This window comes from Ktedonobacteraceae bacterium (assembly GCA_035653615.1).
Taxonomy (GTDB): Bacteria; Chloroflexota; Ktedonobacteria; order Ktedonobacterales; family Ktedonobacteraceae; genus DASRBN01.
On the sequence record DASRBN010000033.1, the window covers coordinates 1 to 115343 of the forward strand.

Annotated in this window: 99 protein-coding genes, 1 riboswitch and 1 other annotated feature (1 of these 101 running past the window's edge); of the genes, 45 read left to right on the plus strand and 54 right to left on the minus strand. The window is 53.0% G+C overall.

The genetic code is table 11. From position 1 onward, the window contains the following. Positions 1–312: 312 nt before the first annotated feature. The 6 genes from ispF to VFA09_18260 all read right to left on the minus strand — a co-directional run bounded on the left by ispF (position 313) and on the right by VFA09_18260 (position 8829). A complete protein-coding gene (gene ispF / locus VFA09_18235; protein HZU69221.1) occupies positions 313–789 on the minus strand; it encodes a 2-C-methyl-D-erythritol 2,4-cyclodiphosphate synthase in 477 nt (158 codons plus the stop codon). Further along, positions 789–1508, minus strand: a complete 720-nt coding sequence (gene ispD, locus VFA09_18240) for a 2-C-methyl-D-erythritol 4-phosphate cytidylyltransferase (GenBank protein ID HZU69222.1) — start codon at positions 1506–1508, stop codon at positions 789–791. The genes ispF and ispD overlap by 1 nt, the downstream gene beginning before the upstream one ends. Before the next feature lie 7 nt (positions 1509–1515). Continuing rightward, complete coding sequence (locus VFA09_18245; GenBank protein ID HZU69223.1) at positions 1516–2676, minus strand: PIN domain-containing protein; 1161 nt, start codon at positions 2674–2676, stop codon at positions 1516–1518. A gap of 288 nt (positions 2677–2964) precedes the next feature. Continuing rightward, positions 2965–4377, minus strand: a complete 1413-nt coding sequence (radA, locus tag VFA09_18250) for a DNA repair protein RadA (protein ID HZU69224.1) — start codon at positions 4375–4377, stop codon at positions 2965–2967. Between the two features lie 72 nt (positions 4378–4449). Further along, on the minus strand, positions 4450–6990 hold the full coding sequence (locus VFA09_18255; GenBank protein ID HZU69225.1) for an ATP-dependent Clp protease ATP-binding subunit: 2541 nt from the start codon (positions 6988–6990) through the stop codon (positions 4450–4452). Between the two features lie 279 nt (positions 6991–7269). Continuing rightward, positions 7270–8829, minus strand: coding sequence for a S1 RNA-binding domain-containing protein (locus VFA09_18260; protein ID HZU69226.1), 1560 nt, complete (start codon positions 8827–8829; stop codon positions 7270–7272). Between the two features lie 516 nt (positions 8830–9345). On the opposite strand from VFA09_18260, the gene VFA09_18265 reads away from it, so the two are divergent. Then, positions 9346–9969, plus strand: a complete 624-nt coding sequence (locus VFA09_18265; GenBank protein HZU69227.1) for a CoA pyrophosphatase — start codon at positions 9346–9348, stop codon at positions 9967–9969. A 150-nt stretch (positions 9970–10119) separates the two neighbouring features. Beyond that, positions 10120–10539, plus strand: coding sequence for a hypothetical protein (locus VFA09_18270; GenBank protein ID HZU69228.1), 420 nt, complete (start codon positions 10120–10122; stop codon positions 10537–10539). A gap of 71 nt (positions 10540–10610) precedes the next feature. Here the strand turns inward: VFA09_18270 and VFA09_18275 are convergent, their stop codons facing one another. Continuing rightward, complete coding sequence (locus tag VFA09_18275; protein HZU69229.1) at positions 10611–11558, minus strand: P1 family peptidase; 948 nt, start codon at positions 11556–11558, stop codon at positions 10611–10613. Between the two features lie 398 nt (positions 11559–11956). Here VFA09_18275 and VFA09_18280 point away from each other — a divergent pair, with 398 nt between their 5' ends. Continuing rightward, positions 11957–13066 (plus strand): HoxN/HupN/NixA family nickel/cobalt transporter, encoded by a 1110-nt coding sequence (locus VFA09_18280; protein HZU69230.1) that lies wholly within the window; start codon positions 11957–11959, stop codon positions 13064–13066. Positions 13067–13070: 4 nt separating this feature from the next. Here VFA09_18280 and rpe read toward each other — a convergent pair whose 3' ends face one another. From rpe to nusA, 18 genes are all read right to left on the minus strand, one after another. Then, complete coding sequence (gene rpe, locus VFA09_18285; protein HZU69231.1) at positions 13071–13736, minus strand: ribulose-phosphate 3-epimerase; 666 nt, start codon at positions 13734–13736, stop codon at positions 13071–13073. After that, on the minus strand, positions 13736–14482 hold the full coding sequence (gene pgl / locus VFA09_18290) for a 6-phosphogluconolactonase (GenBank protein HZU69232.1): 747 nt from the start codon (positions 14480–14482) through the stop codon (positions 13736–13738). The genes rpe and pgl overlap by 1 nt, the downstream gene beginning before the upstream one ends. A gap of 137 nt (positions 14483–14619) precedes the next feature. Then, positions 14620–15894 (minus strand): glucose-6-phosphate dehydrogenase assembly protein OpcA, encoded by a 1275-nt coding sequence (locus VFA09_18295; protein ID HZU69233.1) that lies wholly within the window; start codon positions 15892–15894, stop codon positions 14620–14622. 83 nt (positions 15895–15977) lie between these two features. After that, on the minus strand, positions 15978–17528 hold the full coding sequence (gene zwf / locus VFA09_18300; protein ID HZU69234.1) for a glucose-6-phosphate dehydrogenase: 1551 nt from the start codon (positions 17526–17528) through the stop codon (positions 15978–15980). 233 nt (positions 17529–17761) lie between these two features. Continuing rightward, complete coding sequence (gene tal, locus VFA09_18305) at positions 17762–18907, minus strand: transaldolase (GenBank protein ID HZU69235.1); 1146 nt, start codon at positions 18905–18907, stop codon at positions 17762–17764. A 263-nt stretch (positions 18908–19170) separates the two neighbouring features. Further along, positions 19171–22077, minus strand: a complete 2907-nt coding sequence (gene mutS, locus VFA09_18310; GenBank protein ID HZU69236.1) for a DNA mismatch repair protein MutS — start codon at positions 22075–22077, stop codon at positions 19171–19173. Positions 22078–22090: 13 nt separating this feature from the next. After that, positions 22091–23593, minus strand: coding sequence for a hypothetical protein (locus VFA09_18315; GenBank protein HZU69237.1), 1503 nt, complete (start codon positions 23591–23593; stop codon positions 22091–22093). Beyond that, entirely contained in the window at positions 23586–24317 is a 732-nt protein-coding gene (locus VFA09_18320) for a hypothetical protein (protein ID HZU69238.1), read from the minus strand. The genes VFA09_18315 and VFA09_18320 overlap by 8 nt, the downstream gene beginning before the upstream one ends. 6 nt (positions 24318–24323) lie before the next feature. After that, the gene (locus VFA09_18325; protein ID HZU69239.1) at positions 24324–25757 is read right to left on the minus strand and encodes an FtsW/RodA/SpoVE family cell cycle protein; all 1434 of its coding nucleotides are present in this window, start codon (positions 25755–25757) and stop codon (positions 24324–24326) included. 27 nt (positions 25758–25784) lie between these two features. Next, positions 25785–26228, minus strand: coding sequence for an FHA domain-containing protein (locus VFA09_18330; GenBank protein ID HZU69240.1), 444 nt, complete (start codon positions 26226–26228; stop codon positions 25785–25787). Between the two features lie 15 nt (positions 26229–26243). Continuing rightward, the gene (locus tag VFA09_18335; GenBank protein ID HZU69241.1) at positions 26244–27164 is read right to left on the minus strand and encodes an FhaA domain-containing protein; all 921 of its coding nucleotides are present in this window, start codon (positions 27162–27164) and stop codon (positions 26244–26246) included. A 48-nt stretch (positions 27165–27212) separates the two neighbouring features. Continuing rightward, positions 27213–28265, minus strand: coding sequence for a bifunctional riboflavin kinase/FAD synthetase (locus VFA09_18340; protein HZU69242.1), 1053 nt, complete (start codon positions 28263–28265; stop codon positions 27213–27215). A gap of 154 nt (positions 28266–28419) precedes the next feature. Continuing rightward, positions 28420–29415 (minus strand): tRNA pseudouridine(55) synthase TruB, encoded by a 996-nt coding sequence (gene truB / locus VFA09_18345; GenBank protein HZU69243.1) that lies wholly within the window; start codon positions 29413–29415, stop codon positions 28420–28422. Positions 29416–29426: 11 nt separating this feature from the next. Further along, entirely contained in the window at positions 29427–30518 is a 1092-nt protein-coding gene (locus tag VFA09_18350) for a bifunctional oligoribonuclease/PAP phosphatase NrnA (GenBank protein HZU69244.1), read from the minus strand. Further along, positions 30511–30891 (minus strand): 30S ribosome-binding factor RbfA, encoded by a 381-nt coding sequence (rbfA, locus tag VFA09_18355; protein HZU69245.1) that lies wholly within the window; start codon positions 30889–30891, stop codon positions 30511–30513. Before rbfA ends, VFA09_18350 begins: the two co-directional genes overlap by 8 nt. 88 nt (positions 30892–30979) lie before the next feature. Continuing rightward, positions 30980–33451, minus strand: a complete 2472-nt coding sequence (gene infB, locus VFA09_18360) for a translation initiation factor IF-2 (GenBank protein HZU69246.1) — start codon at positions 33449–33451, stop codon at positions 30980–30982. Between the two features lie 441 nt (positions 33452–33892). Beyond that, positions 33893–34258 (minus strand): YlxR family protein, encoded by a 366-nt coding sequence (locus VFA09_18365; protein ID HZU69247.1) that lies wholly within the window; start codon positions 34256–34258, stop codon positions 33893–33895. Positions 34259–34293: 35 nt separating this feature from the next. Then, positions 34294–35517 (minus strand): transcription termination factor NusA, encoded by a 1224-nt coding sequence (gene nusA, locus VFA09_18370; GenBank protein ID HZU69248.1) that lies wholly within the window; start codon positions 35515–35517, stop codon positions 34294–34296. A 415-nt stretch (positions 35518–35932) separates the two neighbouring features. On the opposite strand from nusA, the gene VFA09_18375 reads away from it, so the two are divergent. From VFA09_18375 to VFA09_18400, 6 genes are all read left to right on the plus strand, one after another. Beyond that, on the plus strand, positions 35933–37474 hold the full coding sequence (locus VFA09_18375; GenBank protein HZU69249.1) for a DNA methyltransferase: 1542 nt from the start codon (positions 35933–35935) through the stop codon (positions 37472–37474). A gap of 214 nt (positions 37475–37688) precedes the next feature. After that, positions 37689–38216 (plus strand): hypothetical protein, encoded by a 528-nt coding sequence (locus tag VFA09_18380; GenBank protein ID HZU69250.1) that lies wholly within the window; start codon positions 37689–37691, stop codon positions 38214–38216. A gap of 208 nt (positions 38217–38424) precedes the next feature. Continuing rightward, the gene (locus VFA09_18385; GenBank protein ID HZU69251.1) at positions 38425–39195 is read left to right on the plus strand and encodes a Uma2 family endonuclease; all 771 of its coding nucleotides are present in this window, start codon (positions 38425–38427) and stop codon (positions 39193–39195) included. Between the two features lie 22 nt (positions 39196–39217). Beyond that, positions 39218–40360, plus strand: coding sequence for an acyl-CoA dehydrogenase (locus tag VFA09_18390; protein ID HZU69252.1), 1143 nt, complete (start codon positions 39218–39220; stop codon positions 40358–40360). An 8-nt stretch (positions 40361–40368) separates the two neighbouring features. Then, the gene (locus tag VFA09_18395) at positions 40369–41316 is read left to right on the plus strand and encodes a ribose-phosphate pyrophosphokinase (protein HZU69253.1); all 948 of its coding nucleotides are present in this window, start codon (positions 40369–40371) and stop codon (positions 41314–41316) included. A 183-nt stretch (positions 41317–41499) separates the two neighbouring features. Then, positions 41500–41991 (plus strand): dirigent protein, encoded by a 492-nt coding sequence (locus tag VFA09_18400; protein HZU69254.1) that lies wholly within the window; start codon positions 41500–41502, stop codon positions 41989–41991. A gap of 78 nt (positions 41992–42069) precedes the next feature. Here VFA09_18400 and VFA09_18405 read toward each other — a convergent pair whose 3' ends face one another. The 6 genes from VFA09_18405 to VFA09_18430 all read right to left on the minus strand — a co-directional run bounded on the left by VFA09_18405 (position 42070) and on the right by VFA09_18430 (position 47364). Further along, complete coding sequence (locus VFA09_18405; GenBank protein ID HZU69255.1) at positions 42070–42414, minus strand: Uma2 family endonuclease; 345 nt, start codon at positions 42412–42414, stop codon at positions 42070–42072. Positions 42415–42431: 17 nt separating this feature from the next. Continuing rightward, the gene (locus tag VFA09_18410) at positions 42432–42674 is read right to left on the minus strand and encodes a hypothetical protein (GenBank protein HZU69256.1); all 243 of its coding nucleotides are present in this window, start codon (positions 42672–42674) and stop codon (positions 42432–42434) included. A 129-nt stretch (positions 42675–42803) separates the two neighbouring features. Then, complete coding sequence (locus VFA09_18415; GenBank protein HZU69257.1) at positions 42804–44939, minus strand: (Fe-S)-binding protein; 2136 nt, start codon at positions 44937–44939, stop codon at positions 42804–42806. Positions 44940–45057: 118 nt separating this feature from the next. Continuing rightward, complete coding sequence (locus VFA09_18420) at positions 45058–45306, minus strand: hypothetical protein (protein HZU69258.1); 249 nt, start codon at positions 45304–45306, stop codon at positions 45058–45060. 227 nt (positions 45307–45533) lie between these two features. Next, entirely contained in the window at positions 45534–46502 is a 969-nt protein-coding gene (locus tag VFA09_18425; protein ID HZU69259.1) for an electron transfer flavoprotein subunit alpha/FixB family protein, read from the minus strand. Positions 46503–46578: 76 nt separating this feature from the next. Continuing rightward, positions 46579–47364 carry an electron transfer flavoprotein subunit beta/FixA family protein gene (locus tag VFA09_18430; protein HZU69260.1) on the minus strand — a complete coding sequence of 262 codons (786 nt, stop codon included), beginning with the start codon at positions 47362–47364 and terminating at the stop codon, positions 46579–46581. Between the two features lie 368 nt (positions 47365–47732). Between VFA09_18430 and VFA09_18435 the strand changes: the two genes are divergently transcribed. The 5 genes from VFA09_18435 to VFA09_18455 all read left to right on the plus strand — a co-directional run bounded on the left by VFA09_18435 (position 47733) and on the right by VFA09_18455 (position 54253). Beyond that, complete coding sequence (locus tag VFA09_18435) at positions 47733–48689, plus strand: aldo/keto reductase (GenBank protein HZU69261.1); 957 nt, start codon at positions 47733–47735, stop codon at positions 48687–48689. 321 nt (positions 48690–49010) lie between these two features. Then, positions 49011–50411 carry an ABC transporter substrate-binding protein gene (locus tag VFA09_18440; GenBank protein ID HZU69262.1) on the plus strand — a complete coding sequence of 467 codons (1401 nt, stop codon included), beginning with the start codon at positions 49011–49013 and terminating at the stop codon, positions 50409–50411. Between the two features lie 241 nt (positions 50412–50652). Then, positions 50653–51615, plus strand: a complete 963-nt coding sequence (locus tag VFA09_18445; GenBank protein HZU69263.1) for a sugar ABC transporter permease — start codon at positions 50653–50655, stop codon at positions 51613–51615. Then, positions 51612–52547 (plus strand): carbohydrate ABC transporter permease, encoded by a 936-nt coding sequence (locus VFA09_18450; protein ID HZU69264.1) that lies wholly within the window; start codon positions 51612–51614, stop codon positions 52545–52547. The genes VFA09_18445 and VFA09_18450 overlap by 4 nt, the downstream gene beginning before the upstream one ends. Before the next feature lie 212 nt (positions 52548–52759). Further along, entirely contained in the window at positions 52760–54253 is a 1494-nt protein-coding gene (locus VFA09_18455; protein ID HZU69265.1) for a hypothetical protein, read from the plus strand. A gap of 103 nt (positions 54254–54356) precedes the next feature. Here VFA09_18455 and VFA09_18460 read toward each other — a convergent pair whose 3' ends face one another. Next, complete coding sequence (locus VFA09_18460) at positions 54357–55040, minus strand: hypothetical protein (GenBank protein HZU69266.1); 684 nt, start codon at positions 55038–55040, stop codon at positions 54357–54359. Positions 55041–55132: 92 nt separating this feature from the next. Next, complete coding sequence (locus tag VFA09_18465) at positions 55133–56554, minus strand: glycosyl hydrolase (protein HZU69267.1); 1422 nt, start codon at positions 56552–56554, stop codon at positions 55133–55135. Positions 56555–56908: 354 nt separating this feature from the next. Between VFA09_18465 and VFA09_18470 the strand changes: the two genes are divergently transcribed. Beyond that, the gene (locus tag VFA09_18470) at positions 56909–57337 is read left to right on the plus strand and encodes a DUF202 domain-containing protein (protein ID HZU69268.1); all 429 of its coding nucleotides are present in this window, start codon (positions 56909–56911) and stop codon (positions 57335–57337) included. A 198-nt stretch (positions 57338–57535) separates the two neighbouring features. On the opposite strand, the gene VFA09_18475 is transcribed toward VFA09_18470, so the two are convergent. From VFA09_18475 to VFA09_18490, 4 genes are all read right to left on the minus strand, one after another. Continuing rightward, positions 57536–58021, minus strand: a complete 486-nt coding sequence (locus VFA09_18475) for a PRC-barrel domain-containing protein (protein ID HZU69269.1) — start codon at positions 58019–58021, stop codon at positions 57536–57538. Positions 58022–58119: 98 nt separating this feature from the next. After that, entirely contained in the window at positions 58120–58359 is a 240-nt protein-coding gene (locus VFA09_18480) for a hypothetical protein (GenBank protein ID HZU69270.1), read from the minus strand. Positions 58360–58547: 188 nt separating this feature from the next. Continuing rightward, the gene (gene lpdA, locus VFA09_18485; GenBank protein HZU69271.1) at positions 58548–59975 is read right to left on the minus strand and encodes a dihydrolipoyl dehydrogenase; all 1428 of its coding nucleotides are present in this window, start codon (positions 59973–59975) and stop codon (positions 58548–58550) included. 54 nt (positions 59976–60029) lie between these two features. Beyond that, complete coding sequence (locus VFA09_18490; GenBank protein ID HZU69272.1) at positions 60030–61094, minus strand: alcohol dehydrogenase catalytic domain-containing protein; 1065 nt, start codon at positions 61092–61094, stop codon at positions 60030–60032. Positions 61095–61514: 420 nt separating this feature from the next. On the opposite strand from VFA09_18490, the gene VFA09_18495 reads away from it, so the two are divergent. Further along, positions 61515–61718, plus strand: a complete 204-nt coding sequence (locus VFA09_18495) for a hypothetical protein (GenBank protein HZU69273.1) — start codon at positions 61515–61517, stop codon at positions 61716–61718. Positions 61719–61776: 58 nt separating this feature from the next. Here the strand turns inward: VFA09_18495 and VFA09_18500 are convergent, their stop codons facing one another. The 5 genes from VFA09_18500 to VFA09_18520 all read right to left on the minus strand — a co-directional run bounded on the left by VFA09_18500 (position 61777) and on the right by VFA09_18520 (position 66915). After that, positions 61777–62487 carry a metallophosphoesterase family protein gene (locus tag VFA09_18500; GenBank protein HZU69274.1) on the minus strand — a complete coding sequence of 237 codons (711 nt, stop codon included), beginning with the start codon at positions 62485–62487 and terminating at the stop codon, positions 61777–61779. A 14-nt stretch (positions 62488–62501) separates the two neighbouring features. Further along, positions 62502–63749, minus strand: coding sequence for an RNA-guided endonuclease TnpB family protein (locus VFA09_18505; protein HZU69275.1), 1248 nt, complete (start codon positions 63747–63749; stop codon positions 62502–62504). 113 nt (positions 63750–63862) lie between these two features. Next, positions 63863–65146, minus strand: a complete 1284-nt coding sequence (locus VFA09_18510) for an acyltransferase (protein HZU69276.1) — start codon at positions 65144–65146, stop codon at positions 63863–63865. A gap of 231 nt (positions 65147–65377) precedes the next feature. Then, positions 65378–66361: a hypothetical protein gene (locus VFA09_18515; protein ID HZU69277.1), complete on the minus strand. Its 984-nt coding sequence runs from the start codon at positions 66359–66361 to the stop codon at positions 65378–65380. Next, entirely contained in the window at positions 66358–66915 is a 558-nt protein-coding gene (locus tag VFA09_18520; GenBank protein ID HZU69278.1) for an RNA polymerase sigma factor, read from the minus strand. Before VFA09_18520 ends, VFA09_18515 begins: the two co-directional genes overlap by 4 nt. A 206-nt stretch (positions 66916–67121) precedes the next feature. Here VFA09_18520 and VFA09_18525 point away from each other — a divergent pair, with 206 nt between their 5' ends. Further along, positions 67122–67613 carry a metallophosphoesterase family protein gene (locus VFA09_18525; GenBank protein ID HZU69279.1) on the plus strand — a complete coding sequence of 164 codons (492 nt, stop codon included), beginning with the start codon at positions 67122–67124 and terminating at the stop codon, positions 67611–67613. Between the two features lie 47 nt (positions 67614–67660). Here VFA09_18525 and serS read toward each other — a convergent pair whose 3' ends face one another. The 4 genes from serS to VFA09_18545 all read right to left on the minus strand — a co-directional run bounded on the left by serS (position 67661) and on the right by VFA09_18545 (position 72958). Continuing rightward, complete coding sequence (gene serS / locus VFA09_18530; GenBank protein ID HZU69280.1) at positions 67661–68944, minus strand: serine--tRNA ligase; 1284 nt, start codon at positions 68942–68944, stop codon at positions 67661–67663. 101 nt (positions 68945–69045) lie between these two features. Continuing rightward, positions 69046–69267 (minus strand) — a binding site (T-box leader). Positions 69268–69319: 52 nt separating this feature from the next. Then, positions 69320–70672, minus strand: coding sequence for a pentapeptide repeat-containing protein (locus VFA09_18535; GenBank protein ID HZU69281.1), 1353 nt, complete (start codon positions 70670–70672; stop codon positions 69320–69322). 16 nt (positions 70673–70688) lie between these two features. Then, positions 70689–71591, minus strand: a complete 903-nt coding sequence (locus VFA09_18540) for a hypothetical protein (protein ID HZU69282.1) — start codon at positions 71589–71591, stop codon at positions 70689–70691. A gap of 200 nt (positions 71592–71791) precedes the next feature. After that, complete coding sequence (locus tag VFA09_18545; GenBank protein HZU69283.1) at positions 71792–72958, minus strand: CRISPR-associated protein Csx3; 1167 nt, start codon at positions 72956–72958, stop codon at positions 71792–71794. 52 nt (positions 72959–73010) lie between these two features. On the opposite strand from VFA09_18545, the gene VFA09_18550 reads away from it, so the two are divergent. The 13 genes from VFA09_18550 (at position 73011) to VFA09_18610 (ending at position 86436) form a co-directional block, all read left to right on the plus strand. After that, on the plus strand, positions 73011–73943 hold the full coding sequence (locus tag VFA09_18550; GenBank protein ID HZU69284.1) for a CRISPR-associated ring nuclease: 933 nt from the start codon (positions 73011–73013) through the stop codon (positions 73941–73943). Between the two features lie 94 nt (positions 73944–74037). After that, entirely contained in the window at positions 74038–75078 is a 1041-nt protein-coding gene (gene cmr1 / locus VFA09_18555) for a type III-B CRISPR module RAMP protein Cmr1 (protein HZU69285.1), read from the plus strand. Then, positions 75075–77087, plus strand: a complete 2013-nt coding sequence (gene cas10 / locus VFA09_18560) for a type III-B CRISPR-associated protein Cas10/Cmr2 (GenBank protein HZU69286.1) — start codon at positions 75075–75077, stop codon at positions 77085–77087. The genes cmr1 and cas10 overlap by 4 nt, the downstream gene beginning before the upstream one ends. Further along, positions 77084–78286, plus strand: a complete 1203-nt coding sequence (gene cmr3, locus VFA09_18565; GenBank protein HZU69287.1) for a type III-B CRISPR module-associated protein Cmr3 — start codon at positions 77084–77086, stop codon at positions 78284–78286. The genes cas10 and cmr3 overlap by 4 nt, the downstream gene beginning before the upstream one ends. Continuing rightward, on the plus strand, positions 78283–79203 hold the full coding sequence (gene cmr4, locus VFA09_18570; protein ID HZU69288.1) for a type III-B CRISPR module RAMP protein Cmr4: 921 nt from the start codon (positions 78283–78285) through the stop codon (positions 79201–79203). Before cmr3 ends, cmr4 begins: the two co-directional genes overlap by 4 nt. Before the next feature lie 41 nt (positions 79204–79244). After that, complete coding sequence (cmr5, locus tag VFA09_18575) at positions 79245–79781, plus strand: type III-B CRISPR module-associated protein Cmr5 (protein HZU69289.1); 537 nt, start codon at positions 79245–79247, stop codon at positions 79779–79781. Continuing rightward, entirely contained in the window at positions 79778–80950 is a 1173-nt protein-coding gene (gene cmr6 / locus VFA09_18580; protein HZU69290.1) for a type III-B CRISPR module RAMP protein Cmr6, read from the plus strand. The genes cmr5 and cmr6 overlap by 4 nt, the downstream gene beginning before the upstream one ends. 65 nt (positions 80951–81015) lie before the next feature. Next, positions 81016–82080, plus strand: a complete 1065-nt coding sequence (locus VFA09_18585) for a putative CRISPR-associated protein (protein HZU69291.1) — start codon at positions 81016–81018, stop codon at positions 82078–82080. Next, complete coding sequence (gene csx15, locus VFA09_18590; protein HZU69292.1) at positions 82080–82460, plus strand: CRISPR-associated protein Csx15; 381 nt, start codon at positions 82080–82082, stop codon at positions 82458–82460. The genes VFA09_18585 and csx15 overlap by 1 nt, the downstream gene beginning before the upstream one ends. A gap of 53 nt (positions 82461–82513) precedes the next feature. Beyond that, the gene (locus VFA09_18595; GenBank protein HZU69293.1) at positions 82514–83404 is read left to right on the plus strand and encodes a DUF1887 family CARF protein; all 891 of its coding nucleotides are present in this window, start codon (positions 82514–82516) and stop codon (positions 83402–83404) included. 212 nt (positions 83405–83616) lie between these two features. Next, entirely contained in the window at positions 83617–84030 is a 414-nt protein-coding gene (locus VFA09_18600) for a hypothetical protein (GenBank protein HZU69294.1), read from the plus strand. Positions 84031–84189: 159 nt separating this feature from the next. Further along, positions 84190–84834 carry a sulfotransferase gene (locus tag VFA09_18605; protein ID HZU69295.1) on the plus strand — a complete coding sequence of 215 codons (645 nt, stop codon included), beginning with the start codon at positions 84190–84192 and terminating at the stop codon, positions 84832–84834. Between the two features lie 87 nt (positions 84835–84921). After that, complete coding sequence (locus tag VFA09_18610; GenBank protein HZU69296.1) at positions 84922–86436, plus strand: HD domain-containing protein; 1515 nt, start codon at positions 84922–84924, stop codon at positions 86434–86436. A 66-nt stretch (positions 86437–86502) separates the two neighbouring features. Here VFA09_18610 and VFA09_18615 read toward each other — a convergent pair whose 3' ends face one another. Then, positions 86503–87450, minus strand: a complete 948-nt coding sequence (locus VFA09_18615; GenBank protein HZU69297.1) for a hypothetical protein — start codon at positions 87448–87450, stop codon at positions 86503–86505. A gap of 381 nt (positions 87451–87831) precedes the next feature. Here VFA09_18615 and VFA09_18620 point away from each other — a divergent pair, with 381 nt between their 5' ends. The 6 genes from VFA09_18620 to VFA09_18645 all read left to right on the plus strand — a co-directional run bounded on the left by VFA09_18620 (position 87832) and on the right by VFA09_18645 (position 94484). Further along, a complete protein-coding gene (locus tag VFA09_18620) occupies positions 87832–88677 on the plus strand; it encodes an NAD(+)/NADH kinase (protein ID HZU69298.1) in 846 nt (281 codons plus the stop codon). 84 nt (positions 88678–88761) lie between these two features. Further along, positions 88762–90678: a DNA repair protein RecN gene (gene recN, locus VFA09_18625; protein ID HZU69299.1), complete on the plus strand. Its 1917-nt coding sequence runs from the start codon at positions 88762–88764 to the stop codon at positions 90676–90678. Between the two features lie 4 nt (positions 90679–90682). Further along, positions 90683–91750, plus strand: a complete 1068-nt coding sequence (locus VFA09_18630) for an FAD-dependent oxidoreductase (protein HZU69300.1) — start codon at positions 90683–90685, stop codon at positions 91748–91750. A gap of 5 nt (positions 91751–91755) precedes the next feature. Continuing rightward, positions 91756–92358, plus strand: coding sequence for an NUDIX hydrolase (locus VFA09_18635; protein HZU69301.1), 603 nt, complete (start codon positions 91756–91758; stop codon positions 92356–92358). Positions 92359–92410: 52 nt separating this feature from the next. Next, on the plus strand, positions 92411–92593 hold the full coding sequence (locus VFA09_18640) for a hypothetical protein (GenBank protein ID HZU69302.1): 183 nt from the start codon (positions 92411–92413) through the stop codon (positions 92591–92593). A gap of 325 nt (positions 92594–92918) precedes the next feature. After that, entirely contained in the window at positions 92919–94484 is a 1566-nt protein-coding gene (locus VFA09_18645) for a glycosyltransferase 87 family protein (GenBank protein ID HZU69303.1), read from the plus strand. Here VFA09_18645 and VFA09_18650 read toward each other — a convergent pair. Continuing rightward, entirely contained in the window at positions 94481–95269 is a 789-nt protein-coding gene (locus VFA09_18650) for a ferritin-like domain-containing protein (GenBank protein HZU69304.1), read from the minus strand. The genes VFA09_18645 and VFA09_18650 overlap by 4 nt on opposite strands. 320 nt (positions 95270–95589) lie before the next feature. On the opposite strand from VFA09_18650, the gene VFA09_18655 reads away from it, so the two are divergent. Both VFA09_18655 and VFA09_18660 read left to right on the plus strand, forming a co-directional pair. Beyond that, positions 95590–96273, plus strand: a complete 684-nt coding sequence (locus tag VFA09_18655) for a PadR family transcriptional regulator (protein HZU69305.1) — start codon at positions 95590–95592, stop codon at positions 96271–96273. 356 nt (positions 96274–96629) lie between these two features. Next, on the plus strand, positions 96630–97775 hold the full coding sequence (locus tag VFA09_18660) for a tetratricopeptide repeat protein (GenBank protein ID HZU69306.1): 1146 nt from the start codon (positions 96630–96632) through the stop codon (positions 97773–97775). A 3-nt stretch (positions 97776–97778) separates the two neighbouring features. Here the strand turns inward: VFA09_18660 and VFA09_18665 are convergent, their stop codons facing one another. The 3 genes from VFA09_18665 to VFA09_18675 form a co-directional block, all read right to left on the minus strand. Beyond that, positions 97779–98621 carry a hypothetical protein gene (locus VFA09_18665; protein HZU69307.1) on the minus strand — a complete coding sequence of 281 codons (843 nt, stop codon included), beginning with the start codon at positions 98619–98621 and terminating at the stop codon, positions 97779–97781. 65 nt (positions 98622–98686) lie between these two features. Continuing rightward, positions 98687–100420, minus strand: a complete 1734-nt coding sequence (locus VFA09_18670; GenBank protein HZU69308.1) for an alkaline phosphatase family protein — start codon at positions 100418–100420, stop codon at positions 98687–98689. A gap of 14 nt (positions 100421–100434) precedes the next feature. Continuing rightward, positions 100435–102546 (minus strand): inactive serine/threonine-protein kinase VRK3, encoded by a 2112-nt coding sequence (locus VFA09_18675; protein HZU69309.1) that lies wholly within the window; start codon positions 102544–102546, stop codon positions 100435–100437. A 449-nt stretch (positions 102547–102995) separates the two neighbouring features. Here VFA09_18675 and VFA09_18680 point away from each other — a divergent pair, with 449 nt between their 5' ends. The 5 genes from VFA09_18680 to VFA09_18700 all read left to right on the plus strand — a co-directional run bounded on the left by VFA09_18680 (position 102996) and on the right by VFA09_18700 (position 109193). Next, positions 102996–103544: an NADH-quinone oxidoreductase subunit J gene (locus VFA09_18680; GenBank protein HZU69310.1), complete on the plus strand. Its 549-nt coding sequence runs from the start codon at positions 102996–102998 to the stop codon at positions 103542–103544. Between the two features lie 3 nt (positions 103545–103547). After that, the gene (gene nuoK, locus VFA09_18685) at positions 103548–103868 is read left to right on the plus strand and encodes an NADH-quinone oxidoreductase subunit NuoK (GenBank protein HZU69311.1); all 321 of its coding nucleotides are present in this window, start codon (positions 103548–103550) and stop codon (positions 103866–103868) included. A gap of 13 nt (positions 103869–103881) precedes the next feature. Then, positions 103882–106023, plus strand: a complete 2142-nt coding sequence (gene nuoL / locus VFA09_18690; protein HZU69312.1) for an NADH-quinone oxidoreductase subunit L — start codon at positions 103882–103884, stop codon at positions 106021–106023. A 10-nt stretch (positions 106024–106033) separates the two neighbouring features. After that, the gene (locus VFA09_18695; GenBank protein ID HZU69313.1) at positions 106034–107626 is read left to right on the plus strand and encodes an NADH-quinone oxidoreductase subunit M; all 1593 of its coding nucleotides are present in this window, start codon (positions 106034–106036) and stop codon (positions 107624–107626) included. A gap of 82 nt (positions 107627–107708) precedes the next feature. Further along, positions 107709–109193 (plus strand): NADH-quinone oxidoreductase subunit N, encoded by a 1485-nt coding sequence (locus tag VFA09_18700; GenBank protein HZU69314.1) that lies wholly within the window; start codon positions 107709–107711, stop codon positions 109191–109193. Positions 109194–109241: 48 nt separating this feature from the next. On the opposite strand, the gene VFA09_18705 is transcribed toward VFA09_18700, so the two are convergent. Then, positions 109242–111143, minus strand: coding sequence for a protein kinase (locus tag VFA09_18705; GenBank protein HZU69315.1), 1902 nt, complete (start codon positions 111141–111143; stop codon positions 109242–109244). Between the two features lie 24 nt (positions 111144–111167). After that, positions 111168–113036 (minus strand): serine/threonine-protein kinase, encoded by a 1869-nt coding sequence (locus VFA09_18710; protein HZU69316.1) that lies wholly within the window; start codon positions 113034–113036, stop codon positions 111168–111170. Positions 113037–113227: 191 nt separating this feature from the next. On the opposite strand from VFA09_18710, the gene VFA09_18715 reads away from it, so the two are divergent. After that, positions 113228–113647 (plus strand): hypothetical protein, encoded by a 420-nt coding sequence (locus tag VFA09_18715; GenBank protein ID HZU69317.1) that lies wholly within the window; start codon positions 113228–113230, stop codon positions 113645–113647. Between the two features lie 61 nt (positions 113648–113708). On the opposite strand, the gene VFA09_18720 is transcribed toward VFA09_18715, so the two are convergent. Next, positions 113709–114905 carry a hypothetical protein gene (locus VFA09_18720; GenBank protein HZU69318.1) on the minus strand — a complete coding sequence of 399 codons (1197 nt, stop codon included), beginning with the start codon at positions 114903–114905 and terminating at the stop codon, positions 113709–113711. Positions 114906–115109: 204 nt separating this feature from the next. Beyond that, positions 115110–115226: riboswitch (TPP riboswitch) on the plus strand. 111 nt (positions 115227–115337) lie between these two features. Here VFA09_18720 and VFA09_18725 point away from each other — a divergent pair. Then, positions 115338–115343 carry the start of an ABC transporter ATP-binding protein gene (locus VFA09_18725; GenBank protein ID HZU69319.1) on the plus strand. The gene runs 765 nt beyond the window's last position, so 6 of the gene's 771 nt are visible here — the first part of the coding sequence; the start codon lies at positions 115338–115340; the stop codon falls past the right edge of the window.

Genomic DNA, 115343 nt, shown 5'->3' on the forward strand with positions numbered 1-115343 from the left:
CGGGAGCGACGGCCTTTTGTCGCATCCGCGGTTATTTGTCGACGTTGCGCAAGCAGGGCGTGGATCTGCTTTCTGCTTTGGAGGCCACGTTGCGCGGTCATCCTGTCCTTCCTTCATTTCAGACTACCTGAGTAGTTACAACGAATATTAAAAGAAAAGATAACCTTAGTGACGACATACCGTTGTCATCAGTAGGTGTTAAACTATTACTATCGAAGAAAAGGAGATTACTATGAACCATAAACAACAGATAGGAAGCGGCAGGAGCCAGGCCCTTTCGCGTTTGGGGATTGAAACTGGGGATTGAAACTGTTAATTCTCGATCAAAGCCACGGCATAGCAGGCAATTCCCTCCTGCCGTCCAGCAAACCCCAGTCCATCGGTTGTGGTCGCCTTCACGCTCACCTGCTCTACCTGAAGATGTAAGTGTTCGGCCAGGTGCGCGCGCATTGCCTGTAGATAGGGGACGAGCCTGGGGCGTTCGGCCACAATGGTCGCATCGATGTTGCTGATTTTCCATCCATGTTGTCGTAGCAGGTCGCGGGTATGGTCAAGAAAGAGGGAACTGGGTGCATTTTTCCAGCGCTCATCGTGTGAAGGAAAGTGGCGGCCAATATCGCCGAGCGCCGCCGCGCCTAGCAGCGCATCCACCACAGCATGGATGAGCGCATCCGCGTCAGAGTGTCCGGAGAGGCCACGTTCGTAAGGAATAGTCACGCCACCCAGCACAAGGGGACGGCCAGGCGCGAAGGCGTGAACATCGTAGCCGCAGCCAATTCTCATCGCCATTATTGCGCCTCTCCATCCATTGCGTCTCGTTGTCGCAGGAGCGCCTCCGCGATAACCAGGTCTTCTAGCGTCGTAATCTTGATATTCGTGTAGGCGCCGGGAAAAATAGCTACCGGCTGTCCCAGGCGTTCTAATAGCGCTGCATCATCGGTGACATCCGCTTCGGCCTCTGGTGCGTGATGGGCGGCATATATAAGCGGGAAAGAGAAAACCTGCGGCGTCTGCACAGCCCATAGTTGCGAGCGATCAAAAGTCGTATGCACCATGCCCTGCCGCACCTGCTTAATCGTATCCTTGACAGGCACACCGGCAATCGCTGCTCCATGTTCCTGCGCGGCTCTCAGTCCCGTCTCCAATATAGCGGGCGAGACCAGCGGCCGGGCGCCATCATGAATCATCACCCAGTTGCATTGAGGCGTCGCCTCTACCAACATCTCAAGTCCTGCGCGTACCGAATCCTGCCTGCGCATTCCACCCACCACAAGGCCATCAATTTTACGCCAGCCTTCTTGCTGGCAGAGCGCCTCAGCACCGGCAATACGCTCTTTGGAAAGCACAAGCACGATAGCATCTATGACATCCGAAGCTTCAAACACATCGATCGTGCGTGCCAGCGTAATGCGCCCGGCCAGAGGCATCCAGAGCTTATCGCGGCCCTCCATGCGGCGGCTCGAACCGGCGGCGACAATAACGGCTGCAACCCTGTCCTGTATCGTCATAGTTTGATTAGTATTGCTTTGATTTTGCGGAAGGTTGCGACGACAGATTATTGCCACCGCCGGTCTGTTTTGGGTGCGCGAAAATCATGCGACCGGCAACCGTTTGCAGCACACGCGTCACGGTAACCTCGATGGTCATATTCATATACTGCCGCCCGCCCTCAACCACAATCATCGTACCATCGTCAAGGTAGCCAACGCCCTGCCCCAACTCCTTCCCATCCTGCATGATTTTGATATAAATGTCCTCGCCTGGAAGCAGCACCGGCTTGACAGCATTTGCCAGTTCATTGATGTTGAGCACCTTCACACCCTGTAGCTCGGCTACCCGGTTGAGGTTAAAGTCGTTGGTAATAATCGGACAATGCCAGTCCTGGGCGAGTTTTACCAGCTTACTATCGACCTCGCTGATACCCTCCACGTCGGCATCTGTAATTTCGATAGGCACAGTCGTATCTTTTTGCAGGCGGTTGAGCATCTCCAGCCCGCGCCTGCCACGATTGCGCCGCATAGCATCAGCTGAATCGGCAATGCGTTGTAATTCATTCAACACAAAGCGGGGTACCACCAGGACGCCGGAAACGAATCCCGTCTGGCTGATATCGGCAATACGCCCATCAATAATCGCACTGGTATCCAGCAGAATCCGCGTGACCGGCTGGAACTCCGGAGTTGTACTCGGTTTCTCCTGGTCCTTGCGGCGATTGTTCTCTTTATCATGCTCCTCATCCCCCCGGTCGCGCTCCCTCGAACGCCGGGGAAATAAACCGGATTGGAAGAGGTGGGCCATCTCGTTCTTGCGTTGTACGGCCAGCGCCACGCCCAGGAAGCTAAAGACCACCGCTCCCACAAAAGGCAGCACATGCCCCAGGTTAGCAGGCAGATTGGCGAGTGGAATGGCAAGCAGCACTGATATGATGAGCCCGACAATCAAGCCGATCACCGCCGCGATCAGGTCGCTGGCCGATGATTCGCGCATCCAGCGATAAGGGACAACCGTGATATAAGGGGTTATGATGAATGCGACAACGGCGCTGCCGGCGGCAATGCCGACCATCCACCACAGGTGCGGTTGTGGAAACTCCGTCCGGTCCAGGAAGTAGAGTCCGACGACGACGATAATAGCGACGAGAAACCCGATGATGCGGGCAATAGTTTTTGCAGACATCCCTTCATCCTCCGATTCGGTGCCGTTTTGTTGAGATATGCACCGGCAAGGGGCGGCATGGGGCAGGAAATCGCGGCGAAGGCAGTGATGATGAAGATGATGAAGGATAATAGCATGATAATGATACCTTTACTGCCGTCCTGAACCATAAAACGCGCCCGTTTTGATCTAAAAAGACGTTATAAAAACACCCTGACAAAAAATGAGTATACACTGTACAGACGCAAGAATCAACACCCGTGTTTCGCCCGTTTCGCCCCCCTACGCGTCCTTACTCAGTATTACCTTCTAGTGTAACGCAACTTCTATCGCAACTGCAAGTGAACTAGAAGCGAAAATTTCAAAATCCGCCGGGAGTCCAGCATCTTGTAATTCGCTGGCCACATTTGCTCCCCCTCCCGCCTTGGGGATGATGCAGCGTTTGAAACCGAGTTTGGCAGCTTCACGTATGCGCAGGCCGAGGCGATTGACCGCCCGTAACTCGCCCGAAAGTCCAACTTCACCAATAAGCGCCAGGTCGGGTGGAATGTGTTTTTCGCGGTAGCTCGAAGCAATCGCAGCTGCGATTCCCAGATCGATAGCCGGTTCCTCCAGGTTGAACCCGCCCACCACATTGGCGTAGACATCGTGACTACCGACCGCCAATCCCACTCTTTTGGTCAGCACGGCGAGCAGCATGAGCAGGCGGCTATACTCGATGCCGTTGGTAGTGCAGCGAGCATTGCCAAAATTGCTGGGGGTGACGAGCGCCTGCACCTCTACCAGCAAGGGGCGTGTTCCCTCCATGCTGACAACGACCGCGGAGCCGGTAGCTCCAACAGCGCGGTCGGTCAAGAAAATGGCCGATGGATTGGAAACCTCTGCCAACCCATCCCCATGCATCTCGAAGACGCCTACCTCATGGGTTGCGCCAAAGCGATTTTTGACGCCGCGCAGCAACCGGTACGTGTGATAGCGTTCGCCTTCGAGATAGAGGACGGCATCTGCTATGTGTTCCAATGCTTTTGGGCCTGCCACAGTTCCCTCTTTGGTGACGTGGCCGATGATAAAGATGGGGGTTGCGGTATTCTTTGCCAGTTGCATCAATTGTAGCGTGCATTCTCGTACCTGGCTGATGCTGCCGGGCGCCGAGGTGAGGTGGCCGGAGAGGACAGTTTGAATGGAATCGACCACCACGAGCGAAGGTTTGAGGCGTATGACCGCGTCGGCAATCGTTTCAAGTTCAATAGATGCCAGCAGGTAGAGCCGCTCACCACTGATATCCAGCCGCTCGGCTCGCATCTTGACCTGTTCAATCGACTCTTCTCCTGAAACATACAGAACAGGGCCGGTAGTCGCGGCAATGCTGCCCGCGACTTGCAGCAGCAGGGTGGATTTGCCGATGCCAGGCTCCCCCCCAATCAGAATCAGTGAGCCCGCGACCAGCCCTCCGCCCAGCACGCGGTCCATTTCAGGGTATCCAACCGAGATACGTTCCTGGGCTAGTGGCTTGATATCGGGCAAAATAAGCGGAATCTGGGTGCCCTGGGCGATAGAGGAACCGCCCAATGCTGCTGGCCGTCGCTGCTGGACGGCGCTTTGCGGCGCCTCGGTTGTTTCTTCCAGGGTGTTCCATGCGCCGCAGTCGGGACATTTGCCCACCCATTTGCTCTGTTCGCCGCCGCACTGCTGGCAGACATATTTTACGCGTAGTTTTGCCATGACAATATATTCTTCTGTTAAGACAGAAAAACGGAAGCCCGCCGGGCTTCCGTTTCCCTATCTTGAATGGTATTATCCTTGCGCTGACTCGCTGCCCCCGTCGCTGCTGCCAGCAGAGAGAGCGGCTTCGGGCGAGGCAGATGCAGGTGCGGGCAACTGCTCGATGCGATTGCGCACTTGCAGTACGAGGTCATCATCAATAACAACCCCTTCCACCAGGTCTCCCGGATGGAATTTGCCCTGCAAGAGGCCTTCTGCCAGCGGGTCTTCGACCATCCTCTGAATGGTGCGGCGTAATGGACGCGCCCCATACTGCGGGTCAAAACCTTTTTCGATCAAGAAATCCTTGGTCGCCTGCGGGATCACCAGCTCCAGCTGTTGCTCGGTCAGTTGCATGCGCACCCGGTTGAGCAGCAGGTCAACGATGGAGTACATCTCCTCGATGCGCAGCGAATGGAAGACGATGACTTCATCGATACGGTTCAGGAACTCAGGTTTGAAGGTATTCTTCAATTCGCCAAGAACCTTCGACTTCATCGCCTCGTACTCGCTCTGGTTGACCTTCGCCTTATCCTTGGACTGCTTGAACCCGATGGACGCTTCCTTGTTCAACAGGGCAGCGCCAACGTTCGAAGTCATAATCACAATGGTATTGCGGAAGTCTACCGTGCGACCCTTGGCGTCGGTCAGCTTGCCATCCTCCAGAATCTGGAGCAGCATGTTGAACACGTCAGGATGCGCCTTCTCAATCTCATCTAGCAGGATCACGCTGTATGACTTGCGACGCACGGCCTCGGTGAGCTGACCACCCTCTTCATAACCGACATATCCAGGAGGGGCACCGACAAGACGTGCCGCGGCATGACGCTCCATGAATTCCGACATGTCAATTTTAATGAGGGCCTCTTCACTGCCGAACATAAATTCGGCCAGGGCCTTTGCAAGCTCAGTCTTACCGACACCCGTTGGTCCCATGAAGATGAATGATCCAATGGGGCGTTTGGGGTCCTTCAGACCGGCACGCGCGCGCCGTACCGCGCGAGAAATTTTCTCAATCGCCTCGTTCTGCGCAATGACGCGGGCATGCAGTGCCTCCTCCATCTGGAGCAACCGCTGCGACTCCTCCTGGGCGATGCGCATAACGGGGATACCGGTCCACATCGAAACGATCTGGGCGATTTCCTCTTCGCCGACGGACGGCTTTTCACTGCCGCGTTCGCGATGCCAGCCCGATTCGAGCTTGGCGATGCGGTCGCGCAGTTTCACCTCGCGGTCGCGCAGTTCCGCGGCCAGTTCATACTCTTGTTGCTGGATGGCCTGCTCTTTTTCGCGCAGCACCGACTCCAGGCCCTTCATCGCCTCTTTGAGGTTAAGGGGAGCCAGGGAGTTCTGCATGCGCACGCGGCTGGCCGCTTCGTCGATCAGGTCAATGGCCTTATCAGGCATGAAGCGGTCGGTAATGTAACGGCTGGCCATTTCAGTGGCCGCCTTAAGCGCCTCATCTGTAATAATCAGGCGATGGTGCGTCTCGTAACGCTCGCGAATGCCCTTGAGGATTTCAAGCGTCTCCTCGATTGAGGGTTCGCGGACGATGACTTCCTGGAAGCGGCGTTGCAAAGCGGCATCACGCTCAATGTATTTGCGATACTCGTCAAGCGTGGTTGCACCGATGCATTGCAGTTCGCCACGCGCCAGGGCAGGCTTCAGAATGTTGGCGGCGTCAACTGCACCCTCTGCGGCGCCGGCGCCCACCAGGGTATGTACTTCATCAATGAAGATAATACAGTCACGACTATTGCGAATCTCTTCGATGATCTTTTTCAGGCGCTCTTCGAATTCACCACGATACTTGGTTCCTGCTACAAGCGAACCGACATCCAGTGTCAGCAGACGTTTCCCGGCCAGTGTTTCGGGGACCTCGCCGGCAACGAGACGTTGTGCCAGGCCTTCGACAATAGCCGTTTTACCAACACCAGGCTCACCAATAAGTGCGGGGTTGTTCTTATTACGCCGTGAAAGTATTTGAATGACTCGCTCGATCTCTTGATGACGCCCGATGACAGGATCAAGCGTTCCTGCGCGAGCCGCGGCCGTAAGATCGATGCCCATCTGATCAATCGTGGGGGTTTTGGAGTGCTTGGCGTCACGCTCGTGTTGCGCGCCTGACTGGCTAAGCACCTGGATCGTCTGCGTGCGAACCTTCTCCAGATTTACGCCGAGGCTTTCCAGCACACCTGCGGCGATGCCTTCACCCTCGCGAACCAGACCGAGCAGAAGATGCTCTGTCCCAATATAGTGATGATTCAGGCGGCGAGCTTCATCGACGGCCAGCTCGATCACCTTTTTGGCGCGTGGAGTCAGGCCGATCTCGCCAAGCACGATGCGATCTCCGCGGCCAATGATAAATTCAACGGCGCTGCGAACCTTGTTCAATTCAACGCCCAGATTACTCAATACTTTAGCAGCAACGCCTTCGCCCTCGCGCACAAGCCCGAGCAGAAGGTGTTCTGTCCCGATGTAGTTGTGTTGGAAGCGCTGGGCTTCCTCTTGAGCCAGGCTCAGGACTTTCCTGGCCCGCTCCGTAAACTTATCAAACCTATCTCGATCGTTCACCTGTTTGTCACCCCCCTTTCAGTGGCAGAGGGTGGAACCGAGCCCTCTGTGATGCTCAGGTAAAGCGTATGATTCATGATACAACACCGATCACTTAGCGTCAAGGATAGCAAATCCTATATCCCTTCTTTATATTCCAACACGCTTTTATTCACGTTGAAGGTTCAACTTTCTTACCGTCAAACAATCGACCTCCTCACCGCAATACATTAGTGTATGAGCAGTGGGAGGTCGTGCGATCAACTGTTCAGGTGCAAAAACATGACGAACGAGTAGTGACTACTCTTCCGTGTCCTCCGTTTCCTCCTTGGAACGCTGCCGGGCAGCTGCGCGAAATGCTTCAGCCATAGCAGTTGTTTCGCCTTCGTCTTCCATTGGCAGGTTGCCGAGTAGCCGGTTCTCGTTGGTGCGTTCCTGCCGTTCGCGTCGCTCACCCCTGCTTTCGCGGCGTGAGGATGGACTCGTTTCTTTTTCTTTCTCCGCCGTTGGAGGGGTACCTTCTGGACGTACCGGTAAATCTTCTAATGTCATCCCTGCCAGGTCGCTCGCAGCATTGGGAGCGGGAGCCTCAGCCTCTCCAGCCGGTGCCTCGGCAGTTGTCTCTTTGGTATCCAGTTCATCAGCCTGCCGCAGGCTCAGACCAAGACGGCGCCGGTCCGCGTCAATGCGCAGGATACGCAGTTGGAGTTGCTGTCCCTCGTGCAGATTGGCCTTGGGGTCCATACCGGGGGTCAACTCTGACAGGTGAATCAGGCCCTCGATGCCATCCTCGATACGGGCAAATGCGCCAAACGGAGCGATCTTGGTAATGGTGCCCGTTACCACCTGGCCCACCTTGTAGCGCTGTTCCACCGTCGTCCAGGGATCGACCTCGGCGCGTTTGATCGACAGGGCAATCTTTTTCTTGTCCTTATCGACGCTGAGCACCTGGACTTCCACCTCCTGGCCAACTTTGAGTACTTCACTGGGATGATTCACGCGGCTCCAGGCCAGCTGGCTGATATGCACCAGGCCATCGGCCCCTCCCAGGTCGATAAAGGCGCCGAAATTCGCCAGGTTACTCACTATGCCGCGCCTTATGTCACCCGGCTTCAACTCGTCTAACAGCTCCTCGCGACGTCTCTGCCGCCATTCCTGGACAGCCAGCCGCTCTGAAAGAATCAGGCGGTTGCGCGCCCGGTTGATCTCAATGATTTTGAGCTGCAGTTCCTTATCTTTCATGCTCGCCAGCTTGGCCGCCGTCTCCTGATTATCGCCGCCCGAAGCGACCTCTTCGCGCTTCAGGTTAAGAATCTGCGAGATCGGCACGAATCCCCGGATGCCCGACACATCGACAATCAGGCCACCCTTGTTGTAATCGATGACGCGGGCTTTGAGCAATTCGGCGTTCTTGTACTGTTCCTCGGCAATGCGCCATTGGCGTTCGGCGTTGGCTCGCTTCAGTGAGAGCAGGGCATGTCCATCCGGCGTCTCCGGCTGGATCACATACACCAGCACCTTATCATTGAGGTGCAATTCGTTGAACGAGCCATAGCCACTGGCCGGCAGCTCTTTTGTCGAGAGGACGCCTTCCGATTTGAGGCCGATATCGACCAAAATCTCGTCCTGATCAATACGCACGATCACGCCCTCTACGACATCGCCGCGTTTGATGTTGATGGGCGTCGTCGATTCTGCCAGCAACGCTGCCATATCGGTGATTTCGCCCATATCTTCGGAATTCATGTTGTTGTTTTGCTCTGCTGGGTCGTTTCCTTCGTCGTACATCGTCTGCACCCGTCCGCTTTTAAAATTTGCCGCTGGCATTGTCGAAAGGTCGCCGTGCTTTCGTACTTGCATGGGTAAAATACCCCCTTCGATCCACGGTATTTCCCATCCGTTGAGGCATCCGCCCATCCCACTGGACGTGTACTGTAGTTTCGCAATCCTCTTTCGGGTCTCTTACCCGCCGAAGGTGACGAAAGGGTCTGCACACCGGAATCCTGGGGATGCGTCATTGGATTTGGGTTTATCGGAGGGGCTGCTCAGGCTGAGATTAATCTATACATTCAGTCTCGTATGCATCATTGCCATCGAGACCGATCCAGGTAACTTTTGACATTTGCCTACAAAACGGTCATACGATACATCGCTCGCAGACAGGTAAGCCGTGTTATGGTCATAATTAGAACCCAAGCACAGAATACCCCCACTCGATGCTCTAATTATACCAAAAGCCCCCTCTAATTGCAAGACGCTACACAACCTATTTAGCAGTTTGCTCCGATGTTTTTTTATCAGCCACATTGTACCACAGGTAAGCAAGAAGTATCAATTGTTTTTGTTCGTCTCTATATGAGATTGAGGGAGCGTGACTTGTGCTACAATAGAACCATGAATTTACGCGACAGCTCTCAGGTCATCCCGGCCCTGCGTCAACGATTGGAGCCCCTTGAGCGCTCTAAAACATTGACGGATACCATCGAAGGTGCTCGCCCTGCCGCCCGCAAAGCGGCGGTACTCCTCGGACTTTTTGAGCAACATGAAGAAACATACCTGGCATTTATTCGCCGCTCTACCTCTCTTCGTTCCCATAGCGGCGAGATCGCCTTCCCCGGCGGCTCTGTCGATCCCACCGATACTTCACCGGCTATGACTGCCCTGCGCGAAGCCCAGGAGGAAATAGGCCTGGACCCATCACGAGCGGAAGTACTCGGCATTCTGCCTCCCGTCTTCACTGTTGTAAGCAATTTCTTGATCACGCCTGTCGTCGCCTACCTGGCTCAGGGACCTGGAACACTTCAATTGCAGCCCACCGAGGTTGATGAAGTGATACTCCTGCCTCTAGAAGGGCTTGCGAATCCTGTCATCCTGCATACCGAAGAATGGGAACGCGGCGGCCTGCGGCGAATAGTCTATTTTTATGACTACGGCCCATATCGTATCTGGGGCGCCACCGCGCGCATCTTGCATGAATTATTGGACCTCTTGCAAGCATAGCCAATAGTCATGGTTACCTTGAAATTCTCTGTCCGTTGACTACAATAGAGAAGGAATCCAGCAGTTGTATCAAATAGGTTCGTAGTGCGTTTCACGTAGATTGTCCTTTTGAGAAGCGGCAGCCCTGCCGGTTCATGACGGAGAAAAGTTGTGACATTGCCAGGTCCCGATCCTCAATCAGCGAGATTGCTGTCTCAACAATCACACTCGATACCACCAACCCATTCGATGCCTCCTGGTGTACCTCACCCCTTGCATCTCCCCACAACTCCCCAGGCTCCAGGTGGGCCTCCTACTGTACCGGCTACAGAATCTCTGCATAATGATATACCCTCACGAGACGAAGGTTTCGCGGATCACTCATGGAATCTGGCTACCGGTGGTTTAAAGACCTTGACCGCCAAGCGAGAGCTTCCGCCCGGCCTTGAGCGTCGTATGGCCGCGACCGGTAACTGGCAGGAAGCCGATACTACTACTCGCAGTTACACATTTGCCCTCGTTGTTCTGGCTTGTGTTCTCGTGATGCTGATTAGCGGAGGCATAGTCTTATACATGATGCTACAACCATAACTCTCCATTAGTCTTGAGCAGGCTCTGGATGAGTAACTACAGCTTCCTGGATACTGCGCGCAATGTCACTTTCAAGCGCTGGCGGCAGGCACCCCATGCAATGAAGTTGCACTGCGAACCGCTTTGACGATCGCTCGCCCAAGCGTAACAGCAGCCGCTTCACCGATCATACTGACCTGCAATGCCTGTGTTGCCATATCGCGTCGCGTTTGGGATGCTGGCCCCAACGCCAGAGTAAAAACCGTATCGCCATCAAACATCGTATGCGCCGGGCGAATAACCTGTGCCAGGCCATTATGCGCCATTTGCGCAACCTTATTGATATGTTCCTTACTGAGCGCTGCATTCGTTGCGATAACTGCGATAGTCGTATTGCCAAATGGGTTGAGTGACTGTAAATCCGCCTCCGTAGGTTTGCGCGTCCCCGCGATGACCTGTTGCGTCTGCGGATCAATCACATCGCCCGACGCGTTGACCACAACAATCGCCCCTACCAGCGTTCCATCAGGCAACTGCGTGCTGGCCGAGCCAAGTCCACCCTTCATCATGAAGAATGGACCCGCCATCTTACCCACCGTCGCGCCCGTGCCTCCGCCTACATTCCCCTGTGTAACGGCGCCAGCCGTGGCTTGCTGGCAGGCGCGATAGCCCGCCGCCGCGTCCGGGCGGATGCTGGCCGAGCCAAAGGCGAGATCGAAGATAGCCGCCGCCGGAACAATCGGCACGCGCGCCACTCCCGTATCAAAACCAATGCCCTGTTCTTCGAGGTAACGCATCACTCCACTGGCGGCATCGAGACCAAAAGTGCTCCCACCCGTCAGCAGCACCGCGTTGACTTCTTCTACCAGGTGCATTGGACGCAGCAGGTCGGTTTCGCGCGTGGCCGGCGCACCGCCGCGAACATCCACACCCCCCATCGCAGGAGTATCGCAAAGAATAACCGTACAGCCCGTACCCGCCTCCAGGTTGGTATCGTTGCCTACACGAATGCCTGGAATATCTGTGATATCGTCATGCATAGCTCTACTTTCCTTTCATTTCCACAAAGTAATATTTCCCCTACTCTCCTCTTGCTCGCTACCCATTAACTTGCTCTGCCTTTCTTTTGTCCTTATCCTACCATAAATCATTCCCTGGAAGACATGTAGAGTACCCATAAACAGCATTCCCCGCGTCTCTATCATAAATATGCGAACTGCTTATATCAACCAAATTCTTGCAACTGCGAAATACTTGCAATAAGTACTCTTTACAAGGTATACTCTAAACAGACGTTCAAGCTCAATTGTTGAGTAGATGCGTACCCATAATCCAACCATTGATCTTTGTAGTGCTTCGTAACGTAGTTCGTGTCATATTGAGTTTATGTTAACCATCCTGATGGGTCGTGGTACATATACTACCGCGAGGAGGATTTATGAGTAGCAATTTCAGTATTTCGGCGCTTAAATACGTCTTTAACGATAGCTCTCAAGAGATCCGGCGTAAAGTGATTGGCATCTATGTCTTGTTGATCGCCTTTAATCTTGCCGCCTGGGCTGTCGCATTCTTAGGTTTCTCTGTGCGCTATCCTGAACTGTTAGGGGTAGCGCTGCTGGCATATACCTTTGGATTGCGCCATTCAGTCGATGCCGATCACATTTCCGCCATTGATAACGTGACACGCAAACTGATGCAGGAGAAAAAACGCCCGGTCGCGGTCGGCTTTTTCTTTTCGTTAGGCCACTCCACCGTCGTAATTGCGTTAACAGTGGCAATTGCCATCGCCGCAACCATCATATCCACGGCGCTTCCTACGTTGAAGAGCGCGGGCGGGATTATCGGCACCTCGGTCTCAGCAGGCTTTCTATATCTGATCGCGCTCATGAATTTGTTGGTTCTGCTGGAAATCTTTCAAGCATTCCGCAGCGCCAGGCGTGGGGAAGAATATAATGATGTATCGCTGGAAGAGTTCTTGAACCAGCGCGGCTTGATGGGGCGTTTCTTCCGCCCCCTGCTCAAAATGGTGGATAAGAGTTGGAAGATGTACCCGGTGGGCGTTCTCTTCGGCCTTGGCTTCGATACCGCGACCGAGGTCGGATTGCTGGGCATCGCCGCGGCGCAGGCAGGCAAAGGACTTCCCATCATCGATATTCTGATTTTCCCGGCGTTGTTCACTGCTGGCATGTGCCTGCTGGATACGACCGATGGCATTCTGATGCTTGGTGCCTACGGCTGGGCTTTCGTCAAACCCATCCGCAAGCTGTACTACAATTTGAACATCACCCTGATCTCAGTGCTGGTAGCCTTCATGGTAGGCACGATTGAGGTAATGAGCATCATTGCCATGGAATTTAATCTGAGCGGCGGCATCTGGGATTATCTGGGAAATCTGGACTTCGGCTTTCTCGGTGGCATTATCATCGGCCTTTTCCTGTTCAGTTGGATAATCTCCACGATTATCTACCGCATCAAGAAATATGATGATATCGAGGTAAATGTCGCACCACCACAGCGGGAACTCACCGGAAGCGCTACCAGAGTGTAGCCTTCTACATCCCCGCCGGGATAGCGTTGCGCAGCCTTGCCATCGCCTGGGCCACGCTTTCGTGCTGGTTATAGACGGCAGAACCGGCAACCAGCAGATTCGCCCCGGCCTTCACGACGAGTGGCACCGTTGCCTCATGAATGCCGCCATCAACCTCGATATCACAATGCAACCCGCGTTCAGCAATCCTTCGGCGCAGGTGAGTGATTTTGGGCAGTGTTTCGGGAATAAATTCTTGCCCGCCAAAGCCAGGATTGACCGTCATGATCAGCACCATGTCGAGCAGCGAGAGGATGTCTTCGAGCATGAAGACCGGCGTTGAGGGCGTGAGGGCGATAGCGGCCATCTTTCCCGCCGCTTTGATCTGCTGGACAATGCGATGCAGGTGCGGACTGACCTCTTGATGCACGATGATGACATCGGCCCCGGCCCGTGCGAAGTCTTCAACATACTGTTCGGGATTGGTAATCATCAGGTGCGCTTCAAGAGGCAGCTTCGTGCAGCGGCGCACCGCCTCAACCACCATCGGCCCCATAGTGATATTCGGCACAAAGTGACCATCCATTACATCGATCTGGATGCGCTCTGCGCCTGCCGCTTCTGCCTCGCGCACCTGCTCGCCCAGGCGCGTGAAATCCGCGGAAAGAATAGAGGGCACTAATCCAATCATTAAACCTGTTCCCCTTTAGTTTGTAATTGCTGTGCCGCTGCCGTATCAATCATCCAGGTCACCTCGCCATTGGGTGGGCGCACAATCTGCGCGGGGTACTCATCGGGATTATATGGGCTTTCAAGAACGGCATGCACCGCCCCGGATTTGTCGCTGCCCGTTACCAGGAATAGCACGTTGCGAGCAGCGTTCAAGAGTGGTGGGGTGAAGGTCAAACGGTCAGGTGGCGGCTTGGGAACGGAAACCGGCATCACCAGGCGCTCCTGCTCATGTAACGAGGCCTGGTGGGGGAAAAGCGAGGCTGTATGGCCCTCCGGCCCCATGCCTAGCTGGATGAGATCGAATTCCGGTATACCGCTCGTGCCAAAAACACGCCGCATCTCATCCGCATATTCCCGTGAAGCAGCATCGCGGTTGGGCATATTGGCAGGCATGCGATGCACCTGAACCGCGGGAATAGAGATTTTGCTCAGGAGCACCTCGTGTGCCAGGTGATAGTTGCTCTCTTCATCGTCTGGTGGCACGCAGCGCTCGTCTGACCAGAAGATATGTGTCAGCACCCAGTCGATCTGGCCGCGGTACGGCTCATCGCCCAGCAGACCATACAGCTTTCGCGGCGTTGTGCCGCCCGACAAAGCAATGGTGAAGCGGCCACGCGCCGCAATAGATTCTCTGGCGACGCGCGCAATATATTGTGCTGCCTCCTGGCTAATCACATCGATATTCGGATAAATCGCAATATTCATGGATACATTGCTCCAATATTTCTTTTCGTCTGCATGGATTCTGCGCGCGGATTCTTCGCTGCACTCAGAATGACATCCCTGGGCGGATTCTTCGCTGCGCTCAGAATGACAGGTCTCCGAACCGGTTCGGAGACCTGTCATTCTGAGCGCAGCGAAGAATCTTCCAACAATCCAGCCACCTCGCGCAATATTTGCTCAAACAAGGAATCGTGGCTCAAGACCTCTAATTCGTTGTGCAGCAGTTCGCCCTCGTTGTGTACCGCCGTCAGGCTCACCAGGCGCTTGGAGCGGATTTCATGCCCCAGTTCGACCGAAGTGAATACATGCTCGGTATCCCCCGCGAGGCGAATCGTAAATGTCGCGCGTTTGTTCTCGATGTTGCTGGTCAGCCGCACGAGGCAGATTGAGCCGGGTCGCATTTCGGCCTGCACTTGTGGCCGGATCGAAATGCTTGCGTTCCCTTTCCCCGCCTTGCTTCTGGGCGAGGTAAGCAGGCGCGTTGAACGCGGTGATCGCTCCATCGTCCAGGAGTATGTGCCACCGGCAGTATCATGGTGGTTTCCCGTCGTATCAGCAGCTAGTTCCCAACCAAGGCGTGTCTTTAACCAACCCGCCAGCAGCAGCGCCCGCGCCGGATTGGGAGACACATCACCCTGCTCCGTGCGTACCTGGGCCATCAGAGGAATAACCGCATGCTCGATCTCTATCGCATTCACGCCTGCAAGGTAAGGTCGATACTCCGGTGTATCGAAAAATTGCGCAACCAGTTGTAGCCAGGGCGTAATGCGTCCCCAATTCAGATCGCTCAGCGCCGCATCAGGATAGGCATCAGGGAGTGCCGCAAGTGTATAGATATCCTGCTCTGGATTGAAAAATCCCGTTGAGTCAAAGATCACGCGATTGCTGATTTCCATCAGATTGTTGAAGGTGGGGTCTTTGATATCCGGTGGATCGCCCAACCACCACAGGTAGACCGGCAAATCCGGTTTGAGCAAAGGCTGCATAATATTGCCGATGGCCCGTATCGCGCTGCCCGTTGCCAGCACCGTCGTTTGCTCGAAACAGTGCCGCATCAGGTCTGAGAACATCGAGAAACAACGCAGCGTCACCCATGTCCACAGTCCATCAGGTTGTTCTTCGCTTTTATCCAGAATCAGGATAGCCACACGCGCCAGGTGCGTGCTTGATAGTTCGCGCAGTACCCTGCTGGCATGCTGCGCCGACTCGATATCGGGCGCGCAAATGACCAGGTTGAGAACGCTGGTGCGTACATTCACATTCTGCCCGGTACGCATATTGTCGGCAGATATTTTCCACAGCAGCGACAGTTGTGTCTCAACTTCCTCTATGTTTACTATTTTCCCTGCCCATGGTAAACGAACTCCCGGGCCTCTGGCGATATCATTCGTCATTCCCTTTTCCCTTGCATATGAAGAACACCCTTGTCCTTTCTCCACCATGTAGGGGCGTACCCGTATGGTCGCCCGCTGCCCGCTTATGGACGCCGCCACCTGCGATTATCGCGCCAGATGAACTCATCTGCCACCTGCGGACCCCACGAGCCAGATTCGTAGGTCGCAATCGTCTCTCGCGGCTCATTTTTCCACTCGTCCAAAATGCCCTGGATGAATGCCCATGCCGCCTCTACCTCGTCACGGCGCGTAAAGAGCGTTGAATCGCCCAGCATGCAATCAAGCAAAAGACGCTCGTAGGCCTCGGGCTGTTCCCTAAAAAACGAAGACCCATAAAAGAAATCCATGTTTACCGAGCGAATCTGCATCTCCGTGCCCGGCACCTTCGCCCCAAACTTCAGCGAAATGCCCTCATCCGGTTGAATGCGCAGCGTCAGCACATTCGGCTCAACCTGCCCATGCGCCTCGCTGCGTTTGAACAACATCAACGGCGCCTGCTTGAACTGGATCGCGATTTCACTCACCCGTTTGGGCAGGTGTTTGCCGGTGCGCAGGTAAAACGGAACGCCTGCCCAGCGCCAGCTATCGATGAACACCTTCAGCGCCACGTATGTCTCCGTTGTCGATGTTGGCGAAACGCCCGGCTCCTCTGTATAGCCCGGCACCTGGCGTCCTCCCACCCAGCCGGGACCGTACTGGGCGCGTATCGTCTGCGCCAGCACATCCTGCCCGACCAATGGCTGCAGCGCGTGCAGCACCTTCACCTTTTCATCGCGTACCGCGTTAGCGTCGAAAGCAATCGGCGGCTCCATTGCCACCAGTGTCAGCAGTTGCAGCACGTGATTCTGCACCATATCGCGTATCGCGCCCGACTCCTCATAGTAAGCGCCTCGACCCTCCAGGCCGATATTCTCCGCCACCGTGATCTGCACATGGTCCACATAGCGCCGGTTCCACACCGGCTCAAAAATCCCGTTCGCCAGGCGAAATACCAGAATATTCTGCACCGTCTCCTTCCCAAGGTAATGATCGATGCGGTACACCTGCTCCTCCCGGAACACTTTCGCCACCTGCCGGTTCAACTCGCGCGCCGAGGCCAGATCGTGTCCAAACGGTTTCTCGATAATAATGCGCGTCCATCCCTTACGACTCTTATTCAGACCCGCCGCGCCCAGATTCTGGATGATTTCGGGATACTGGCTTGGCGGCGTCGATAGATAAAAAATGCGATTGCCACCCGTACCTCGTTCATGATCAAGCGTATTGAGCAGCGTATTCAATTTCTCGTAACCTGCCGGGCTATGAAAATCCGATTGCAAGTAATGGATGCCCGCCGCGAAACTCTCCCATACCTGTGGGTTCACCGGCTTCTGGCGTGAATATTGATTGATTGATTCCAGCGCCTGTTCACGAAACTGTTCATCTGTATACGGGCGACGCGCGAACCCGACCACCGAAAAGCCCGCCGGCAGCGGCGTCTCAAGCGCCAGATTATACAGCGCCGGCAATAACTTCCGGTGCGTCAGATCGCCCGTCGCCCCAAATATCACCATCACGCACGGCTCAGGGCTATGTTTTATGCGCAGACCCTCCCTCAGAGGGTTAGGAGCCTCCACTACACTACGTTGAGGCATGCTTCATACTCTCCTTATTTCTCATTGGCTGTTCAGGGCGACCGCCAACCTGTACACCGGTGGTCGCCCCGGCCCCCCATTGTATGGCATCCTGTAGGGACAGCGCCTTATGGCTGTCCTTACCGCGATGCGATCATCACCCCAGACCCCACCTGTTGTCCTATCTCATGCATTTGCCCTTATACTCTTCCCACGGGAAGCGGCAGGAACCAGCCCCTTTCCTAAGCCCGTTTCTAATGCGCAACCTGCTGCGCGATTGCCTGCCGTTTCCCCTCAATCCCCTTGAAAAGCTCATGGAACGAATCGGCGAACTTTTGTACCCCCTCGTCCAGCAACTGCTGCATCACCTGGTCATAGTGAATCCCCACCTGCTCCAGGGCATCCAGTTCCGCCTTCGCCTGCGGAACGTCCTTATCGACCGTGCGGCTGACCCTGCCATGGTCGCGGAAATTCTCGATGGTCTCCAGCGGCATCGTATCCACCGTATCAGGCCCGATCAATTCCTCCGCGTACAGCACATCACGATAAGCAGGATTCTTCGTACTCGTACTGGCCCATAGCACGCGCTGCAGGTGCGCGCCGGCATGTTTCAGCGACTCAAAGCGCGGCGAATCAAAAATCTGTCGAAACTCCTGGTACACCACGCGCGCGTTAGCAATCGCCGCCTTCCCCTCCAGCGCCTTCAGCTTCTGCTGTTCCGCGCTGTCGCTCGTCGCCTGAATCTTCTCCTCCAGCAGCTTATCTACCAGCGTATCCACGCGGCTCACAAAGAAACTGGCAACCGAGGCAATGTGACTGATATCCTGGCCCGCGGCATTGCGGTCTTCCAGCGCCGAAATGTACGCGTTGGCTACCTGGCGATAACTATCGAGCGAGAAGATCAGCGTAATATTCACATTGATCCCCTCGGTCAGCGCCTGCCGTACCGCCGGAATGCCCTCCGGCGTCGCCGGTATCTTGATCATCAGATTCGGGCGGTCTACCATCTTCCAGAAACGGCGTACCTCCGCCAGTGTGCCCTCTGTATTATGCGCCAGCTCCGGCGAAACCTCCAGGCTCACAAAACCATCTTGCCGGTTCGCCTTCTCATAAATCGGTCGCAGCATATCCGCCACCGTCTGAACATCGCGAATCACCAGCGCCTCATAAATCTCATTCGAACTCTTGCCCGCCCGGATCAGTTCCGTCATCTGCTCGTCATACGCATGACCATGGCTGATCGACTTCTGAAAAATCGTTGGATTCGCCGTCACCCCGCAGATGCCATCCTCATCCAGCAACCGTTTGAACTGACCCGAAACCAGTTGTTCGCGGTCAATATTGTCATACCATGGGCTTTGTCCCAGCTCCTTCAATTGCAATAATGGATTCTGTGCCATATCCTTGTAACTCCTTTGATTGGTGCAATTCTCTCAAAAACTTCCTGAATATTCGTCCCCTTCATCATAGCACGTAACAGCTCACGCTTCAAATACAAGGATGCGGCGAGCGTGTCCTTGTGGTCGCCCGCCGCACTCCTCATAAGTTGGTCAAGGATTCTTCGCTGCGCTCAGAATGACATGCCCCCGGACACACCTGGCTGCCTCCGGGGGCATGTCATTCTGAGCGCAGCGAAGAATCCTTGAATGATCTCGCTCCTGGCTCACCCTCCCCGCGCCTTCCTCTGCAACTCATACAACTTCCCAATCGCCTCAATCGGCGTCAGCTCATCGATTACCAGGGACTTCAACTCTTCCACCACAGGATGCGATTCCGCCGCGAACAGCGTCATCTGCATCGCCATTGGTGTGGGCAGATCTTTCATCGCCTTGCGTCGCACCTTCGCATCTCCCTTGCGTTCGAGTTCTTCCAGTATCTCTTCCGCGCGATGGATTACCGGGCGTGGAATACCTGCCAGCTGCGCCACATGTACCCCATAACTCTTATCCGCGCCCCCCGGCACGATCTTGTGCAGGAACACCACGTGTCCCTCTTCCTCCGTCACCGCTACATTCAAGCAGCGCACACGCGGCAGCATCTTCGCCACCTCCACCAGTTCATGGTAGTGCGTCGCAAACAGTGTGCGCGCCCCGCACCTGCGGTTATTATGCAGGTATTCAACCACCGCGCGCGCAATCGCCAGCCCATCATATGTACTCGTCCCGCGCCCGATCTCATCAAGGATTACCAGGCTGCGCGGCGTCGCATGATGCAGAATATTGGCCGTCTCCACCATCTCAACCATAAACGTACTCTGCCCCGTCGCCAGGTCGTCCTGCGCCCCGATGCGTGTGAATATACGATCAACAATGCCAATCGTCGCCGCCTCAGCCGGTACATAACTGCCGATCTGTGCCATCAATGTAATCAAGGCCACCTGCCGCAAATACGTCGACTTGCCTGCCATATTGGGACCGGTAATAATCAGGATTTGCGCGTGAGCGTTAGAGAGTTCGGCGTCATTGGGAATAAACGGCGTCTCGCTCTGCGCCAGCTCGATTACCGGATGGCGCCCGGCGACGATATGAATGGTATCGCCATCATTCAACTGTGGCCGGCAATAATTGGAGCGACCGGCCACCTCCGCCAGGCTCAGGTACACATCGATCTCCGCCAGTGTATGCGCCGTGGCCAGGACGCGCTCCGCCTGCCCCGCGATATCGGCCCGCAATTGCGCAAACAACTCGCTCTCCAGCTTATTCATACGCTCCTGCGCGTTCAGCACCAGCGTCTCGTACTCCTTCAGATCGGACGTGATGTAGCGCTCGCCCGTGGAAAGTGTCTGTTTGCGCACATAATCAGCAGGAACACGGCTCAGGTTGGAGTTTGTCACCTCGATGAAATAGCCAAAAACCTTCGTATAGCCAACTTTGAGGTTCGCGATACCCGTGCGACGCCGCTCCCGCTGCTCCAATTCCGCGATCCATTGCCGCCCATCCTGTGAAGCGTGTCGAATCCTATCGAGTTCTTCGTTGTAGCCGGCTCGGATAACTCCGCCCTCGGCAGCGCTCAATGGCGGCTCATCCACAATCGCCCGCTCGATCAGCGCAATCGTATCCTCGTTATCCGCCAGCCCCTCGATCAACTGTGCCACCGACGGCATCGCCTGTTCCGCGTCGCCGGACAGACTTGCGCGCACCTGTGCTGCCGCCCGCAGTCCTGCTGCAAGCGCCACCAGGTCGCGTGGCGTCGCGATACGCTGCCGCACACGGTTGATGAGGCGTTCAATATCTCCCGCCTTCTTTAATCCTTCCACCAGCCGCGCCTGGGTCAGTGTATCGTTCAGCAGCTCGCCAATGATTTGCTGGCGATGTCGCAGAATCTCGATATTCAGCAGTGGTTGCCCAATCCAGCGCCTCAATAACCGGCCACCCATCGGACTGCGCGTCTTATCCAGCACCCACAACAATGACCCTTTCACCGAGCCGGTGCGCCCGCTCTCGAAGAGTTCAAGATTGCGCCGCGTGTGCGCGTCCAGCGTCATAAACTCGGAGACAAAATACGTTTCCAGCGAGGTCAGTTGGTGCAGCAACCCTTTCTGCGTCTCCTGTAAATAGGCCAGCACCGCGCCTGCCGCGCGTATTGCCAGCGGCAGGTGCGCGCAGCCAAAACCCTCCAGCGAGGCCACCTCGAAATGCGATAACAGGCGATGCCGCGCATCATCCTCCGTAAAATAGCGCGCATCATATGGCGTCACATGGCCGGCAACTCCCCTTAACACCTTCGCCAGCGGCGCGTAGTCATCCTCCTCGTCCTCATCCTCGTCGATACTATTGATCTGGCCCTTTTCCTTGCCAGACGCGCCCGCGTCATCCTCAAGTTCCTGTTCCTCGTCAGGCCCTCGTTCTTCATCCTGCCCATAGGTTTTCCGCGTCGCAGCGAGTGCCGCCTCAACATCCGCGTGCGGATTCCCGTTGCTGCCCACCCTCGTCACCGTCTTCTCACTCATCACTGCCGCCAGCCAGCGCCGTTTGCGACTCTGCGCACCTTGCCGGCTGTAGCGCGCCTCCACAATCACCTCCGCCGGCCCCACACGGGCGATCTCCTGTTGCAGCGCTATCTCCGGTTCGGGCGTGCCAAACTGCGTCACCGCGAACTCGCCCGTCGTAATATCCACATATGCAATTCCCACTGCATCCCGCCCCACCACCACCCCTGCCAGGAAGTTATTGCGTTTTGCCGCCAGCATCGCCGGGTCAATCACCGTGCCCGGCGTCACGATCCGTATCACCTCGCGCTCAACCAGCCCCTTAGAGAGCGCCGGATCGCTCGTCTGCTCGCACACCGCCACGCGATAGCCCTTGCTCACCAGCCGCGCGATATAGCCATCTGCCGCGTGATGGGGAATGCCCGCCATGGGAGAGTACTCGCCGCGGCCAAAATCGCGCCTGGTCAGCGCCAGCTCCAACTCTCGCGCCACAATCTCCGCGTCATCATCGAACATCTCATAAAAATCGCCCATGCGAAAGAAGAGGATAGCATCTGGGTGCTGGCGCTTGATCTGCAAATACTGTGCCCGTACAGGGCTATGCTGCTGTGGGTGCTCCTTCAGATACTCTTCGAATAACACGTCTTCTTTTTCCTCACCTTCCCCAGATCCTCGCCAGCAGGCGCCAGATGAAATGAGACCTGGGCTTCGGTTCATCCTCCCGCGCTTCTGCCTGCTCCTCAATCATCGTTGCTTCGGGGGGATTCTGCCATTCCCACCAGACCGTTGACGTGTTCACGCCCGTCGCAGGCTCCTCTCTTGTTGGAGCATCCTCTGCAACAACTGTATCTGCTTGCTCAGAAAAATCTTCCACTTCTTCAGACTGTTGGGCTTCTTCAAGCTCGTGCGGTTCGCCATCTCTCTCCTCTACGACCGCCATTTCAGCAGGAGCGGAATATTCCCGTATCTCTGCCTCTCCAGCATCGGGGGATGTAACTTCTTCAGCAGAAAGAGGGTCTGCCATACGAGGAAATTCCTGGATGAGCGGCTCCTCGCTCTCCTCATCCCTATCTCCGGTACTGATCATTTCCTCCACAGGCGCAAATTCTTGCAGCGCAGGCTCTTCGCTCTGCGTATCGTCACTCTCGCCGGAGAGCGTTTCCTCCACAGGCGCAAATTCCCGCACAGTTGGCTCCTCATCGACCGGCGTTGAGGCATTCTCCTCCTCTGTCGCAGCTTCAGGCGCAATATATTCCTGTATATCCATTGTATGGGCGTACCCTTGAGGTCGCCCTTCCACCTGTTCTTCTGCTGGTTGCCCTTCCACCTGTTCGCCTTGCGGTTGTCCCTCCGCTTGTTGTTCTAGTGGTTGCCCTTCGAACTGTTCGCCTTGATGGTGCTCTTCCGCCTGTTGTTCTAGTGGTGGCCCCTCCACCTGTTCACCTTGAGATTGCTCTCCCACTCGGCTTTCGCTATCCGGTGTTTCTATCGCCTCTTCAACAGTTGCATCGCCCGATTCTGCCTGTTCTATCGCTTCAGGTTCAGCGTGTTCAGCAGCGAGTGTTTGTAACTGGGCAGGTGTAATCGCCGGTCGTTTCTGCGTGATGTCAAGCAGTGCATCCCCGTATTCCTCTTCCTCCCCATCTCCGGCCAGCTTCGCCAGCAGCAGTTCCTCCGCGACCCCTTCTTCATCCGTGGGCGAGGGCGAGCTAGTCTCCGTTGTTTCAGGCTGTTGGAGCAACGAATCGAGCCAGTCGTATGCCCCCTCCAATGCATGCCTGCACCAGTGCTCATAATCGTCGCTCATGAAGTTTTCCAGCTGCTCGCAATAATCCAGGCGCTGCATCGTCAAATCCAGCCAGGCCTCGCCGCGTTCCAGCATGCGGTCGAGCAGGTCATTATCCGCAACGCCATTCGCCTGCAGCCGTGCCAGCGCCGCCAGTGCCACAGCAGATGGCCGCGCCTGCTGTATCAATTCAGCATTCGCCTCGATCTGTCGCTGTTTCTCAGCAATTGCCTCGCGCAATTTCATCACCTGCTGTCGCAGTGCCCACCGCGAGTAACTGGCATAGAACTCCTCGACATCCTCCCGCTTCAGACTCGCGTACAGCTCATCGAGTTCTTTCTGCCCTATTCTGTCTGTTGCGTTCTCATTCATCTGCGGCGCCCTCCTCAGAAGTGGCAGAATCCGCCTCCTCAGCTGCTTGTGCTGCTAATTGCTTGCGGCGCTCTATCCAGCGCCGCACCAACTCATCCGTCCGCAGGCTCTCTGAAGCGTCGAAGATATCTGTATTGGCCGCGGGCTTGCGCAGCCACCAGGGGACCTCCTGCTGGGGATCAGTTTGTGCATGCTGGTCGAAAAAGCCCTGCATGTCTTGAGGCAGCAAAACCATCTCGCTATCAGGTGTTGCCGCCCTCGTCTGTCGCTCCATAAAGGGTGTACCTTCCACAGGCCCAGATTGTGGCAGCCACCCCTGGCTCATTACCGGTGTGGCAAGAATACCTCCATTCTCTGCCTGCCTGCCCTTGCCGCTCGCCGCCCCCTCGGAACCGGCCCTTTCAACGTGCCCATGCTCCTCAACCGGCCCCATAGTATGCGCGCGTATATCATGTGCGAACCCATTTCTGCCCGATCCAGCTTGCTGGGAGAATGTTGAGGGAAGCCCTTGCATACCCAATGCCAGCAAACGTATCACCGTATTGTGCGCTGAAATCGTCGCAGACTGCTGTGGTATCTCGCCATTGGCAGCTGCTTCCACCTCCTGCGCATCAACACCCATCGACTCCTGCAAGTGAGCCAGTTCGCTCTCGAGCCTTTCTAATTCGCTCCTCAGTTGCCGGTCAATTTCCTGGTAGTGCAGCCATTGCTGGTATTGGCCCATGTTCTATCACACAAGTCCTTCCTGCTCTTTTGCCGTCGTGTCCGAGATACGTAGTAAAATGCCGATAATGATGTAGTTCGCGATAATTGAGCTTCCACCATAGCTCACAAACGGCAGCGGCAGGCCCGTCAGCGGCAGCAATTTCATATTGCCCGCGATGATCACCACCGTCTGTACCGCGAAGATTGATGTCAATCCTGCCGCTAATAGCTGCGAGAATGAATCGTTCGCCTCCATTGCGATGCGGAATCCCCGGTACAAAATCAGCAGGTAGATACCGATAATGGCAAATAGCCCGGCCAGCCCATATTCCTCGCCGAGTGCTGTGAAGATCATATCCGATTGCACCACAGGCACCAGCACGGGGTGCCCCAGCCCGAAACCAGCTCCCAGAATGCCTCCACTCGACAGCGCAATAATCCCCTGCACAATTTGCGCCGCACCCCCGCGCGCGAATTCCTGCGTCGCCTGCGACCAGTTTTGCCAGTTCACAGGATCAATCGCCACCGCCGCGAAGCGCAGCCGCACATAGCTGAACAGCGCGTAGCCGATCAGACCCAATACCAGGAAGATTCCCAGACTTACCACCACCCACGATACTTTGTTCGTACCCAGGTAGATCATACACAGGAAAATACCATAAATCAGCAGCGCCAGGCCCAACTCGCGAACACCTAAAAACAGCAGCAGCGCGATACCCAGCATCAGTGCCAGCGGCCCAAGCTGGCGCAATGGCGGCAAGTGCAATGGGCCGATTTTCAGATTTCCTCTCGCCAGCACGTCCTGGTTCTCACTCAGATACGCGGCGAAGAATATCACGATGAAGATTTTCAGCAACTCAGACGGTTGCAGATTGAACGGCCCGAAGTTCAACTGGTCATGTGTCGGGCTATCCAGGTTCTTCACCCGTAGCGCGTTCACCAGCGTGGCCGCCACCAGCGCAATGCCAAACGCCGCCCAGGTATACTTAAAGCGTTCGAGCCAGTGCATATTGCGCACAATTGCCAGCGTCCCTACACATATCACCAGCCCCAGCAGTACCCACAACAGCTGTCTCGTGCCTAACGTTGGATCCCCAATTGTCGGCGAATCCCCTAATCGTGTCACCATCAGCACTCCCAATCCGCTCAGCAGCCCCACCAGCGGCAGCAGCATCTGATCGGCGCGCGGAAAAGTGAAACTCAAAATAATATTCACCAGCAGCAGTAGTGCAATCAGACCCAGTATCGGGAGCAATTGGGAAATCGTCGGCAGAATATCTCTGGTGAAAGGAATTGGCTGCGGGCTTGTGCTGATCTTCTGTTCATAGAACTGCGCCAGTGGCAGTTGGATGATTTCCAGCAGCAAAATCATAAAAGGAATAATGAATAACCCCAGCTCTTTCCACCGGTAGCGTCTCACCCTCTGCCCTATACCCGAAGATTGACCAATACTCGCCATATGCATATCCCTCAGGCCAACACACATTTATGGTGCCAGTTTGAAACGAATAAAACCGATTTGCACGACATCACCGGGCTTGGCCGGCAGAGCCTCTCGCGCCGGCGCATCATTCAGGTAGGTTCCGTTGGTGCTGCCGGCATCCTCAATATACCAGACGTTATTATATTGCCACATGCGCGCATGTTCGCTCGATATGAAATTGTACGGTAGCACAACCGTATTCGTCGGCCCTCGCCCAATCGTCGTTTGAGGGCGAAGTGGGAACGTCGTACCCGGTGAGAGATTGCTCGGCCCGCTATCGATCACAATCAGGTGACCCGCCACAGGCGCCGGTTTGCCGATCATCTCGCCCTTTTTCTCCGTCTTGCGCAAATCACGGGTAATAACAATTACCACCTGCATCAAAAAGAGGTAGAGTAACACAATAAACAATAAACGCAAGATCAGTAAAAAGACATCCAGTGTCATCTGCTTTTCTCTATCTTACCTTCTCTCGAAAATAAATTCGTAACTACCGATTTTGAAGTGGTCGCCATTGTGTAAGGTATGCTGGCGCAGGTGCGGGGTGCCATTGATCGTAATGCCATTGGTACTACCAAGATCAAAGATGACGAATTGCCCATTGGGCGAATATTTGATTTGTGCATGGTAGCGCGAAACCCGTTTATCTTCTACGATGATATCGTTAGTGAGTTGGCGCCCAATATTAATGACCGGCTTTTCTATCACATAGACCCTCGGAGCAGCTGCGGCATGTTGGACGGGATCTACTAAACGGATGTTTAGCCAGGCCTGAGGGAGAGCAGCAGCCGGGCGTGCCGGAAACGCTGGAGCCGGCGGATTGCCTTGCGGGTTCGGCATCCCGCCCTGCATGCCTGAGACCCCGGCCGTCCCAGCGACTCCCATGGGGAAGCCTGGCGCGTTGATGGATGAATTGGATAATCCCGGTACCGGCTGTCCCTGTGCCAGTTGGCTGCGCAGTTGTGCCAGTTGTTCCGCGCTCAGAGCCTGCGTAGCCATAGCGCCTGCCTCGCCGCTTGCGACTTCGACCTGCACGTTTCCATCGCGGACTTTGCTCTCGCCATGCAGTCGTAGAACAGGCACTTCCCGCAGGATGTAATGATGATTGCGCGCGTGTTGCACCAGCTCTTCCTGCCAGTCTTGCTTCAAAAAATTTTCATTAGGAAGAAATCGCTGGTGATCCTTCACACTGAACGTTATATCGAAGATATGTGGGGCCAGCCGCTTGCCCTCGCCGAGCAGCTGCACATTGTCGTCCATGGCCTGTTTCAGCTTCTGAAGCACCTCAGCCGGCTCTAATGTCGATGGCAGAAATGAAAACGGCCATTGCAAAATGTGCCCGATCCAATCTTCAAATTTTAAGAGCCTGTTCCGGCCTGCCATCGTCCTGCTCAGCCTCCCTTACGTGGATACTCTTTCAACTGTGCAAGCTCATTCCGCCTCAGTTTGTAAAATCTGACGCGCGTGCTGCACATCAACAGCCATTTGCGCTTTCAATGCCTCGATACTGGCGAAACGCTCTTCGTCTCGCAAACGCGCAATGAAATCTAAAGCAATGCTCTGACCGTAAAGATCAAGGTCAGCATCTAATAAATACGCTTCGACCAGGCGCGTCTTTCCATCGAACATTGGCCGCACCCCGACACTGGCCGCACTCTTGTATTCCTCACGGTACAACATGCGTAAAAATGCTGTACGCTGGGTCGTAATCCTACTCCTTGCTTCACTATCATTATAGACGGGAATAACCTCTGTTTTGTCACTTTGCCCCACAGCCGCGGGATTATTGCCTGGACGCTTGCCCACGCCGGCCCACACGGCGTAAATGCCGTTCGCCGGTAGGAGCTTATGGGGATCGGTTGCCAGGTTCGCGGTAGGATATCCCAGCTGCCTGCCGCGCTGATCCCCTTTCACGACTGTACCGCTTACTATAAATGGATGGCCCAGTAGCTCGTTTGCCTCCTCTAATTTTCCCTCGATGAGAAGCGAACGAATGCGCGTGCTGCTGATACGCGCGCGCTCGGCATGCTCCAGGACTACCGGCTCTACCAAAATATCATGTTCTTTCCCATAGGCTTGCAAGAACGCAATATCGCCCATCCTGTTATGCCCAAGGCTAAAATCCTCCCCTACAACCATGGCTCTCACTGAGAAATGCTCGCGCAGCTTATCCAAAAACTCGGCTGCGCTCAGCGCCGCAACTTCCGGCGTAAAGTGAATAACGATGCTATCGCCAATACCTCCATAATACTTCGCCAGGGCCAGTTTCTCTTCTAAAGTTGTTAAATATGCTACTTGTTTTTCTGGCCGTACCACCAGCAGGGTATGCGGTGTGAAAGTAACAAGGACGGGCTTACACTGCAATGTGCGCGCCATCGCCTGTAATTCGCGCATCAGGCGCTGGTGCCCGCGATGGACGCCATCAAAATTGCCGATGGTAATAGCAATCGGTTCTTTATCTGTCAGCGTTGTTGCGAATTCCATGATCTCCATATTCCCGCCAGGCTGGTTGGCCCTACCTTACCATAGATTAACATACAAGACATTTTATGGCAACGTTCCGTGACCTGGTGATTACTCATCATGTCATTCTGAGCGCAGCGAAGAAGCTCCCATCACATGATGAGTAATCACCAGGTTATGACCCCGTGAACACTTTGCGGGGTTTCCAGATTGCTTGTGCCGCATCCCATTCCGCGACGGCCACAAAACGCTCATCCTCACTATACACACGCGCGATACCGGTCGTTTGCGGTATGTCTTCATCTCGCGAGTACCTGAAAGCATTGCCATGCAGCACCCGCTCGACCGTGGCAGCGTCAAGGATCAGGGCCGGATAGCCCTCGAGCGCCTTATCAACCGGGTACAGATAACGTAGGGGCGACCCTTGTGGTCGCCCGCCCGGCCCACCATGCTCCGCATCAATCCGCGCTCCTTGATCGCCCATCTCTGCCTCTACAACGCTCCGGAGTTCTTCCAGCGTCACGCTTTCTGCTAGCAGAAATGGCCCGCTGCGCGTGCGCACCAGTGCGGCAAGATAGGCCCCGCATCCCAGGTATTCACCAAGATCATAAGCCAGCGAGCGAATATAAGTCCCCTTGCTGCATTCAACGGCCAGCGTCACAGATGGAAGATTGCATTCGACCACCTCGAGTGTATGGATAACAATCGGGCGCGGCGCCAGTTCGACCTCCTCGCCTGCCCGGGCGCGCTTGTATGCCGGTTGCCCCTGCAGTTTAATGGCCGAATAACGCGGTGGTATTTGCAACTGCGGCCCCATAAAATGTTCCAGCGCCTCTTCAACCCTTGCCCTGGAAAGATCTGCCGTACTTGCCGTGCGCAGAATCACGCCTTCGGCATCATACGTGTCCGTTACGCTGCCAAAAACAATTGTTGCCAGGTACGCCTTGCCGCTTTCGCTAAGATATTCCGCTACCCGCGTCGCCTGCCCCACGCAAATCGGCAGAACCCCGCTCGCCAGAGGATCAAGCGTCCCGGCATGTCCCACGCGCTTCTCCTTCAGAAGGCGACGTATACTCGCCACGACATCGTGCGAAGTCATGCCCGTGGCTTTGTTTATATTGAGAATACCATCCATGTCATTCTGAGCGAAGCGAAGAATCGCCTGCCTCATCTCCCACCATGTCATTCTGAGCGAAGCGAAGAATCGCCTGCCTCATCTCCCACCATGTCATTCTGAGCGAAGCGAAGAATCTCGCCACTCATCTCTCGCATTAATTCGTCAATCACCAGCTTCGTCGTTTCCTCAATGGGCATCGAAAACGTAGCCCCTGCCGCGCGCGGATGTCCACCGCCCCTGCCATTGCTCACACGTTTGCAGATCTCGGCAGCATTGTAGGGTGCGGCGCAGCGCAGGCTGAGCCGGGTAACCCCTGGCTCTCCGAAACTCTTGAAAAAGGCCGCGACCTCTACCCCCTCGATATCGCGCAGCAAGCCAGAGATGTTATCGTCCATCTCCGGTGTAGCGCCTGCCACTTCTAGCGTCTCGCGTGTGGCCTGCGACCAGATCAGTCTTCCATTGCAGGCCGTTTGCGCATTGGTAATCACCATGGCTTGCAGGCGCACCTGCGGCAGCGGACGAGTTTTGTAGATTGGCTGCACCACCGTTTCTGGTATCGCCCCTGCCCGTAGCAGCAGCGCCGCTACTTCCAGGCAGCGTGGAGTAGTGTTTGTGAATTGAAATGAACTGGTGTCAGTAATGATGCCCGTGAGCAGGCACAGGGCCGCGTCGCGATTCAATGGCAAACCGGCCTGCTGCTGGAAAAGCACGACCAGTTCAGCAGTAGCTGCCGCCTTTGGATCGATAATATTCACCTGCCCGCAGCCATCGCTGCTGACGTGGTGATCGATATTGAGGATGGGCACTTCGCCCAGGTAGGCGCGATGCCGCTCATATAATGAGCCGAAACGCACCAGCTCACCGGCATCCAGCGCAATCACCAGGTCAAACTCCTCCGCGCCAAGGTCTTGTTGCAGCAAATCGAGGCCCGGCAAAAACGAGAGATTCTTCGGGGCAGGGTCCGCGCAAGCCGCAACAGCCATTTTGCCCGCTTGTCGCAAGATATGTGCCATGCCAAGCGCGGAGCCAATACAATCGCCATCAGGACTCTCATGCGCGATGCACACGATGCGCTCTGCCGGCTGAATGATCGCCATCGCCTCCTGAACGAGCGCGGGATCGAGTTGATTATGCAGTTCACACGGGATATCACTCATCGTTGCTTCCATCACTCACCGGATGATGCTCCATCTCGCTCTCACGGATAAGCTCAAGTATACGAGTCCCTTCCTGGATTGAGATATCAAGCTTGAACACCAGTTCCGGCATATAGCGCAGCGTGAGGCGGCTCGCAAGCTCGTGACGCAGGAAGCCGGTCGCGTGTTTCAACGCCCGGATCGTATCCTCCTGTTCATTCTCGGAGCCAAGCACGCTTACGAACACCTTGGCATGTCGTAAGTCGCCGCTCACCTCAACCCGCGTGATGCTCGCAAATCCCACACGCGGGTCCTTCACACGCGTGCGCAGCAGGTCGCTCAGTTCCAGCGCGATGAGTTCACCCAGTTTTTCCTGTCGATGTGGATTTGGCATACGTATCGTTCTTTCAAGTAATTCAATTTGGGCGTTATCCGGCGCGCCGGCGCGCCGGATAACGCCCAAATTAAAACGTTGTTATTACTTATGCTCCCGGCTTCACACGCTCTTTCGCATAGGTCTCGATAATATCGCCGATCTCGAATTCGTTGAAGTCTTCGAGGACGATACCGCACTCGTAACCGCCGGAAACCTCGCGCACATCGTCTTTACCACGACGTAGCGAAGCGATTTTGCCGTCGTACACCTTCTCATTCTTACGCGTGATGCGTGCCTGCGAGGAACGAGTAATCTTGCCATCCAGAACGCGACAGCCCGCGATCACCAGATTCTTACCGGCTTTGAACATTTGCTGGACCTCGGCATGGCCTTCGATGACCTCCTGATAGGTCGGCTCGAGCATGCCTTTCAGCGCGGCCTGGATATCGTCTGTTAGCTTATAAATGATATTGTAATAGCGAATATCAACGCCTTCTTTCTGCGCCAGCCGTTGAGCCGCCCCATCAGCCTTGACGTTAAAGCCAATAATGATGGCTCCAGAAGCCGATGCCAGGTGTACATCGGTTTCGTTGATATTGCCAATTCCTTCGTGGATCAGGCGTACCTTGAGATTCTCGTCGCCGATTTTTGTCAGCGCGTTCTTGATGGCCTCCGCGGAACCCTGCACATCGCACTTTAGCACGATATTGAGTTCCTTCACCTGACCCTCCTGCATCTGCATATAGAGAGTATCGAGGCTGACCTGCCCAAGCGGACCCGTTTCGCTGCGGCGCTGCTCCGCAACCTGGGCCGCCATCTGTTTGGCCGTCCGCTCATCCACCACGACCTCGAGACGGTCTCCTGCCTGTGGCACTTCTGGTAAGCCCAGGATGCTAACCGGAGTGCTGGGCGGCGCCTTTTGAATGCGCTTACCCCGGTCGTTGAACATGGCACGCACTTTGCCGGCCATCGCTCCTACCACGATATTGTCGCCCATCTTCAGCGTCCCCTGCTGGATCAGCACGGTCGCGGTCGGGCCTGTATTCTTCTCGAGTTTTGCCTCAATGATTACTCCGGTTGCCGGACGATTCGGGTTAGCCCGGATATCCTGTATCTCGGCCAGCAGCAAGATCATTTCCAGCAGATCATCGATACCGGTCCCTTTACGCGCCGAGACCGGCACGCAGATCACATCACCCCCGTACTCTTCAATCACGATACCGATTTCGGCCAGCTGTTGTTTGACGCGATCAGGATTGGCATCGATTTTATCGATCTTGTTAAGCGCGATGATAATCGGCACTTTCGCGGCTTGCGCGTGGTCGATGGCTTCGCGTGTCTGGGGCATCACGCCGTCGTCAGCTGCCACCACAATGACCGCGATATGCGTCACCTGCGCTCCACGCGCACGCATAGCAGTGAATGCTTCATGACCGGGTGTATCGAGGAAGGTAATTTTCTTGCCGTTGACCTCCACCTGGTACGCGCCGATATGTTGCGTAATGCCGCCTGCCTCACCTGCTGCTACCTTTGTTTTGCGGATGGTATCAAGCAACGAGGTCTTGCCGTGGTCAACGTGCCCCATGATGGTCACAACCGGTGGAATCACCACCATATTGTCTTGATCGCGCGTCGCCATCATAGCCTCGTTTGCCGAAAGACCCTTGCGCGCCCGCTGTACCGCTGGCGATGCCGCAAGCGCGCTTTGTGTCGGCTCAAATCCCAGGTCTTGCGCAACCAGCGCGGCCTTATCATAATCAACCACCTGGTTAATGCTGGCGAAAATGCTATGTTTGATCAGGCCGCGAATGACCTCATTAGGCGTCGCGTGTAGCAGTTCGGCCAGGTCTTTAACGACAATCTGCGGTGGAATCGTGATTGGGCCTGTTGGCTTCTCTTTCACCGCGGCGGCGCGCCGTTCTTGTAGACGCTGCCCGTTTGTGCCATTGCGACCGGCCGGGTGAGCAGTTCCTGGACGTGCCTGGCCGCCTGGCCGGTTGCTGCCTGGATGTGCCGTGGTCGTCGCATGCTGTCCATGTTGAGCAGGACGTTGCTGTGTGATACTGCCAGAACGCGCCGGCGCTGTCGCGGATTGCATCGATGAACTACCGGGATGGACGGTTCGCTGCGCTTGAACGGCCCCACCCTGGCGCTGGACAGGAGCTTGTCGTGGGATTTGTGTTGATGTCGCACGAGCACCGGCTTGTAGGGGCGTACCCCTGTGGTCGCCCTCCACCCTTTTTTCTTTGAGGCCGCCCTCTGATCTTTTGAGGCTGGTCTCCGGTCTTTGCTCCTTGAGGTCGCCCGCTGCTTTAGGCGTTTCGGGCTGTATGGGCGCACTCTTGCGGTCGCCCGCTGCAGGCTTGTGGTCACCCGTTGCCTGTATACGGGCCGGTGGTGTCGTACTGGTAGAGGAGCCACGGCGCGCAGAGGACGGGCTAACCGGTGCTTTCTTGACTTCCTGTTCCTGGCTAACGGGCGAGGCCTGCTCGGATTTTGAGCGAGTACCTGTACGACTGCGTGCCGGGGTTGCTTTCGCCTGCTCGTTTGCATCTGGGGATTCAGATGTGTTTCTCATGAAGATGACCCCCTTCTATATAAGGTTACGCCACCAGGGGTAGCGAGAATCTCTCTTCACAGCCACACAAAAAGACTGTCGCCTTCATAGAGAAGGTGACAGTCCCTCGTTGGTGCAGTGCCAGGCATATATTCGTCTGCGCTCTCAGGCCTAAGGCCTGTGGCCTATGGTTTAACAGGTCATAGCTGTCGCTCCGCAAACTTTGCCAAAACTGCCCTCCAACCGGGGGGCTGTGCCTCTAACAAGAGTAGAGATATAATGACTCATAGATTTAGATGTGTTTCAAACTTCATCCGGCCAACCGACCAGATGATAAAGCCTTACTTCGATTCATCCCTCATCCATCTATCAATGGATGCAAATGATAACCGGAAAAACTAATGTGCATTTCAGTATAGCGTACTACACGTCTAATTGCAAGAACAAATCAAAACCTACCCGTTATTCCGCTTTAGCACTCTTGTTTTTAGCGTTTGCAGGTACTTTTGCTTCCGGCTGCGCGGGCTCATCTTTAGGCAGCGTCGCGATGAACGCTTCCAGACCCGCGCGGTCTTCATCAGAGATCGTGACTTCAAATTCCTGCTCGATGCGCTTTTTCTTGATGGCATTTTCCCAGCAAGAAAGCCGGGCGCACAGGTAGGCCCCGCGCCCAGATTTCTTGCCGGTTGCATCCACAAACACATGCCCATCGGGCGTGCGCACGACACGCAGCAGCTCACGCTTCGGCTTCGTTACCCGGCAAGAGATGCAGCTGCGCAAGGGAACATGTTTTGGCCGCTTCACCTGCTTATTCGCTGTCTTCGCCATACCTCCCTCCCTCCCGTATGTTCCACCCTTACCACTTACTCATCATCATCGAGTGGCGCCGTATAGCGTCCGCCCCCGCGCTGGTGCGAACGCCTTGAGCCGCTTTCACGGTCGCCCCGCTCATAACGGTTTTGCGAGCGATCGCGATCTCCGCGTTCGCGCCGGCCGCTGTGCGTGGATATAGGCTCGCGCCTCTCCTCAAGTTGCTCTTCGAATACCTCACCCTCAGCGGGTTTTGTAACATCCACGCGCCACCCGGTCAATTTTGCCGCTAACCGCGCATTTTGACCATCTTTACCAATGGCTAGCGAAAGTTGCCTTTCGGGTACCGTGACCACCGCCGTGTGATCCGACTCGCGCAATTCCACTCTCAAAGGTTTCACAGGACTGAGTGCGTTGGCCACGAATGTCGCGGGATCAGAACTCCACTGGATAATATCGATCTTCTCATCGTTGAGTTCATGTACGATATTATTGATGCGCGAGCCGCGCACGCCAACGCATGAACCAATAGGGTCTAACCCCTCCTGGCGAGAAACCACCGCAACCTTTGAGCGGCTGCCCGGCTCGCGCGCGATGGCCTTGATCTCGACGGTTCCCTCGTAAATTTCCGGCACTTCCGACTCGAAGAGACGGCGTACGAGGTCGCGATGCGTGCGGGAGACCATGATTTGCAGCATACGCCCCTGGACGCGGCGCACATCATAGACGTAGACACGCAGGCGCTGCCCAACGCGGTAGCGTTCGGTTGGAACTTCCTCGCCTGGGGGCATCACGCCCTCTACGCGCTCAGCCTTATCGAAATCCAGCAGCCAGCCGCGGGTCGGGTCCTTGCGTGTGAGGGTGCCGAGACGAATTTCGCCAATCCAGTCCTTGAGCTGATCGTAGAGGTGCTCATGCTCGGCCTCGCGAATGCGTTGTAAGATCACCTGTTTGGCCGTCTGGGCAGGAATACGCGCGAAGATGAATGATGAATCGACATCAATAGTCTGCCCAAGCGCGGCACGCGGCACCAGCCGTTGTGCCTCAGCCAGCGAGATTTCCTCGTTGGGATCGCTCACCTGTGCCACAACGCGCTTCGCTGCCCAGACTCGCACCTCGCCATTTTTATCTACCTCGATGCGAATATTTTCACCGCCGCCGAAGCTCTTGCGATAGGCCGATAGCAGGGCAGTGGCAACAGTTTCCATCACTACCTCGCGGGGCAGTCCCTTTTCGGCAATTAATTGTGCGATAGCCGCCTGAAATTCGCTCCTCATATGCCATATCCCTCCCGCTGGTCGCCTGGTAGACACCTGAATGTCGGTTTTTCGAGTGCAAGTTCCGATGCATTCTCTTCGCCTCTCTTCAAAGAGGACGATGCCTGCACCAGTTCAACGGATAAAACGTCTCAAGCAAACAGAAAAGTGGGCTAGGGCACCCACTTTTTCCAAAAGGTTTTCCTCGATTCTGTGCGTATTATAGCATATTCTGAGTGGTAAAGCAACCTTAACATAAGGCCAGGCAGGGCCATGAAAAGTCCTGTGAATGAGCGTGCATTTGCCCTTTTCTCGCGTAAGATTTTGACCTGGAATGACCAAACTTTTAAATGGCCCTGGGATTGGCTATTTCCGTTTGATTAGTTTGCCTTATTCTGGTAGAATTTGACAATCAACGGAAGGAGTGGTGTTAAGGATGCTTCAGCAGGAGTTAGGAATAGTAGCTAAAAATACAAACAAGTTGCTCCAGGGAGATCAAGCAATTCATAGTTGGTACAGATTTGTCCTTTCGTATCCTCCTCATCTTGTTCGTGATTATCTTCACCGATTTGGAGTGGATGCTTCACATATAGTCCTTGATCCGTTTTGTGGTACAGGGACTACGCTTGTTGAATGCAAAAAACTTGGAATAAAAAGTATAGGTATTGAAGCTCATCCTATGACTTGTTTTGCCTCGCGGGTGAAAACTGATTGGTCGCCCGCACCTGATGCTCTCTTAGCTCATGCTCGAAAGATTGCCAAAGCTGTTTCAACTGAATTAGAGCGAAGCGGATTAGAGAACTATGGCTTATTTCAAGATCATTCTGCTGATTCGGAAATATCTCTAAAAACTCTTCCCCCTGATCAGGCTGGGCTAATTTTGAAAGACTCGATTAGTCCGCTTCCCCTACATAAAGTACTGATTCTCCTCGATTTTATCGAACAATTTCGAGATGCTTCTTTTTACGATCATGAACGCCTCGCTTTAGCGCAAGCGCTCGTCACTTCTATAGGGAATTTACGATTTGGCCCTGAAGTAGGTCTAGGAGTAATTAAAAAAGATGCCAACGTGGTAAACGAATGGCTAAAAGTGGTTCAAGTGATGACTGCTCATCTACAACAGATGCAGGGCAAGGATTTTGCTGAAAGCATTGTCTACAATGCAGATGCCAGACAGGTTAGTGAGTTAATTGCTCCCAATTCTATAGATGTAGTGTTCACATCCCCTCCTTACCCCAATGAAAAAGACTATACACGAACAACCCGTTTAGAATCAGTACTGCTTGGCTTTTTACTCTCTAAGGGCGATTTGCGTAGAGTCAAACAAAATCTATTACGCTCAAACACTCGAAATGTTTTTGTTCATGATACGGATGATCGGTGGGCTCAAGAATTTCCAGAGATTATGAGTCTTGCCGACCAAATAGAGAGGCGACGGATTGAACTTCAGAAGACATCTGGATTTGAAAGGCTTTATTCGCGGGTAACAAAGTTATTCTTTGGAGGTATGGCTCGCCATTTGTCAGGTTTGCGATCTCTTTTGCGACCGGGTGCTATGTTAGGCTATGTGGTAGGCGATCAGGCTTCTTATTTTCAGATAATGATTCGTACAGGGCAGCTTCTTGCACGGATAGCAGAGTCGTTGGGTTACGAAGTCGTTAGTATCGATCCATTTCGTACAAGGGTGGCGACGGCTACCCAGTCTTTTCTTTCTGAAGAAGTCGTAGTCCTTCGTTGGCCTGGTTCAGAAGTTTCTCTGCATTATAAGGGAGTAGAGATGAGTGAATATCCTCAATATGATTCAAATTTGTTTGGAGAGAAGTTAGCGGAATCAAGGGAAAAATATATGGAAGATGTAGAAGAAATGGAAGATACAGGAGAGGAAGATGAGATTCCCTCCACTTCCAGGAAAAAGCAAGATACGAGGTACGGACAAATTGTAGAGTATATATTTTTTTCAGCATTATCAAGAAGGTGACGAAAAGGTTGATTTTGGAAGAGAGGAAATTCATACAGCCGCCGATGCGCTGGGAGTTAAAAGAATTAAGAATTTAGGAGACCTCAATTATTCCTTCCGCTACCGGAATGTTCTTCCCCTTTCAGTTCGTAATAAAGCTCCTGAAGGGAAAGCATGGGTTATTCGCTCAACTGGTAGATCACAATATAGCTTTGTAGCGCTCGATGAGGAATTAGTGGATATTCAACCTAAAAAGTCGCTGACTGAGACTAAGATAGCCGATGCGACTCCCGGGATCGTTTTGAAGTATACAAAACGAGATGAGCAGGCACTGCTAGCAAAGTTACGCTATAATCGTTTAATAGATATATTTACCGGAGTAACTTGTTATTCCTTTCAAAACCATTTACGAACAACGGTACCAGGAATTGGACAGGTTGAGACAGATGAAATTTATATAGGCGTCGATAAAAAAGGAGCACACTATGTCTTTCCGGTACAAGCAAAAGGTGGGAATGATAAGTTGGGAATAGTACAAATTGAGCAGGATTATGCCCTCTGTACTCATAGGTTTCCCCGGTATGTCAGGTGCCCCCCAATTGCTGCACAGTTTATAGCGGGTGATTTGATAGCCTTGTTTGAGTTTGAAAATACTGATCAGGGGATCAGGATAGCAAATGAGAGGCACTACCGGCTTGTTCCTCATCAGGATTTGAAGCCGTCGGATTTGGAGACTTACTCAACTCGTCCCTCGACGGATTAGTAGATATTACAAGGTTTCTAGGTAGGTTACGGGTGAGTAATCAAACGTGGACGCCTATAAAAGTAGGCCGCTTGCCCACGACCGTTTCATTCGTTCCTCGGAGCAATCTCCCTACACTTCCCTCGTCCCTTATGTCATAATACATACAGACGGATAATAGCATCATCAGGCGTCCCGCAACTTGAATTTGTAGGAAAGGCAGGTTTGTATGGGGCAATATGCACGAGATGAAGCCGCGCTGGACTATCACGAAGTGGACTACTACTACGACTCTCATGCGACGACGGAAGATTTGATGGGGGAAACATCATATCATTCCGAACTCGCGGCTTATCTCAAGCACGTTTTGCGCTGGATGTATCGAGGGCAGGTATACGCAATCTATGATAATCTCAACCATTATCAAACCCTTGACACAATGGAGTATCCCATTGCGCCTGATGTTGCGGTTATCAAGGGAGAGGTACAGCGTACGCGCAGGAGCTGGACGGTAGGTAAGACAGGCTCCGCTCCTCACGTGGTCTTTGAGATCGCCTCAAACGAGACCTGGCGTAATGATCTGCTGAAAAAGCCTCAAAAATATTACAGTATGGGCGTAGAAGAGTATTATCTCTATGATCCAGAGACGCCTCAGCATCTTAAATACAAAGGCCGCCGCCTGGTCGGTTGGAAACGCAACCGCGACAAGAAGATGATGGAGGAAATGCAGCCGGACGAGCAAGGCCGCCTCTGGAGCGAGCAACTACAAAGTTTCCTGATACCCGATGACGAGTATCTGCGCCTCTATGACGCTGATGGGCAGCGTCGCCTGACCGAGGCTGAAGCTCGCGAACAACACGAACGGGAACTTGAGCAAAAAACATGGTCGCTCGAACATAGAACTCGCTTGCTTGAGCAAAAAGCGCGCCAATCCGAGGAGAAAGCGCGTCTACTGGCAGAGAAATTGCGCTCGCTTGGCATCGATCCAGAAGAGATTTAGTACATACAAAAGGAGTCTATCAATGGCTGTCGCACATATCGCCGAAGACGAACAGGCAATTATCGAAGCAATACACGAGATCGCTGTGGAGCGTGTGGCTCCCCGCGCCGCCGAAATCGACCATACAGGAGAGTATCCCTGGGATATGAAAGAACTACTGGCCCAGCAGGATATCCTGGCCATGCCGTTCCCGGTCGAATATGGCGGCATCGGAGCCAGCGAACTGGCGGTTTTGATGGCAATTGAGGAACTCTCCCGCCATTGTGCCACGACCGGCCTGATTCTGGCCGTGCAGCAGCTTGGCGCGCTGCCGATCATGTTGGCGGGCAATGAGGCACAGAAGCGCAAGTATTTGCCACCCCTGGCCAGCGGTGAGTGGCTTGCCGCCTTTGGACTGACCGAATCAGGCTCCGGTTCCGATGCCGGCGCTATGCAAACCATGGCCGTGCGCAAAGGCGATAAGTACATCCTCAATGGTTCCAAACGCTTTATTACCAATGGTGGTCTTGCCCAGGTGAACTCCGTCTTCGCCATTACTGACCGCGAGAAAGATACGCGCGGCATCAGCGCCTTCATTGTGGAGAAAGACTTCCCAGGCTTTTCCGTTGGTCGCATCGAGGATAAGATGGGCATTAAGGGATCGCAGACGGCAGAGTTGATCTTCACGGATTGCGAAGTACCCGCCGAAAATCTGCTGGGGCAGGAAGGCGATGGTTTCAAAATCGCCATGATGACGCTTGACCGCACGCGTCCCGGCATCGGTGCGCAGGCGCTCGGCATCGCCCAGGGAGCATTAGACCTGGCCGTTTCCTACTCCAAACAGCGCATCCAGTTTGGCAAACCCATCGCAGAAAACCAGGGCATTCAGTTCATGCTGGCGGATATGGCCACCAAGGTCGAAGCCGCGCGTTTGCTGGTCTACAATGCCGCGGAAATGATCGACCGCGGCGAAAAACACTTCAGTAAGTACTCGTCGATGGCCAAGATGTACGCCTCGGATATCGCCATGGAAGTGACCAACGATGCAATTCAAATCCTTGGCGGCTACGGGTATATGAAGGAATACCCGGCAGAGCGGATGATGCGCGATGCCAAAATCACCCAGATTTATGAAGGGACGAACCAGATTCAACGCCTGGTGATCGCGCGTGATTTGTTAAGGTAGGAAGAACTGTGCGTGAAATAACGATATTCAGTGGGTCTGCTCATATTGAACTCGCAAAAGAGATTTGTAAAAACCTGGATGTGCCGCTTTCTCCAAGCACCATCCGGCATTTCGGCAACGATTGCCTGTATGTACAACTGAATGCCAATTGTCGCGAGGCCGATGTCTTTCTCATTCAGCCGCTCGTTCCACCTGTACAGGAAAACCTGGTCGAACTGCTGTTCATGCTGGATGCGGCCAGGGGTGCTTCTGCCGCGCGCACAACGGCGGTCATTCCTTATTATGCCTATGCCCGCTCAGATAAAAAGGATGCCCCGCGCATCTCTATCGCGGGCCGCCTGGTCGCCGACCTGCTGGTAACAGCTGGGGCCAATCGTGTTTTGACCATGACGCTGCACTCGCCCCAGGTGCATGGCTTCTTCAGCGTCCCCACGGACAGCCTGAACGCGCTCAACGTGCTGGCAGGATACTTCCGTGGCCGCGACCTGGCGAACACCGTCGTCGTCTCCCCTGACCTGGGACGCGCCAAGACCGCTTCGCATTTCGCGCGCATGCTCAGACTTCCAGTCGCGGCGGGTAGCAAGGAACGTCTCAGCGATGACAAGGTTGTGGTAGAGGCCATTGTCGGCGATGTCGAGGGCAAAAATGTGATCATCATCGACGACGAGATCGCCAACGGTACCACAATCATCGAGATTTTGAGGCGCCTGCGCGAGTTCCATATCGGTCGTGTCACCGTTGTTTGCACGCATGGCCTCTTTACCGGCAATGCTATTCAAAAACTGCGCGAACAGCCGGATATCGTAGAAATCGTCACTACCAATACCGTGCCGATACCGCCCGAAAAGCGCCTGCCCAATATGACCATCCTCTCCATTGCGCCTCTGATGGCCGAAACGATACGGCGCATTCACATTGGTGAATCCGTGAGTACATTGTTCGTGAATGCGGTGTGAGCAACTATCGTGCAGAGGAATGAACATACTATTCCACAACGCTTCTGCTTCCTCTGCATATTTCTTTTATATGCATGCAGGCTGTACAATATAGTCGAATCTCCTATTGACAGACCGGCACTCCATTCATACACTTCAAATCAGGCGAGCGTTGTTTATTTCCTTTCAGCCAAAGGAGAACCAATGATGAAGAAACTCCTCGTTCTCACAGCATCAATCTCACTCGTAGTAGGTGTCATTATAGGTATGTTCTTGAGCTTGCGTACCGGCTCAACGGTCAGCGCTAATAGCGGGCAAACGATCCATGTTGTCGAGCATGCCATCACCGATACTGTGCAACACTTTCATCCACCCCATGATTCGCTCGGCGACGTGTTAGCTTTCCACAATCCTGTCTTCGATGCTCAGGACAAGAAACAGGTCGGCGAGGATAATGGTCAGTGCATTCGTACCGTAGTCAAGGGTAAGAAGGAATGGGAGTGTTTCTGGACAGTCTTCCTCGCGCAGGGCCAGATCACGGTCGAGGGGCCATACTATGACGATGGTACCGATTCGACACTGGCAATCACAGGTGGCACAGGTGCCTTTATGGAAGCGAAAGGGCAGATGTTACTGCACGCCACGGGCAATCCTCCCGGCTCCGAATACGACTTTATCTACATGCTGGCAGACTAGAGGATTCCTAAATAGAGGGTAAAGCAGCATCTGAGGATGAAAGGGCAACAAACTTACCAGATCGCCCTTTCATTGCATTTACTTTTTGGGGAAAAACTGCTCAACGTGTACTGTCAGTCCCGCTACAATCTGTGAGGGTAGCGTTGCCTGTCCGCGAAAGACGCCGAGCGAATGGTATTCGCCACCCTCTAAGATCAATACTTCAACCGAGCGGGTTCCGGGATCGACGATCCAATATTCGATCACGCCTGCTTGCGTATAGGCATAATATTTTTTGTTGCGGTCTTGAATTGCTGTAATGGGTGATGAAACTTCGACGACAAGGTCAGGCGCACCGGCAATGTATGAATCCTGGACCTTCGCCAGCCCAGCATTCAATATGACGAAAACATCGGGTTGAACGACTGTGTTGGGCGATAACATGACATCGGTAGGCGCCTCTAGCACCAATCCAGGCCGGTATCTTCAATACAGGTACATAGGTAACGATAGATGCGCCCTGCAATTCTCTGGTGCGGTATGCTTGGCGAAGGCGTCATATACAGGACTCCATTCACAATTTCGTATCGCTTCCCATCGTCAGGCAAGGCAGCATAGTGATTATAGGTCCACTGTCCTTGTCTGGAGCCTGGGACCCAGTCAGCAGGAGTGACTACCGCCAGTCTATCGCTTGTTGTTGTCATACCAATCCTGCCTTTCAGCTAATGGGATGCGTATCGCCAGTAGGAGCAAAAGGCTCAGCTACATGGCTATGCTACCTTTGTAGCATATTTTCGTTTGTCTGCCAACCCCCTTGAGCATAGGATTACGTACTATCCAGCCTCTATTGCCCTTGCGACGATCTCGGAGATATCCTCGACCTGCAGCTTCTCTTCGGCCTCTACGCCTTTCACGCCATCGTCGAACATCGTAATGCAGAACGGACAGGCCGCGGCCAGCACTTCCGCACCCGTACTTAGCGCCTCGTTCACGCGCGTTTGATTGATGCGCTTGCCGATGCGCTCCTCCATCCAGGCGCGCCCGCCTCCTCCACCGCAGCAGAAGCTCTTGTTACGATTGCGTGCCATCTCGCTGATACCGTTTGAGTTGAGAACGGTCAGCACGCGGCGCGGCTCCTCGTAGATATCGTTGTAGCGCCCGATGTAACAGGGATCATGGTAGGTCAGTTTGCGTTGATCGAAGCCTTCGGGCAACTTGATTTTTCCGCCGGTCAGCAATTGGTCGATAAAGACCGTATGATGCACAACCTCATAATCGCCGCCCAGCTGGGGGTACTCGTTCTTTATAGTATTGAAGCAGTGCGGGCAGGCCGTAATAATCGTGCGATGCTTGAGCGTTGGGCCTGCTGTGTCGCTGCCGGGCGCGTGTCCATTCTGCCCATTGCCGGAATTCCCTGAGAGATTGAATCCATAGCCGTTTAGCGTCTCAATGTTTTGCTGCGCCATCATCTGCCACAAATACTCGTTACCAATACGCCTGGCGGGATCGCCCGTACACGATTCTTCGGGGCCGAGAATGGCAAAGTTCACTTTCGCGGCTTGCAGTATTTTGACGACGGCCGTAGCCACGCGCTGGTTGCGCCTGTCGAACGAGCCCATGCAGCCAACCCAGTACAACACGTCAGCTTCGGGATTCTCCGCCATCAGCGGCACGCCCAATCCTTCGGCCCAGTCCGCCCGTTTATCGTTGCTGATTTCCCATGGGTTCGCGTTGCGCTCGATATTGTTGAAGAGCGGCGTTACCTCGGTCGGAAATTCGCTCTCCTCCATCACCAGGTGACGGCGCATATCGACGATCTTCGGCACGTGTTCAATCGAGACCGGGCAGATCTCCATGCAGGCGCGGCAGGTAGTGCAGGCCCACAGAGCGTCATTGGTAATAATGCCGCCAACCATCGGCTCGTGATGAGCGGCTTTCTCTTTCGCCGTCTCATCAAGCGGCACTCCGGCTACCCCCAATTTTGACCACAGCGTATTTTCACCAAGAATCTCCGCGCTCCGCACAAACAGCGCCTCTTTGACGCCCAGGACGATTTCCTTCGGGAAAAGCGGCTTATCTGTATTTGTGGCGGGACAGACGGTATTACAGCGCCCGCATTCGGTGCAGGCATAGCCGTCAAGCAGCTGCTTCCACGTGAATTGCTCTGCTTTTGAGACGCCGTAGTCCTCGCGCTCCTCTAAATTCTCCATCAAGGGCAGCGCGCCCTTCGGTTTGTAGTTGCGGAAGAAGACGTTGAAAGGCGTTGCCATCAGGTGCAGGTGCTTGGAACGCGGCAGATAGGTCAGGAAATAGAGAACGGTCAGAATATGCGCCCACCAGAAGAAACGATACAGGATAGTAGTATCACGCGTGCCCAGTCCGCTGAACCACGGTCCGATCCACGAACCGATCAGCGTCCATGCGGCCCCATTGCTCGCGGCATACTCGAATCCCTCCAGCAGGGACAGGGTCACAATGACGAGCAGGATCAATCCCAGGATGATAAAACCGTCCCATGGCCCATGCAGAAAGCTTCTCAGTTGCCTCGGACGCACCACGGCACGCCGGAAAGCGAACACGATCAAAGCAACCGCTACCAGAATCACGAAAATATCCAGCACGATACTGAATGCGCGATTACCACCGAGTACAGGTAGCGAGGCGTTGAACGCTCCAAGCATCAAGTTAAGCAGCCCGAACTGGATGATGACGAAGCCCCAGAAAGTAAAGAAGTGTGCGAGGCCGGGGATGGGGTCGCGCAGCACGCCTTGCTGCCCAAGCACCGTCAGGAAGAATTCGCCGATGCGATCATCGATATGATCGGTGCGATCCTCAGGCCGCGCCTTTGCCAGCAAAGCGACTAATCTGCCCGCTCGAATACCAAATATGATAAGTGCCCCGATGAATACGAGTACAAATATCGCGGCACCGACCCAGCCCCCGGTTGGCGATATGACAGGGGGAGTCATAACATGAACCTCCATTTCTGATTACCACTGTTCATGGTCAAGCCCTGCAACCCACATAAGGTGAACTGCTTGATCCTGCTTGAAGGAAAGTACCAACACACTCGTGTCTAACAAGTAGCTAGTACTCATCTGGCTCAATCCTTTCGCAGTCTTCTATCGCACGCTCCATTTCTTCTGCATCTTCCGGCGGTAATGTAAAACGCAACAAAACTTTACCTGGTGTCCCTGCTGGTAGCTCTGACTTAGGCAAAGACTTCAGAAACGGGTCGGTCTCTTTAAGCATGTGGGCATATGCCAATAATCGACGTTGATCGTCGAGCGAGAGGCTGTCAACAATTTCGTGAAGCTCTTCACTTACTGTTGCCATTCTTTATCCTCCTGTTTCTTTTTCCTGGTAAACGTCATGCGCCTCCGTCGCACCCCCACCGATGAAAATCGAAGGGGAATTTTCAGAAGAATCTCTTGCCCTATTATAGCATGGGATGCGTTTCCGGGCAGCAAACCAGGTTCTCCTACCTGTGAGGCGATTGGGGAAGTCCATCATCTAGCCCTTACGCTCCAGGCGCAATCGCCCCACCAGAAGGAGTTCACCAATTATTGTGCCTTGCGTTTCTTCACTTCCTGTGTCAGCTGAGGCAAAATGGTCAATACATCGCCGATGACGCCAAAATCGGCGACGGAGAAGATGGGCGCGTGTTCGTCCCTGTTGATGGCCACAATATATTTAGAGCCTTTCATGCCCGCCAGGTGTTGAATAGCACCACTGATGCCGCAGGCGATGTAGAGCGTCGGCTTGACCGTCTTCCCTGTCTGACCAACCTGGTAGCTGTATGGAACCCAACCGGCATCGACAATGGCGCGAGTCGCTCCGGCAGCGCCACCTAACGCAGTTGCCAGTTCCTCAACCAGGCGGAAGTTCTCCGGCTTGCCAAGTCCGCGCCCGCCACTAACAATCACCGTCGCATCCTCAAGCGCCGGGCCTTCGCTCTGCACCTCGATACGCTCCAGAATCTTGATCTGCTGCGATTCAGCATTGAGCGCGATATTCAACATTTCGACCTCAGCGGTCTTGCCCTCGTGTCGTTCCACCGAAAACGCCTTCGGGCGTGCCAGCACGATGCCCGTTCCCGATTTGGGGAAAGTAGCAGTTACCACGTTCTCACCGCCCCACGGCACCGTTACCAGCAGGGTATCTCCATCAAATTGCAGATCCGTGGCATCGGTAATCAGGCCCATGTTGTTGCGTACATCCAGCCGGGCAGCTATATCGCGTAAATCATAGGTCGTGGCCAGCAGCAAAAGCGCCGGTTGATGTTGCTGCAATAACTGGCTGATCGTATCAACGGCCGGCAACGTCAGATAATCATCATAGGCGGCATCGGCGTGCGCATAAACCTTCTCGGCTCCATATTCTCCCAGCGTTGGAGCAACTTCAGCAGCGGCCGATCCAAGCACGATAGCCTCGGCGCGCCCCAGTTGCGCGGCCTTACTCAGCACTTCCAGCGAAGAGCGAGCAGGCTTGCCATCCTCCAATTCAACCAGCACCCAGATAGTATTTGGCATACGAGTTCATCTCCCTCTAACTAATGCATTTGCGCTTGACGTTTTCGGATTTAGCAGTATTTAGGGATTGAAACAACTAAAGCAACTGGTGACGCTGCAAAAAGTCCGCAATCGCCTGCGCGCCGTTTCCCTCATCCTTTATTACCTGGCCGGCAGCACGAGCCTCGACTTTTCCTATAGTCACAACACGCTCGCGCGCGCCGGCCTCGCCAACGTCAGAAGCATCAATGCCCAGGTCGGCAAGGCTCAACTGGCTGAATGGCTTCTTCTTTGCTCCCATAATCCCTTTCATCGTGGGATAAATAGCCTCGAATGAGCCGCTGGCGATGGTGACGACGGCAGGAAGTGGGCATTCAACGGTCTGGTAACCGGTCAGGGTAACACGTTTGATAACCGCTTTCTGGCCCTGGATGTTGATCTCGCGCGCAAAAGTAAGCTGGGGGATGCCCAGAAATTCCGCGATGCCACCGGGAACCATACCAGTATAGCCATCGGTACTCTCGGTCGAGCAGAAGATCAGGTCCGCGCCCTCTTTCTTCAGTACTGCTGCCAGCACGCGCGCTGTACTGAGCGCATCAGAACCGGCCAGCGCGGGATCTGTTACCAGGATTGCCCTATCCACGCCCATGGCCAGCGAGCGGCGCATGGCTTCCTGCGCGCTGGCAGGCCCCATGGAAACGGCCGTCAATTCGCTGTTGCCAATCGTATCTCTCAATTTAATGGCCGCGGAGATGGTGCTTTCATCGCCCGGGTCAAGTACAAGCGAGACACCGCTGCGCACGAGCCGTTTGGTGTTCGGATCGAGCTTGCTAACGACGGTGTTAGGGTCAGGAATCTGTTTGATACAGACATACATCTTCATCGTAGTATTGCCTCAACTTTTTTATGTACCCCGTGGGGACAGCCCTTTGTACCTGTCCTCAACAATGGTTTCAGGACAGGCACAAGGCGCTGTCCCTACAAAAGCGTAGGAAAATAGGCGCGCCCAGAGGGGCCACCACATGCCGGATAAATCTTGGACTCTACGGTCGCCCGCTATAGGGGCCGTTGCAGTCGCCTGCTCCGGCTATCCTATTGTACCTGTAAGCAAAAGAGGGTGTCAACGTTGCTGGCTAACAGGGACAGGGTCTATGTGATGTTTGGTATTGTGATGGGAATGTATCCCAGACTATGCTGCTATCGTGTAAAAGAAATGAGCAACGCTCTATTTAAGGGAAAGGAATAATCAAAATGAAGCCACGACGACTTGGAAATACGGATATGGATATTACGCCCATTGGCTTTGGGGCCTGGGCAGTTGGTGGAGGCGGCTATCGATTCGGTTGGGGACCACAGGATGACGAACAATCCATGGCCGCCATCCATCGCGCGCTTGACCTCGGCATCAATTGGATCGATACGGCGGCCGTCTATGGACTCGGCCATTCGGAAGAGATCGTTGGCCGCGTCTTGAAGGACCGCGCGGAGCGACCCTACGTGTTTACAAAGTGCGCGCGCGTCTGGAATGACCGCGGCGAGATCAGCGGCAACTTGAAAGCGGCATCGATCAGGCGTGAGTGCGAGGCGAGCCTGCGCCGTCTGCAAGTAGAGGCTATTGATCTCTACCAGATGCACTGGCCGGACCCTGAGCAAGATATCGAAGAGGGATGGGAGACGATGGCCCAGCTTAAACGGGAAGGCAAGGTGCGCTTTATCGGCGTCTCGAACTTCACCGTCGAGCAGATGCAACGCATTATGCGGATCGCTCCTATCAGTTCGCTGCAGCCGCCGTATTCCTTAATCAAGCGAGATGTCGAGCAAGAAATTCTGCCATTTTGCCAGGAAAATGACATAGGCGTCATTGTCTATTCTCCCATGATGTCCGGCCTGCTCACCGGTACAATGACTCGCGAGCGCATCAAGAAGCTACCCGAAGATGACTGGCGTAGGCGCGATCCCGAATTTCAGGAGCCTCGCCTGTCACGCAACCTGGCGCTGGTGGAAAAGCTAGGTGAGATCGCCTACCTGCATGGACGCACTGTCGGTGAGGTTGCTATTGCCTGGACGCTGGCAAACCCCGCCGTAACCGCAGCCATCGTAGGAGCGCGTAACCCCGACCAGGTCGACGGTATCATCGGAGCCGCCGAGTTCCGTCTCACTCACTTAGAACTGAGCGAGATCGAGAAATTCCTGCAAGAAAATCCCTGATGCCAGGGCGACTGTAGGGACAGTCCCTGGTGCCTGTCCTGCTCAGGTTTGCCGTCACCCTGGCTTCTGCCGGTTCCTGCCTCAACATCGACCGCGTATTGTTGAGTTTGACATAACTCCTAAAGTTTGTTACCTTTATTCTTAACGTTGACTTAACACTTGCTTTAGCACCCGTGGCTCTATAAAGCGCGAAGGCGAGTGAGAAAGTGACGTATTTGTACGTAGGAATTGTAATGCTGTTGATTAGCAGAATATTTTTTGAGGCTGCCCAGCTGAGCAACCTCTGTTAGTCGTTGCTCGACTAACCGCAAGGAGGGTCTTATGCCAGTCTATGATCGTCGTAACCGTCGGGACCTGGATCAACTCGTCGAAGAGTATGTCTCCACAAACAAAATTAACAGGCGCCAGTTTTTGAAGCGAGCCACCGCGGCCGGTCTGAGCCTCAGCGCAGCTTCTTCGCTCCTGGCTGCCTGTGGTGGTGGTAGTTCGGGTGGGGTTAATAGCAGCGGTACCCCAACGAAAGTCTCATCCATTGACGCGCTGACCGAATGGAGCGGTGAAGAGCTTGATTCCTTCAACGCCATCAACGCGGCATTCACCCAGAAGACCGGCATTAAAGTCAACGTCGAATCAACACGTGACCTGCTCACCGTTCTGACAACGCGTGTGCGCGGCAATAATCCGCCCGATATTGCTGGTATGCCCTCATTGACCCTATTCCAACAGTTGGGCTCTCAAGGGAAACTGCTAAACCTGGATTCCATTGTAGGAAACGAATACTCGCAGAACTATGCTCCGACCTGGCGCCAGCTAGCTTCCGTCAACGGCCACATCTATGCTGTCTTGCCGAAAGCCAACACCAAGGGCACCATATGGTATAGTCCCAAGGTCTTCCAGGCCAATGGCTATAGCATTCCCACAGACTGGAATGGCTTGATCAGCCTATCAAACCAGATCGCCAGCAGTGGTAAATACCCCTGGTCGATGGGTGTGGAGAGTTCTGGCTCCAGCGGGTGGCCCGGTGCCGACTGGATTGACCAGATCTATATCAACCTTAATGGCCCTGATCTGTATGACCAGTGGGTTGCTCACAAGATCCCCTGGACGCACAACAGCATCAAAAGTGCGTTCCAGATGTTTGGCCAGATTGTCAACGGCAAACACTACATCAATGGCGCGCCGCAATCTATCCTGGCCACCAACTTCCAGGATGCGTCTTACCTGCCATTTGATAATCCGCCTAAGGCCTACATGTACTACCTGGGTGACTTCACGGAAGGATTCATCACGGCACAGTTCCCCGGTATCAAGGCCGGTACGGATTACAACTTCTTCCCGTTCCCGACCATCAACCCCCAGTACAAAGGCGCGGACACCGGTGGCGCAGACATCATGGCAGCCTTTAAAGACAACGATGGCACGCGCCAGTTCATGGCGTTCATGGCCTCGGCTGACGCGCAGAGCATCTGGGTGAAGCGCGGCGGCGCCACCTCTGTGAACAAAGCCGTACCTCTGAGTGACTATCCCACCGATGTCGCGCGTAATTCCGCCATGCAGTTGACTCAGGCTACCTCGTTTAGAGTTGGCGCCGATGACTTGATGCCTGCCGCCGTAGAAAATGCCTACTGGGCAGCCGTACTGAATTATATCCAGCATCCAGATCAGCTGGATAGCATTCTCAGTTCCATGGAAAACACAGCGTCACAGAACTATAGCTCGTAGGGACCTTAGTGTGCAGAACGGAACCCTGTAGGGACAGTGGCTTGTTCCTGTCCTGGCTGGGGATACACATAACCCTGTAGGGTAGGGACAGCGGCTTGTCCCTGTCCTCCTTGGGGTTCTGATGCCTGTTCTGCGCCCCAACCAGGACAGGGACAAGCCGCTGTCCCTACAGCTCCTACCTGTGTTCTCTGACAACGTAGCGAAGCAGAGCACGTTTCAATTAGTGCAAAGGATGCAAGGTATGGCAATGATAGCTAAAGGGCAATCTCCTGAGACTGTCCTTCCGCAAAAAAAGAAGCCAGGCGGCAGGCAAAGGGGACAGGAATCCCGCATTACCTGGTCGGCCTGGATATGGATCGCGCCGGCCGTGATCTTACTGCTGGCCTTCTTCATCTATCCGCTCATCCAGACCATTATTCTTAGTTTTGAAAAGACCGACCTGTTGGGCAACGTGACCGGATTCGTCGGATGGCAGAATTATAAAGAGATTTTCACCGATCCCAACCTGCTTAACACGCTGAAGAACAACTTGATCTGGCTTGTGCTGGCAACGATTCTGACCGTCGGGTTGGGCCTGGTCATCGCAGTGTTGGTAGACAGAGTGAGGATCGAGGCGTTAGTCAAATCCATGCTGTTCATCCCAATGGCAATCTCGGCCACCGCAGCAGGTATTATCTGGCGCTTCGTCTACGCCTATGTACCGGTTGGTAATGGCAATGAGTATGGTCTGCTCAACGCTTTCCTGGGACTTTTCGGCGCGCAACCCCAGGCCTGGGTCACCGATCAACGCTTCGCCACCTTCTCGCTGATCGTCATTTACGTCTGGATCTGGACCGGCTTTTGCATGGTTATTATCTCTGCGGCCCTCAAAGGCATTCCAGACGATGTCATCGAAGCGGCCAAGATGGATGGCGCGGGCCGTTTTACTATGTTCTGGCGCATCATGGTCCCCATGATCGGCCCGACTCTTGGTGTCGTCATCACCACCATGATCATAAACGTCCTGAAAATCTTTGACGTTGTTTATGTCGTTACCGGCGGTAATTACGGCACTAATGTCGTTGCTGTGCAGTTCTTCCAGGAGTATTTCCTCAATTCCCAGTATGGCATCGGTAGCGCACTGGCAATACTCCTCACCATCGCTATTTTGCCGGTCATGGTCATTAATATTCGCAGAATGCGAGCAGAGGAGAGAGCACGATGAGTACAGAAGTTCCCGTCACAACAGGACAGACTGATGCAGCGGCGATAGCAACAAAGGCATCGCTTACAAGCGAAAAGTCTCAGGCCAGAGGCGGTTACCTGCACGGCTGGTCTGGAACCGTCCTCACGGTCATCGTGGTACTGATCGGCGTCCTCTGGTCGATTCCCACTTTCGGCCTCTTCGTCGCGTCGTTCCTCCCGCCTCAATTGATCACAAGCATAGGCTGGTGGCAGGGTCTGGTGCAGGGGAACTTTACCATCCAAAACTATCAAAACGTCATTCAGGCCAACGGCATGGGTCAGGCTTTCATCAATAGCCTGATCATCTCCATACCCGGCACCATCTTTCCCATGCTGCTCGGCGCTTTTGCCGCCTACGCCTTCGCCTGGATGAAATTTCCGGGACGCGACTGGCTGTTCTTCGGTGTGGTAGCATTGCTGGTCGTTCCTTCGCAGATCGCCTTAGGCCCGATGTACACGCTGTTCTCCGCTATCGGATTGACCGGCACCTACTTTGGAGTCTGGATAGCGCACACCGCCTTTGGCCTGCCTTTCGCCGTCTTCCTGCTGCGCAACTTCTTCGCCGCCTTGCCCAAAGACCTGATGGAGTCAGCGCATATCGATGGCGCCTCCACCTGGCGCGTCTTCTGGACCATCGTCCTGCCCCTGTCGGTACCGGCGCTGGCATCGCTGGCCATCTTCCAGTTTATGTGGGTCTGGAACGACCTGCTCGTCGCCCTCATCTTCCTGGGCGGCAGCCCGAGCGTCGCCCCCATCACGCTGGCAGTGGCCGAGCAGGTTGGCACCTACGGCCAGAACTACCAGATTCTGACCGCCGCTGCCTTCCTCTCCATGGCGCTGCCATTGATCGTCTTCTTCTCGATGCAGCGCTACTTCGTCCGCGGCATCCTGGCCGGCTCGGTCAAGGGATGATAAAAAAGAAAATCCGTTATTGGCCAGCATGAAATGCCAATAACGGATTTTCTTTTTGGCTTCAACCATATATTTTCAGCCAGCGTTCAGCAAATTGTGTATAATGACTCGTAGGGGTCGTACTCTTGTGGTCGCCCGCCCGCGCCCGATTGATTGCGTCCCGAACGGGAGTCGTCACAATTTAATATAGCGCCATCATCGTTGGAGCATCCATGAAGGACCAGCAGGACCAGCAACCTCAAGATGACTTTGAGGTCGAAATAACCGATCTAGACGAACAACTCACGGATACCGATGAACCCCGTAGGGGCCGATTGATCGCGCCCACCGCCGATTTATCGGCTTCTGTGCTCCTACGCCTCTCACAAAAAGCGCAGCTATTGCTTCGTCATCGCAGATATCAATTACTTATCACCACCAGCCTGGCTGTACTCGCAATACTGGTCATTCTTGCAAACACTACCGGTATACGTGATCTCCTGGCCGGTGGTTCTGTTGTTCCATTAAGCAGCCCGGCGGCATCCGGGCCGCAGAATGACCTCTTCTATTTCCAGCTCAATCCGCCCTGGGGTCATCTCTCCATCGACGGACACACTGTCACGCACGTACCCACTGCTGTTAATCAGCCAGCTCTGAGTTTATCGCCTGGTCTGCACAAGCTCCTGTGGCAGGCCGCCCCATTCCGGCCCGTAAGCTGTATCCTGATCGTGCCCGTCATTTCGAACCCTAGCACGTGCAATCATTCCCAGTTTACTCCCAACAACAGCAATCAGCTTGTCTCGCTCGTCGAGCTTCGTGTATCGACCGACCTCCTGGCGCCTGTGCAGCGGGCGGCATTGCTAGCGGCAACGCAAGCCGCGCTGAATCAAGAACAACATAGTCAGATTGTCCTACCCGGCGAGGCCTATGCAGTTCCATCCGAGGTTGCCGATGCCCATCCCAATGGATGCAAGTTAGTGGAGCAGGCCGTATTATGTTTCACGACCGCGCAACAGCCCCTGCGCGCAACGCTGAGTTTTCAGCTAGACACGGACACTTCCTACAATGCTCCATGCTCTGACCCAAACATATGTAGCTTAAATGGCTTCGACTGCCGCTTATTCTGTAGCGTAACTGATCTCCAATGGCCGGATGCGCCGCCCATCGTGTCTGATAATTCCGCCTGGGATGCCATTGCCGTTGTCCATTCCACCTGGCACTATACAACGCTCACAGGGCAAACCGTTGCCAGCAATGAGGCAGATAGTTTTGTCGGTGGCACACAGAATGAACACTTCTTGTCGTTAGCAATCACCTGGGATGGTACAGCATGGCATGCCTCGCTTCTGTCTGCGACATCGCCGACCTTTTTCTTCGTGCCGGTATGTAATTCCGCGATAGGGGATGCTCAGAACCTGGTCAACGACGTAGCAACGAACAATACGCAGATAGGTCTATCATTGCAGTCTGCCTATGGCAGCGATCCTTCTGTAGGCTGCCTGATAGAAGTATCCTGGGAGCGGATTCCATCTGCGACGCCTACCCCTACTTCAACCACGCCCTTACCTCCTGCGGCCTACCTTTTGCACCGTTTCGGCGTCATGATAGCCGCTAACGCCCAGGCGCATAAACTCTGGCCTTTTCTCCCCGTTGCCGATGCCAATGAGCAGCACGCCGTTCAGCAATTGATGCCGTTATTAGCGCCAGGAGAAGTGAGCGTGGGATGATGAAGTTAAACGGCCGGCCCGGTAAACCGGTAATCCAGGCGACCTCGCATGTCCTTCTAAGGTTGGGGAAATCACTGGCTTGTTGCACCCCATAATCATGGCATTACCGATTCTGTCGCCTCACCAGAATTGAAGTAATCACCGCGACCAGCCCGGCGAAGAATAATGGCAGGCCGGTCTGCGCGCTTTGCGTCGCCAACCAGATGATCACGCCCACAACCTCCAGCAGCAGGCCGCCCACAAACAGCAGTGTGATTGCCAGTGACGAGCGTTCAAAAGGAACGCGAATCTCCTGCCGGCCAAAGGTTGGTACGCGCTCCGCTTCACCGCGCTGGGGTACCGGGCGAGGCGCTACCATTTCCTCGAACCCACCCTGTTCAAGCGCCACTTGCGCTGCCGGCGCGAATTGCTCAATCGCCATACGCAGCGCCCCGTACAGGCTCTCTATCTGCTTGCGCCGCGAGCGGATATACACACTGCGTCGCCCCCCTCGAATCTGTAATTCTCGAAAGAGCGGCTCAAATGACTTCTGGCGTAAAGAGATGGCCTGCATAGATGCCAGGGGAATCGCATCCAGAAAAAGCCGCTCGCGCGGAAAAGAGGTGAACACATAGCCAAACAATCGTTGATTGGTAAGAATAATATCGCACGCTATACTGCGCTGGCCCTGCCCGCCATCCCAGATGCCTGGAATAGTGAGAAGTGGCTCCTCCCCAGCCTGCATCTGTGCCCTCAACCCCTTGAGACGCCCGAAAATCCTCTCTGCCGGTTCAAATGTCGTTGCCATTGATCCTTCTCCCTCTCTTTTCAGGGAGATTATAGCACAGAGACATGTTGCAACCATGTCATTCTGAGCGAAGCGAAGAATCTCTGCCCAACTCATAATGCCGGAATAGGCGACGCATTCAGATTCGCAAAGCTATTAGATGCATAATAATTCGACTGGATGGCAGCGGCGAAAGCGCTCTGCGCCGAAGGCGAGGACTCGATGCGCCAATCCGTCTCCTTATCCTCATTGAACCACACCACCGCGCGAATCAGCGGAAACGTGTGCATCAACTGGTTGGAGAAGCCATCCGTAATCCATTGCGCCTTATTCCCATCCTGCTCGGTTGAAGCTGTTTCAGCGATCATCAGAGGTTTAGAAGTGATGCTAAGGATATCATTATAGGTCTGGCCGAAGACTTGCGCGAACGTCTCCCAGGTGTGCGGGCCGATGTTGCCCCAGTTGTAGCCATCCATCGCTGTCCAATCGACATATGCATCGCCTGGATAGACTTCGCGCAGCGGGATACTTTGCGAGTAATCGATATTGGGACTCCACACCCACGTTACATTCGTCACGCCCAGGGAAGTAAAGATATCATGCACGTGTCTCCACGCCTGCACGAATTGTCCCGGCTTATTTCCGTTCACCAGCTCCGACCACGGCATCCAGTTCCCATTCATTTCATGCGCAAAACGTAAGAAGTACGGATGCCCCCAGGCTTTCGAGGCCAGCGCCCATTTCGTGATATACGCGTCAAAATTGCCATTGATGATATTTTGTAAGGCAAATTGCGGCTGATCGGCACCAAATGCCGGATTCCAGGGATCCCAGGTCACCAGTGGAATAGACCCATGATTGCGTATCTCATTCATCCAACTCGGTTGAAAATATTGATAGCCATTGTTGATGCCCCATTGTTGGTACCACATCAGGATCGAGACCGCTTTCTGGGCATCATGTTCAAAAGCCGTCAAATCGGAGAGATACTGGTCGGGCAGATGCACCCCATAATAGACAGACGAGGACTGCGGGCCTGGACTCGGTCCAGGATTCGGATTCGGGTTCGGCGTAGGTGGCTTCCCGCCTGGAGTAGCCGTTGCACGCGCTGTCGCCTGCGCGCTCGGAGTCGCCTCTATACGCGGTATAGAAATCGCTATCGATGTCGCAGTTCCTGTCGCCATCGGGCTTTGTGAGACCTGTGAATTCGTCAACCTGTTTAACGGGGTTGAAACCGGGTTCCATCTCCCGAATGCAGCGCCGACAAAAGCGAAAAAGAGTATAGCCGCCAGCGCTATTCCGCATGCAATGCTCAGCTTGACCTTACGCGTCCTGGCTCGATACCATAACCAGGGGATAGGCCGCGATCTAGACTCTTCCTGCTGATCTTGCAACTCCACATGCAGCGTTTTCTGATCATCAGCCGCGACGAAAAAGCCACGCAGTCTCTGCGTAGGTTGTTCATCCGGCGCCAGCGCTGAATTCCACCCGTGTTGATTGTTGATATCCCATCCATGGGATGGCAGATCGTTCAAACTGATCCCCCTCTGTCAATGTAGGCGTAGAGTGCGGATTGGTAGAGAGTCGATTCATTGCACTCATAACGTCGCCCGCTGCTTTGATCCCCCGAAAGATCAAACGCGAAGTGTATGTTCTGGTAACATCACCAGTACTTGCAAAGATATTACTGGAAAATTTGAAAAGCCGTTTCACATATATAAGAGCGAACCCTTATGATCGCCCACTTTCATTTCACTTTTCATGTAGAGAGCAGCGAAACGATTGTTACTTGCCTGTGCGTAGACTATAATACATGCAGATAATCCGTATGGGCAGCGCCTGGTGCCTGTCCTGGTAGTCCGCAACAGCCAGGCGAGAAGTATCGCGATATGACGCAAAAACAGGAAATCGTCAATACAACTGAAAAGCAGGATACGCTCGTAAAGCATAACGCCCCGAGCAAGCGGGTCAGCGATCATCTTGCCAACGAGCGCACATTTCTGGCCTGGCTGCGTACCGGCCTGGCGACGATAGCCTTTGGCTTTGTAGTGGAGCGCTTTGGTCTGCTGCTGCGAGAACTCGGTTTAAAAGGCAACACTGCCTCGGTTATCCCTGCCCATTACTCCTCGATATTCGGCGTGACGCTTACCTTTCTTGGCGTCATCATGATGGTTGTAGCGCTATTGAATTTTCTACATAATCGCCGCTCCATCGATAAAGAGGATTTCCATCCCCACGTGGGTTTTGCGGTTTTGCTGACCATCATCGCCAGCCTCATAGGCGTGCTACTGGCCATCTACCTGCTACTAACAGGGTGATATATTTTTCTGCAAGAAAAAAGGAAACCGGCGTTCATCAAACGCTGGCTTCCTCTTCTACAAATCGGGAAATGATATCCCTCTAACTCTTCATGGGCTCACCGGTATAGGGATCAAGGAAAAGTGTGCGGAAGTTGGGGTGGAAGAAATCGAACATGTTGTTCAGTGTACCGGCAATCGCATCGGTTGAAGCCTCCCTTACAGTCTTCTGGCAACCTGCGGCATCAAGACAATGCTATCTCGCTCATAGATTGCTATGCCATTCGCATCAATTGTACGCCCGTTGGCCAACTCGAACATAGTCACACGCAAGGCCACAGGTGGGTAGGTTGCCAGCACTATATTGCTGACCGTACTCACTATCTTGCCTTTCTCATCCTTCACCTTGAAAGCGAGCAGCTCATGTCCCTTATGTAGCACCGGCAACCGCCCATCATGGGCCGGATTGATTAGCATCTGGTCATTAGCAATGGTAATCGCGTCGTGCTCTATCGTACTGATCACATTTGTGGTCAGCGCGCGGTATCCATAGACACCCACATTGACGTAAAGCGCATACACCTCGTTAGACTCTGGATCAAAATAGAAATCTTCCACCGTTCCGGCTCTTTTTCCCTCGCTCGGAATGGTGACCGCTATACCGCGTAAATCCGTCCATTTGCGAAAAGAGTTCCTGCCATTCATAAGCTCACGTACTCCTTGTCAGTAAAAATAAATAGAAGGAAAGACCCATTCATCAGTATACAATACCTGGTGAATGGGTCTCCACGGCAATCACAAGCCTATTGCCTCCGAGAACCGAGCAGTTTGTGGAACAGGCCAAAGAGAAGGAAAGTTGGAGGCCATTGTCCCACGAAAATGCTCCAGTCTCGCTGGCGTGCCAGGAAAAGCGCCGCTGAGGCAATGATAGATCCTACTGCCGCCCAATACCAGAATGCTACGGGAACCTGGTCTGTAATACGGAAGTATTGATCTTGCACGTCTTGCGGGCTGCTGATGGTCGAGCCGATTTTGGTAGCCATAAAAATGGTTTCCTTTCTATTGCTTATCTGAACACACGAAGCGCCGGCTTTGTTTTGTGCATATACGTTAGAAAGACGTTCGCGTAGCATAGAATGGGTATACTATGTGATCGTCTTTCCCGCGCATGCACAGTCAGTATACGTGCGGTCGTAGCAAACCGTGTCAATAGGAAACCATGATCGCGCCGCTACCTCGTTCGTGCCAGCGCCTGCTTCGGCGGAATGTGAATCGGGCGACCCTCTGCCGCCAGTACCGCTTCACGCAGGCCCTCGGACAGCGTCGGATGCGGATGAATGGTCTCGATGATTTCATCGGCAGTCAGCTCCCCGCGCATCGCCACCGAATACTCGCTGATCAAATTGGTGGCGTCAGGGCCGATGATGTGCGCGCCCAGAATTTCATCATATTTCCCCAGGATAACCTTGGTAAATCCATCTGTTTCATTCATCGAAACCGCCTTGCCGTTTGCGCTCCACGGGAAGCGTTCAACGCGCACCTCGGAGTTTTTCTCGCGCGCCTGCGCCTCCGTCAGTCCAACGAAGGCGATTTCAGGGAAGGTGTAGATGGGATTGGGAACCACGTCGTAATTCATTTTGGCCGCGTGTCCCATCGCATTATCCGCTGCGACCTCGCCCTCCATCGAGGCCACGTGCGCCAGCCCTGCCCCATGCACCAGGTCGCCAATGGCGTAGATGCCAGGAAGGTTGGTTTCCATCTTTTCATTCACGCGCACCCGTCCGCGGTCGTTATCAAGCCCTTGTTCCATCAGGCGATCCAGGCCCCAGGTATTTGCCCGCCGGCTCACGGCCATCAGCACGTATTCGCCGCTAAAGTTCTGCTGTCCCTTCTCAGTGGCGGCATTCACTTTTTTCATCTCGCCGTCATCCTCGACGGATTCGACCCGCGCATTCGTAGCGATAGTGATACCACGACGGTTAAAGATGCGCACAAGTAGCTTGCGTATCTCCTCATCAACGGGCGCAAGGATGTTGGGCAGCATCTCTACAATCGTCACCTTCGACCCCAACGCGTTGAACATACAGGCCAACTCGACGCCGATCACGCCGCCGCCAACACAGATAACACTCTCAGGCGTCTTGGGCAGATTCCAGCAAGTATCGCTATTGATCACATTGCGTCCATCGATACCAGGAAATGGCGGCATCAGCGGCACCGAACCGTTCGCCAGGATGATTTTGTCGGCGCTGAATTGCTGCTGCGAGCCATCGTTCATCGCCACCGTCACCGTGCGCGAGGCATCAACCGTTCCCAATCCCTCGAAAACATCAACATTATTGCCTTTCATCAGCACGCCGACGCCGTTGGTCATGCGTTTGACCACCTTGTCTTTGAAAGCGACTCCCTGGCGCATATCATAGGTAGGTGGCTGTGGCAGATTGATGCCCAGCTCGCCCAACGATTCCATCGAATGCAGCACTTCGGCAATGTGCAGCATGGCCTTAGAGGGAATACAACCAACATTAAGGCAGGTTCCCCCCAGGTATTGCTTCTCGACGATAGCTGTTTTTGCGCCAAGTTGCGCCGCCCGGATCGCCGCCACATAGCCGCCCGGACCCGCGCCAATTATCGCGATATCATAATGTGTACTGGCCATATGAAAATTACCCTCTCCTTTCATCCTGCCTGACGGCGAAGCCGTAGCCGCGATCTAACAGCGTTGGCAGGATGGATTAATACCACCAATTTCAAAATATACCTTCAGAGCTTCCCGCTCGCGCATCAACCTGACACCTTCGGCGAACTGCTCCAATGGCAACCGGTGGCTGATAAGACTGTCTACCCGTACTTTCCGGCTCGCCAGCAGGTCGAGTGCGATGCGCAGTTCTTCCGGTGATGAAGAATAGGTACTCGTGATAGTGACTTCCTGCAAATACAGGTGTTCCAGGTCAACCGGAACCGCTCCTGCATGCGCGGCAAAAATGTTGAGAGTGCCGCCCCTGCGCGCTGCCGCCAGTGCCTGCATGAATGGACGCTGGCCTGGCGCCGCGAGGATGATCGCATCCGCGCCGCGCCCATCCGTATATGCATCTATTGCTGACCGTAAGCCTTGCTCTTCAGGTGACGCCAGGAAAGCATCATCTGCGCCAAGATCACGGGCCAATCGCAAGCGTTCAGGCAAAAGATCGACGCCATAGACTCGCACCGGCCGGTCGTTCGCTGCGCTGATGGCTTTCACGGCTTGCAGCATCAGCAGTCCAACGGAGCCAAGTCCCATCACAACCACACTATCACCCTCCACCAGCGGTGTGCGCCTCACTGCTCGCACGCAGCATGCCAGCGGTTCGACAAACGAGCCTTCTTCCGCACTGAGCGAATCCGGCAGTAGCAAGGTTGTATGCCGCACATGCCGGGCCGGGACTCGGATATACTCAGCAAACCCACACGGATCGATATTCGATGCTTTAAATGCCGCGCACATTGAGTAGTTGCCATGCCGGCAATAATGGCATTCGCCGCAAGGAACATGATGCGCAACGATCACACGCTGCCCAACCGAAAAATTGGAAACCGCCTTGCCGCATTCGACAATTGTACCCGTCAGCTCGTGGCCGAGTATAACCGGCGGCGCTGCCTGTTTCACGATCTTCAGAATGTCGGACCCGCACAGGCCGCAGCCATGTACCCGCACAAGCAATTCTGTATCCGCTATCGTTGGAACCGGCCTGTTTTCTACGCGAATATCGTCATAAGCGTGGTAAATGACTGCTCTCACGAGATGTACTCTAGACTTTCACCTGTTATCATGATTGCAGTCAGTATAGCACGTTTCTGGGCGCGGCTGCCACGCTTTGAGTAGAAGGGCCTGCATTCTGTAGGGGAATGTAGAGGCTAGATTGATCGCGCCCAGAGAGAGTAGTGCAGTACGATAACCCTTTCGGACTAATTTTCCAAAAAAAAGTGAGGAAAACGTAACTCTATCCGTATCTATAAGTGTAGAGGTTAGCGCAACCGGCTATTCCAGAACTTGCAGGCGTAGCAGGGGCAACAATCTTGTAATAGTATCTAAAACTATCTATGTCTATACCTGTTGAACATCCGGCACGGTGTTTGGGGGTGCCCGGTGTATAGATGGCAGTGGGAAGGATAGGATCAATCGTGTGTTTCATCTAACGATCAAATAGGAGTATGTTAAATGACAACCACTGGAGAATTGCGGGCAATCATTGAGGAACTGCAGTTCATTGATATTGGCGATGCCGCAAGCTACTTAGGGGAAGAATCCGTGGCGGTAGAGGAATCATGTGTTTCTGATCAATCGGTAGCCTTATCAATCCCCAACGAGGCAGACGACTTGCCTGGATGGGCGAATCTCCATTGTAGATGTGCAGTCTTATAATATCCGCATGATTTCAACCTGGTACTCACATGAGTACCAGGTTTTTTATTGCCACAGGTCAGTACTTGGCCTCTAAAAGCGTCTTGATACGTTTCTCCGCGTTAGGCATACCTGATGCCTTGATCTGTTTCACAACCGCTCGCACATCGTATTCGACGCGCCTGATCTCGGCCTCCCAACTCTTCTTTTGCCAGGAGAGAATGCCATAGGCGGCGCGCAGGTCCTCGTCGCGCGGGATACCACAACTGCCGACATCGACCAGCAGAAAACGCCGCCATTGCCGTGTATAAGCAATATGCAAATGCCCGAAAGCCAGCGCTCCTATGCCCTCGTCCAGACCCCCTAGCAGGTGTTCCAGCGTGCTGTCCTCTGCATTCGGGAAAATCGCATCTTCCAGATTAAGCGGATTGGCATGCACAACCAGCAGATCACTACCGCGAGGATTGCGAACGCGATAGGATAGCGGCAGCGAAGCGAGGTAATGAATACCGTCCGGCCCGATCTGTTCGCGCGTCCATGCCGCCGTACTGCGTTTCTTTTCGCCCTTGTTCGGCGCGGCAGTAACCACTTCCTCATCCACATTGCCTCGCAGAACGGGACAATGCAGACCTTGCACTGTTGCCAGCACTTCTCGGGGGCACGGTCCATTCAAACACAGATCGCCTGCGATCACCGTCTGATCCACCGGTGGCTGGTTCGCCAGGTCTCGCAGCACGGCCTCCAATGCCAGTTGATTGCCATGAATATCTGAAATAATTGCAATACGCATCTAACATCCGTTCTCTAAAACATGGATATGTGGGGCAGGGCCCAAACATCGCCTTTAGTTCCTAGTTCCACAAGAGTAGTTTCACCTACTCCATTGAGCAGGCCAGCGCTTCTCTCTCCATAGGCGTTTTGCGTGTCGATAGAACTTACCGCCGCGTCTCTTAAATTGATTGCTGCATTCATATCACGGTCGATGACCAATCCGCATTGCTCACAGATGAAGGTACGCTCTTGCAAGGACAATTCAGCCTTGACGTAGCCACATCCTGAGCAGGTTTTAGAAGATGGATAGAACCGATCTACTGTGACGAGGTGTGAGCCGTGCCATTCCGCTTTATAGGTCAATTGCCGTCGTATTTCACCGAAGTTGCTATCACTCACGGCTTGCGCTAACGAGTGATTTTTGAGCATGCCAGCCACGTGTACATCTTCAATCGCTATCAATGCGTGGTTTTTGCTCAGATAGCTGGTGAGTTTGTGGCTAGCATCTTTTCTTATATTGGCGATACGAGCATGCTGTTTTGCAATGCGTTTGCAGGTCTTGGCGCGGTTCTTACTGCCTTTTTTGCGCCGTGATTTTTGCCGCTCTAAACGCTTCAGGCTCTTTTGTGCATGCTTTAAGGCGCGAGGATTAGCAAAGATCATCCCATCTGAACAGGTCGCAAGCGTCTTAATGCCTAAGTCCACTCCAATAGTTGATGTAGCTGTCATGACAGGCGTGTCGTGTTCCTCTTCTACCTGGATACTGACAAACCAGCGTCCAGCCTGCTCACTGACGGTCGCACTCAATATCTTGGCATCGGTAGGAATGTAGTTGTGTTCGTGAAAGCGCAAACGGCCTAAACGCGGTAACTGGACAGCATGAGCAAAGACATGAATGCTGCCAGTGAGACGAAATGAGCCGATGCCTTTGCTTTTCTTCTTGAAGGTGGGAAAGCCTAATTTGCCTTTGTACTTCCCTTGCTTCTTGAGTTCCACCCGTCGAAAGAAGTGCTTGTAAGCGTTGTCTAAGTCTCTCAATGCCTCTTGCGGGGCACATTTAGAAACACCATACATCCAAGGAAAATCAGTCTTCTTTAAGGCGTTCAGTTCCTTGTGCAGTGCAATCGCGTTGGGACGTTTGCCGGTTGTACGGTAGACCTCTTGTGAACGAGCTAAGGCCCAATTGTAGGCAAAGCGTGCGGCTCCGGCATGTTGTAGGCAAGCTGTTCTTTGCTTATTATTGAGGTCTAGCTCTGTTTTGTAGCCACGTACAACCTTCATGCGTCTTCTTCCTTATCTCATGTTGATAGAATAGCATAAACGCTCCCAAATGCTAACATTTTGAGAAGCTATTTACCACCCTGTACGGATTAGCAACGACGAAAATCCATAGCCTATAGCAGTAATATACCGCAAAGGGATGATAGAAACCAGATGACAGGATTTCGTTTCCATATCTGGCTGCCCAGGCGCATGCCCGGCTTCTCAATCAACAGGAAAGAAAGCGCTGAAAAAGGAATGATGACCAGTAGCGCCCACAGCCAGTAGAGGCCGAATACGGCGTACCTGTTCCATCCTTGCACCTGATTCGCCACCTGCGTCATGAAAAAGATCAGCAGCGGCAGGTGCCACATGTAGAGACTGAAGGAGATCAGCCCAATCCAGCGCAGTGGTTTCCATCCAAATGGCCGTTTGAGCGCAACTGGCCCAAACAGGATGGCGAGAATGCACAGGCCGAAGCCAAGCGAGAAGCCCAACTCGCCCAACCAGTTAAACGCCTGGTCAAACAACGACGAGAAGCTCCAGACCGGCCAGTAGAGCAGGTTATAATGCCACATCGCGACGAACACCAGCGACAGAATACCTGTTCCCCACAACCAGTGACTCAGACGACGTATCGATTGATCGAGTCTCCCCTGGCTATTGACCTGTTTTGCGTAGACGAACAGCAGGCTGAGCAGCATACCAACGGCAAAATCTTCCAGGAATTTCCCATAGCTGCCATAAGTAAAGAACAATACAACGTTCAACACTGAACGCGGCACAAGCAATGTAGCCGATGGATGAACCGTAAAATAGTAGCCCCAGTAGCGCGCAAAGAGTCCCCAGGCGACCAGGCATCCAAGACAGCCTGCCACCGTCCATACACGATGCAGTGTTGAGCGTTCCTTGCAAACATGCCGCACGATGAAGCGCATCCCCAATACGAGAAGAGGCAGGAGCATATAAAATTGCCATTCAACCCCTAACGTCCAGAATGGGCCGTTGATCTTTTGATACGTGATGCTGCTGGACTCGTGAAAAAAACTGAGAAACAGCCCGAGTTCGGGCCAGTGCGCCGGTTGCAGGTACTGCCTCTGGGAAATCAGAATCAGCAGGAACAGGCAGACATAATACGCGGGAATGATACGAAATACACGCCGCAGGTAGAAATGGCGTGCCAGAGGCCAGGGCGCCTGTGGATGGAGCAGAGCTTTAGCATATGGCATGAAGAGCAGGAAGCCCGAAAGTACGAAGAATAGCGTCACGCCCGACATCCCGGCTCGTACAATCGCCCCAAAAAGAGGATGCGATACACTGAAGGGATTCCAGAGATGCGTGCTGAATCCTATCAAACAAATATGGTATGACATGACAATCAAACAGGCGATGGCGCGAACTCCATCAAGCTCGGCAATGCTGCTCTTCTGCCTGTCCCCTCAAATTGAGTTGCCAACCAGAACCGTTTAAGACCAGATTTGCGCGGTAAGGGTACAGATGGGTTCATTTCTGAGAGCATACGAATCCTGACCCTATGACCGCATAAAGATCACAGGGATACTTTTAATGATTATGAATACAAATGAAGTGAGAACGAGTTACGTATTCTGGCAGGTTATGCTAACAGCATATACAGCGATATAAGAGCATCACGTGAATACGACGATAGTAATGCGGGAAGCTGGATTAGATGCCAGGTGCCAGGTGAAGACCCCTGTTTTATCTAGCAGCATCGTGTAAGAATACTTAGGTAATATTTTGACGCTTCCTCCAGTACTGTCATTGATCAGAATCTGAGCCTGATTCGTCGTATTCGTCCACAATATGCTCGTTCCGACTTTCAGTTTAAGACCATGGAGAGAGAGGGAAGCGGCGTTGCCAGTCCCGGTCGAAACAATCTTGATCGCATTGAACACATTGATCGTTACATGTGTCATGGGATTAGCCTTCAGGTGATACGAGAAGTTGCCAACTGTAGGGAAAGGTCTCGCAAGCTGCTCCCCTGCCTTCAGCATAAGATACTGAACCGGCTTATCGTCTCTAACAATCAACTGGGAAATGCTGGACTGGTTGTCCCAGAGTACACCGGCCCCTTGTGGAACGTTGAGTGAAGCTGGCTGGAACTCAATTGTACCTTTCATCTGAATAATACTGATCTTTCCCGCGATAAATGAGGGTGTCGCCGTCGGATGAGATGATATGTGCTGAGTCTGATTGGATGCTCCTACATTACTGCTTTCATGATGAAATGTATTCAGCACTACCACCAGGCTTCCTACCAGCAGCGCGATAAAACATACTGCCGAGGCTATACCGAGTCGGCGTTGAAATGTGCCGCGCTTCTGAATCTCGAACTCGCGCTGTTTTTCGTGGGCAGCAGGCAAGAGATTGCCTGTCTTCAGATTGGCCAGATTGCTGTTTGTCTGATATGCGCTGCTATTACTGGCAACATGTTCTCGCATGCGATCCCAGACCCGATCTAACGATTGAATATCTGGTTTCGCAACCTTTTCCGAACTATACACGAAGTTGTGGCCGGGTGAACGCCTCCATGTGAATGGCTGTGTCCAGGAAACAGCATCTTCTTGCTCATCTACAGTTTCTGAAAAAAACTCTTCGTCGTGCCTGTTCATGGATTATCATGCCCTCCTTCCTGCTGCTTATAGATATTGCGCAAGAAGTGGAAAGAGCGTGAGAGAAGCACACGAATTGCTCCCTCGCGTTTCTGTACCCGTGCAGCTATCTCCTGATAGGGTAACTCATCGTTGTAGCGCAGGCGCACAATCTCCTGTTGAAGCGTGGGAAGCCGTCCCAGATTTGCCTGTAACAGGGCATATTCCTCCTGTCGCAGCATGACCTGGTCAGGCTCCATATCCTCTGCGCCATACAGCGTTTCGGCTACATCCTCAAGTGGCACATTGTTACGGCGAGCGGCATAGCGGTGAAAATCGACGACCTTATTGTGTGCCACGCGCAGCAGCCATGCCCGTTGCTTCTCAGCATCAAGACTGCCAATAGCCTCGTTCTCAAGCGCGGCCAGGAAGATTTCTAAAAGAATATCCTCCGCATCCTCCCGCGATGGCACCCGGCGCAGCACATAGGTAAATATCGCCAGCGCCTCCCTTTCATAAAGCGCTGCCATAGGTGAGTCGTCGAGCCTGGAACGTGCCTGCTGCTGACGCGCCATGATGCCTTTCTCGATTTCACCGGTATCCCGGCCGGTCTGCGCTCTTTTTGTACCTTCACTAGAGAAGTCGAACAGTCCCGGCATTTGTTACATCGTTATTAGAAACGTTAAAGAGGTAGCGTATGTGCGATACTATCATCATAATAAGTGATAGCTGGCGAAAAAGATAGAGATTCAATGGAAATGCCCGAACGGATGAATAGGCGATGATCAGAAAAATTGGCGTCATCTCGGATACCCATATCCCCGAATTTAAGCAGTTGCCCCCGGCCATCTGGCAGTATTTTGACGGCGTCGAACGCATCATTCACGCCGGTGACCTCTCCATTCTGCGCGTCATCGATGAGTTGGAAACGATAGCGCCCGTCGTAGCCGTCCAGGGCAATATCGAAGAGGAAGAGGTCGTCAGGGCACTGCCGATCAAACGCGAAATGCTGGTGGGGAACTGCCGTATCGGTATCGTGCATATCCTCGGCGACTCACGCACTCGCGCCCGGGTAGCTCGCCGGGAATTCCCCAGCGCCCGCGTCGTCGTCTTCGGCCACAGCCATATTCCCTGGAACGAGGATGTGAATGGGCAATTACTCTTCAATCCAGGAAGCGCGACCGACCGGCGCAGGCAACCCACATGCAGCATCGGCATGTTGTATGTGAATGACGAAACCAATGATGTGCGTGGGGAGATCATCAGGCTATAGGTCAGGAACCAGAGGGCGACCGCACCCTTGCGGTCGCCCTGGATGAGCTATACTTTATGGGGCCGAATATACTTCTGCCCGCCCATAAAAGGTTGCAGCGCCTCCGGAATACGGATGCTTCCATCGGCTTGCTGGTGCGTCTCGAAGATCGGAATCAGGATGCGCGGTGACGCGATGGCTGTGTTGTTGAGCGTATGGACAAACTTCACCTTGCCATCCTCATCGCGGTAACGAATATTCACGCGCCGCGCCTGCCAGTCGTGGAAGTACGAACATGAATGCGTCTCCCGATACCTGCCCTCGCTCGGTATCCAGCATTCAAGGTCATACATGCCGACCTTGCCGTCGCCCATATCACCCGTGCAGACGTTCACCACACGATAGGGCAACTCGAGCGCCTGCACCAGTTCTTCCGAATTTTGCAGCAACTGCTCATGCCAGCGCACCGACTCTTCGTGATCGGCCTTGCAAATGACATACTGCTCCACCTTGCTGAACTGGTGGATGCGAAACACGCCGCGTGTATCCTTGCCATATGTTCCGGCCTCCTTGCGGAAGCACGGGCAATAGCCAACGAGGGTCATGGGCAGGTCTTCGGCGCGCAGAATCTCGTCCTTGTACATGCCCGTAATCGAGACTTCAGCGGTCCCAACCAGGAAGGTATCCTCATCCTCAATGGCATAGACCTGGTCGCGCCCCTTGGGGAACTGTCCATTGCCGATGAAGCAGAAGTCACGTGCCATCGCGGGTACAATCAGCGGCGTGAAGCCTTTGCGCGCAATGCGATCAAGGGCAAAATTCATCAGCGCCAGTTCCATGCGTGCCGCGTCTCCCTTGAGCGCATAGCTGCGCGCCCCCGCGATCTTGACCGCTCGCTCGATATCCACCAGGTCGAGATTTTGCATCAATGTGTAGTGATCGAGCGGCTCAAAATTGAAACGCGGCTTCTCGCCCCAGTACTTAATCGGCACATTATCGTTCTCGTCCTTGCCGATAGGCGTGCTGGGATCAGGGATATTCGGCACCAGCAGCAGCAACTGGTAGCGTTCTTCAACCAGCTCGTTCAGCCCTGGCTCCATTGCTTTGATCTGGTCGCCGAGTCGCTTGCCCTCTGCGATCAGCGCATCGCGCTTCTCCTTGTCCTTGCCCACGCGAGGAATTTCTTTCGAGACGCGGTTCTGTTCGGCGCGCGTCTCCTCCACCTGGTGCTGCAACTCCAGCACCTTCCGGTCAACCTCTAAGAGGTAATCGATATCGAGCGTATTGTTTTTCACACGCGCGGCCTCTTTTACAACATCTGGATGGTTGCGAATAAAAGCCATGTCCAACATAATAATAGCAACTCCTTTACCCGGCGCCCGCGCGGGGTGCCGCTATATTTTCACTTCAAAGCATCCACAATACATGACCAATAAAAAAAGCGCCCTCGTCCACAAAGGACGACGACGCGAAATGCGCATAAGCCGTGGTACCACCTTAATTCTTTCAATCCTGCACCAGGATTGAAACTCTCTGTTGCCCGGTAACGGGGGCTACCGTTGGCGCTTCTCGCGCTGGCTCGCGGGTGGATTTCCCCTCACTGGCCACTGCGTTGCACCATCCCGCAGCTCTCTGTTGCCCTATTAAGGGTACTTGTCCCGTTCACTGCCTGTAATTTCAATTGTACTGGCGGTAGCATAGCAGTAGTTTTGCTGTTTGTCAATACTTCATCGTCCAAAATAGCGCTGCGTAAACGTCGCGATGAAACTGATTTCGATGAACAGGCCCACAACCGCCTCTGTCGCTGCCAACGCTGTTACCGGACTACCCAGGCCAAAAGGACCCGGCAGGAAGCCACGACCATGGAACGAGGTAACGCTGAAAATTAATGACTCCGACGGTGAAAGATGTCCTAGCAGGTAGTAGCATGTCGCGAAGGACAGGATCATCAGCAGGTAGATCAGCACGCTGCGGCCAGGCTTATAGCCAAAGCCGGCCAGTATATCCAAAAACCACGAAAAGATATAAGCCGCGAACTTACGTACCCGCAGCCAGGATCGCTGTAGCGCGAGACGCAGCCTGCCCGGCGCATCCTGCGGAAACGACTCTAACCATCCCCACTTAATTTGTCGCCAGAGCACTTTGCGTTCGATCACCTGCGCGCGATAGGCGTAACGCACTGCCACCTCGTTCATCCCCTGCGCGCGCATAGTATTGGCGAGCTGGCGATTGGCTCGTACTGCCGCCGCATAGTCCTCCAACCGCTTGCGCTTCTCTCCCGCCGTTTTCGCCCCTCTCTCTAGCTCACGTTGGCGTGCCCTATACTCATCGCCCAATCTTCTCATCCCTGTCCAATCGACGACCGAAAGATTCACATCTCTCCAATGAACATCGGCAAGTGTCGCAAAACCAAACTTCCGCGAGCCGAGCATAATACTCTCAAGATTGGTAGCGCTATCGAAGAAAGCGTTACGGAGGTCCGCGCCCTCCAGGTGGGCATCAAACAGATAAGCGCCCTCCAATACGGCACCGCGCAGGTTAGTCTGCTCCATGTGCGCGCCACGCAGGTAAGCATTTCTCAGATCAGCCCTGAAGAGACTCGTTTCTCGCATATGCGCGCGCCGCGCGGTTATCCTTGCCATATGCGCCCCTTCCAGTACCGCACCTTCCAGGTGGGCTTCGCTGAGATCGGCTCCCTCCAGGTGAACGCCGGCAATATCGCGTTGCTCAAGCGTCGCCAGCTGCCACTCATCGCGCGTCAATCCTCCACGCGTGCAGGCCAGCGGCAGGTCCCGCAGGTCGATCCCATGTACATCGGCCCCGCGCAAATCCAGTCCCAGGCGTTTCCGATCCTGCTCATCGTTCCAATCCACCGGCCCTCGTCCATCATCATGCTGTACCAGCAGCCATTCAATATCTGCCCGCGTGAGCCTGACCCCCCTGAACGGATAAATATTTTGTCTGAAGTCCGGCGAGATTGCCAGATATTGGGCAAGCTCTTGCTGGCGGGCAAGGGGGATTTCAGGCTCGGTACGCCAGGATAGTACGTTATTCAGTTCGGGAACGGATGGCATGTTCATCGGATTCAGTCATCACCTATTCGTTTACGTGCTTCAATAAATCACGCAAAGCTGTTATTTGCTCATAGTCCATGCGTCCCGTATCATCGAGAAAACGGAGAAAACGCTTAAAGCTGGTCAATGTTGTTTTATCTCTTACTGTTTGCATATAGGTTTCCAGGTCTTCCATTGTCATGGTAAGCAGCCCGCGTGGTGGGTCCTGTGATAGAAGATAGTCGCGTGCAAAAGCATCGATATTCCCAACATGCTTTTCCACCATTGCATTGCTGAGCCCCCTACTTGCCAGGTCCTTGCGGAAGACGCTTACAATGCGTTTGTTACGTGCCATAATCCCCTTTTGTATCTCCTGAACATTCTCGGGGGAAGTGGCTGCTAAAAGATTTGTGATGATTCCTTCGCGTTCCTGCGCATCCCGGTAGCTATCATTCAGGGTGCTGCGAATACCTGGACCAAAGTAGATGCTGAAAGGTGCCAGGAGACTATCATAAATGATGTGATCTTCAAGCGGCAGTAATACGGCCTCAATGTATATAGGGAGGTACGGTCCAAGAATCTCTTCAATCGGACTATACAGGCCCAACACGCCATAGGCACGAGCAGGAGTTTCGGAGAGAAAGACGGTATATTTCTTGAGATAGCGCACCACAAAGAATTTACCAGAAACGCGATGCTGCCAGCTTTCGACGATTGCCAGGTCTTCATTAGGCAAACGAGCAGGATTCTCAGCAATAAAATCTTTGCGTAGTGTATCATCTTTCCACAACACATCTCGAATTTTCATCACGTCCTGTGGGTCCAGCCTGGTAATCTTTGGATCATTCGGAAAGGGCGCAATGATGTGCCTCTGCTCATTGATGTAGTAGAGCAGCAGAAACCAGATATGGTAAAAGCGTTCGGTCTGATCGGGGGGTAGTTGCATGGTGATCGCTCCGTTTTAAATGAATTATAACATTCTCTACTGCCTCATGGTCTTATTCTAACAAACCGCCGCAACTCATTTGAGCAATCACCTTTAATAATTTATTGTCAAGTGAGCCTTATGATATCAAAAGTTCTACTAAAAATTTTCTGCTTATATTATTGTATTTTTACTCAGCGATGTGTTATAATCGCATGAGATTAGCCAACAGGCATGGAGACGAAATCTCCAGGCGACAAATCGGGTGTGCGCGAGACCACTACGATGGCACCGTTCAAGGGTGGCTGGTGGCAGGCAATCCAGGCAAGGCCATAACCATAATAGAGACGCACCAGGGCTGTCAGCAACCAGTGTGGTATAGCACCGCTTAAAATGAGACCGCGCTCCGTTGAAACAGCTGGGAAGGAGAGATGTTCAGCCTCCGTATAATCGAGGTATTTTATCACGATATTTATCTTCAGCACGGTTGCGCCTTTATACTCATCGACTGTGATGTGCAACTCAGGTGAAAGTTCTGTGCCCGGGGACGCCAGTTGTAAGCGTGGGGCAGTTACCCAGCCAAGCCTTGAATCGAATTGGTAGAAGAGTTCTTCTCCTGGCTGTGTTGCCAGCGATCCATAGAGCCAGTTAGGGCCTCGTCCATAGACTGCGAGCGGCATATTGATCGGTAGTTCGGCAAGTAGGGGTGGTATCATTGCAGGTTCCCAGCGTCTTGTTTCAGGTGCCCATGCCTGTATGATGATATTCAGATTGACAACGAGTTCCACCGGTGCCGTATCCAGATGTGTTTTCTCTAGCTCATCTGGCAGATAGGCGAAGAGCGAGGCCAGCCGGTCAACAAGCAGATCAAAAAGAGGACCGTGTGCGAGCTTTCCGCGATCCAGTCCAACCAGGGTTCCCTCGATCACAGGTTTATCCGCGGTGATGGCAGAATCACCGCTTAGTTCGGAATAAATAGAGGCTAAAGGTAGGAGACCGCTGACTTCAGTCAGGTGACGCCAGAATGTTGCAATCTCTGGATTATTTCTGTGTAGCAGCAATATGGAATGCGTACATCTGTGCAGGATGCCGATTTGATCTTCTGTTGGGAGACCGCCAATGTCGACCAGTAGTGGTAGGGGACGGTGTTCCAGGTCACGGCAAACGAGTTTTACAAAAGTATCGGTCCATTGTCCCTTGATGCGAATGAGGCGTACCGTATCCTGTTGAATTTCATGGGACCAATCGCCCTCGCCATCGGGGCAGGCGCGCAGGACGTAGTGTTCGATGTGCCGTTCGCGCAGCGCCTGCGTCAGGCTATAGGTCAAAACAGACTTACCGGCATGTGGAGGCCCGCCGATAAGCACGGCAGGCAAGAGATTGACCATAGTTGGCCTCCTGAACTTATTTTTGCTATGTTGCCAGAGAGGAAAGGTTTCTATGCCAGAATACATCCATACCTTACTCGCAACCCTTGGCGGACAGCCGCAAATCGTGACATTTACGCTCGATCTCCTGCTTCAGCGTGGTTTCCCTATCAGTGAGGTAATAGTCGTTCATCCCGAAGCGTCGGACGCGCGCCTGCGACACTCAGTAGCATGCCTCAACGCCGAGTTCGTTGGTGATTACTACAGTTATTACCTGGTTCACGGGCAACCTCTCCGTTGTCGTCTTCGTTCATACGTGCTGGAACTGGATGAAGCTCCGCTGCAAGATATTGTAGACGACCTCAGCGCAAAGGGCACGCTCGACACTGTTCATCGTCTTGTCCGCGACCTCAAGCTGCAGCACCGGCGCATTCACCTTTCACTCACCGGTGGTCGTCGTCTGATGTCACTGATGGCGATTTCAGCAGCGCACCTCAACTTCGACCACTTCGATCACATCTGGCACATCTACACACCCTCAGCCCTCAGGCCCCTGGTCAACGAAGGCAAAGTCATGCATATTCCCACCGAGGCCGGTGTAAGCCTGATAGAAGCCCCTTTCGTCCCCTGGGGAGCCTACTTCCCAGGCCTATCGCAAACAGTCGATACAGCCCAGGATATGCGCCACTACCAGACTGCTCGCATGGATGCGGAGGAACGGGCGAGATGTACCAGGGTTATCGAGCAGGCAACACAGCGTGAGCAAGAAGTTTTGCAAGCTTTTGCTCTCGGCCTGACCCAGCAGGAAGTAGCAAAAGAACTTCACATCTCCATTAAGACCGTAGATGCTCACAAGGCCAATCTGCTTGATTATTGCCGTGAGGCCTGGAACATCGATCCAGACGAAAGACTAGGCTATCATTTCCTCTACAAGAAATTTGCGCCATACTTCGATAGTACACAGTATACCTCTAGGGCAAGGCAAACGCATCAGAGAAATCTCTAACTTATTTTAATAGATATCCCGGTTGTGTTTTAGACGAAGGAATGGTATTCTCTTCAGGAAAAAAGATGATTGTGCGAGAGAAAGGAATGTAGGGATGCAGGAAGTTGAATTTACCCTACGTACTCTAACCCCTTTATTTCTGGCAGGGGCAGATCAGACAAAAGCAGAACTGCGCGCTCCCACGTTTCGAGGTCTTATGCGCTACTGGGAACGCGCGCTGGTAGGAGGAATGGCTGGAACGTCCTCTAAAGGCCTTGAAAAAGTGATGGAAGTTGAAACCGAGGTTTTTGGCGCGACGGATAAAGGCTCTGCTGTAGCTGTCAAAGTTTCGGAAGCCTCCAATTCTCCAAAGGAATTTACCGAGCAAATAAGTGTGAGAGTAGGTGGGAGATGGCAGGCGACAGGAAAAGGCTATTTCTTGTGGTCAATGGCGAGAAGCGGAAGGGAAGATAGAGGAAATTTTAAACCTGCACGCTGGTTCTTTCCTCCTGGAACAGGATTTAAGGTCACGCTTTCAACACGAGGACAGGATACTGTAAAACTCAAGCAGGCAGTTGCGGCATTCTGGTTACTGACGCAATTAGGTGCGGTGGGTTCGCGTTCGCGGCGTTGTGCCGGAAGTCTGGCCGTTCAGTCTGTTGAAGGTAATGGTGCCAAAGCTGTTCTCGAAGATTTTCCTTTTTCTATGCCGGCAAATGCTCAGACGTTAAAGCAGCAGATTGAGCAGGGAATCAAAAATGCTCGTTCACTCTATAACCTTGCGCAGCAACCAATTCGCGATGCACAATTTGATGTACTTGCTCGGGGAGCCTGTCGTATCTGGATACTCCAGGATGAACAACCCTGGCCAAGTGCCGAAGTCGCGATGCAGAAGTTAGGGGAGAGGCTCCAGGACTATCGCCATGATATACCTATCCAGCAACGCCGGATTTTTGGATTACCTTTGCCTCCAATTATATTCAACAAGCGCAGAGCCTCACCTTTATTGCTGAGAGTGGTAGAACTACAGGGAAATAAGTATGTTGGGATAGCAGTGCTTTTTAAAACAGCAGGGAATGATGTATTCATGCAAGACTACAAACTAATCGAGAACTGGGCCAATGGATTTCGTGGAAAGCTGGAGGTGATGCTATGAGCGAGTATATGCTGATGTTTTCCCTGGGTCCTGTACAGCCATTTATTGCTCAGGCCCGTAAGACGCGGGATTTGTGGTTGGGAAGCTATCTATTGGCGAAACTGATGGAAGCGGCAGTAAAAGATCTGAAAGGAGAGCTTGTTTATCCTACACGTAGTACCGTGGATGACAGACGAGGTATCCCCGATATACCTAATAAGTTCGTAGCTATTTTCCCATCAGAAGAGGCAGCTTATGAGGAAATAGGACGCTGTGTGACTCGAATTGAAAAGCGTTGGGAAAAGATATGCAAAGAGGTGTGGCAAGAGATTGTTGCAGAGTATACCACCAGGGAAACAGAAAGAATTTGGAATCGGCAAACGGATGCACAAAACCTGTTCGAGACATACTGGGTAATTGTGCCAGATAGTTCTAGAGAATATAAGCAATGGCTAAGTTACACCCAGGAGGTATTAGATGCGCGCAAGCGCCTGCGCAATTTCGCATCACAAAGTAAACGAGGGCAAGAAGGCGAATTAAGAGAGGAAGGCGAACCGGGGGAGAAGAGTACCGTCTCTGGAGAGCGTGAAGCGTTACATGGAATAAGAACTGATCGCCAGGGAATTCAGGACTTCTGGGTTAAGCTGACAAGTAAGCTTTCTGCACACGATATTAGCAAGGATGGGTCTGAGCGTCTTGATGCTATTGATACTGTCAAGCGTTTCGCCACCAAATCACAGGAAATTCCGTTTAAGACTTTTCCCTCGACAAGCTATATTGCGGTAGCTTCATTTATGGAGGTCTTGTTGCTGGCCCCTATAGATCAGGATGTACTTGGCAATTGGCAAAAGGCAACAAATGAACAATTAGAATTGCCGGAGGGTGCAAAAAGAGCGGTTCCTTATCTACATAGGATGGTAATGAATGACCGTCAGCTAGCTGAGCGCGATTGGATTTTGCAGCGCGATGGTGATTTGTACTTTCCAGAAATGTTTGTGCCACGGCAATTAATGCAGAATTATGGTATTGCTGATGTATCAGAAGCTACAAGCATAGCTCGAAGTGCCAAAGATGCTTTGGCTCATCTACTGTCCGCAACTGATGAATTGCACATTACTCGTCCTACTCCTTACTATGCCTTAATCCAGATGGATGGTGATAGAATGGGTTCTTTACTTGGAGGTGTCGGTGGTAAAGAAGAACACTGGGCTATTAGCGAAGCACTTTCCACCTTTTCTCGTGAGCGCACTCCAGAGTTGGTAGAGGATAGTTACCCAGGGAAACTTGTCTATGCGGGCGGCGATGATGTTGTGGCTCTAGCACCGCTCGCAAGAGATATCCGAGCAGGTAATCAGCCTCTGACAGTTCTTGATCTGGTAGATGCATTACGAAAGATATACCACGATACAGTTCAAGGAGCGGTATTAGACGAGACACGCAAAGCGGAAGTTACTGCCAGTATCGGTGTCGCTATTGCACATCACTACACTTCTCTTTCCTATGTGCGGCGGACAGCAAAGGCTTCCGAAGATCTTGCAAAGAAGGCCTATGGACGCAATGCTTTAGTTGTCACTATTTTGAGGCGTTCAGGTGAGCAAACACGAGTAGGTTGCCATTGGTTTTATAAGGTTTCGAGGGATGGCAGTGAGCAAATGTTAGAACCAGTGTCACTCTTTCTAGAGTTTTATGAATTTTTCAAGAAAGAGATTCTTTCGCCTAAGTGTGTCTATATCTTGCTTGAAGAAGCTCCTGTGCTGGTTGGATTAGATAGGAATGCCCAGATTAGCGAGATCAAGCGTGTATTACACCGGCAGCGTAAGGAAGAGGTTGAGAGTAAATTTGTTGAGCGCGATCTAGCCGGGAGATTAGTCGATTTGGCAGAGGCTATGGACAATGATGACAGACGACCCAGAAAAGCAGATTCATCATTGGCTATCGAATTACATTCGGAAGAGCGCCGGCATGGATTGGTCGAGGTGCTAGGTTGGTTGCTAGTGATGGCTTTTCTAGCACGAAAGGAGCCGGAATGATGCGCCTTTTTATTGAACCTACAGAACCGTTATTGTTTCGTACTGGACGTCCATTTAATGCAGGAGAAAATAACTTCGCGGAAACTATTTTTCCTCCTACTCCTGAAACAATGCAGGGTGCTGTACGGGCTGCAATAGCTACGCATTGGGATAGAACGAAAACAATCGCACAGGTATTTGAGGATCCAGAGCTTGTTGAGCTAATTGGAAATCGTAAAGGTTATGGGCGCTTTCGTATTACTAGTCTGGCATTAGGGCGGCGCAAAAATAGTGATAGTGAGGATGGGCCGGTCGAGCGTCTTTTCCCATCCCCTCTGTATCTACAGAAGGATAGGAAAAAGGTCATTCGTTTCTATCCTAAACCAATAACAGAAGTACGTAGTGACATACCAGAAGACATGTGGTATTTGTGGCCTGATGAAGAGGCTGAAGATAAACTGGAAAATGCGGGATGGCTGACAGAACGTGGATTAGTGAGGGTACTACGGGATAAGGAAAAGCCTTTCGATGAGGAGATAGTCAGCAATCGCGAGATATTCGAGTATGAATCACGTCTTGGTATTGGCATGAACAATGAAACCAAAACGACCAGAGAGGGATTGCTATACCAGGTGCGAATGGTACGAATGAAACATGATCTTGATTTCACCAATCGCGATAATGACTTTGTCTATGGGTTTGTTGTCGATATCAGCCTTGCTGGAACAGAAGAAAGCGCCTGTTTGACTGATTCTCCAGAGACATTATTGAGTGATGAGCAGGTGCAGAAACAACTGCGTTTACCAGATAGTGGATGGATTACACTCGGTGGGGAAAGGCGAGCAGCCTATTTTAGGGTACTCAAATCGGTAACGCTATCGGCGTCAGAAAATGTAGAGCAGCTCAAGGCTGGTAGGGCCGTTTACCTCTCAACGCCGGCAGCTCTCGATGATGGCTGGAAACCTCTCAATTGGCAACCAAAGAAGTGGAGCAAACCACTTCCTAAACCAATTGCAGTAACGATTGATCGTTATCAACCAATAGGAGGTTGGCTACTTGCTCCCGGCACTGCCGGAGGTGAGAACAAGATTATGCGCCGTTGTGTTCCGGCTGGTAGTGTTTACTTTTTTAACGAGCCGGTAGCAATAGAACGTCCCTTTACGGATTACGGTTGGCAAATTGGCTATGGAATTGCATATGCAGGAGAATGGAAATCATGATCACAGAGACCACCATGCTTTATCTTTACGTCGAAACGCCGCTTCATGCAGGAGTAGGCTCTGGTTTGAGCAGTATTGACCTGCCGATTCAGCGAGAGCGAACAACTCAGTATCCCATGATTCAGGGAAGTGGCATCAAAGGAAAATTGCGTGCAACAGCAGAAGATGTTATTAAGGATCGGACTATAATTGATATCTTATTCGGGCCTGGTACTCCTGGTGCAGGAGCAGAAGATTACGCCGGTGCGCTTATTGCAGGTGATGCGCGTATTCTCCTTTTCCCTGTGCGTTCGCTCAATGGTGTTTTTGCCTATACTACTTCCTGCGATATATTGAGCCGCTTTAAGCGTGACATAGAGAGGGGTCATGCCAGCAGCGTACTACCATGGAATGTCCCTGAACAAGTTGCAGTAGGCAATGCGCTGATGACGACTACAAGTGAAGTCCATGCTAATAATACCATTGTGCTGGAAGAATTCAGCTTTGAGGCTCGCCCAGATGGACAAGTTGACACAATTGCGAATTGGCTTGCAACTAATGCCATCCCTGATCTGGGAGCAGGTGATTACTGGCCCAACAAGATTAGGAACTCTTTAGTCATCTTATCCAATGATGATTTTCGCGATTTCGCGCTTTATGCGACAGAGGTTATCACCCGCGTTCGTCTAGATCGACAGACAAAAACGGTTCAGCGCGGCGCTCTCTGGACTGAAGAGCATCTACCCACCGATACACTGCTCTATGTGCCGATTTATGCAACAGATGGACGCCAAAATGGGAAGAATGGCTCGAAAGTGACTGCTGCCCAGGTTCTGGAAAGGGCCAGATCACTTGACACTGGTAGGGGTAGCTATCTCCAACTTGGCGGCGATGAAACTGTTGGGCGTGGTCTGGTACGCATGCGCTGGGGAAGTTAGTCAGGTAGCGCAGATCACTATTGTTTAAAAGGGAGAAGATAATGACTGAGAAGACTCAACGTCAGAATATTGAGCAGCAGCGCGGGAAGCAGGCTTGGGATGATATTGATGAAATTAAAAAGCTTGCAGAGAAAACTCAAAGGCTTCTAGGAGAAAATCAGGATGAAGAGATAAGGAAAAAATTAGAGAGACTGCTTAGGGAATATGAAGGACTGCAAAAAGAGTATCGGTCATTAGCTCGAGGACTGAATGCAATGATCCAGATCAATGGATTAGGACAAAGTCTTGGCTTTTTAAAGGCTAAAGGCAAAGTTAAGGTGGAAGATGGAGTACAAAAAAGAAATGCTCATTTTTACTTGCTAGGTCATCTGACACATTGGATGCATGAGCATTTTGATACATCTATTATAGATGCTACGAGTACCGAAAATGATGGGCTTCTTCGATGGGTAACTAATAGAGCAAGTAATACAGATTACCGACGTGCAACCACGGAATGTCTTGCTTTCGGTAGTTGGCTGCGTCGTTTTGCCGAGGCAGAATTGAAGGAACCAGACGCAGGAACGGAGCAGATATGAATAACCAGGAGAGCAGGCAATACTATCTTCCTCAAAGTATAGCAAGATTGCTTACAGTAGATCAACTGAGCAAGTGTAAAAATCTAGGCTTGATACTGGATAAGTATCCCCCAGAATCCGCTATTCAAAGGAGTGAAGGAAAAAGTGGCTGGCTTAAAGAGCTTGCTGCAACTAATCATGTTGATGTAAGGCTTGTCGAGAGCGTTTACAGGCGCTGGTTAAACATGATAACAGCGAGAGGAGCAACACATTTCACCGCTATTACTGATTGGCGTATGGTAGTTGGTCTGGGTGGTGAATCTGTGCTGGAAACCGATTTAACATTGCATCACCTGTATGGTATTCCTTACATTCCTGCCAGCGCCTTGAAAGGTTTGACGCGCGGCTATGTGACCGGAGAGGTATATCCTAGCAGCGATATCGAACATGATAATGAGATTGTCAGACGTATTTTTGGTTCACAGAAACAGGCCGGAACTGTGATCTTTTTTGATGCCATGCCTGTAGGTTCTAAGATAGATTTCGTACTCGATATCATGAATTCGCATTATCCTCATTATTATGGGGAGAAGAAACTGCCAACCAATGACCAGAATCCCAACCCTGTGACTTTCTTGACGGTAGCTGGTACAACTTTTGTATTTGCTCTGGCTCCACGTCGTCTCAATAATGAGGTCGATTCGAAGGACGTAGAGTTAGCAAAAGGCTGGTTGCAAGTAGCTCTAGAAAAGTATGGCATTGGAGGAAAGACGAGTGCAGGATATGGCTTCTTCAGGATGGTCAACGATGGAGTGCTGCCAGAAAGCCTTACCGAATCATTGCAAACCGTATCAACACCGACATCTACACCTTCATCAACAACACCAAAGCCTGCTATAACTGAGCGTATACGCCCGAATATTCCTAAATTCAGAGAGGGGCAGGAAATCACAGGGTCTGTCATTGCTCTTACCGATGAATTACGACGAAGAGTTCCTGCTGATGCAAAGGCCATCTTGAGATATCAATCGTTTGCGACGAGGGACGTGCTGATAGTTGTGAGCGCGGAGGAAGCACAGAATTGGAAACCTGGCGAGACGCGCATTTGTGTGTTTATGCGAGAAGAAGAGCGGGATGGATGTACATTGCTGATATGCCAACCAAGGGCAAGTAAGAAAAAGAAGGCATGAATATAGGTGAAAGGGCTTGGATGTGTTTTATTATGAGTTGTTAATGAGGTGAAAAGGAGAAAGAGATGACAACAATTCTAACAGCAACAGGTATTTCCCTGTATCTCAATACGAGGAGAAAGTATGGTATTGAGACGCCAACCGAGGATCAAATGCGGCAATACCTACGAACTGAGCCAGGAGCAGCATCTGCTGAAGCTAATTCAATCCTCCAAATATCTCAGTCTGATGATCAACTTGTTTTTCTCCATACCGAAACGATAGAAGGGAAGAGGTGTACCAACTTATTACGGGAATTCTTCAGTAGTAGAGGTTACAAACATATCCGGCCGGTTGGACTTCAATTTCAAGAGGATGAAAAGCACATAGAAACCCACGGGTTGCGTAACTTTGTTAACACGTTCATTGATGAGATTGAAAAAGCCAAGAGAAATAATCAAGACGTTGTTATAAATGCAACTCCTGGTTTCAAATTAGAAAGCGGTTATAGCACTCTGATAGGCATGCTTTATCAGGTTCCGGTTAAATATATACATGAGAAATTCAAACGTGTTGTTACCTTTAATCCTATTGCCCTTGATTGGGATACCAGCCTTTTCCTTAGATATAGTTGGTTTTTTGAATGGATAGATGCAGAGGCTCGCTCCCAAACGGAAGTAGAGGAGCGTCTCAAGGCTATCCCTGAAAAAGAAAAAATACAATCAATGTTGACATTACCTGATGAGCATGGAGATGTATTTTTATCTCCAATGGGGAATGCCCTTCAAAGACGATTCAAGGAACAAACTGAGGAAGCAAAAGAGGCTCCATTGCCATCTGAAGTGCAGATAGAAAATCCTGATGAGAAGATTACCTCTTCACTCAAGAATGTGGCGCATCACTATCCCAAGAACACGCTCGCTGCTTGCAATAAAATAGCTCAGTTACCTTATGTACGAACAATAATCGGTGGAAACTTCGAAAATACAACACGTTCTGCTGTTAAAAGGGTTACTGAAGATGGAACAATTTTACTACTCTGGGCAGATAATGATAAAGCTGCAAACCTGACAATACAAACAACAGCCCAGGGGCTTCCTCAAACGCAGAAAGTCGCAGAAAAAATAAAGGAGTTGTTGAAGATCAAATAATGCTTGTACTCAACTTCACCCACCCCCTCACCCCCAACCAGCAAGCGCAAATCGAATCCCTGGCTAAAACCTTCATTGCAGGTATTCGCACTATCCCTGTACAAATCAACCAGGCAGAACCTCTCGAACCTCAAATCACCGCAATAATAAATTCAATAGATTTGTCATCTGAAGAGTGGCAAACTCTTCCTCTTCTCATCAATCCGCCAGGCTATGCTCCCGCCGCGTTTGTTCTACTCGCTGAACTTCACGGGCGCATCGGTCATTTTCCCTCGCTGATTCGCCTGCGCCCAATAGCTGGCAGCATTCCGACAACCTATGAAGTAGCTGAATTGGTTAATTTACAGGCAATCAGGGAGCAAGCTCGCCAAAGAAGATAGCCTGTATCGATAGAGATAGCTATATATGTAGCATTTAGGAAAGGAGAATGGTCATGACTTTAATGATAGCACTTGTTGGTGAGCAGCCTATGCCCAATCTCCTTCCGGTACGGCACTCCCATCCCTCTGATGTATTGCTCGTTTATACGAAAAGAACAAAAGGCATATATGATCGTCTGGCTGCAACACTTCAGAAAGAGGCAAATGTTTATGAACTAGAAACAGAGCCTTATAGGATAGGTGTGATAGTAGATGCTCTGAAAGCAAAACTTGAGTCTCCAGAGCTTGCAGGAAAATCGAATACATTTAATCTTACAGGTGGCACGAAGGCAATGGCTTTTGCTGCTTATCAAGTTGCGCAACAACAAAAGGCACCGATGTTCTATTTGCAAAGTGAGGGGAAGCATAACCGCATTTATCACTATATCTGGGAAGATCGAGGTTTAAAGCTGGTAGATGACGAGTTGGTGCCAGCGTGTGTGAAGCTGAATGACCTGTTTAACCTACACTTCGGGCCAGGAGAGTGGCAAGAATGCAGCTCAAATCGTGGTGATGATGGTGGACCATTTGAGGTAGCATTAGCCGAGGCTCTACGACTAAATGAATATGAAGTCATGACGGGCGTCAGGGCTATGGATGGGCAGATTGATATTGACGTTGCAATGAGATTTGAAAACCGATTTGGTATCATTGAAGCAAAGGCAGGTAATAAGGGAAAGAAGCTCGATGGCATCAAACAACTGAGTAATGCCGTTCGCCATATCGGAACTTATACTCAATCTTTCTTTGCGATCACTGTTCAACATACTTCAACGCATGAAGCCATTATGCTTGCCTCCCGTATTAAGGTGGTTTCACTAACGAACTATGTGCCTGGATCAGAAACGCTCACTTTAGATGATGCAAAGAAATTGGTTGGTGCTGTTGATGAGGTTCTTAAGTAATAGTGCCAATTTTTGGCAATGGAGTGCTAAAAGTCTTCCTTAGCCCGTCTCCATTCTCCTGGCCTCTCCTCTCCCCCACCATGAGAATCCTCTCACATAATTCCAACATTCACCCAATGAACCTGCATTATCCTATCCTTGTAAGTTGAAAAACAACTGGTCCTACTGAAAAGTCGTTACAGAGCCGAATTACTAAAAAGGAGGTTTTAGAAATGAATACGATCAACACATCAAAAAGCTGGCTTGAGAAAGTACACATCGTACTCGGAGTGCTGCTCATAAGCGTACCGTTTGTCTTCGGTATAACCGCGTTTGGAACACTTTCCTTGAGCGCCTGGATATTGGCAGCAATCGTCGGCGTCGTCGCTATGGCGCTTGCCATCCTCTGGCTGGGATTTAAGAGTAATGGACTCGTCACAGGCGCGACCATCATGCTTGGTACTGTCGTCGCCATCACCCCCTGGGTCATGGGCGATGCCCCGTCCCCTGCCGGCGCATTGATAGCGTCCGTACTTGGAGCGCTGCTTATCGTGGCTGCCGGCAGTGTATCGGCAAAGAATTGGAACCGGCAGGCCACGCTTGCCACTTCCTGGAGAGCGCAGAGAGGCTTGATGGAGTCCGAGTAACAGGTACCTACCGTACCGGCGAGTAAGCATTGCTTGCTCGCCTTTATTCTTTGTCATTATCCTTCCCTACATCCATTTCCCCTTGTTACCATGGTTGCATTCTTGTATCCTATAAACAGTAGCGCTTGATTGTCTTACAAAATAGGAAAGGACCGGCAATTGGCAGATCAATCTGGAACAATAAAGGAATGGAATGGACTAAAAATCATCGGCGCAGGCTTTGGACGAACGGGAACACTCTCCCTCAAGAACGCCCTTGAGCAACTCGGCTTCGCCCCCTGCTACCATATGACGGAACTCTTTTCCCATCCCGGAGCTGATGAACTCTGGGAAGCAGTTAGCAGGGGAATCCCCGTTGATTGGGATGACATCTTTAAAGGCTATCAGGCAAGTGTTGATTGGCCTGCCTGCGCCGTCTATAAAGAACTGATGCAGGCCTATCCGGCGGCAAAGGTGCTGCTGACCGTGCGCGATCCCGAAAAATGGTATGAAAGCGCTCGAAAAACCATCTACCAGGTTACCGACCGCCAACTGCTCTCAACACATGCTCGCATGGTCAATGCCCTCATCTGGCAGGGCACGTTTCATGGCAGATTCGAAGAGAAGGAGTATGCCATCTCCGTTTTTCATGCCCATAACGAAGAGGTCAAACAACTGGTACCGCCAGAAAAGTTGCTCGTCTATGATGTGAAAGACGGCTGGGAGTCGCTTTGTACATTTTTAGACGTCCCGGTACCTGTGAATATGCCTTTCCCCCATCTCAACGACTGGCAAGAATTTCTGGGCAGGATAAATCATCCCTGATTGAATGAGCTTGACCCTTTATGCTATGCTCGATAGCAATAGAGACAGGCAGCGAAAAAATACTGGTCTCATTGTGAAAGAGGAGCTGTGGACGCCCGCATCCTGCAAATTCTGAGACAAACAGCGCAACACTTTAACGATAACCACGCGCAAGCCTACCTCGTTGGAGGCTCGCTGCGCAACCTTCTGCTCGGCGAACCAACCATCGATTGGGATATCGTCACCGCCGCTGATGCTCCTACAGTAGCCCGGCAACTGGCCAATAAACTGGGTGGTTTCTATGCTCATTTGCACGAAAAGGCCAGCCGCGTAGTCGTCAAACAGCAAGCAGGCGAAACCGTTCTTGACATCTCGCCATTGAACGGCAAGACTATCGAGGACGACCTGCGCTGCCGCGATTTTACCATCAACGCCATGGCCCTCTCCCTGGACGAGGCCGTGCGCTATCTGGAACGCGTCAAGACTCCAGACGCGGTTCTGACTTCTCTTGAACAAGCGATCTTGATCGACCCCGCGGGCGGGTTTGCTGACATTGCCGCCCATCGCCTGCGCGCAGTCAATAAGGATGTCTTCAAACATGATCCCCTGCGTATGCTGCGAGCCGTGCGCTTGATGATGCGCTATGGTCTGAGTATTGAGCCGGAAACGCAGCGTTTGATTGCCCTTGACGCGCCATTGCTGAAAAAAGTCGCCCCGGAACGAGTCCACGACGAATTCTATGCCATCCTTGAGCCAGGTGGCGCCACTAACAGGCTGCGTTTCCTGGATGAACTGGGCCTCTTCACCGTCATTTTCCCGGAGTTCATCCCGGCGCGTGGCATGCAACAACCGTTTCCGCATTATTGGGATGTGCTGGAGCATTCTATCGAGTCCGTTGGGGCGTTGGAACGATTGGCAGCGGCGTTGCAGGGCGAAATTCGCGTTTTGTTAGATGAGGCGGAGGAACAGGGCATCTTTTCGTTTGAGGCGTTGAGGTCGCCGCGCGTCAAGATGGCGGCGCTGCTGCATGATATTGGGAAGACGGTGACGTATGCAACTGATCAAGAGGGCCATATACATTTCTATTATCATCCGCAAGCTGGTGTACCGCTGGCCCAGGAGATTATGAGGCGCTTGCGGGCCAGCACGCAGGATCGCCGTTTCGTGCAGCAGGTTGTAGCCCATCACATGCGGCCCGGGCAACTGGGCCAGGATGGGCCGGTAACCCTGCGAGCCACCCGGCGCTATTTTGCCGATCTCGGGCCGGTCGGCATTTACGTCGCCTTGATTTCGCTTGCCGATCACCTGGCGACAATGGGTCCACAGCCGCTCGGTGAGGCATGGGAGCGCCACCTGGGAGTTGTGTCTGTACTATTGACACGCTACGTTCGCGAACGCGAAACAATCCTGCCCCCGCGCCTGGTCACCGCGGAAGAATTGATGCGCCGCCTGCGCCTCGAGCCGGGACCGCAGGTGGGACGCTTACTGGATTTGATCGCGGAAGCGCAGACCGAGGGCCGCGTTTCCTCAAAAGAAGAAGCTATCTGGCTGGCCGAAGATGTCCTTGCCATTGATGAAGATGCCGAGATCGCCGATGAGTCTTCCCAGACAGAGAATAGGTGACAAGAAAAAAAGCCTGGCCTGGCGACCATTTCACCAGACCAGGCTTTTTCTTGTCGTATGTCTTGCTTACTTCTTCGTAGCCAGCATACCGTCGGTGTTCCCGTTACCATCGACGTAGAAGCCGACCAGGTTGCCTTTATCGTTGACGCCGTTGATGGTCGTCGTTCCGATGCCGTTGGGGTCATCGATTGACTGCCACTGCGCGTTCTTCAAGGGGCTGCTCAATGTGAAGCCGTGCATCAGGCCGTTGGCATCGAAGTAGCCGCCGACGATCTCATCGTATTTGTTGACGCCCAGAGGAGTCGTGTTCGTCGAGCCGGGATAATCGAACTCGGTGAAGGCATTGCTCTTGAGCAGGAAGCCAACGATGTCTCCATTGGAGCCGGTCAGGAAGCCGACGATGTCGCCATTGTCATTGATGCCTGTGGCGATGGCATTGGTACCATCAGGCGGCACAATTGCCGTGAACTTGCCGGTCGCCTGGTTCAACTTGTAGGCGTGGTTGACACCATTGCCATCCGTGTAGAAGCCAACTGCGATACCTTTGTCGTTGATGCCGAGCAGCTGGTTGACGGTTCCTTTTCCGGTGTGCGGGTTCTTGTAGGATGTGAAGACGCCGTTCCACTCGACGAAGCCGAAATTGTTGCCGTTGCTATCGACATAGAACCCAGCCGTGTCACCTTTGTTGTTGATGGCCGTAACCTGTGTCTGTACCGAGCCAGGATAGTTCTCATTCACATAGTTGCCCTGTCCATATGGTGGATTGAGGATGTAGCCCTGGTTGGGATGGCCAGAAGCGCCGCTGCCGAAGTAACCGGAGATCACTCCCGCGTTGTTGATGCCGAGCAACTGGTTGAAGGTAGGATCAGCATTGTCATCGAGCGTTGTGAACTGGTACTTCGCCCCCGCGTGTGAATTCACCGGGCTGGCCAGCGCCGTCGCGGTGAGGGCCATAATGCCTAAGGCGGCCACGATAGTTGCCATAAAGATCCGGCGGAAAATTGGGTTACGCATGTTGTTTTCTCCTTTTTTTCAACGTTTTTAAAATGCGCAAGCTGCGCGCTACAGTGATATCGCAATTTTTTCCGGTAAGAGGTTTTTGTATGCGCTTACCTCAATTGCTGTACAGAGTATGCCCTACCAGGCTCAAGAAAATAAGATCTTTCTCTAGTCTTCTTCTCGTCTTCTACTGGTCAACTGCCACTTCAGGTTCGCCCGATCAACTCATCATCGACCTTTATGCCCATTTTCGGCCAAAAGCAAGCTAATGAGCATAGTTGACAACAGCGCCCGCATATCGTACCATTACGTTGGCGGATTACGGTTAGTCGCTGGTGCGCGCCGGATTTCGGCAAGTGGAACCTCGCCCCGACAGCCCTTGGGAGATGAACTGGTTTGAAGGCAATCACGATATTTTATCAGGGCCGTAAAGATGATACCTCGAAAGCCGCGGAGCAACTCGTACCCTTTCTAAAGAAATTGGGGTACGATGTGCGCATTATCGATACGCGCTATGAAGGTGAAGAAACACCCGAACCCTCCATCCGGGATTGTCAGCTTGCTATCGTGCTGGGTGGTGATGGCACAATCGTCCATGCCGCTCGCCTCTCAGCATATGAGGGCGTTCCCCTTCTGGGCATCAACTTTGGGCGGGTAGGATTTTTAACCGAGCTTGAGCCGCAAGAGATGTTGTCCAAGCTGCCGCTCTACCTGGATGGCGATCCATCGGTATGGATCGATAAACGGGCCATGTTGCACGCGGTTCTGGAACAGGACGGCAAGCAAGAGGAATTCCTGGCTTTGAATGATATTGTGATTGCGCGTGGCATGTGGCCGCGCATGGTACAAATACGTACCTGGGTCGATGATTTCTATTACAATACGACCTTTGCCGACGGCATCATCCTTTCCACCGCTACCGGCTCAACAGCTTATAACATGGCCGTTGGCGGGCCGCTGATGCACCCGCACGTGCAAAGCGCCGTACTGACGCCCATCGCGCCTCATCTCGTATCCGACCGCTCGCTGATTTTACATCCTGACGCTGTCGTCAGGCTCCAGATTGCGACCGGTTCTCAAAATGGGGTCTTCTCCGCCGATGGTCAGATGAGCCGCGAGGTGAAAGACGGCGCGACGATCATGATTCGTAAGAGCCAGTATGTCACGAAATTCCTGCGGCGCAGGCCGCCAACCTATTTCTACCAGATCATCAATGCCAAATTGAAAGATGAGGATGCTTAACCGTAGGGGCGACCCTGCTGGTCGCTCTCATCGAAGTCACATGCACCGTAGGGGCGACCCTGCTGGTCGCCCGCGTCAAAAATTATGTTATTAGAGTTAACCATCAAAGATTTTGCCATTATTGATAGCCTGCACTTGCGACTGAACCGCCTCTTCAATGTCTTCACCGGCGAAACGGGCGCGGGCAAGTCGATCATTATCGATGCCGTGAGCGCCCTGCTGGGCGGCAAGATCGGCGCGGAATTCGTGCGCGCCGGGTGCGAGCGTGCCACGGTCGAAGGCGTCTTCTCCATCGATGCCTTGCCCCCGATTCGTGATGACTGGCAGCCATTCGAAGCTTTCTTAAACGAAGAACACAATGGTAATCGCACGATGTTCGAGGCATTAGACAACGCCGAAACGCAGCGCGCGCACTTTAATCATGCTGATAACAATAGCGCTGATGCCGCCGTCGCTCTTGCCACACTGCTGCACGAATACGATATCGAACCTGAAGATGGGCAGTTGATCCTCTCACGCGATATCTTCCGCTCCGGGCGTACAGTTTCACGCATCAACGGGAGAGCCGTTGCCCAGCACGTACTCCAGCAGGTAGCCAGCTGGCTGGTCGATATTCATGGGCAGAGCGAGCATATGAGCCTGCTACGACCTGAACAGCACGTGAATTTTCTGGATCGCTACGCCGAACTTTTGCCCCTGCGCGAGCAACTCGGCGCGAAGGTAACGGAATGGCGCGAGGCTCGCAAGAAGCTGGCCGCGTTGCGGCAGACGGAGCGGGATGCTGTTCGCCGCGCCGAATTCTTGCGCTTCGAGATCGAGGAAATTGAAAAGGCCGAGCTGGAACCCGGCGAAGTCGACGAACTGGAAGCCGAACGCAAGGTACTCAACAACGCCGAGCGCTTGCGCGAACTATGCGCCCTCATCTATGGTTCCATCAAAGGTGGCGACTTTGCCGGCGATGAGTACCGCCCGGCGCTGGATCAACTGCGCCCCGCTTTGCGCGCTATGAACGAACTCGTGCGGCTCGATCCGACCCTGCAAGAAAACGAAACCAATCTCGCGGAAGCCATTTATCGCCTGGAAGATGTGGCCGCCAGTATCAGCAGCTACGAGAGCGATATCGAGGATGATCCGCAGCGATTGTCCGATATCGAAGAGCGACTCGACCTCATCAATCGTCTTAAGCGCAAATACGGCGCGACTATAGAAGAGATTCTCAAACGCGTCGATGAAGACCGCGCCGAACTTGAAACCATCGTCCACCGCGACGAGCTGGTCGCGAACCTGGAGAAGCAAGATACTGAATTGCGGCGCGAGATTGGCCGCATCGCCCAGCAAATCTCCGAGCGCAGGCGTGAGGCCGCCATGCAACTCTCTGCCGCCATGGAAGAGCAACTGGACAGCCTCAATATGAAACGCGCGCGTTTTTCCGTTGAAATCGAGCAGGTTCCCGATGAAAACGGCGTACCGGCCAGCATCAATGGTCAACCAGAACAGCTTTATGCCTGCGATATGACGGGTATCGACCGCGTGCAGTTCCTGATTGCGCCCAATCCCGGCGAACCATTTAAGCCGCTGACCAAAATTGCTTCCGGCGGTGAAACATCGCGCCTGATGCTCGCCCTTAAAACCATCCTCGCCTCGGCGGATGCCACTCCAACACTGATCTTTGACGAAATCGACGCCGGTATCAGCGGCAAAAGTGGTCAGATCGTGGGCGAGAAGTTGTGGCAATTGACCCACAACCACCAGGTGATCTGCGTCACACACCTTCCACAAATCGCCGCTTTTGCCGATATGCACTACAATGTCAATAAGCAGATCTATGGTGAGCGCACTGTCACTATCGTTAACGAACTGCGCCCCGAACAGCGCGTGCGCGAGATCGCGCATATCATGGGCGGTAGCGTGACCGAGTTTTCGATGAAGAGCGCCGAAGAATTGCTGGCAAGATCATATCTCTGGAAAGAGCATTGGACAAAAAACAGGCAGGAGCAATAATATCATGCCTTCTATCGCAATTATAGGCGCCGGATGCAGTGGCCTTGCCGCCGCCCATGTACTACAAGACGCCGGATACACCGTCACCCTCTTTGAACAACACAATTATGCTGGTGGGCGAGTCGCGACAGGTAAACGTGAGGGCTTCATTTATGAGTATGGAGCGCAATACATCAAAGGCGGCAGCCCGGTCAGCGATAGTTTGATTCTTGAACGTTTCCGCGCGGAAGATTTGATCGATATCGACAAACCCGTCTGGATTTTTGATAGCCAGGGACACATCCAGGAAGGCGATCCGGCGCAGAATATCGGCCCGAAGTGGACGTACCGCAGTGGCCTTTCTACCTTACCGCAACGTATGGCGGAAGGACTGGATATCCGCTTGAGGAGCCATGTTTCACGAATAAAACCCCTGGCGGCAGGTTGGAGCCTGGCCGGTGAAGAAGGCCGGCCTCTTGGAGACTACGATCAACTCCTGATTGCCCTGCCCACAGGTGAAGCCGATGCGCTTATCCTGTGCAGCAAAGAGGACCTGAAAGATGATTCAACGAACTGGATGTATCTCGTAAGTGTTTACCTGCGCGAGGGAGGCTCTAAACCGCTGCTTTCGGTGATGTTAGGATACGAGACAAGGCCCGAAAAGCGCCCCTATTATGCCCTGGTCAATACAGATAAGAAGCACCCCATCTCCTGGCTGGCCTGGGAGCATGAAAAGTCTCCTGAGCGAGTTCCACCGGGTGCGGGACTGTTGATAGCGCAGATGGCTCCTCAATTTACGCTCGACCATTGGAATAACAAGCACGAGCAAACCGTAGAGGATGTACACCAGCTGGTTGTCGAACTCATCGATGAGCCTCTGGACACGCCAGTTTTTGGTGATGTATATGCCTGGGCCTGCGCATTGCCGGTGAGAAAGGCTAACGCCGATACCATCAATGCTATAGCCTTTCCTCATCGCCTGGCTTTTTGTGGCGATGGCTACGTTGGTGGGCGCGTTCACCTGGCACTGGAAAACGGCATCAGGGTAGCACACCAGATTATTCAAGGGCACGTGGAAGAAAAACAGGAGTAAAAATAGTGTTTCCCACGCTTCCGCCATCCACTCAAGATGAGCTTGAACAGTTAGCGCAGCGTTATGGGCGTCCACTGGTACATGACGCTGTGCTTGATACACCCGGCATGTTCGACCCGCTGAACCGTACTGATCGCTTCGGAGAAGTATGCATGGTCGTGCGTCGCAGGAACGGCAATTTGCTCGCCATCAAGAAAACCTTTTATCCGCCCGGAGCCTACCGGTTGCCGACCGGAGGAATCAATCACGGAGAACATATCCTGGATGCATTGCGACGTGAAACATACGAGGAAACCGGTCTTGAAGTCAACGTTACCCGGTTCCTGGCCGCGGTAGCATATCACGTTGGAAGTAGCGAAGCGAACCCGCTATTTTACACATTTGCGTTTCTGCTGGACGAAATAAGTGGTTTGCTGCAAGTCGTCGATGAAAATGAACGCATAGAGGCCTTTCGCGAGGTAAAGCCTGCCGACCTGTTGCTCATGGCTGATTACCTCAATGGTATAGGAACACAACATAGCAGCGAAATCAATGGCGACTGGAGAGATTGGGGGCGCTTCCGGGCCGTAATTCACAGGCTGGTATGGGAAGCCCTCAAGGCCGCGTAATTGCAGGGCATGCTATAATATGGTTGTTGATATTTATCCAAGGGACAAAGATATGAACAAGAAACTACTCAGCACGGTCTTACTATTTGCCGTTTTCATCGGCTTCCTCTGGTGGGGCCTCTCCATGCTCACATCGCCCGGCGATGCTGAAACGAAGGTCTATGCCGTTTTGCTCCTCGGCTGCTCCGCCTACGCGCTGGTTTCAATTTTAATGCTGCCACGCAAAAAAATGTAGAGCCGCTTAAATTTTGTGACGTACCCATGACCCCCTTCGTTTTAAAACTCAGGCCGAGAAACTGAATCATAAGGAGTCGCTTCTATAGCCGATTCATATAGGAAGCGACCAGGCGGAATCCCCTCTGAGGCAGGTTGCTCGCAGGGCAATTGAGTAGGGGAATCCTGCGAGTTACGGGACTTTTTGCTCGCATATCTCAGACCAATAGACCTTTGTCCTTGCTCGCAGGATACGAATAGAAAATAGCGCTACTCTCGGCACTTATAGGGGAGGTTAAAAGCGCTCCAACCTGGAAACCCGTAGCCCAGGAAGAGTGCGCCAAGTTATGGAGCAAGTACCTGTCTTAACACGGTCAGATCAATTAGAAAAGCAAGAGAACGCCAGTAATGAGAAGTTTCGCTGGATGCGACATTTCTTTACAGAAGATGTATCAGCAGGTAACCGTTCGCTTATCGACCTGCAGCGACGAGCTACCTGGATAGGAATCGCGTGCGTTCTTCAGGCAATCGATCAAATTGACTCCAACTGGTATCTGCAATTTTTACCTTTCCTGCGCCCCATCATCCATATTTACCCCGTCTTTCTAATCCTTGGCAGCTTTTTTGCCATGTGGCAGGCATTACGCCCCGCGAAGCAAAAAAAGCAGGCCGAACGCCCTGTCCGCCGTCCTCAGCGCTGGCAGCGTATTGCCCTGATATGCATATTGCTGGCAGCGATTGGAGGCGTATTCGAATTTTCACTCGCAACCGTAACCAGCTTTATGTCTCCTCAGTATTCTAATGATGGGACTTCGCTTGATACAAATGCTGCCGCCCTCCTTTTAGAGGGGCGCAATCCCTACACCGATTCAGATATCGTCCACCTGGTGCGCGCATTTGAAATCCAGCCGGATTGGACAACACCTTTGCGCGAAGGACAGTTTGCCGGACGGCTGGCATATCCATCCCCCAGCGAAATGCGAACCGTGCTGGACACGGACTTGAAAGCAGGAAGCGCCCCTGAATTCGAATCGAAGGTCAGTTATCCTGCCCTGTCTTTCCTGTCACTTCTTCCATTTATCGCGCTTGGTATATATAACGTCCTCATCTTCTATGTTGCGTGCTACCTGGTGCTGGTGGCAATTGCCTGGAAGCTGGTACGCCCGGAACTGCGTCCCTGGGTATTGCTACTGGCATTGGCCAATGTGGGGATGTTATCTTCGGTTGCGGGTGGAAATCTCGATATCTTTAATATCGTATTGATTGTGTTTGCCTGGCTCTTGAGGGAGCGGAAATGGAGTTCAGCGGTTTTCCTCGGCCTGGCTATTGCGACCAAGCAACCTTCCTGGCTCATCGCTCCGTTCTATGCAATCATGATCTGGCGCCACTATGATTTCAAGGAAGCGGTACGCCGCCTGTCTATTGCCGGCGTCGTCGCCCTTGCTATCAATCTGCCTTTCATTCTTTGGGACCCACATGCCTGGCTCGCTGGTGTTCTGGCCCCGGTTGCCGATCCGATGTTCCCTCTGGGAGATGGTTTGATCAGCCTCAGCTTTGCCTCGATCCTACCCTTTTTCCCATCCTGGGTTTACGATATCCTCGAGTTCTCTACGATGATTGCATGTCTCGTATGGTACTGGCGTCTAAGCAAGCAGCGTCCTGAAGCGGCCCTGGTATTTGCCTTTATGCCGCTGTTTTTCGCGTGGCGCAGCCTGCCCTCTTACTTTTACTGCTCGGCCTTCCCGCTGTTTATCATGTTGACATCCAATGGGCTGGCTCGACTGCGTGGAGAAGCCAGTCAATCACTATCTCTGCCATTTGGTTATGGCGGGCGAACAGTAAACGATTTAGCGGGTAGTGTCGGTATGCATGCGGCAGTCCAATATCCAGGAATGATACGCAATTTGCGTTAATAAATGGGAGGCGTTCCAATGTCCAGACCTATTTTGGCTGCCAGTTTCTGTGCCTGCACAATTGACTCTTGAATCATTTTCATATCACGCGCGCTCATAGTGGTGTTGATCCAGGAACGCGCTCTCGGACGCCACATAAGATGCTCCAGAAATAATGGCCATACTTCCTGGCTCACGCGTTCAATGGCACGTTTCGTATGAGGGGAGGCCTGTTGTAGTAAGAATTGCTCATACGCTACACCGGCCCCGTGATGAATTCCATCGTCAATCGCCAACCGCTTGCAAATCTCACCGAGAATAGTACCTGGCGCCGCCGCCGCGATCTGATGGAAACGATCAATGACCAATCCTTCATAGATGACCTGCAGCAGCCACACTTTCTCCTCAATGCTATCTGATTCTAGCGTCAGTTTGCCCAGTTTCTCAAGATAAGGATCAGGCTCACCCGTACCTCCCACTTCCTGCGTCAGCTTGAGCCAGGCCTCCGCGTGACGAGCCTCATCTTGCATCATCGTCGAATAATAGAGCTTCCCTGCCATATCAGGCGCCCCTGTCAGCAATTGAACCGCGGCCTGAGATGCCAGCATATCAGCCTGTAATTGCTGGGTTACGACTGAAACCCATATCTCCCGGCGGCGAGCAGCCTTCTCCTGCGATGCTTGCTTCTCAGGTATAGGCGGCAACTGGCCCCATGATAGCTGTTCTACCTTCCAGGCTTGACGCTTTGCCAACGTATAGAAACGTTGCATTTCTTCAACAGTTGTCTCATCTGGTTGTTGGCTCATAGCATGTTCCTTTCAATCAATCCCGTTCAGCATCAAGCACGAGAATGGATCAATAGACAAACGTGGCACCCGGCACTCTTTCCTCGTCTTCAAGGCGTAGGGGCTAGATAATCCAGGCCCATGTAAATACGAGCTGAGGCGGCGTTTCCCGCATAAGCACTTCATAAATTCTTTTCCATATGCGATAAGAGTATCGTAACATGCAATAGTTGTGCCGTCAAGGAGCATACACCTTGACACCTTGACAATCAAAGCGATATATCGCTATAATTAACGATATATCGCTTTGATTATCGGCGCTGTGGAAAGGAAGAACGAATATGTTCGGTGAACGTTTTGCTTTTGGATTTGAGGGATCAGGAGATGAATCCTGGACGCCTCCATGGTTACGGTCCGAGGGCCGCCCGGATCGAGGCCCCCGTTTCTTCGCTATGCACCGGGGACGTGGCCCATTTGGTCATGGCCCGTTTAGTCCTGGAGGTTCCTTTGGTCCTGGCGGAGAAGGAAGCCGCTTCTTTGGCCGGGGTGATATGAAGTTTGCCCTGCTGCAGCTCTTGCAAGAGCGCCCTATGCATGGCTATGAAATGATGAAAGCCCTTGAGGAAAAGTCGGGTGGGTTCTATACCCCCAGCCCTGGATCAATTTATCCCACGCTGCAAATGTTGGAAGATCGTGGGTTCGTCACCTCTAGTGAGGTCGAAGGCAAGCGAGTATATAGTATAACCGATTCCGGCCGTTCCATGCTAGCCGAACGGCGGAGCGACGAAGAAGGATTCGCAGGCCCTCCCTGGATGCGAGGTCGAGGCCCCGGTGGGCATGGTCAGCGCCCGGAAATGAGAGCATTGCGCAGTGAAGCGGCGGAAGTGGGGCGCTTGTTTGCCATCGCCGGCAGGATGTCCCTACAAAACCCGGAGAAACTGGCCCGACTGCGCACTATCATTGAACGCACACGTAAAGAATTAAGTGACTTGATCTATAACACTGATTCGCAGCACGGGCAGTAAAAAAAGGGTTACGGTTTTAACCAGGCTCATCCAAAAGTCCTGTTTTCTAGCAAGTGTTAAGGCGAATTTCACCTCGATTGACGATAGTACCTTGTGTACAGGTCGAACTTTAGGCTATACTGTAAGCAACGGGAATCGCTTTGTCACTCAGTGGGCGCGGTGACGAAGAGGCAAGATATCCCGTTGCATTTTTTATTCTGCTCACCTTTCAGAAAGTTCTGCCTCACCTGCTGCACAAAGTATCTGATCTCTACGCCTCCCTATCCAAATTTCGCAATCTCATCATCTTTTCTATTAATTTTCAAAAAGATGTGTTATACTAGCATAAGTCCACTTTGTAGGGAGGTATTGCCATTATGTCACAGATGCAAGAAATGGAGTTGATGCTTCTACGCGCTCGCCTCAACATTCAAGAAGGGCGACCGGAAGACGCTTTGACCGCACTCGAAACCATTCAGACCGATGATCCCGAAAAACAGCGAGAAATTGCCTATTTATGTGCCTGGTGCTACCACCAGCAGGGAAAATGGACTGAAGCAGTTCGTTATCTTTCTCAGTATACTCCGAACGACATCGAAGATAACTGGAACGATGCAGATCATAACGAGCGTGAGCGTCGTGCTTTCTATCTTCTCTGGCTCGGAAATGTTGCCGTCAACCTTTCGCATTATGCCGATGCTTCTCGTCATTACGAGCAATGTCTCAAAATTTTGCGTGAGCGTCGCGTTCATCTTCCCAGGGTCCTGCTGAAAGCTCGCTGCGGGCTTGGCCTGACCTCCACCATGAACGGGTTTTATCTTGCCGCTATCCAGCACTACGAAGATGCGCTCCAGCTCATTAAGGATGATCTGGAGAGCGAAGACGCCACCGAGATCTACTATGGACTCGCCGATGCCTACCGCTTAGCAGGGAAGTTTGAGCAGGCCTATACTTATGGTAAGATGGCACTGCGGCTCTATGAAAAAAGGTCCCAGCGCTATTGGGAAGGACGCATGCACAACCTGCTTGGCCGCATTTGTTTCCAGATGGGCCAGTATCAGGACGCGAGCGACCATTATATGGAAGCGCTCTCCGCTGCGACCCTTGATAACTCCCCTGGCATGATGATGATCAACTTCGTCGCTCTCGCCGACCTGCGCCTGTCTGAAGAACGTCTTGAAGAGGCTTTGCGATTCTGTCAACGCGCTCGCGAAGCAGGTGCGCGTGTGAACGACGAACACCTCTGCGGCCTCATGTACCTCGTCTGTGGTAAGGTAGTCCACGCACAGGCCGAGCAGACCGAAGGCGCGCGCCATCAAGAGCTCCTGGAGGAATCTATCCAATACTTCGAGCAGGCCCTGGAGCAACTTTCCCGCACTCAGGCAACCACCAACCTTGCCGAATTGCATGGCTGGTTGGCCAAAGTCTATGAAGAGTTGGGACGGCATCAAGATGCGGTTGAGCACTGGAAACATGCCTACTCCTCGCTCTCCACTTCAAAAGGCCCATCCTGGTGGTACTAGTTGCTATTCTGGCTGTAGCCGCACCAGCATAATGCCGAACCAGAGCACCCAGATCGCGAACAGCAGGATCGCCGGGGTAGTGAGTACGGCCTGCCCTGCATTGCCCGCGTTGGGCGCGTATGCTACCTCGACCGCGCTACCGCTTAGCAGCGCGGCGAGGGCCAGCGCCAGGTAGCTGAACAGCACCCATATATCTGGCCACAGATTTCGCCCCCGCCTGGCAATTACCATGCCAAAAAATAGACACGCAATTGCCAGTAATCCCCCGCCTACCGTGTAAGTAATAAAGGCTAACATGCCCGAGAAAGCAGCAAAATTGGTAGGCAGCATATTCGACGTAGACACGACCAGCAGATAAATTGTACTCGCCAGCGTCCCCGCCACCGTCAGAAGCAGTCCTGAAACTCCTCCCCATGCTGCGATCACTGCATAGCCCCGCCCGCGCCACGCGTAAGCTGGCATACCACTCGCATCTTTGCCATCTGTATTGCTTTCTTCTGCCGCCTCTTCGTCTGTCTCCTCGTCTTCCTCCTCTTCCTCTACATCCTCGTTCTCCTCTTCGTCCGCACCCAGAATTTCCTGCGCCACAATAATACGGAACAGCGTAAAAGGCAGGCTCAGCATCAAAGCGAATCCCAGCATCAGTAGCAGGCGATAGCCAAGAAATTGCAAATCGTGCCTGGAAATCCAATGCAGCGTCGCAACCGGTGTCGCTAAGGCGTCTCCATAGCCCTGTGGTACGAGTATAAGCAGTTGATAAAGCAGTACTCCCGGAAAGAGCAGCAAAGCCCCAATAATGCAATAGAGGCCGTTTCTATGTAGTTTTGATAAGAATGATCGTTTCATGTTCGTGTCGTTTTGATACTATCTCAGTCCGGTGCGCCTGTCAATAATGGATGTCGCTTCTCTTATTATGCCGGTGGTTGCTGTTGTGACCTGACCTTCTGGTGAACTTCCATCATATAATGTTTTGCCGCCCCCTGTGTGTGAATGCTCAAAAAGTTTACGGCCCGTCGCTGCCTTTCTGTCGCGGGAGTCGTGTGTAAATCACGTAAGAAGGCTACATGCAGGAATCCTTGCATCGCGGGATCGGGGGGCGCTGCCGCTTTAGCAGGATTTTCAACGAGTTGTCTTGTGGCCAGTCGTTCAACTGGCTCGTCTGCACAAGCTATTCCTGAAGAAGCAGGATTGGGTAAAGTTACAGGCGCATCGGTTCGCGGCGCATCCAGGGAGAAGAGGTGATTGAGTGAGTTCGCTTGCTTATCGCGCTCCGTTAACGGCTGCAGGCCAAAAATGTTCTCCACGGTAGCAAGTACCGAAGTATGGTCATAAACGGTATGGTCGATGGTATTTTTGGGAATAAGAGGCGATATGATGATGGCAGGAACGCGCACACCAAGCTGCTTAAAATCAAATGAGGAGCGATTGTTCTCAGGGTTGGTCGGTTTATCGCCGGGAGCTACCGCCTGCGGTGGCGGCACGTGATCGTAGAATCCGCCATGTTCATCGTAGGTGATGATCAGGACGCTATCTTCCCAGTGCGGTGAGTTACGAATGGCCTCATACGTGCTTTTTATGAGCGCTTCGCCCCGCGTAATATCGTCCAGGGGATGCTGTGAATTGCCGCACACAAAGTCTGATAAAACACGATAATCCGGTTCGATAAAGGCGTAGGACGTGCCATAATCAGCATTCTGCACATCCTTACTAAAGTCCTCGAATTCGCGAAAGCGACCCTCGGCAAGCCGCACCGTCATCCCGCTGATTGCCAGCGCCTGGGGAAACAGGTCACCCTTATAGATAGTCCAGCTGAACCCCTCGTCGTCAAGCTCATCGTAAATGGTGCCATTGTCAAATGTAAAGCCGTTGAAGAGTATGGAACTCGCCATATCCGCATTTGAGGGACTATGATCGAGTCCGCCTGATGATGCGGCATGAATAAAGAAACGATTGGGCCATGTCGGGCCGGGCATAGAGGAAAACCAGCGATCGCACACGGCAAATTCTCGCGCCAGAGTCGTAAGCACAGGCAGTTGCTCCGGCGCAAAACATTTCATGATCTCGCCGGGATGTTCCGTATCGACGGTAGCATAATCCAGCACGAAGCCGCTATTATCGATCTGAGGATAAGTGCCCTTAAGTCCGCAGAGCTGCATCTTGACATCACTGAACTCGTGCCCAGGATCATGCGGCATCGACCAGTCGGCAGGAGAGGAAACAGCGATCTTATTGCCACGCGGGTCAAGATTCCAATCCCGCGCCGGGTCCAGCCCATCGATAGCAGTAGGCTGCCCGGTCCCGGCGTCGGTTCCACGAATATTGGAGAAGCCGAGCAAATGATCAAAGGACCTGTTTTCCAGCATCAACACAAACACATGTTTGATGCGGTCGGGTTTCTTCTTGCCGTGTACGAAAATTTGGCAGATGATAAATGCCAGTTGTATGCCGAGCAGCCAGAAAAGGTTGACCAGGTTCGCGAAAATGAGGCAGGCATACTTAACAACAGTGTAGAACGCCACAGCGGCCCAGTTTCCATGCTCCTTGATGGCGTTGTCTGCCCACTGCGTGCATCTATACGTAATTCCGATCAACCAGCGATCTCGAGTGCGGTCAGCCTGCAATTTACGATATCCGCAAAGCGACACCCTTGCACCTCTCTTTAAACAGGGAGCGTCAGGACATTATGTCCCTCGCGCCCTGGTTGTACCAGGTGAGAAATGAAGAGTTCCACCACAAACGGTTTATCATAGAGTGGCTGGCGTTTTTCGTTCAGGAAAAAGATATGCAGGCGATCTCTACGCCCGCTCGGTCCACTGGCCAGCGGGCGCATCGGAATTGTTACTTCCGCGACATAGCCTGAGGCGGGAACAGTTACCAGCGCTCGCTGCACAATATAAGCGTAACTCTGGTAAAGCGCCGAGCGTACCTCAATCAGCACTTTATCCCCATACACAAGCGCGCTAAGCCCGCATGGTTCGGACCCCCTTTTCGCCCCCGGAGCCAGTACCGGCTCATCTCTGCCCATGATATGCAGGCGGATCGTATATCCTTGATCCGGCTGTATGCGTAATGGAGTCTCGATAATAGCCGCGGCTGCCGTCGCCGCCTGCGGTTGGCCAAGGATAAACTGCTGTAATTGCTTGAACCATGATCGTTCGCCGCTCTGTGAGGCCAGATTGCCCTCGCGCGTAGCAGGCGCTCTTCTGCTCGTTGCTCCACCTCTCTGTTGCGGCTTCATCGCCGGTAACAGGCCGGTGATACGCTGTTTCCAGCCGGGAGGTTGCTGCTCCACCTTGTTTGGACGTGGTTGTGCAGGTAGGGAGACCTTTTCTTCTGGAGCAATGGTATCCTGCTCCCAATATAAATCCACCGTATCCGCCTCGACTACCTGGTCGAGCGTGTTCTGCGTACCCTGCGCGGCAGGTGCCGCCTCGACACTTCTGACTTCTTCTCGCGTTTCAGGTGAAATCGTTTGGGATTGCTGTGTAGGGGCTACATTTGTCCCGCTCCTCTCCGTTGCGGCTCCTGCGTGTTCTGCCGGCTCCTGCGTTGGCGATGCCGGGCGAGGCGCAAGCGGGCGCTGTGGAATTGTTTGCGGGCGCGCCGATTGCCAGCGTTCCAGATTCTTGTACGAGAGCGGGACAATACGCACCGTCTCAACATCTCCATCCCCCTCGACGGCGGGAGCGACTTCGCTGCTCAACTTCGGCGACCTCATCACTAAGGGGCGGCGGAAGCGAGGATTGCGCAATGCCGCGGCCATTTCCGCGATAGTCTGGAAGCGCTCTTCAGGATCGACCGATAGCGCCTGCATAACGCACTCATCTACATGAATGCTGATATGTGAGTCGATCTCCCGTGGAGAACGTAACCGCTGCTGGGAGCGCAATGCCGATTCATCAGGAGGAGTCCCGGTCAACAGCAGGTAGAGAACTGCCCCCAGGCTGTAGACATCTGAACGCTGATCCCCATTGCCAAGCAGCGCCTCAGGTGCCCCAAAGTATGACAAATGTGTTGCCGGCGACATTGGAGCAGGCAGCATCTCACGCAGCTTCGGCGGCAACCAGGAAATCATCAACGCGGGTTCCGCCTGCTCGCTGTTCGTATTTAAGATAATCGTATAGGGATCAAGGTCCCTGACCACGATTTGACGGCTATGGAGCCTCTCTAATACCTGGCAAAGTTTCTCCATCCACTCAAGCGTGCGGCGTTCTGATGGTAAGCCCTGGCCGCTTTGTAGAAAGTCTTGCAGCGTATAAAGCCGGGAGGTATTATTTCTGGTGGCTTCCTCGCTTTCGACGTTCTCTTTTGTTCCTGAGAGGGCGGCTGGTTTTCCGGTAACCGTGTAGAGATGCAGCTGCGAGTAACGCAGGTCGGTCACAGGCATTAAATGAGGCAACTGCCAGCGGCGCAGCAAATCGTATTCCTGCTCTACCAGTTTAATCGCTTTCATCCGATCCTCGTCCTCTAAGGCAGTAATATCTATATCACGCATAGCCACCATGCGCTGCTGCCCGGTCTGGGACGGTCGGCGGTTATCGAGCGCAAAGTAGAGATTCACATAGGGACGGCGCCGGATAAGGGACGTAATGCGATAGTATTGAGCGATATCAGATTCATCTTGCACGAGTAAAGAGGCATCTTTTTGTTTATCGATACGCTCGCCACAGGAACTGCAGAAAGCTGCGTGCGGCGGCAAAGCGGCCTGGCAGAATGGACAGAAGAGGCCGCCATCAGTCGTATGATCGGGGGAAGCTTGTGTCATACTCATAATTCATTCTCTTTCAATCCCAGTCGGGAAAAGGTCCAGTTCCTGCCGCTTCCCTGTGGGAGGAGTGTAGTAGCCAAACCTGCATATGTCAAGTGCAAATGCTCTAGCGAGTCAATTTGATAGGTTGCTTAGTACCTGACAAGATTATAGCATAGCAATGAAAACTCTTCACCCTGCTGTATAGCAGGATAATAGGCATTTTATCTTATCCTCTCCGGAACAGATGAAAAACTCTGACCTTGCCACAAATGGTTGGTTTTGTTAGAATTCTCCAAGATGTGGTGTGCTTTTAAGCCAACATACATGCTACAATAACAGTAGTGCAGGCTAAAAGGCCCGGATTCTCGATTGAGATTGAAAAAGGAATATTGCACTCTCGCCTGGCCGTTCTACCCTCAAACAATGTGGGCAGATTCATGTCGAAAGAAGTACCTGGAGGCGTTATTTTTATGGACTTAGCAACACTTCTATTTTGGATCGTTGCTGTGATACTGGTCGGTTCCGCTCTGCTGGTGGTGGGATTGAATAACATCGTTCACAGCGCGCTGTCCCTGGTCGTCGTCTTCGCGATGGCCGCCGGCATCTATCTTCTGGCTAATGCCGAATTCATCGCCATCGTACAAATCCTGATTTACGCGGGAGCGGTTACTATCCTTATCCTCTTTGCTCTCATGCTCACCCGTACCGTCAATATCCAGACCAATAGCAACCCGATAAACAAATACTGGTGGTTGGGAGTGATTATCAGCGCCCTGGTCGGCGCGACGATCCTCTTCGCGGTCACCGTCAGCCCGCATTTTGTGGCTCCTGCCAGTAGCGCCCTCGGATATAGCGCGCACAATAGTACCTGCCCGCTGCCACCGAACAATGTCGTCTACATTGGCAACTTATTGTATAGCCCCACCTGTTATAGCTACGTGCTTCCTTTTGAAATCGCATCGGTTGTGTTGCTCGTAGCCATCATAGGCGCGATCGTGATTGGTAGGGAGGAAGAATAATCTATGCTCACGCTCAATCATTTTCTGGTACTCGGCGCTGTCCTTTTCTGTATTGGACTCTACGGAGCCATCGTGAAGCGCAACGCCATCGCCGTGCTGATGGGCATCGAAATTATGTTGAATGCAGTCAATATCACCCTGGTTGGTTTTTCGCTCTTCAACACGGCCAGACCGTATGCTACTTATTTGACCGGCCAAATTTTCGCCATTTTCATCATTACTGTCGCCGCCGCCGAAGCCGCGGTCGCCCTTGCCATGGTCATCTCCATCTACCGCAAGCGCAGCACGGTTGACGTGACAGACTTTGACATGATGAAGTGGTAAATGGAGAAATACTATGGCATTGTATTCGTATTCCTGGTTCATTCTCTTCTCGCCGCTTTTCTCATTTGTCGTGATTGTATTTGGCACGCGCATGTGGGACCTGCTCAGCCGCAAGTCCGTTGAAGCAGCCGCCACGCACGAGGAAAAAGAGGAAGCCGAGGAGGAGAGCGATATTCATGAAATGAAGGTGCAGGGGCCAAAGGGTGAGGATCAGACTTTTCTCGATATCGAAGACCCTAAAGTGCCCCGCCTCACACCGGGTGCCAGGATCAGCGCCTATCTAGGCATAGTGATCATGGGGCTTGCCTGCATTTATTCCTGGATTTTGCTCCTTGCTTCAACAGGCGTTATTCCTGGTTTTCCCATGCCTGCTGGCGGCGTTCCCGTTTTTTCCTACAATTGGTTCACGCAAGGAACTGCCAGCTATATCATCGCCTTTCGGGTGGATAACCTGGCCATCGCCATGATGGTCGTCGTCACGACCGTCTCGCTGCTGGTGCAATTTTATTCACAAGGATACATGGAAAGGTCGTCGGGCTACGCGCGTTTTTTTGCCTATCTCTCGCTCTTTACCTTCTCCATGCTCGACATCACCTTTGCCCAGAACTTCCTGGTGATCTTCATCGGTTGGGAGCTGGTCGGCCTGAGTTCTTACCTGCTGATCGGCTTCTGGATCAACAAACGAGCCAAGCCTGACGAGGACCGCCTCTCGCCCGCCAGCGCGTCCATTGAAGCCTTTATCACCACGCGCATCGGTGATGTTGGCTTCATTATCGGCATCATGATCCTGTTTACCAGCACGGGCACCTTCGATTTTGCGCAACTGGCGACGCGCGTTGGAACCATGGACAAGGCTCTGCTCACGACTGCAATGATCCTGGTCTTCTGTGGCGCCATCGGCAAATCCGCGCAGTTCCCGCTGCATGTCTGGCTTCCACCTGCTATGGAAGGCCCGACACCGGTCAGCGCCCTCATCCACGCTGCTACTATGGTGGCCGCCGGTGTCTACATGGTGGCGCGTACCTTTCCGCTCTTTGCCGCCGCCGGGCCGCAAGCGTTTGAGGTAGTGGCCTGGGTGGGTGCATTCACCGCTCTCTTTGCTGCTTCGATTGCCATGTGCCAGAGGGACTTCAAGCGCGTCCTGGCATTTTCCACCATCAGCCAGCTTGGTTATATGTTCGTCGGGCTTGGTGTCGCTGGTAGCGCTTATGGCCCTGGCCCTGGTATGTTTCACCTGTTCACGCATGCTTTCTTCAAAGCCCTGCTCTTCCTGGGTGCCGGTAGTGTTCTGCACGCCTTGCATCATGCCACGCATCACGAGGAACAGCGCATGGATAAAATGGGTGGACTGGCAGCCTTTATGCCAGTTACAGCGATCACCTGGCTGATCGCGACCCTTTCAATCGCCGGTTTCCCTTTCTTCGCCGGCTTCTATAGCAAAGAAAGCCTGATCGGTTTAGCCTTCGATAGCGGCCACTACGCGATATGGGCAGTCACCTTGTTTACCGCCGGCCTGACAGGTTTCTACATGCTGCGCGCCTATATCCTGGCATTTGGCGGCAAGGGTGGCCCCTGGGGCGGGCTCTGGGGCAAGGCGGAACTCTATCGCGGCGAAGGTCACCCACATGAATCACCGCTGACCATGACCATTCCACTGGTCTTGCTGGCAATCGCCTCGGTCGCCGCCGGGTACTGGTTCGGCATCTATGGCTACCTGCAACCGGGCGTCAGCTTCGACGTGGGCCGCTTCTTTGCCGATTACAAGACCTGGGTAGGCGTGGTTGTCTCCATCGCCGGTCTGGGCGTCGCCTATGCCATCTACGCGCGTGTCGAATACGCGCGCATTCATGAATACGTCGAAAGCCACGCGGCCCTGCGCCTGCTGCACCGCATCCTGCTGAATAAGTATTATATGGACACACTGTACAACCTGCTCATCAAATATGGCGTGCTTGGTCTCTCGCATATCGAGCAGGCCTTCGATATGTACATCGTGGATGGGCTGGTCAACGGCGTAGCGCAAGTGGTAACCCTGTTTGGGCGCGACCTGCGGCACACCGAAACCGGTCGCGTGCAGGCCTACATGATTGGCTTCTTTGGTGGTGTAGCAGTGCTGGCAATCGTCGTCATCGCGCTGGTCACATATGTGAAGTGAGGGTAAGATTGTGATATTTACGAGTGATCTCACCTGGATACTCTTCCTGCCGGTGTTGGGTGCATTAGCAGTGCTGGCAACTCCGGTACGCATTGCGCGCTGGATGGCTTTGTTGTTTTCCGCCGCCACCTTCGCGCTATCCCTGGCCATATTCGTCCGTATCGCCGTTAATGGCTACAACTTTGGCAGCCTGGCGAATCCTGCCGATTCGTACAATGCTCCGTGGATCAATTTTACCGCCGGCTCCTTCCATTTCGTCGTGAACTACTTCCTGGGGGTAGATGGTCTGGCTTTGCCCATGGTCATCTTGAACGCCCTGCTCACGATGCTGGCAATCATCGGCGGTTGGCATAAAGTGCGCGTCAAAGAATATATGGCCCTGATACTGCTCCTGGAAACTGGCGTCATGGGCGTCTTTATATCGCTTGATTTGTTCCTCTTCTTCCTCTTCTGGGAGGTCGAACTTGCACCCATGTTCCTCTTGATCGGCATCTGGGGCAACGAACACATCAAGCATACCGTCTTCGGAGATATGCCCGGTCGCATCTACTCGGCCTGGAAATTCCTGCTGTACACCTTCTTCGGCAGTATCTTCATGCTCGCCGGTATCCTCTTGCTCTACTTCAACGAAGGCGGCACCACGGCCAGCATGCAGTTCTTCCTGACGCATATGCCGGGCGGTAATATATCGTTCCTTGGTATCACGATGAGCCTGCAGCTCCTGATCTTCCTGCTCATCTACCTGGCTTTCGCCATCAAGATACCAATGTTCCCGTTCCATACCTGGCTGCCCGATGCGCACACCGATGCCCCGACCGAGGTCAGCGTGATCCTGGCGGGTATCCTGCTGAAGATGGGGGCCTATGGATTGATCCGTATCTGCCTGACGCTCCTGCCGGTTGGTATCCAGCAGTTCTCCGGCTGGCTGGCGATCCTGGCCGTCATCAACATACTCTATGGCGCGGGTATCTGTCTTGTGCAGACCGATATGAAGCGTCTGATCGCCTACTCCAGCGTCAGCCATATGGGTGTCGTACTGCTGGGTGTAGCGGCTGCTGCCGGTCTCACTGGAACAGCCCAGCTTGCATTTCGCACGGCGGCGCTCACAGGCGCGAGCATCCAGATGTTCAGCCACGGTATCATCACGGGTATGCTCTTCTTCTGCGTCGGCGTCATTTACGATCACGCGCATACCCGCGAAATTGCGGTCTTCGGCGGTGTCGCCAAAACGATGCCTATACTGGCAACATTCTTTACGTTCGCGGGTCTGGCATCTCTTGGATTACCAGGATTGGCCGGCTTCGTCGCCGAATATATGACCTTTACGGCCAGCTTCCAAATCTGGACCGCGGTGACTGCTGCCTCGGTCTTCACGATGATCCTCACGGCAGGCTACCTGCTCTGGATGTTGAAGCGCGTCTTCTATGGTCCATTCAATATCAAATGGAAGTTGCTGCCGGATGCGACTTTGCGCGAATCGCTGCCTCTCATTTCGCTCGCATCGGTCATCGTTCTTGTCGGGATATATCCAGCTTTCTTGATTAATATGCTGAATCCCAGTCTGACCGCGATCATGCAGACGGTGACTACGGCGCTGCATTGAATGGAAGGGGCATGATGTCCTGCCTGAGCGCACGGCACCGCCCGCGTACTCAGGCGGGGCGAAAAGAAAAGGAATAATCGGTATGTTTCAAGTATATGATCTCTATTTACTAGGGCCAGAATTGAGCCTGACGCTGCTGGCGTTGCTGGTGATACTGGTGGATCTGTTTATAAAGCGCTTCATCGTGACTACTGTGGTCGCGTTTGTCGGGCTACTCATCCCCCTCGGCATCCTGATATCGCAGGCCGCCACGCTGAACTTCACGCAGCCACATCGTGCCTTTTACGGCATGCTCGTCGTTGATCCGTATGCCATCTTCTTCGGCTTCGTCTTCCTGTTTATCGCCTTCATGATGATCCTGATGTCCTACCGCTATATCCAGAAATACGTCAGGTCAGGAGCCGAATTCTACATGCTGCTGCTCTTCTCCATCACTGGCATGATGTTGATGGCAAGCACCGGCGAGCTGATCTCCATCTACATCTCCTATGAACTCGCCAGCATACCGCTCTACGTCATGGCGGGCCTGTTGCGTCAAGGGGAGCGTTCGGCAGAGGCAGCTGTCAAATACGTCCTGCTTGGCGCCATGTCCTCGGCCATCCTGCTGTATGGCTTTGCCCTGCTCTACGGCCTCACGGGAACCACCGACCTGATGGGTATTGCCGCCGCCATCCGTACCGGAGTCGCGCCCGGCAACCCCCTGCTCATGGTCGCCTCTGTTCTTATCCTGGCCGGCTTCGGCTTCAAAATTTCAGCGGTCCCATTTCACATGTGGGCGCCGGATATTTACGAAGGCTCCCCGACGGTATCCACCGCTTTCTTCTCCGTTGGTTCCAAAGCGGCAGGCTTCGCCGCTCTCATTCGCGTGTTCATCGATGGCGGCCTGGGGCAGGTCAACTATACCTCCCTACTGATCATCTTCTGCATCGTCGCCATCCTGACCATGACCTTCGGCAACATCGTCGCCGCGGTGCAAACAAACGTCAAGCGCCTGATGGCCTATTCCAGTATCGCGCAGGCAGGTTACATCCTGATCGGTGTGATCGCCAGCCTCTCCGATAAGAACGCGAATGGCATTTCTGCGTCTCTCTTCTTCATCGCGGTCTATGTCGTGACCAACCTGGGAGCCTTCTCCGGCATCATCGCTCTGGCGAATGCGACAGGCGGCGAGCGCCTGGAAGATTTCCGCGGCCTGGCAAGGCGCTCACCCCTGGTTGCGGCCTGTACAGCACTTTGCCTGCTCTCCCTCGCAGGTATACCGCCCCTGGCAGGCTTTATGAGCAAGGTTTTCATCTTTACTGCCGTCTGGGGGCAAAATCTCGGCTGGCTTGTCGTGATTGCCTTACTCAATACGGTCGTGTCGCTGGTCTACTACGGAAACATCGTGAGATCCATGTACTTCGATGCCCCGCCCAAGCCGGACTACTTCCGACCCTCACCCACCATAGCGACCTCGATCACTGTAGCGACGGCGGGCCTGCTCGTCCTCTTTTTCGGCGCGCAACTCTTGCTGGCCGTATCCGATCCCTCGGCGGGCAGCCTGCTCGCCTTCCTGGTTGGCAAATAAAACATGTAATGAGGTGAAGCATGAGCCTTCACCTCATTCTAATGTTTATTATGTTGGTGAAGTCCATACCCTGGCATTACGAAAAACAACCTCGGTCGAATGCGAATCATTATCAGCGAAAACTCCAATTTGCCCCTCCGAGTAGTTATTATCGATAACGTTTCTAATAAGCTGATCATTTACATAGACAGACAGTGAATTATCGTATGCAACAGCCGCGATGGTGTTAAGTTGATCATAGCCCGCATTGATTATAGGGGAGGAGCCACTAGCGAACGTTGTAGCCGCCTGCCCATGACTATTATAGAATAAGAATTCGTATGATCCATCCTGACAAATGCGGAAGTAATAATAATGACCGGTGATGATATTGCCACGAAAGAAAATGGCGCCACAATCCCCTGCAATAATAGTGATCTGTGTCTCAAAAGCAAAGTTGCTAAAGTCTGTATTTTGTGCTGCACAGCCATGGTAAAGTGGGCTTACTGGTGCGGTAACTAAAAGAGCTCCTCCTGAAAACATGCAACTTCCGCCGCTATCGCTGTTCTGCGTCCAATTGTATCCCAGGCTATTGTCCTTTAGTGGGTCAAGCAATGCCAGCTTCCAATTATATGGAGGATATGGGTCACGATTCGCGGCTACGACTGTGGTAGTAGCATTTCCCTCAGCAATGGTAGTCGTCGTAATAATCGTCTGAGCAGTTGCTGTTGCATGATTAGCCTGTGCTGTCCCCTGGGCGGCGAAAGTGCTAGCATCTCTGGCCTGGGTAGTTCCTATCACATTCGAATTGTTACTATTGTTGGTTTGTCCGCTGCTCTTAAAAAGGAGCACTCCCACACTGCCCAATACAACAAGTAATACCAGGCCAAACAAGACAAAAACCCTGCCGGTAGAGAAGCCTTGACGCCTGCCAGGCGTTCCGGTTTCTGCTGGACGCGGCATAAGAGGAACTGGGGACAATCCTCCTGGATTAGACGCGGGAAGGGTCCTCTCGACACCGCCAGAATCTGGCTGGAGAACAGTTGCCGGTAACGAATTGGAATACAGGTATGGCGTGACGGGATTTTTCACTAAGGTTGGCCCATCAGCGCTTTGCAGGGCTTGCTGGAAGGCCTGAGCAAAGGCAGCTATGGATGCATAACGATTCTGAGGTTGTTTGTCCAGTGCTTTCAATAATACAGCATCGATTTCCTGGGAAATACGGGGATTAAGTGTGCTGGGTGGCTGTGGTAGCTCGTTGGCGTGCAGGTACATCATACGCATCGGCGGACCCTGAAATGGGGGACGACCGGCCAACATTTCATAAACCATGATCGCCAGTGCATATTGGTCGGTTGCAGGTACTGGATCGCCACTCCATTGCTCAGGAGCCATATAAGTTGGAGTACCACGCACACTATGGCTGATATTTGAGGTTGCGCTGCTCAATTTTGCCACGCCAAAATCGGCTAGTAGAAGGTCGGGACGAGCAGGGTTCTCCGGGTTGCTACGAATGAGAAAATTGGAAGGCTTCACATCCTGGTGAATGATAGCATGGTTATGTGCATATTGAAGAGCGCTAGCGGCCTGCTGAGTGAAGCGAGCGATATTCTCCAGGTTAAACCTGTTTCCGTATTGCTGCAGCCAGTTTGCCAGCGAACCCTCCTGGCGAAAAGGCATGACTAAAAAGATATATTCCCGACCGCCTACTTTTTCTTCTCCATAATCAAACAGAGGTAAGATATATGGGTGATCGAGCATAGCGATGGCTCGAGCCTCGCGCTGAAAAAGGCGGGCAGCTTCTTGACTCTCGAGGGAGCCTGGATAGGTACTCGATTCTGTGCGTATCACTTTGAGAGCGACTTGCCGGTGAAGCTGTATATCTTCCGCCAGATATACCTCACCCATACCGCCGCTTCCAATCAAACGCAGCAATTGATAATGCCCCAACTTTAGCCCTTCAAAAGCCATATTTCCCCCTGAAATCGACACAAGCTATATCTTCCACACCATCGCGTTGCTGAATATAACGTCGGCCGTAGCACTATTGCCAAGACTCTCGGATGCTACCACTCCAATTTGACCAGAGCTATAGGTGTTATCGGCCACGGTAACGAGCAAATGATTATTCACATACAGGCTGATAGAGGTTCCGTTTGCGACAATCGCCAGCACATTAGATGCCCCTGATCCTGTATGAATGTACGAGCTGGATCCCTGTTGCAGTGGCGAGGGAAAGTTATCGCCATTAGCGATAGCAAGTTCATACGATCCATCGCTGCCAATTGTAAAAAAATAGAAATTTAACTGGTTACCGCGAAATGCAATTCCGCCCGCGTCGCCCGACACAATAGTCATTTGTACCTGGAATGTCAGATTGCTAAGCGGTGGCACGTTGGTCTCAGGATGACAATTGGTAATGCCGCCGAGTACAGAATTCTGAATGGCATGATACTGATTATTGATGAACTTGCAACTACCCGAACCTGCGATATCCGATATATCCCACTGGTACCCCTTGCTGTTATCACGCATGGGATCGTCAAGTACCAGCGTTCCTGTATGTGGCGGGTAGGGATTTTGCGTCTGCGGTAGCGTGGGCTGCGTGGCAGTGCCGCCAGGCGTGGTTGCGTTGCCGTTTGCTGTCGCTGTGGCATGAGCGTTGGCAGTGGCCGTAGCATTGACATTGGTGGTATTGCCGTTCGTTGTAGCAGTAGGCGGATTGGCCTTACCGCCTCCATTCTGATGCAGAAGCGCCACTGCTAGCCCGGTACCGGCAAATATGAATAGCAGGATCAGCCCGAGAATCACAAAGGTTCTTGCTCGAAAGAACCCGGATTGCTTTCCTGGAATGGCCTGGGTCTTACTGATTCCGGGATCAGGCACAGGCATGGGTGTGAATGAGTAATCCGGTCTACGAACTGTGCCTTGTGAAGCTGGTAAAGATGGTGAGGCTGCAGGCGGCGCGGCATAGATTGTGCGTTGGAACGCGGGATCGGGAAACAGTGCCTGCTCTAATGCGCGGGCAAACTCGGTGATAGAAGGATAGCGCTCCACAGGGTCTTTGGCGAGCGCGCGTAGTATCACCGCGTTTACCGCTGTCGGAAGGGCCGGATTGATGGTGCTGGGCGGCGGCGGCGGGGCCATAAGATGCTGGTACATGATCTGATTCGTGTTACCCTGAAAAGGAGAGCGGCCGGTCAGCAGTTCGAAAGCCATGATCGCCAGCGCATATTGATCGGTGGCCGGTACAGGCGCGCCACTCCACTGTTCGGGCGACATGTAGATCGGGGTGCCGCGCACAGATTGACTGCTGCGCGTTGCAGCCGCCGTGATTTTAGCAACGCCAAAATCGGCCAGCAGCAGATCAGGAACGTTAGGGTTATCGCGGTTGCTGCGAATAAGAAAATTGGCCGGCTTGACATCACGGTGAATAATGCCCCGGTCGTGCGCATACTGGAGCGCACCGGCTGCCTGGCGTATGAGTTGTACAACATCTTGCGGCGCAAGCGGCCCCATATCCTGGCGCTGCTTCAACCAGTCCTTGAGCGATCCTTCCGTGCAGAAAGGCATGACCATATAAGTCGGCGTAGAGCCATCTGAGCTTGCCTCATCAAAATCGAAGAGCGGCAAAATATGGGGATGATTGAGTTTGGCTATCGTCTGAGCCTCGCGATGGAAGAGCCGGATGGCATCTCTCGTCGCATCGTCATCGGGATACGCGCCGATCTCAGTCGAGATCACCTTAATCGCTACCTGCCGGTCAATGCGTGTATCCTCCGCCAGGTAGACTCTACCCATCGCACCTTGTCCGATCAGGCGCAGTAGCCGGTATCGTCCATTCTGCAACGATTCTAATGCCATACATGCCCCTTTTAGACTAACCAGTAGAATATCGCAAGCCCTTGAAGAGTATAGCACAGGAGCGGAAGGATTGAAAATATGAAGTGTGGCTGGGCTCTGGCATAGATTGGTTCCGTTTGCGTCTCCCCTCACAAAAGTTGTACCCTACACTATTAAGAATCTCGAATGCACAGCAACGGAGACTGCATCCAATGAGTACCGACAGTTCACAAGAAACGTGGCCTGAGCGTTCCGCAACCGGCAAGAATATCCTTAAACGCCTTGCTCGTAGGATAACCGGCAGTGTGAGGGCCAGAACAATATTCGGTGAGCCAATAGAAAAAGAGGGCATCACCGTGATTCCCCTTGCCAGGGCGCGTTGGGCCACCGCTTCTGCCTCGGAGGGTAGGGGCCGATTGATCCCGCCCAGCGCCGATTTATCGGCCCACGGGTGGGAAACCGTTAAAATAACCCCGGCAGGATACGTTGAGGTGAGAGATGGTCGCGCCAGGTTTCACCCAATGTATGATCCCGCCAGGGTGACACAGATAATAGTCGCTTCAGGAGTCGTGGCAGTGCTGCTGTTGCAGGCAGTCCACTGGCTCATCTCCAGACAAAAAATGGGTAAGTAGGGCTGGCCATAAATTGCCAGCCCTACTTACCCATCTTACCGCTCCAGATTCCAGACCTGGATTATAGTATCCACACCTTTAAATTGTTGAAATCAACCACCGTTGAGTTACTGACATCTTCAGCCGCAACTCCCACGCGACCCGCTACTAGCGTACTATCTGTGAACGTATTCAGGTGCTGCATATTGATATAGATGTCGATAGTACTTCCCTGGGCGACAATGCCGATAACATTGACCTGGTTCAACTGCGTCTTGATGGCTGAACTGCTGCCCTTGCCGATGGTATGAAATCCGCTGGGATCGACCTTATCCAACTCGTAATTGCCCGTCAGGTAGACGCCGAGGTAGTAATAATGGGTATCGCTATCATCGGCGCGGAAAACCACTCCTCCTCCATCGCCTTGCTTGACGGTCATCTCTACCTGGTAGGCAAAATCGCTGAAGTGCTTCGCCTGGGTAGTGCAGTTCTGGACAAAGCCGGTCTGCGATTCTGATATCTGGTAAGAGCCGCCTGTAAATGTGCAAACCTTGCCATCATCAGGCCAGTTATTGCCCTGGCTGTTATCGGTTAATGGATCGTTGATGGCTAATGTTCCACCTCCAGGCGGATAAGGGTTCACGCCCGCAGATGCCGTTGCTGTTGCGGCAGCGCTGGCCGTGGCATTCGCGTTCGCCGTAGCGTTGGCATTGGCGGTGGCGGCGCTATTTGCTGTTTGCGCCGTACCCTGGGCATTGGCGGTGGCCGTCGCGTTCGTATGAGCGGTTGTCGCGCTGTTATTGGCTGCTACCGCGAAAATGATGCCCACGATAATGAGCAGCACCACTACGCCTGCTATAATTGCCAGAATGCGACCTGTGCGACGCGGGCGCGGTGGAGGAGCCGAGGGAACAGGCGGAATAGGAGGTACCCCCGTAGATGGCTGCTGCTGATAAGGCGCGTAGTTCGGATTCGAAGGTGAATTTACCACCGTCGGGTCATTTGAACCGTAGGGGTAATAATTGGGATTCGATCCTGGCCCCGATGTATCCCGCGTTGTGGGATTCGCCTGGTACGGATTGTATGGATCGTAATTCGTATTGGGCGGAGGCGGCGCCCCTGGTCCGGGTGTTGGCGGATTAACAGGATACGGATTGTAATTGGGGTTGGAACCCTGGTTAGGTGGAGGCGGAGGTGGCGCACCATATGATGTTCCAGGATTCTGATTGGGATCCGAAGGATTCGGATTGTAGGGGTTATAGTTAGGATTCTGGCTCACAATATTGGCTCCTTGTCGAAATAAGCAAAGAGAACGATATAAAAGCTGAAATAGTATAACATAGAGCCGAGCAAAATGAAAGAAATTTGGCCTCATAATTTCGATTGAAGTAAAAAAGCAGAAAACCGTTTTGCAAAGCTGCCATGTCGTGTGTTATATTTCATAGTGTCAATATAGTACGTTAATCATCATAAATAACGTGTATCTTGTTCGCCAGGGAGCTTGGGAAAGCCAGGCTGAGAGGGTGGCCTACTTCGTCGCCACCGACCGGTTGAACCTGATCTGGATAATGCCAGCGCAGGGACGGACAGCAACATCACGTTGAAGAAGTCCTCATCTCAGGGGTGCTGGCATATGCCGGCACCCCTCTTTTATTGCTCTGGCATCCTGGGAACAGGAATAGGGAATTGCTCATGAAGGACGGTGAATAACATGGAT

Excerpts from the sequence above, each read along its gene's own strand:
- ispF (HZU69221.1), bottom strand. The coding sequence starts at position 789 with ATGGCGATGAGAATTGGCTGCGGCTACGATGTTCACGCCTTCGCGCCT.
- ispD (HZU69222.1), bottom strand. The coding sequence starts at position 1,508 with ATGACGATACAGGACAGGGTTGCAGCCGTTATTGTCGCCGCCGGTTCG.
- VFA09_18245 (HZU69223.1), bottom strand. The coding sequence starts at position 2,676 with ATGTCTGCAAAAACTATTGCCCGCATCATCGGGTTTCTCGTCGCTATT.
- radA (HZU69224.1), bottom strand. The coding sequence starts at position 4,377 with ATGGCAAAACTACGCGTAAAATATGTCTGCCAGCAGTGCGGCGGCGAA.
- VFA09_18260 (HZU69226.1), bottom strand. The coding sequence starts at position 8,829 with ATGCAAGTACGAAAGCACGGCGACCTTTCGACAATGCCAGCGGCAAAT.
- VFA09_18275 (HZU69229.1), bottom strand. The coding sequence starts at position 11,558 with ATGCATGACGATATCACAGATATTCCAGGCATTCGTGTAGGCAACGAT.
- VFA09_18280 (HZU69230.1), top strand. The coding sequence starts at position 11,957 with ATGAGTAGCAATTTCAGTATTTCGGCGCTTAAATACGTCTTTAACGAT.
- rpe (HZU69231.1), bottom strand. The coding sequence starts at position 13,736 with ATGATTGGATTAGTGCCCTCTATTCTTTCCGCGGATTTCACGCGCCTG.
- pgl (HZU69232.1), bottom strand. The coding sequence starts at position 14,482 with ATGAATATTGCGATTTATCCGAATATCGATGTGATTAGCCAGGAGGCA.
- VFA09_18295 (HZU69233.1), bottom strand. The coding sequence starts at position 15,894 with ATGACGAATGATATCGCCAGAGGCCCGGGAGTTCGTTTACCATGGGCA.
- zwf (HZU69234.1), bottom strand. The coding sequence starts at position 17,528 with ATGCCTCAACGTAGTGTAGTGGAGGCTCCTAACCCTCTGAGGGAGGGT.
- tal (HZU69235.1), bottom strand. The coding sequence starts at position 18,907 with ATGGCACAGAATCCATTATTGCAATTGAAGGAGCTGGGACAAAGCCCA.
- VFA09_18315 (HZU69237.1), bottom strand. The coding sequence starts at position 23,593 with ATGAATGAGAACGCAACAGACAGAATAGGGCAGAAAGAACTCGATGAG.
- VFA09_18320 (HZU69238.1), bottom strand. The coding sequence starts at position 24,317 with ATGGGCCAATACCAGCAATGGCTGCACTACCAGGAAATTGACCGGCAA.
- VFA09_18325 (HZU69239.1), bottom strand. The coding sequence starts at position 25,757 with ATGGCGAGTATTGGTCAATCTTCGGGTATAGGGCAGAGGGTGAGACGC.
- VFA09_18330 (HZU69240.1), bottom strand. The coding sequence starts at position 26,228 with ATGACACTGGATGTCTTTTTACTGATCTTGCGTTTATTGTTTATTGTG.
- VFA09_18335 (HZU69241.1), bottom strand. The coding sequence starts at position 27,164 with ATGGCAGGCCGGAACAGGCTCTTAAAATTTGAAGATTGGATCGGGCAC.
- VFA09_18340 (HZU69242.1), bottom strand. The coding sequence starts at position 28,265 with ATGGAATTCGCAACAACGCTGACAGATAAAGAACCGATTGCTATTACC.
- truB (HZU69243.1), bottom strand. The coding sequence starts at position 29,415 with ATGAGGCAGGCGATTCTTCGCTTCGCTCAGAATGACATGGATGGTATT.
- VFA09_18350 (HZU69244.1), bottom strand. The coding sequence starts at position 30,518 with ATGAGTGATATCCCGTGTGAACTGCATAATCAACTCGATCCCGCGCTC.
- rbfA (HZU69245.1), bottom strand. The coding sequence starts at position 30,891 with ATGCCAAATCCACATCGACAGGAAAAACTGGGTGAACTCATCGCGCTG.
- infB (HZU69246.1), bottom strand. The coding sequence starts at position 33,451 with ATGAGAAACACATCTGAATCCCCAGATGCAAACGAGCAGGCGAAAGCA.
- VFA09_18365 (HZU69247.1), bottom strand. The coding sequence starts at position 34,258 with ATGGCGAAGACAGCGAATAAGCAGGTGAAGCGGCCAAAACATGTTCCC.
- nusA (HZU69248.1), bottom strand. The coding sequence starts at position 35,517 with ATGAGGAGCGAATTTCAGGCGGCTATCGCACAATTAATTGCCGAAAAG.
- VFA09_18375 (HZU69249.1), top strand. The coding sequence starts at position 35,933 with ATGCTTCAGCAGGAGTTAGGAATAGTAGCTAAAAATACAAACAAGTTG.
- VFA09_18385 (HZU69251.1), top strand. The coding sequence starts at position 38,425 with ATGGGGCAATATGCACGAGATGAAGCCGCGCTGGACTATCACGAAGTG.
- VFA09_18390 (HZU69252.1), top strand. The coding sequence starts at position 39,218 with ATGGCTGTCGCACATATCGCCGAAGACGAACAGGCAATTATCGAAGCA.
- VFA09_18400 (HZU69254.1), top strand. The coding sequence starts at position 41,500 with ATGATGAAGAAACTCCTCGTTCTCACAGCATCAATCTCACTCGTAGTA.
- VFA09_18405 (HZU69255.1), bottom strand. The coding sequence starts at position 42,414 with ATGTTATCGCCCAACACAGTCGTTCAACCCGATGTTTTCGTCATATTG.
- VFA09_18410 (HZU69256.1), bottom strand. The coding sequence starts at position 42,674 with ATGACAACAACAAGCGATAGACTGGCGGTAGTCACTCCTGCTGACTGG.
- VFA09_18415 (HZU69257.1), bottom strand. The coding sequence starts at position 44,939 with ATGACTCCCCCTGTCATATCGCCAACCGGGGGCTGGGTCGGTGCCGCG.
- VFA09_18420 (HZU69258.1), bottom strand. The coding sequence starts at position 45,306 with ATGGCAACAGTAAGTGAAGAGCTTCACGAAATTGTTGACAGCCTCTCG.
- VFA09_18425 (HZU69259.1), bottom strand. The coding sequence starts at position 46,502 with ATGCCAAATACTATCTGGGTGCTGGTTGAATTGGAGGATGGCAAGCCT.
- VFA09_18430 (HZU69260.1), bottom strand. The coding sequence starts at position 47,364 with ATGAAGATGTATGTCTGTATCAAACAGATTCCTGACCCTAACACCGTC.
- VFA09_18435 (HZU69261.1), top strand. The coding sequence starts at position 47,733 with ATGAAGCCACGACGACTTGGAAATACGGATATGGATATTACGCCCATT.
- VFA09_18440 (HZU69262.1), top strand. The coding sequence starts at position 49,011 with ATGCCAGTCTATGATCGTCGTAACCGTCGGGACCTGGATCAACTCGTC.
- VFA09_18445 (HZU69263.1), top strand. The coding sequence starts at position 50,653 with ATGGCAATGATAGCTAAAGGGCAATCTCCTGAGACTGTCCTTCCGCAA.
- VFA09_18450 (HZU69264.1), top strand. The coding sequence starts at position 51,612 with ATGAGTACAGAAGTTCCCGTCACAACAGGACAGACTGATGCAGCGGCG.
- VFA09_18455 (HZU69265.1), top strand. The coding sequence starts at position 52,760 with ATGAAGGACCAGCAGGACCAGCAACCTCAAGATGACTTTGAGGTCGAA.
- VFA09_18460 (HZU69266.1), bottom strand. The coding sequence starts at position 55,040 with ATGGCAACGACATTTGAACCGGCAGAGAGGATTTTCGGGCGTCTCAAG.
- VFA09_18470 (HZU69268.1), top strand. The coding sequence starts at position 56,909 with ATGACGCAAAAACAGGAAATCGTCAATACAACTGAAAAGCAGGATACG.
- VFA09_18475 (HZU69269.1), bottom strand. The coding sequence starts at position 58,021 with ATGAATGGCAGGAACTCTTTTCGCAAATGGACGGATTTACGCGGTATA.
- VFA09_18480 (HZU69270.1), bottom strand. The coding sequence starts at position 58,359 with ATGGCTACCAAAATCGGCTCGACCATCAGCAGCCCGCAAGACGTGCAA.
- lpdA (HZU69271.1), bottom strand. The coding sequence starts at position 59,975 with ATGGCCAGTACACATTATGATATCGCGATAATTGGCGCGGGTCCGGGC.
- VFA09_18495 (HZU69273.1), top strand. The coding sequence starts at position 61,515 with ATGACAACCACTGGAGAATTGCGGGCAATCATTGAGGAACTGCAGTTC.
- VFA09_18500 (HZU69274.1), bottom strand. The coding sequence starts at position 62,487 with ATGCGTATTGCAATTATTTCAGATATTCATGGCAATCAACTGGCATTG.
- VFA09_18505 (HZU69275.1), bottom strand. The coding sequence starts at position 63,749 with ATGAAGGTTGTACGTGGCTACAAAACAGAGCTAGACCTCAATAATAAG.
- VFA09_18515 (HZU69277.1), bottom strand. The coding sequence starts at position 66,361 with ATGAACAGGCACGACGAAGAGTTTTTTTCAGAAACTGTAGATGAGCAA.
- VFA09_18520 (HZU69278.1), bottom strand. The coding sequence starts at position 66,915 with ATGGCGCGTCAGCAGCAGGCACGTTCCAGGCTCGACGACTCACCTATG.
- VFA09_18525 (HZU69279.1), top strand. The coding sequence starts at position 67,122 with ATGATCAGAAAAATTGGCGTCATCTCGGATACCCATATCCCCGAATTT.
- serS (HZU69280.1), bottom strand. The coding sequence starts at position 68,944 with ATGTTGGACATGGCTTTTATTCGCAACCATCCAGATGTTGTAAAAGAG.
- VFA09_18535 (HZU69281.1), bottom strand. The coding sequence starts at position 70,672 with ATGAACATGCCATCCGTTCCCGAACTGAATAACGTACTATCCTGGCGT.
- VFA09_18540 (HZU69282.1), bottom strand. The coding sequence starts at position 71,591 with ATGCAACTACCCCCCGATCAGACCGAACGCTTTTACCATATCTGGTTT.
- VFA09_18545 (HZU69283.1), bottom strand. The coding sequence starts at position 72,958 with ATGGTCAATCTCTTGCCTGCCGTGCTTATCGGCGGGCCTCCACATGCC.
- VFA09_18550 (HZU69284.1), top strand. The coding sequence starts at position 73,011 with ATGCCAGAATACATCCATACCTTACTCGCAACCCTTGGCGGACAGCCG.
- cmr1 (HZU69285.1), top strand. The coding sequence starts at position 74,038 with ATGCAGGAAGTTGAATTTACCCTACGTACTCTAACCCCTTTATTTCTG.
- cas10 (HZU69286.1), top strand. The coding sequence starts at position 75,075 with ATGAGCGAGTATATGCTGATGTTTTCCCTGGGTCCTGTACAGCCATTT.
- cmr3 (HZU69287.1), top strand. The coding sequence starts at position 77,084 with ATGATGCGCCTTTTTATTGAACCTACAGAACCGTTATTGTTTCGTACT.
- cmr4 (HZU69288.1), top strand. The coding sequence starts at position 78,283 with ATGATCACAGAGACCACCATGCTTTATCTTTACGTCGAAACGCCGCTT.
- cmr5 (HZU69289.1), top strand. The coding sequence starts at position 79,245 with ATGACTGAGAAGACTCAACGTCAGAATATTGAGCAGCAGCGCGGGAAG.
- cmr6 (HZU69290.1), top strand. The coding sequence starts at position 79,778 with ATGAATAACCAGGAGAGCAGGCAATACTATCTTCCTCAAAGTATAGCA.
- VFA09_18585 (HZU69291.1), top strand. The coding sequence starts at position 81,016 with ATGACAACAATTCTAACAGCAACAGGTATTTCCCTGTATCTCAATACG.
- csx15 (HZU69292.1), top strand. The coding sequence starts at position 82,080 with ATGCTTGTACTCAACTTCACCCACCCCCTCACCCCCAACCAGCAAGCG.
- VFA09_18595 (HZU69293.1), top strand. The coding sequence starts at position 82,514 with ATGACTTTAATGATAGCACTTGTTGGTGAGCAGCCTATGCCCAATCTC.
- VFA09_18600 (HZU69294.1), top strand. The coding sequence starts at position 83,617 with ATGAATACGATCAACACATCAAAAAGCTGGCTTGAGAAAGTACACATC.
- VFA09_18615 (HZU69297.1), bottom strand. The coding sequence starts at position 87,450 with ATGCGTAACCCAATTTTCCGCCGGATCTTTATGGCAACTATCGTGGCC.
- recN (HZU69299.1), top strand. The coding sequence starts at position 88,762 with ATGTTATTAGAGTTAACCATCAAAGATTTTGCCATTATTGATAGCCTG.
- VFA09_18630 (HZU69300.1), top strand. The coding sequence starts at position 90,683 with ATGCCTTCTATCGCAATTATAGGCGCCGGATGCAGTGGCCTTGCCGCC.
- VFA09_18640 (HZU69302.1), top strand. The coding sequence starts at position 92,411 with ATGAACAAGAAACTACTCAGCACGGTCTTACTATTTGCCGTTTTCATC.
- VFA09_18645 (HZU69303.1), top strand. The coding sequence starts at position 92,919 with ATGGAGCAAGTACCTGTCTTAACACGGTCAGATCAATTAGAAAAGCAA.
- VFA09_18650 (HZU69304.1), bottom strand. The coding sequence starts at position 95,269 with ATGAGCCAACAACCAGATGAGACAACTGTTGAAGAAATGCAACGTTTC.
- VFA09_18655 (HZU69305.1), top strand. The coding sequence starts at position 95,590 with ATGTTCGGTGAACGTTTTGCTTTTGGATTTGAGGGATCAGGAGATGAA.
- VFA09_18660 (HZU69306.1), top strand. The coding sequence starts at position 96,630 with ATGTCACAGATGCAAGAAATGGAGTTGATGCTTCTACGCGCTCGCCTC.
- VFA09_18665 (HZU69307.1), bottom strand. The coding sequence starts at position 98,621 with ATGAAACGATCATTCTTATCAAAACTACATAGAAACGGCCTCTATTGC.
- VFA09_18675 (HZU69309.1), bottom strand. The coding sequence starts at position 102,546 with ATGAGTATGACACAAGCTTCCCCCGATCATACGACTGATGGCGGCCTC.
- VFA09_18680 (HZU69310.1), top strand. The coding sequence starts at position 102,996 with ATGGACTTAGCAACACTTCTATTTTGGATCGTTGCTGTGATACTGGTC.
- nuoK (HZU69311.1), top strand. The coding sequence starts at position 103,548 with ATGCTCACGCTCAATCATTTTCTGGTACTCGGCGCTGTCCTTTTCTGT.
- nuoL (HZU69312.1), top strand. The coding sequence starts at position 103,882 with ATGGCATTGTATTCGTATTCCTGGTTCATTCTCTTCTCGCCGCTTTTC.
- VFA09_18700 (HZU69314.1), top strand. The coding sequence starts at position 107,709 with ATGTTTCAAGTATATGATCTCTATTTACTAGGGCCAGAATTGAGCCTG.
- VFA09_18705 (HZU69315.1), bottom strand. The coding sequence starts at position 111,143 with ATGGCTTTTGAAGGGCTAAAGTTGGGGCATTATCAATTGCTGCGTTTG.
- VFA09_18710 (HZU69316.1), bottom strand. The coding sequence starts at position 113,036 with ATGGCATTAGAATCGTTGCAGAATGGACGATACCGGCTACTGCGCCTG.
- VFA09_18715 (HZU69317.1), top strand. The coding sequence starts at position 113,228 with ATGAGTACCGACAGTTCACAAGAAACGTGGCCTGAGCGTTCCGCAACC.